Genomic DNA, 93,751 nt, shown 5'->3' with positions numbered 1-93,751 from the left:
GCTGTGAAGTCTGCATGAATACCTGCCCGTCGAAGGAAAAAGCCCTCGTTATGGAACCCATTGACAGCCAAAAAGAAGTTGAAGCAGCCAACTGGGAATTTGCCATGACGATTCCTGTAAAAGACAACCTCTGGAATAAATTCAGCGTAAAAGGCAGTCAGTTCTGCCAGCCCCTGCTGGAGTTCTCCGGCGCCTGCGCCGGCTGCGGCGAAACACCGTACGTAAAACTTCTCACCCAGCTCTTTGGAGACAGGATGATGATGTCGAACGCCACGGGCTGCTCCTCCATCTGGGCTGCCGCCGCTCCTTCCATGCCTTACACCACAAATGCGGAAGGCAAGGGCCCGACCTGGTCCAACTCCCTGTTTGAGGACAGCGCGGAATTTGGCTTCGGTCTGTATCTTGGTGTTAAGAAGATCAGAAATAAAGTTGCCGAGCTGATGCAAGAAGCCATATCCCTTGATATTCCACAGGAACTTAAAGAGGCGTTCCAGGAATGGCTGGAAGGCATGTACAACGCTGAGGCGTCCAAAGCTGCTACAGCCAAGATCCTGCCTCTCTTGGAAGGGCAGACCCATCCTGTAATTCAAGGGATTATCGACAGGAAAGACTTCCTGATCAAGAAGTCCAACTGGGCTTTCGGCGGAGACGGTTGGGGCTATGATATCGGTTACGGTGGTTTAGACCACGTGCTGGCATCCGGTGAAGATATCAATATCCTGGTTTTAGACACGGAGGTGTATTCCAATACCGGCGGCCAGTCTTCAAAATCTACCCCTGCCGCGGCTATCGCCAAATTTGCTGCCTCAGGTAAGAAGACGAAGAAGAAAGACCTAGGTGCCATGGCCATGACCTACGGCTACATATATGTGGCGCAGGTTGCTATGGGCGCCGACCAGGCCCAGTGCGTTAAAGCCTTCAAGGAAGCAGAGGAGTATCCCGGGCCGTCCCTGATCATCTGTTATTCTTCCTGCATTAACCATGGCATCAATATGACCAGGAGCCAGGAAGAAATGGCTAAGGCAGTTAAATCCGGTTACTGGCACCTGTACCGATACAATCCCGCGCTCAAGCAAGAGGGAAAAAATCCATTTATCCTTGATTCTAAAGAGCCGGATCTGGATTCCTTCAGAAACTTCATTATGAGCGAAGTTCGTTACAACTCACTGGCCAAACTGTTCCCGGCACAAGCAGAACAGCTCTTCCAAAAAACACAGGAAGATGCCAGGGAAAGATACGAATTCTACAAAAAACTCGCGGAAGGTTAAAAGTTTGCTGAGTGCCTTCCACGCAAATTTAAAGAAACGGAGGACATTGTGCCCTCCGTTTCTTTTATGTAAATCCAGTCACACCTATCCCAGCAGAGCTGTTTCACTAAATTATATCTGAGATTTTCATGAAAAATAAGAGTATGTCTTAAATTTTACCCTTTTGTTTTAACTAAATTACCATAATTATACTTTGTTTCTATTGCATGGTTTTATTTCTGGCCCGGTTGACTCATGTTTTATAAACACAATTGTGTGTGTTTAAAGAAAATTTCAAATTATGAGCGGACTGCGTTAAAATATTGAGCAGTTCATTGCCCGGAATATTAATTTTAGGGCTTTTTTCATGTGGCACGGAAGTTGCTTTATTATACTGCAACGAGGATACAACAAAACAAATTAACGGTTTAAGCCATTTGATTTGGCAGTTAAGTGTAATTTATCTACAAAAAGATATCCAAATAGCCACTTTTTATAATCAATGGCGTATTCGTTTATTGAGGAGGAGAAAGAATTGGAATTAGATGAACAGGAGATTAGGGTGTTATCACCTACAGCAATCTTGGGTTATGGTTTTCCGCTAGATTCCTTTCAAAACGGAATTGCAAAAAAACCACATGTTATTGCAGTTGATGCCGGTTCTTCAGACCCCGGCCCTTATTACTTGGGTTCAGGACATTCTTTTACAGATCGTGGTGCTGTTAAAAGGGATTTAGAAGTTATTTTAACTGCCTGCTGCAGTGCCAAAATTCCACTTATTGTTGGGAGTGCGGGGGGAGCTGGTGCCAACAAACATCTAAATTGGTGTCTTGAAATTATTAGGGAAATAGCATCAGCGCATGATTTAAATTTCAAACTTGCAGCAATTGAAGCGGAAATTCCAAAAGATGAGCTGCTAAGAAGGTTCGAGCTTGGCGATATTAAAGAATTGCCCCCGGGTCAAGAAATTAGACGTGAAGACCTGGAGTGCAGCACGGCAGTCGTAGGCCAAATGGGGTTGGAACCATTTATTGAAGCGTTAACCCAGGGAGCGGATGTAATTGTTGCCGGACGTTCATATGATCCTTCTGTTTTTGCCTGTTATCCAATCTTTAAAGGATATGACCCTGCTCTAGCACTGCATATGGGCAAGATTTTGGAATGCGCTTGTATCGCAGCAACACCAGGAAGCGGTAGTGATTGCATGATGGGCTATTTAAGAAAAGATCATTTTTGCCTGGAGCCCATGAATGAAATGAGGAAATGTACAACGACCTCAGTCGCTGCCCATACTCTGTATGAAAAATCCAATCCTTATTTACTGCCCGGTCCGGGTGGAACCTTGGACCTCAGGGAGACAACCTTTGAACAGGTTGGAGAGAGGATTGTAAAAGTCTCAGGCAGCAAGTTCATTCAGGTCAGGCCCTATACCATAAAAATTGAAGGAGCAAGTCTGGTTGGATACCGCACAGTCTCCATCGCCGGCGCCAGGGATCCCATATTTATCAAACAAGTAAATGATATTATTCAAGGCGTTCGGGAAAGGGTAAAAGACAACTTTAAAAATCTTGACGGTTCTTATCACTTGATCTTCAGGTTGTACGGCCGTAACGGTGTTATGAATGATTTAGAACCTCTCAAGGATTCTACAAGTCATGAGTTGGGCATCATTATCGAGGCAGTAGCAAAAAGCCAGGAAGATGCTAATACCATCTGCAGTTTTGCACGTTCTACGTTATTGCACTATGGATATCCTAATCGCATGTCAACTGCGGGGAATCTTGCCATTCCTTACTCTCCTTCCGATCTTAAAGCAGGCGAGGTGTATCGTTTCTGTGTCCATCATTTAGTCGAGGTATATGATCCAAAGGAATTATTCTCACTGAATTTTGAACAGATTAGTTAACCGGTTATATAAAAAAGGATGTGATCGATTTGTATTTATCAGATTTGGCAGAGGTTATTCGCAGTAAAAATGCAGGTCCATACGAACTGACACTGGACATCATTTTTAGAAGTGATGAGATTTATGAAAAAGTAGTAAGCAAAAAACTTATAACAGTTTCAAAGATTGCTCAATTGTACCGGATACCGGAGAGCCAGATAATTTCCGTAGTGGAATTTGCGCCGGCCAGGGCCATCAAGGCTACTATGGTTAGGCCTACGGCCTCCGGAGATATAGGAGATACGGATATTTACGGAGCGCAGCAACATGCGCCACTTCTGAACTGGGAGTTTGACTGGAAGTGAGCGCATTTGAAGAATCAGAGAGGGGGGAAGCTAAATCCAATATTTGGCAATAAGGGGGGCGAATCCGATAGGGGATGGCTGCTCAACCCAAGTGCAGTAAGGATCGCAAAAGAGTTTGATAATTGATGAGGGGGTATTATCATGGACAGCTCGTTATGGAAAAAACTAGCAGGTGAATTCATTGGTTGTTGGACATTGGGTTTTTTGGGACTAATGTGTGTGGCTGTCGCAATTGTTTCTGGAGGATTAGATCTATTTGGGGTCGGTATTGCTTTTGCCTTTGCGATTACATTTGCAGTATATCTTACTGGTGCTGTTGGCGGAGCTCATTTAAATCCGGCCGTAACTCTTGCCTTCGCTCTTTTCGGGGGGTTTCCTAAAAAAGACGTGATACCTTATTGGATAGCTCAAGTATTAGGATGGTGTGTTGGCGCGCTTTTCCTGTATATGATTGTCGGTGGCATGATCACAGCTTATGAAGCAGCACATAATATTGTCAGGGGCTCAATTGAATCGCAAATAACAGCAATGATTTTTAATTGTTATGCTCCACATCCAGCATTTGCTGCATTAAATCATTGGGATGCCAGTGTGGTACCTACATGGAGAGCTATTGTAAGTGAAATGTTCGGTACGATGATGCTGGTAGTCATGGTATTTGCTTTTGTCGATCCCAAAAACCCATTTCGGCCAAGCGCGGGAATTTTTGCACTGATTGTTGGTTTGGTTGTCGGATATCTCATCTTAGTTACTTCGCCGCAAACCATGGCTGCCATCAACCCTGCCCGTGACCTGGGTCCGAGGATTGCTACATGGATACTAGGTTGGGGTCAAGTATCCTTCCCTGGCCCAGCCAGCGGTGTGGGTGGACCTTGGTATATTTGGACGGTAGGCCCTCTACTGGGTGGTGTTCTCGCCGGAGCGCTTTGGAAGTATATTTTGCTGCCGTGTATTCCCAAGCAAGAGGCTTAATCCTGTTTGAAATAGGTTGTGTTAAAAACTTAGCAATTAATCCTGATAATTTAATACGAATTCCCTCCTTATAGTTTCCTATTATTAATGGTTGAAAATATAACATAAATTGCAGCATAAGGTGGTGATATTTAAATAATTTCAGGCATCTTGAGTGGGGTGATAGGAAATAAAAAACAGCGTGGAGAAGTATGTCTTTGGATGTCGAAATACCAGATAATTTGCAGGATTCTAAAAAACTATGTAGAATAACATCGTTGAATAATATTGTCGAATAATATCGTAAAGAAGTAAAAAAATAGAAAGAAGGTAAAATTATATGATGGAAATTGCAACTTATTCACAAACCTGTCCTACCATTTTTGGAACAGGCGCTGTAAAACTTATTGGAGAAAAAGCAAAAGAGCTAAATATTACTAAGGCTATGATCGTCACAGATGAAGGGCTTGTAAAAGTTGGTGTGGCGGCAAAGGTTGAGGGATTACTTAAAGAAGCCGGCATTGAAGTTGTAATATTTGATAAGGTTATGCCGGATCCGCTGGATACTGTTTGCAACGAGGGCGGCGAAGTCGCCAGACTAGAACATGTTGACGGCATTGTTGGTTTGGGCGGCGGCAGCGTTATGGATGCTGCGAAAGCTATCAATATACTGACCACAAACCCTGCGCCTATCTCTCAGTGGTACGAAAGATGGGATTACAAGAAGGGCCTGCCTATTATTCTGGTTCCCACTACTGCAGGTACAGGCAGTGAAAATACGATTTATGGGGTTATTACCAATTCCGCTACTGGGGCTAAGAAAGTAGTGCTGACAACTGGTACTCTGGCAATTTGCGATCCTGAGTTGACTTATAAATTACCGCCACACCTTACAGCATCCACCGGTATGGACGTGTTTGCACATGCCGCCGAGTCCATGACCACTATTGTTACCAACCCCATGACCACAATGCTGTCATTCGATGCTATCCGTAAGGTTACCAAGTGGCTGCCGGTCGCTTATAGAGAGCCAACCAACATTGAAGCCAGAGAAAATATGATGCTTGCCAGCAACTTTGCAGGTATCGCATTCAGCAATACCTGCTGCCACCTCGGACATGCTATCTCCCAGTGCATGGGAGCAGCATTCCATGTACCGCACGGCATTTCCTGTGCTTGGGCATTACCAGAAACAATGGCGTTTGCTGCAATAGGCAAGTTTGAAGAAGTAAAAGGTGTAGCCGACGCTTTAGGCGTTGAATACAGCGACAGTGATTCGCCGCAAGTATTGGGCAAGAAGGTTGCCGATAATATGCGTGCTTTTATGAAGAGTATGGACATCAAGTCCATTGCTGATTATGGAATCACTAAAGAACAGCTGGTTGGAATTGCCGATATGATTATGGCGGATAACTGCTGGCCGTTTATTCCCAGCCCGCTCACTAAGGCAGAGTTAGAAGAGATCCTTGTTAAAGTATACGACAATTATAAATAATCGGGTTAACTGGTTAAAAGTGTATGGAGTTGGTGGAGGGCTAAGAACCCTCCCCGCTCCATAAAGCTAATCCATGAAAATGATGGCGTGAACCATGCTGCAAGGTATTATCTTGAAGAAGTATTTGGGGTGGGATGAAAGTTTTGATCTTTTGACGATAGATAGTAAGGCGGAACATTATAGGGACTTTAGATATATAAGGCGTTTGTTGAGTGATCAGTTTGTTGTTATTTTGCATCTAATAAGATTTACTGCTAATTGTGAATTGGATTACTTTTCGGACGGGCAGATGGGTTCCGTTTGGGCTAATTTTAGCTATCCAAAACAGGGTTGAGCTTTGTGATAGAGCAGCTAGCCTTTAAAATGAGTCGTGCTGGAAAAGAAGCAATCAAAAAAAGTACTACACGAAGGGGGTGTAACTGGCGCCGTCTTAATACGGTGTCCAGGTGGGGTTCATGAGCAAAATCCTGATGATTTCACCGGAAAAATGTCTTAGTTGCAGAACTTGCGAAATAATTTGTTCATTTGGTAAAACCAATGAATTCAACCCCAAACATGCAGCGGTTAACGTTTTGATCTATGAGGAGGCTGCAATCGCTGTACCAGTGATGTGCATGCAGTGTGAAAACCCGTCTTGCAAGAAGGTATGCCCTGTTGGTGCGATAGAATTCAATGATGCAGGCGCTGTTGTGATCAACAAAGATAAGTGCATCGGCTGCAGGATGTGCATTAGTGCCTGCCCGCTGGGAAATATCATATACAATGGCAAAGAGAGAAAAATGGTTAAGTGTGACCTTTGTGGCGGAGAACCTAAATGTGCTGCTTTATGTCCTTCAGGAGCCATTCAATACAAAGAAGCGACCTCTACCAACTTAAACAAAAAGAAGATTATCGCTGAAAAATTCAAGGAAGTATTCGGGGAGGCGATTGAATAATGTTTGGCTGGACAGGAGTAATACTTCGCGTCAATTTAACCAATGGATCAATTAAAAAAGAACCGTTAAATAAGCGTGACGCCGAACTATACCTGGGAGCACGCGGCCTCGGCACCAAGATTATGATGGATGAGGTTGATCCCAAAGTAGATCCATTGAGCCCGGAAAACAAGTTAATATTATTGACCGGCCCTTTAACCGGGACCATAGCTCCATCATCTGGCAGGTATGACGCAATCACCAAATCGCCTTTGACCGGTACCATCACGGCGTCCAATTCCGGCGGGCACTTCGCTCCCGAATTAAAGTATGCCGGTTATGACGGTATTATTTTTGAAGGCAAATCGGATAAGCCGGTTTACCTTAATATCAATGATGATGAAGTAACGCTGAGAAGCGCGGAGCACCTGTGGGGAAAAACCGTTTTTGATACAACTGACGAGCTGCTTCAAGAAATTTCCCCGGACGTTAAGGTCGCTTGTATCGGACCTGCGGGAGAAAAACTAGTCAAGTTTGCCACCATCATGAATGAAAAGCACCGGGCGGCGGGCAGGACCGGCTTGGGCGCCGTCATGGGCTCGAAAAACCTCAAAGCAGTGGCGGTACAGGGAACAAAATCCGTCAAGGTGGCCAAACCGGAAGAATTTTTAGCGGCTAGTTTGGATGCCCGGGCGAAGCTGAAAGCCCACCCTGTTTCAGGTGAAGGCGGGAGCCTGAATACCTTGGGTACGATGAATTGTATTAATGTTATTAACCAGGCCGGCGCATTTCCCACTAAAAACTGGCAATACAGTTATTTCGAGGAAGCCGATGAGATCAGCGGTGAAACGTTGACCGATAAATACCTCGTACGTGCTAAGGGATGCTTTGGTTGCAATATTGCCTGCGGCCGGTGGACTAGGGTACCGGACGGAAAATTTAAGGGTTTTGGGGAAGGCCCCGAGTATGAGGCCGGCTGGTCATTAGGCGCCGACTGCGGGGTAAAAGATCTGGCCGCCATCTTTAAAGCAAACCTTATCTGCAACGAACTGGGGATAGACCCAATTTCGATGGGATCGACAATTGCCTGCGCTATGGAAATGTATAATAAGGGGATCGTGACAAAAGAAGAGCTGGGTAGAGATCTGGATTTTGGTGATGCTGAAGGCATTGTAGAATTCACTAGAATGACCGCTTTAAGAGAAGGCTTCGGTGATAAAATGGCTGAAGGATCCTATAGAATGGCTTCTCTGTACGGCCACCCGGAGCTGTCCATGAGTGTTAAGAAACTGGAAATGGCGGGTTACGACGGCAGGGGTGCGAAGGGCATGGGCCTGGGATATGCTACGTCCAACCGCGGTGGCTGTCACGTCAGAGGCTATACGACTTCTCCCGAAATATTGGGGACACCGGTTAAAATCGACCAGTTTGTCACTACTGACAAGGCCTTTTGGCAAAAAGCATTTCAGGATTTAACGGCAGTTTTCGATTCATCAGGGATTTGCTTGTTCACCACTTTCGCTATCGGTCTGCCGGAAATTTCCGCATTGTTCAGGGCGGCTTTTGGCTGGGATTGCACTGACGAAGAAATTATGAAGGCGGGTGAGCGTACCTGGAACCTTGAGAAACTCTTCAACCTCAAGGCAGGCTTTACCAAAGTGGACGACGCCCTGCCCCCCAGGCTGTTAAATGAACCGGCGAAAAATGGACCGGCTAAAGGGCAGGTTGTCGAACTTGACGTCATGCTTTCCGAGTATTACAGTTTAAGAGGTTGGGACGCGGAAGGTGTACCAACCGTGGAAAAATTAAAAGAACTATCCATCTAGAAGTTTTGTTTATCTGCAAGCTGCCGGTTGTAAACTGCCGGCAACTTGCAGATTCGTTCATTACATGACCTCACAGAAATGTAGTATACAAATCATTATTAAAGCCCTTAATCTGCTGCACGGCAACATAAAATTCCTCATAAAATTATTGAGGTGATGCTTGTGAAGGTGAGGTTTTTCGCCCATATCAGGGACTACACCGGAACGAAAGAAATATATTGTGGGCACTGTCAAACCCTCAAAGATTTATTGGAGAAGCTGTCTGAACAATACGGCAAAAATTTCCAGGCCAAGGTGTTTCAGGGGGAAAATCTTAGCTCGGAGGTCGTTATCATGGTTAATGGGAGACATGTAGCGCACCTGGCCGGATTAGCTACAAAGCTCAATGAAAATGACGATATCTCTATTTTTCCGGTACTCGGTGGAGGCTAGGACCAGGCCTGTGCCCGGCGCCTTTAACGAAAGGATGAAAACGCTAGCAGTGAAGAAGGAAATTTTATCATATACCCGGGAGGTCATGGCCAACTACCCCAAGGAGCAAAGATTTACACTAGCCATGCTCCAGGATATACAAAGAAAATTTAAGTATATTCCAAGGGAGTCACTTAACCAGCTAGCCGACTACCTTGGTATTCCTCTCAGCAAGCTTTACAGTATGGCTACCTTTTATAAGGCATTAAGTTTGCAACCCAAGGGGGAACACGTGATTAGGGTCTGTGACGGTACGGCCTGTCATATCCGGTACTCCATGGTTATTGTTGATGAAATAGCTAAGTTTCTTAAAATTAATCCTGGGGAAACCACCAGGGACGGCAAATTCTCGCTTGAAACGGTAAACTGCCTCGGTTCCTGCGCCATGGCTCCGGCTATGGTCATCGACGAAACGTATTACGGCAAGGTTACTCCCGCCAAAGTCCGGGAAATATTGAACGAATTCGGGGGTGCGGGTTGTGCCTGAGATTAACCAGCAGAATAAGACTATCCAGGTTTGCTGCGGGCCGGGATGTCTCGCCAACAACAGCCTGGCGCTTTATCATAAACTACGTGAAAAATTAGCTAAAATAAATGCTGACGTTACCGTGGAAACTCTAGTTAAAAAAACCGGCTGTGACGGTTTATGCGCTAAAGGGCCGGTGGTAAAGATCCTGCCGGAGGATATCGCCTACTATCAGGTTAAAGAGAGCGATATCGAGGAAATCGTTGAAAAAACTATTCTGCAAAACAAGGTTGTCGAACGGCTGCTGCCCCGTGACGCTGTTACGGGCATGCGTATCAAGTCACCAAAAGACAATGAATTTTACAGGCGGCAAATGAAAATCGCCCTGCGCAACGTTGGAGTGATTGATCCTGACAAGCTTTCCGATTACCTGGAACGTGACGGCTATACCGCCTTGAAGAAAGCGCTTTTCAGTATGACCCCGGATGAAATCATCGAAGAAGTGGCGCAATCAGGATTAAGGGGCAGGGGCGGAGCTGGTTTTCCAACCGGACGCAAGTGGAAACAGTGCGCAGGTTACCAAAATACCCCCAGGTATGTCCTCTGCAACGGTGACGAAGGGGACCCTGGCGCCTTTATGGACCGGAGCATTATGGAAGGTGACCCACACAGTGTTATCGAGGGTATGACCATTTGCGCCTATGCGCTTCATTCACACAAAGGTTTTGCCTATATTAGGGATGAATATGACCTGGCCGTCAAAACGATGTCCGGCGCGCTAGTTCAGGCCAGGGAGGCTGGTTTTCTGGGCGAAAACATTTTAGGCAGCGGTTTTTCTTTCGATATTCAAATCGTGCGGGGCGGCGGCGCGTTCGTTTGCGGTGAATCAACCGCGCTGATGTCCTCAATCGAAGGAAAAGTTGGAGAACCCAGGGCGAAATATATCCGCTCGGTGGAAAGAGGCCTCTGGGGACAGCCTACCGTCCTTAATAATGTGGAAACCTGGGCCAATGTCCCGGTGATCGTCAACAGGGGCGGGGCCTGGTTCAGCGTTATCGGCACGCCCAAAAGCACCGGAACAAAAGTGTTTTCCTTGGTCGGCAAGGTGAAGAACACCGGCCTCGTAGAAGTGCCGATGGGCATAACTTTGCGGGAACTAATCTTTGATATCGGCGGTGGTATTGACGGCGGCAGAAAATTCAAGGCTGTCCAGACCGGCGGGCCGTCGGGAGGTTGTATTCCCGGGGAGCTTTTGGACCTGCCGGTGGATTTCGATTCATTGGCCAAGGCAGGTTCGATTATGGGCTCGGGCGGCATTATCGTTATGGACGACCGGACCTGCATGGTGGACGTAGCCAGGTATTACTTAAACTTCCTGGCCGAGGAGTCCTGCGGCAAGTGCGTGCCCTGCCGGGAAGGCATCAAAAGAATGCTGGAGATTTTAAACGACATTTGCAAAGGCAAAGGTCAGGCGGGGGATTTGGAACTCTTGCTGGAAATTTGTGATACGGTCAAAGAGGCTTCTCTCTGCGGTCTGGGCAAGAGCGCTCCCATCCCGGTGATCACGACCATCCAGTACTTCAGGGATGAATACCTTTCGCACATCAGGGACAAAAGGTGTCCCGCCGGGGTATGCCCGGAACTAACCACCTTCACTATTGACCCGGATACCTGTACTGGCTGCGGGCTTTGCCGCAAGCTTTGCCCGGCCGGCGCCATATTAGGGGAGCGCAAGTGTGTCCACAGCATTAATCAGAGTCAATGTATCAAATGCGGCAACTGTATTGACAAATGCCAGTTCCATGCGATAATAGCCGTCTAAGGAGGGTCAGGAATTGAAAATCACCATCGATGGTCAACAGTGTGAAGCATCCCGCGGGGAGTTTATCCTGAATGTTGCGCTTAAGAATTGCATTCATATCCCGGCCCTTTGTCACAACGCCGCGCTGCCGGGGTTAGCGAGCTGCCGGTTGTGCGTCGTTGAGGTAATTGAAGGCGCCTGGAGTAAAGTGGTGGCTTCCTGTGTTTACCCCATTACCAGTGAAATCGAAGTGGTTACCGCTTCGGAAAAAATCATCCGGATGAGAAAAACGCTGCTCATGCTCCTGGGGGCAAGGGCGCCGCAAAATACTTATATCCGCAAACTGATGCAGGAATACGGGGTAGCCCCGCCAACCCGTTTGCAAGGGGACAAGGACGAGCACTGTGTAATGTGCGGCCTTTGTGTCAGCGCCTGCGAGAAGATGGGTGCCAACTCCATTTCTACCGTCAACAGGGGCATTACCAAAAAAGTGGCGACTCCCTATGACGAGCCGTCAAAAACCTGCATTGGCTGCGCCGCCTGCGCCGCCGTATGCCCGACCGGGGCTATCGGGGTAACGGAAAGCCACGGTAAAAGAAGGATCTGGAACAAGGAATTTGAACTTGTTTCCTGTTCGGTATGCGGCAAGCCTTTCATTACCCCGGAGCAAGTCGCCTACCTAAAAAGCAACCTGGAACAACCTGTGGATGAACTCGTTTGCGAAACCTGCAAAAGAGTAATCGCCGGCAAACGGTTGGGGGAAACCTACGCCAATGTTACTGTTTCAAAGGGGTATGTCCGTTAAGACCCTGTTTGCCTTACTTTGCTAGGTGTGGCCACCGTTGAACGCAAGCTTTTTCTTGAATAGGGAAAGTACGGAAAAGAAATTTCTGGAGTGAAGAAATGAAAATAACTGTTAGAGCATACGGAATGTTACATGAAGCAATCGGAGGGAAAAAATGGGTAGAGATAGATGTGAAGCAGGGTGCAACAATAGATAACCTCTTGGAGCAGTTCGGACTGAACCGGGATAACGTAATGAACGTAGTGAAAAAAGGCAATATATGTAAATGGGATTACATCATTCAGGAGAATGATGAACTGGAGTTGCTGCCGGTTATCTTTGGTGGTTAAAGTTTCTTTTGTTAATATCCCCTTATTGAATCTGGAAAAATTTTGGAGGTATAAGCAATGCTGGAACAATTTTCTTTTTTATCAGCTCAAGAAATTCAATTCGGTCTGGGTGTAGTAAAATCGGTTGGTAATGTATGTAAAAAGTTAAAATTAAATAGTGTCCTGGTTGTGAGCGATCCTTTTATGGTTGAGAGTGGTTCTGTAAAAAAAGTGACAGCTGTGTTGGAAGACAGCGGCATAGTCTACTCTGTCTATAGTGATTTCGGCGCTAGTCCAGCTATTTCAAAGGTCGAAAAAGCATATGAATTCATGCTTGAAAAAGGCTATAACGGTGTTATTGGTTTTGGTGGCGGAAGTTCTCTGGATACCGCAAAGGCAATTGCTATTCTGTTAAATAACCCGCTTCCTATTTCTCAGTACTTTGGTGTTGATCAAGTTCCAAACCCGGCTTGCCCGATGATCATGATTCCAACAACAGCAGGTACCGGAAGTGAAGTTTCTGACGCTTGTATACTTAAGGATGATAAAACCCATGTTAAAAGCGGTATAAGAAGCAAATACCTGATGGCAAATGTTTCATTAGTCGACCCGGAACTTACAATATCGATGCCTCCTAGCCTTACAGCAGCTACAGGTATGGATGCACTGACCCACTGTATTGAGGGGTATGTTTCCAATGCCTCAAGCGTAATGACTCGAATGTTTCATCGAGAAGCGATTAACTTGATCTTTAAGAATTTACGTACAGCTGTTGGCAATGGTAGTGATATTGATGCAAGATATAACGTTATGCTGGGTGCTATGTATGCTGGATGGGCTATGGCTGTAGCAAGTTTGGGCGCTTGCCACGCAATGGCATATCCTATCGAGGGAAAATATGGAGCTTCTCATGGTGTTGCTAACGCTGCATTACTGCCGGCAGTTATGCGCTACAATGCTCTTGGTGATATGGAAAAATTTAGGGACATGGCAATATTCATGGGTGAAAATGTGGAGGGCCTTTCCGTACGTGAGGCCGCATATAAAGCAGTTGAGGCCGTTGAGACTCTTGCTAAAGATATTGATATCCCTACACTTTCTGCAATTGGGGTTGTTGAAAGTGACCTGGAGCCTTTTGCTGAAATCTCATACAACAACACACGTTTAATGGGACTGAATCCTCGCAAAATGACAATCGAGGCCATTCAAAAAGTATATAAAGACGCATTTTAAGTCTGATCTAACTCAAATTTAATATTAAATAGCATTTCACCAACTTTTCGTTAAGGGCTACCTATATGACGCAAAAGTTTGGAATATAGGAGGTCTTTATATGTATATAGTTAGAGTAAATATGACGACCGGAAAAATTAAGGTGGAACCGGTTCCTGAAAAGTACAAAATATTAGGAAACCGTGGCTTGGTTGCACGCATTACCTATGACGAGATATTACCTACTTGCAATCCAATTGGACCCAGGAATAAACTGATCATAGCCTCCAGCCCCATGGAAGGAGTAGGAATTACCTGTGCAGGACGTATCTCCGTAGGCGGAAAGAGCCCATTAACAGGCGGCGCAAAAGAAGCGAACTCTGGTGGAGTTGCAGGTTCCCGCATGGCGTGCCACGGGATAAGAGCAATTATTGTAGAAGGGCGTCCAGAAAATAAGCGCTTGCAAATATTGCACATCAATAAAGATGTTATGGAGCTGGTTGATGCGGAAGATTTGCGCGGTAAGGGTACTTACGCGACAACACATACATTGTTGGAACGTTACGGCAAATCTGCTGCCGTCATTAGTATTGGTCCGGCAGGCGAACAGATGCTTGGCGCGTCTGGTGTATTCGTTAATGATATGGAAGGCGATTCCGGCCGCGCAGCTGCCCGTGGTGGCGTAGGCGCGATTATGGGTGCAAAATATATTAAAGCAATTGTTATTGAACATGATGGGAATTTTAAGCGTCAAGTGCAAAATGAAGCAGCATTTAAAAACGTTCGTATGAAATTGCACAAGGCAATTCTTTCCAACCCTGGTGCAGCGTTCTATACAAAGATGGGGACAATGGGCTTTATGATGCCTGTACATGCCTTGGGAGCTATGCCAACAAAAGGCTTTACAGAAGGTACCTGGGACAGGGTTGAGGAGGTCAACGGTGAACGTTATTTAGAAGAGATTGCGAAAAGGGGAGGAGAGGGGAAACCGATTCATGCTTGTATGCCAGGCTGTATTGTCCGTTGTTCCAATATCTATCCTGACAAGAATGGTAAAAAAATAGTTTCTCCCTTGGAATATGAATCTGGAGATTTGTTAGGGCCTAATCTATGTATCGATGACCTGGACAGCATTGCTGAAATGACCTATTTGTGTAATGACTATGGTCTGGATACAATTGAGGTTGGAGTTGCTCTGGGAGTAGCAGCCCATGCGGGAATCTTCGTTTGGGGTGACAAAAAGCGCGCGCGGGAACTTATTGATGAAATTGGCAAGGGGACATATCTGGGCAAAATTATTGGCAGTGGCGCAGTTACAGTTGGCAAAGTTTTCGGTATTGATAAAGTGCCGGCTGTTAAAGGTCAAGCAATGGCGGCATATGATCCACGTGGTGTAAAGAGTATGGGCGTAACCTACACTATGACACCTATGGGAGCTGACCATACAGCAGCAGTTACATTTAGAACACCAATTGATCACTTCCATTGGGAGGGCGCAATTGACGTATCCAGAAACATCCAAGTGACTGTTGCTTTCTACGACACTTATTTTTGTTCTTTTATTGCTCGTGGTATTGGACCAGCAGACACCTATCTGTTGGTTGAACTGTTTAACCAAGTACTTGGTACTAAATATACAGATACATCTTTTATGTCGGAAATCGGTAAGGATACTATTAAGTATGAGCGAATGTTTAATATTGCAGCAGGAGTAAACGAAGAATGGGTGCCTGAATTTATGCGTGATGAGCCACTGATCCCCCATGGGCGTAAGTCGGATATTCCTGAATCTGAATACGCCCGTTATTGGGACACTGAGTTTTGGGGCGAATTTCCGCCTATGCCGGCTAGACTATAGTTAGCTGCTAATCAAAAATACAGCACCATGCTTTTGGGTTGGATTGTAATTTATACCGGTTATCAATCCTAAAAATAATCACTGCTTAAAAAGTGAGCATAATTTCAAAAAATGAGCATAAATTAATAAGACTTATATAAAGCCGTTTTAGCGAAGATTACTGCTTAAAATTTAAGCAGTAATCTTCTTTACGCATTAAATGAAGTAATCAATTGTTGGGATAATATTAGGGAAGATTGTAGATAAATAGGCACCTTGAGAATAATCTAAAAAGCAATAAAGATTATTGGCACAATTATTGCTTTTCAAAAAAATAAAGGTTGGTATTGTACAAAAATTTTAATAAAAAAGGTGAGCGTGCTGGAAAAATTAAACGTAATTTTAAGCAGAAGGGTTGAAAGTTTTAAATGTAAGTGCCAGTTAGCCATGGGGAGCTTTCCAAGGAGAGCCGTAGTATTAAGACAGAGAGGGATGCGGTGATCCTAGCGCATTTGTACCAAAGATCTCTTACAGCCTAAGATATCCGCAAGGCCAAGGCGGAACACCCTCGATCCCTTGTGCTGGTCCACCCGGAATGCAGGCCTGAACCTAATTAGGGATTCTTTACCAGTTACTTCAGGAAGCGCCAAAAAAGCTGTTTTTCTAGCCTCAGATCGGATGGTATGTCTCAATATAAAGAAGACCACCTGGAAAGCTTTAAGTCCAATTGTGCTGGTTTTTAGTGTGGGGTTTTTATTACTGAAAATAATAATTTTCAAATGTCCTTTTACACAAAGTGAGAATATCAAACTATAAATAAAGGTGTTAATAAATGAATGAAACTAAATTAATAAATAAACAGGGACTTACCGAGGAGCAATTCTTGGCAGCCTACGATGCAAGTAAATATGAGAGACCATCAGTAACAGTAGATATGCTTATTTTTACCATAACTGAAGAAGAAAAGTTGCCAGGGAAAGTTTTGAAACTGCTTCTGATTAAAAGGGGTGACCATCCATATATTGGTAAATGGGCTATGCCAGGGGGATTTGTGAATATAGATGAAAGCTTGGATGAAGCAGCACTAAGGGAACTTAAAGAGGAGACCAACATTGATGATGTATATATGGAACAACTTTATACATGGGGAGATGTAGCCAGAGATCCACGCACAAGAGTGATAAGTACTTCCTATATGTCACTTGTTGATAGCTCAGCACTTGATATAAGGGCCAGTGATGACGCGGATGATGCAAAATGGTTCGCTATTTCATGTAAATTGTATCAGGAGCAAAGGACCTTAACTGAAAGAGGATATATTCTACAGAGACTTTTCAAGTTGAGCTTTTCAAATGAAGGAGATAACCTTTCTGCCATTGTAAAGACCGTAAAGGTTGTTGAAGGTAACGCAACCAAAACAGAAAGAAAAGTTGTTGAATCCAATGGAATAGCGTTTGATCATGCAAAAATCATTGAGTATGCCATTGAAAGGCTAAGAAACAAAATTGATACACAGATGTTGCATTTAGACTAATGCCCGAGATATTACTTTGACTTGAAATTCACTAAGTGTATGCAGTTATTCTGGATACATAACTATTAAATGTCAACTACGGAAGGAAGAATGCTTTTGGGTGGCTTGAGTCAATACGATAAATATTCAATCTTAGCGCTACGGTATAATCATTTAATATTTTATGGGGATTGAAAGATAATGAATGATGGTTTGGCTGTTCTCTTGCAGAAAGAACAAGTAATGAGAATAAATGAAACACAAAAAAACAGCTCTGTGGTGATAAGAGCATTTTACAAACCACGCCGCTGTTAAAAGGGATCTTGAGTTGATTGACGATCGGAGGGATTTTAGCTTTGGGTATATCAAAAAAGAAACATCTTACTCTCCAAGAATTCTGTGAAGAGCTGGAAGTTGGAGAAGCCTTAAAGTGGGAGAAGATTACTGAGGAAGTTAAAATCGTGATGATGGCAAGCATGGACAAAGACCCTATGGAGGCTGCTAGAGCAATAGTAGATAAGGTAAAGCAGTACACTGAGTTAAAGTTTGAGCGATGCTTGCTTTGACTGAAATATCAGGTCATTATGCATTATGTAAATTAGTCTTTAGGGGTAATTTCAATGATAGTGAAAGAATGGAAGGATAGATATATAGCCGATACGATTTGCGGCTTTGCCAGTTCCACCATGCTCCACAGCGTTTACTCCTCAGGCATTATTCACTGGTTGATTAAGGAAGCACCAGAAAAGCTGTTTTATATGGCCTCAGAACGGATGGTATGTCCCAACATGAAGAAGACCACCCTGGAAAGTGTTCACCGGGCACTGCTGACGCTCCAGCCCAGGGTCCAAGTCCCGGAGAACGTCCACGTGCGGGCCGCCTGCTGTCTGGAGCGAATGCTGTCAATAGGATAGGGGGTGTGGATTTTGAATGAAAAATATATGTTGAATTTTGATACCCGGGAACTGTTTCAGGAGGAAGATGAATACCTTGTTCTGGGAAGCGGTATTGCCGGGTTGTATACGGCTCTGAAGGCTGCTGCCGCCGGAGGTTCGGTGACTGTTCTGACCAAACAAGGCACGATGGACACCGGTACGGACAAAGCCCAGGGGGGTATCGCGGTCGCATTTGGGGATTTTGATTCGCCTGCCTTGCACCAGGAGGATACCCTGGTCGCGGGCGCCGGTCTCTGTGATGTGGAGGCGGTGGGGGTCCTGGTAAGGGAAGGACCCGGGAGGGTCCGTGAATTGATCGGCATGGGAGCGGTTTTTGACAGCGACGGTCATGGTTTCTCCCTAACCCGCGAGGGGGCTCACAGCCGGCGGCGCATTCTGCATGCCAGCGGTGACGCAACTGGTGCTGAGATCCAGCGGGTGTTGACCCTGCAGACCAGCTATAATAAAAAAATCAAGGTGCATGAGGATCATTATGTAGTTGACCTCCTAGTCAGGGATAATACCTGTTATGGGGTCCTTGCCTTTGACCGGGCCAGCGGGACCTGCAAGGTCTTCCGTGCCCGGGTGGTAGTACTGGCTACAGGAGGACTAGGTGGTCTTTACGAACATAATACCAACCCCGAGATTGCCACCGGGGACGGTATTGCTATTGCCTTCCGGGCCGGAGCGGAGGTCATGGATATGGAGTTTGTCCAGTTTCACCCAACGGCACTGAACCTGCCCGGTGCCCCCCGTTTTTTGATCTCCGAAGCGGTGAGGGGAGAGGGTGGGTACCTCCGGAATGCTAAGGGACAGCGTTTTATGCCCAAGTACCACGAACTGGCTGAGTTGGCCCCACGTGATATTGTTGCACGGGCGATCTTAAAGGAAATGGCCATAACCGGCTCCAACCAGGTTTTTTTGGACATCACCCACCTGTCTCCTAAGGTTATCGAGCTGCGTTTCCCCAATATTTCAATGACCTGCGCCCGGTATAATCTGGACATAAACGTTGATCCCATACCTGTAGCTCCTGCTGCCCACTACATGATGGGTGGGGTCAAGACAAACCTGGTAGGGGAAACCAGTATCAAGGGGCTCTACGCTTGCGGTGAGTGCTCCTGTCCTGGTGTACACGGGGCAAACCGGCTGGCCAGTAACTCCCTGCTGGACGGGCTGGTATTTGGTGGCCGCATTGTTGAAGCAGCCAGGGAGTTCTTAAAAGGCTACCAACCCAAGCGGCATGAGTTTGCCTGTGACTGGCTGCTTAACCCGCCTGAGGTCGATTTTGCAGCCCTGCGGCATGAACTGGTAGTCATGATGGACCAAAAAGTCGGACCGATACGAAATAGCAGCGGACTCAAGGAAGCACTGGATTTCTTTGAACAATGGAGAAGTTTGCAGCAGAACAGTGTGGCTACTGCGGACGGGATGGAAGTCAAAAATATGCTCCAGACCGGCGAACTGGTGGCTGAGGCTGCCCTGGCACGCTCTGAGAGTCGTGGAGGCCACTACCGGGTTGATTACCCTGAGCCTGTCAAGCTCTGGCAGAAGCATATTATTTTCCGGCGCTAAAAAGTTTTAGCAAGTAGGAAAGGTTCTCCTTGTCTGTCTGAGATAGTTTTTGATTGAAATTATGTTTCCTACGGTGATAACGACGAAGCATGCGTAAAAAACCGTAAAGGATTTTCAAGCTGCTTTTCCGCAGGCTCAAATGTCGGTGATACCCAATGCTTACCATCTACATCATAGAGAACAGCCACAGATCTATAAAACAATTGTAAGTGAGTTTCTAAAAAATAAATAAAGGAAGGTGAGAATATAGTAATTGTCTACACGATTAAAAAGTGGGAAGCCATATCAATGGTTTCCCACTTTTTGTTAATCGAATAGGGGCTGTAACGAAACTTCGGTTTCGTTACGCCCCCTTTGTTTAGAATGTACTTAATACCGGCCATTCTCGGTAATTCATCCACCCTGTGGCAGTTCCGGTAATTTCTTCTTCCTCTGCTTCTTTCCCACCTCTCCCCATCAATCTTTCTTTTTGTCATTAATCAGTAAACCTCCAAATTGGTACTTCTATTTTACACCAACTCAGAGGTTTACACTAAATCGGGGATAGGCTCGAATGGGTAGCATGAAGACTCCCAGATTCTTACTTGTTTAAATTGAAACTGCGATTTTCATGCCCTCTTCAATTGCTTTAATGGCGCCTCGGACATGGACTGCGTCACCGACCACATAGACTTCTTCCACGAAACCTTTGATCTTTTCTTCCAGAGGATTATAGCTTGAATAGTTATAGGCCAAAACCACATTATCAAAGCCTTCAAGTTTTTCTTCCTTACCATCAATTTCATAGATGACACCATTCTCAAATACCTCTTTGATTGACGCTCTTGAAATAACCTGAACTCCATAATCCTTTAAACGCTGATTTAACCAAATGCCAGTTACAAAGCTATATCCGGCCGGCAGTTCCTTCTGAGGATGGACCACAGTCACTTTGGAGCCCCAACTCCGCTCGCCGAGATAATCGGCTACATCGGCTGCATATGTACTGCCGACAACCAATGTATTACCGCCTGTAATACAGCTTTTCCCGGAAAGCACATCTTCCACCGTAAAGAACTTGGGATTATCAGATCCCTTGACGGACGGGGTGCGCACGATACCGCCGGTTGCAAGTATGACGGCATCCGGCTCTTCCTGTTTGACCATTTCTGGCGTTACTTCAGTATTGAATACATACTTAACACCGTATTTTTTCCCCATGGTCATATAATACTTGATGGCCGCAAGAATCTCCTGCCGTGTAGGCGCCATTCCTGCAATGCGGAACTTCCCACCGGGATGAGAATCTTTTTCGTAACAGGTCACATCATGTCCACGCTTAGCACAAATCCAGGCAGCCTCCAATCCCGATGGGCCACCGCCCACAATCATGATTTTCTTCTTGTTTTCTGTTTCCTTAATCTTTATTTTGTCTTCTTTACCGGTAAACGGCCTAACTAGACAGGAAAGCTTTAAAATATTAGGATTGAACAAATAGCCTACGCATCCCTGGTTGCAATAGATGCAGGGCGCGATCTCCTCGGTGAGGTCTGCAGCGACCTTATTGGGTATCTCAGGGTCTGCAAGAGACTCTCTGCCCAATGCGATCATGTCGGCCTGACCGGTGGCAATTATTCTTTCGGCCAAATACGGGTCGTTAATTCGGCCGACAGCTATCACCGGAATATTCACCGCTTTTTTGATTCCTGTAGTAGCAGGGATATTGAACGCAGGTGGTACGGCAGAAGGTACAAACAGCCATTCGATGCGTCCGAACGTGGTGATTGATACATGGATGGCATCTACGCTATTGTCTTCCATCAGCTTGGCAATAACGGGCGTATCATTTGGCGAGGTTCCACCGGGAGTCTTCTCTTCGCTGCTCAGCCTGAACAGCACCGGATAATCCGGGCCAACGGCGTCACGAACACTCTTGACCACAGCCACCGGGAACTTCATTCTTCCTTTGAAATCTCCGCCGAATTCGTCCACTCTCTTATTTGCATAGGGTGACATGAACTGAGAGATTAGCATGCCGTTTGCGCCATGGATCTCTACGCCGTCTGCACCGGCACTTTTTGCCCTTTTTGCGGCCATGCCGAATTTATTTATTATCTTATAGATCTCTTCCGTTGCTAATTCTTTTGGCACCTCTTTGATCAAGGGGTCTGGAATTGGCGTGGGAGCGACGATGTCTTCTCCACAGTAAGCCTTTGCGCCCTGTCTACCGGCATGGACAAGCTGCACAACAAGTTTTGCCCCGTGGGCATGCACTGCATCAGCTAGCCGTTTGAAGCCTTTGATATGCTCATCGCTCCACAGCCCCAGGGAATACGGTATGGATTTTCCCCTCGATTCGACAGCCGTAACTTCCACGATGATCAACCCAAAGCCGCCTTTTGCTCTCTCTGCCAGGTAAGCGACCGTCGTTTCAGATACACTGCCATCCTTATTGCCGAAATTCGTGCCCATGGGGGGAACGACAAAACGGTTTTTTACATCCATTGTGCCGATTTTAATAGGGGACAATAAATTCTTGAAACTCATAAACATACCTCCTATGTTATGAAAAGGGAGTAAGCCTACTCCCTTTTCATGATAAGGTTCTGATCGTTTCCGACCCCTGCATCAAAACGGCAGACGTTCTTGGAGAGCCCATCAAGCTGCTGAACGATGAAGGTTTGCAGTTTTCACCTATAACGAAGTCAATGCCGACCCGCTCGGCACCAAATACTATGTCTTGCAGGAAGTGTGTCGAATAACATCATGGGAAGCCTAAAAGAAAAAATAGAAAGAGGGTGCAACTCCAGTATTCAGCAACTGGGATTTCAAGTACGCCTACCGCATATTTATGTGCCCACCACCGGTACAGGCTTAGAACACAATTTATGTGTTATATTCGCTCCGTGGCCGACACGAAGGTTGGGTTCTGATCTTAGACTAATCTTTAAAGAGCTTGAGATAAAGATTAGTGCAGTCATCTACTGTGACGGGCAGTTTGGTGTTTGTCGGGGTGCAAACGTCTGTAAGCGCTTTTTTAACCATTTCCGGAATATCGGACTTTTTGGCACCTAGTTCGTCAGCATATCTCGGCATTTCCAAATCATCGCGCAGTTGCTCGACTTCTTTGACACCAGCTTCTATCGCCTGTGTTACAGAGAGAGCTCTGACGTTTACCCCTAGAGCATCAGAAACGGCTAAGAAAGCCTTCTGGTTAGCAGGAGCATTATAACGCATTACATGGGGCAGAACGAGCGAATTGGCAAGACCGTGCTGTATATTCCAATAGGTACTCATCTGGTGAGCCATGCCATGGACAAGGCCCAGTGAATTCGGGCCGTATGCCATGCCGCCCAGCATGCAGGCAAAGCCCATGAAATGTCTGGCTTCAATGTTACTGCCATCATAGTATGCAGTGCGCAGATATTGTTGGATAAGCTTGATACCATGCAGTGAAATAGCGTCGGACACCGGGAAGTGAGGGGTTGCCACCGCCGCCTCGATGCAGTGAGTCAACGCATCCATACCGGTCCAGGCGGTCAATTTCTTGGGCATGGTCATGAGAACCTCAGCATCGATGACAGAAACGTCCGGCATGCTGTAATCACTAGATTGCACCATCTTCATTTTTCTCTTGGTGTCGGTAATAACGGAGGTACGGGACACTTCCACACCCGTGCCCGAGGTGGTGGCAATAGCAACGGTAAATACCAGTTTGTTGGGTTTGATCTTCGCATAGCCATTGTTATGCACGACATCGTATTCAAAGCAATTGCTGCCGTGTGTGTACAGCACGTTGGCCATAAGGGTAGCATCCTTGGCGCTGCCGCCGCCTAGAGCTACTAGACAATCGGGCTGAACTTCTTTAAAGAATTCGGCGCAGGCTTCACATTGCAGGTCGGTAGGGTTTTGTCCAATCTCGTAAAAGACACTTACGTTGATACCGGCGTTTTCCAGGATACTCTTGACCCTGTCAAAGATGGGCAGTTGGACCAGACCTGTGTCGGTCACAAGCGCCGCTTTCTTTTTACCGTATCCAACTAGGACCTCGCCTAAATCATTCAGAACTACTGGGCCTGCGATTACCCTCTTGGGCCAAAACGGTATGTCATACTTCTGAACTTGAAACATTTCTTATACCCCCTTCTTACTTTTATTTTTATTTTTTCCATGCTCCTGCAGGAAAACTCTTTCTTCTATCGCCATCGACACAGAACACATTTGTAATATTTTTTCTAAAACAGGTAATTATAAGTATTTATGTTCAGTGCCTTATTCTACTAACTTACACTTTCATAATACAACATGCTATACTATTGTAAAACCAACAAATGTTATGAACTGTCTAATTATTCAACACTTCAGGTGATAATGTTGGAAATGTTATCTGATGTTTCAACACTTTAGATGATAATGTTGGAAAAACTGTCTGATTTTAGCTTTAGATAAGTTGGAATGGAGTGAGTGATATGAGTAAGAATTCACATACCTGTGTTCTATTAGCCGAATCTCTGAAGTGTTTTTGTAAAAAGCGTTCCCTGTCAGCAATAACCGTTAGCGATCTAATTAAAGATTGCGGTATAAACAGAAGTACGTTTTATTACCACTTTGCCGACAAATATGATCTCATCAACTGGATATTCAAAAATGATGTCGAAAGTAAATTTCATAGCCCCGACCGCTCATCTTGGCAGGGCAACACACTTCGCCTATTACAGACTTTCTCTCGTGACCGTGATTTCTACATACAGGCGTTGAATATTTCTGGGGCCAATAATTTAAAGCAGTATCTGTTTGACGCTAAATTCCGCTGCTTTTCTAACCTAATCAACACCTGTCTCGGACCAGATGGCATCATGCCCGACACAAGGGATTTCATCGCAAGTTTTTATGCCCACGCATTTACTGAAATGCATTACCAACATTTAATACAGGGTATGAAAGAATCCCCCGAGCATCTGTTGAAGTATTATGTATACATCATTGAACCCGGACTTTTTAACACGTTGGACAACTGCGCCACTAAGAATCGCCTCTATGCAGCAGATCATGCTGTCTAGTCCCTGTTAAACAGACCGTTGGCATAGTTACAAAGTAGCTAAAACCAAAATAATTCATGAAATAGGGTAAGTATAACCGAAATCCACTAAAGGGGCTGTAACAAAACATAGCTACAAAATCGCCTAAGGCCAATGGTTTTAGGCGATTTTTCATTCTACTTTAGTAAGTTCTCCTGGCATGATTTTAGCCAGGAGAACAAAAAACCGCCCGCTATGCGGGTGGGATTCAAAGCTTAAGCAAAGCAACACCCTTCTGTTAAAATGATGAGTGTTCAAGCCATCAAAAAACAGAAGAAAGGTGTTGCTTATGGCAGAGAGTTTAGCACATACCAAGTGGCTGTGCAAGTATCATGTCAATTCTCAAATTAAATCAGCTAGTATTTTCAAATTAAAATATCTTGAGGCGGCATAAATAAAGAAGCTATTCTCAAATTGACCAACACGTGCCTTGACTGATGAGGGAACCTGGGAGCTGATCGACTGTTACGCTGCTGCTATGTTAAGAGCCAAGGAAGCCGGCTGTGACGGGGTGCAGGTCCATATTGCCCACGGCTATTTACTCTCGGAGTTTATTTCACCTTATACCAATAGGCGCGAGGACCAGTGGGGCGGCAGCATCGAAAACCGGACCCGCATCTTAAAGGAAATCATCATCCGCGGCAAAAAATTAACAGGTGATGATTATCCCGTGCTGGTAAAGCTTAATACTACCGACGGCTTTGCAGGAGCCGGTTACCTTTCTCTTGAGGATGCTCTCTATACGGCAAAGTTAATGGACAGCCTGGGCGTTGCGGCTATAGAAGTAAGCGGCGGGATCAAAGAATCCAAAAAAGGATTTGCCTGGCCCGTGATTAATACTCCAGAAAAGGAAGCCTATTTTGGCGCTGCCGCCAAGAAAATTAAAGATGAGGTTTCCTGCCCGGTCATTCTGGTCGGGGGGCTGCGCTCCCTGGCAGTCATGGAATCGGTTATAGATCAAGGAACCGCCGATATGGTGGCTTTATGCAGGCCTTTTATTAAAGAGCCGGATTTGGTGAAAAGGTTTATAAACGGGCAGGCCAGGGTGGCCTGCGCTTCCTGCAATGGCTGCTTTAATCCAAAAGGTATTAGCTGCAATTACCAAGCCGGTAAATAAACAATAACCGGTGAATCCGGTTGTTATAAAGGATGGTTAGCGTTGGGTGAGGCCGGACAGGATATCGCGATATTAGAATCAACCCAACCGGGTCTTGCAGTGGAAGGCGCTGGGAAAGAAAGCTTGTGGACGCGCGACTTTGTCTTTTTGTGCCTGGCAAATTTATGTGTGTTTATTACCGTCCATATCCTTTTGTCCACAATGCCTGTATATATCGTCGGGATGGGCGGCGATAAAAAAGACGTCGGAATAGTGATGGGTATTTTCACAATTGCCGCAACGTTGATGCGGCCTTTCGGAGGAAGGCTTTTAGACAGCTATGACCGCAAGAAAACACTACTTGCAGGTCTTGCGCTAACGGCGGCAGTGGCATTAATTTACCATGCTGCAGCCGCAATCATGTTATTGATATTTGTACGCCTTGTGCATGGCATTTCGTTTAGTATTTCAACAACTGCAACGGGTACGCTGGCCAGCGATCTTTTGCCCCGCGATCGCCTGGGTGAGGGAATGGGTTACTTTGGATTGACGACTTCATTATCCATGGCTGTTGCTCCGCTAATCGGTTTATGGCTGGTGGGGATCGCGGGATTCACAGCTTTATTTAACGCATCAATAGTGGCAGCTGTTATAGCTATAGTTGTAAGTATTATTCCTGGTTATGATAAGTCAAAGCTCAGTCATGGCGCAATAGATAAGATAGAGCCCGGATGGTCCGGTTATTTTGAAAAAAACGCGCTGAAAGCTTCTTTTATCATGTTTTTTTTGGCAACCGTGTGGGGCGGGGTCATTTCCTTTGTCGCTTTATATGCTCAGGAAAAAGGTATTGCCAATGTCGGGCTGTTTTTTACGGCTAATGCCCTGACAATGATTTTTTCCCGTCCTTTTGCCGGCCGTTGGTCGGATAAAAACGGCGCTTACAAAGTTATTTTGGCCGGGATAGTGTTTATCGGTATAAGCACGGTCACAATAGCATTCTCCAAAAACCTTACAGGCTTTTTGTTTGCAGGAGCGGCTTACGGTTTGGGTTTCGGCTTTTGTCTCCCGTCTCTTCAAGCTCTTGCTGTACGTGACGTATCGCCCTATAGACGCGGGGCTGCTACCGGCACATTTTTTTCATCTTTGGACCTGGGTATTGGACTCGGCACCATACTTTTCGGCTGGGTTGCGCTCTATACCAGTTATCATTGTATGTATTTAGCAGCTGTATTACCTGTGCTTATCGGAGGGATAGTCTGCGTTATTGCATTTTCAAATAAGCGTGTGTCTTAATCATTTTTTTCGGGAACAGAAGTCCAGGCACAGAGTTGCAATGTGAGGGGAAGCCATGTTGATGGTTTCCCCTTTCCGCTATTACCGGATAGGCCTAATGTGCAAATATGTTTTTTCTCCTCAAACTTTTTTGTTGTAATACAGTAAGTCTGGTGATATATTGACCATAAGTAAACTAATAACGTGTCAATAGTTTACCTGTTATTTACCAACTAATGAATTTTCGAAGTGGGTGAGAAGCATGAAAAGGAGAATCCCGATCATCATCCTGTTGCTGCTCTTAGGAGCCGGCGGCTACTATGGCTACCGGTGGTATAACCAGGCGCCGCAGGCTGGTCTGCAGGCTACGGGTACCATTGAAGCCACCCAGGTACAGTTGACCGCCAAGCTGCCGGGTACCCTGCAGAATTTTACGGTGAAGGAAGGCGACCCGGTCAAGAAGGGTCAGCTCGTCGGGAGCCTGTTGCGCAATGACCTCATTGCCCAGAGAGAAAGGGACGCCCTGGGGGTAATCAAGGCCCAGGCCCAGCTGGACGACCTTCTTTCGGGGGCCAGGGAGCAGGAACTCCTCGATGCGGAAATAGCGGTCAGCATTGCCGGGACCAACTACGAGAAGGCCGGTAAAGACTATGACCGGGCGGTGGAGCTCCACCAGGGGATGGCGATCTCAGATGCCGAGCTGGAAAAGGCGGACACTGCTTACAAGCAGGCTGCCAACCAGCTGGAATCGGCCAATGCCAAGCTTAGCCTGTTGCGCTCCGGCAGCAGGACCGACCAGATTGCGGCGGCTCAGGCCGGTGTCGAACAGAGCGCCGCTGTCTTAAAAGCGTCGGAAGTACTGCTGGAAGATACCAAAATTATCTGTCCCATAGACGGGGTTATCCTCAGTAAAAATTTTGAGCAGGGCGAATACGTCCAGGCAGGTTCTGCGGTGGCTACCGCGGCCAACTTGAACGACATGTGGATAAGAGTCTATATACCAACCGATGACCTGCCCCAGGTCAAGCTCGGGCAGCCTGTAACCTTCACGGTCAGCGGCAGCAGCGTGGAGTACACCGGTACAGTGGAGGAAATCGCCGACAAGGGTGAATTTACGCCCAAGACCATCCAGACCAAAAAAGAGCGGACCAATGTTGTCTACGCGGTAAAAATCAGGGTTGACAACGAGGGAGGCGCCTTGAAGCCCGGCATGCCCGCGGATGTCATTATTCAATAGCGCGTGCGTTGCATGCAGAAAAGCTTGAATAGCGCGTAGTTGCCGGGTGGCTGTCTGCAGATGCGGTGATTATGATGCCCTTGTTGTACAAATGGAGAATTGCGAAGAGAGCGGAGGATAACCCCAAGCCCACTACGCATGAGGCTTTTCGAGAACCAGTAACAGTTACCTTACCATTGCGATTCACTCACATTTAGATTGAAATGTAAAACTATTTTCATATTAATTCACAACTACATCTTAGTGCAGTATGCAATGTCATTTAAGGCAGGCGGTTAGATGATTGAGACAACGGGTTTGACCAAGGTCTTCGGCAGTTTGACGGCGGTTGACCAGGTTTCCATCAAAATAGAGAGGGGAGAGATTTTCGGCCTGGTCGGACCGGACGGGGCCGGCAAAACGACCCTCATGCGCATGCTCTGCAACCTTATTACCCCCACCAGCGGACAAATTAAACTTCTCGATATGGACGGCAAGGACGCCCGCAAGGCGGTCGAATCCTACGGTTATATGCCCCAGCGGTTCAGCCTGTACGGCGACCTGACCGTGATGGAAAACATCAATTTTTTTGGCGCCATGTACAATTTGGACCGCCGGACCATCCGGAGCCGGGCCGACGAGATATTGGAGATGACCAACCTGATTAAATTTAAAACAAGGTTGGCGGATAACCTTTCCGGAGGTATGAAGCAGAAGCTGGCCCTGACCTGCGCCCTGGTGTCCAGGCCGGGCATGCTCATTCTCGACGAACCCACCTACGGGGTTGACCCCGAATCCCGTAAGGACTTCTGGCGGGTCCTGTATAATTTAAACCGGGAAGGCATGACCATCCTGGTGTCAACTGCTTACATGGACGAGGCGGAACTTTGCCAAAAGGTCGCCTTTATGGACCGGGGGAAAATTGCCGCTGTCGATACGCCGGGCAGCATCAAACGCCGGTTTCCTTACAAGGTACTGGAAATCAAGGCTGAAACCCGTGACCTGGGTTTCTTAAATGGACTGGATGTAGTCAGAGACGCCTATTTTTACGGGGGCAAGTTCCATGTCCTGGTGGACAAGGACACACCGCAAGCTGCAGTCCTGGCGAAAATAGCCGGGATGAATGCCGGCGTTGTTCAGGTCAGGGAAGTGCCGCCCTCAATTGAGGACGTTTTCGTCCTGCTCGCGGAAAAAGAGGTGGTTTAAGTGGAGTACGTGGTAACCACCCACGAGTTGACCAAGAAATTCGGTTCTTTTACCGCCGTCAACAACCTCAGCATCAAGATCAAGCCGGGCGAAATCTACGGCTTTCTTGGGCCAAACGGCTCCGGCAAAACCACGACCATCCGCATGTTGTGCGGCCTGCTGGAGCCAACAACAGGTTCCGGTACCGTACTGGGTTACGATCTGGCCCGTGAATCCGAAAAAATCAAGCGCCGGATCGGTTACATGTCCCAAAGATTCAGCCTTTACGAAGATTTAACAATTTACGAAAACCTGGATTTTTACGCGGGGATGTACAGCATTCCCCATAAGGAACGCAAACAGAGAATATCTGAAATGGTGGCCATGTCCCTCCTGGAGGGCAGGGAAGACGAACTGGCGGCAAATTTGAGCGGAGGGTATAAGCAGCGCCTGGCCCTGGGGTGCGCGATTTTATCCCGGCCCGCCATTTTATTTCTGGACGAACCCACCAGCGGGCTCAGTCCTACCAGCAGGCGCATGTTTTTTCAAATTATCCAGCGTATGGCTGCTGAAGGAGTCACGGTGATGGTTACCACCCACTTCATGGACGAGGCCGAGCGCTGTTATAATATTGCCTTCATCTCCGAAGGGACACTGATAGCCAACGACACGCCGGAAAACCTCAAGCACAACGTCATCGAGGGGTGTATGGTTGAGGCCGACCTGCCCGACGCCATGCAGCGGATCAGCGCTATTGAAAACCTTCCTTATGTCAGGGAGTGTTCCATCCACGGCCCGCTCTTGCACGTGCTGCTTGAATCGCAGGCCCGGCTGGAAGACTTCAACCAGTTTACGGGAGCCACCGCCAGCGTGATTGAGCCATCCCTGGAGGATGTGTTTGTATCACTGGCCAAACAGAAAAGAAGAGAGGTGTCGTAAGGTGGGCAGAATCCTGGCTGTCATCAAAAAAGAGTTTCTGCAGCTGATGCGGGACCGGTTGACCCTGGGTATCACGTTTATGCTGCCCCTGTTCCAATTAATCCTTTTTGGCTACGCGATCCAGACCGACGTCAAGCATATACCAACAGCTGTTTTTGACCAGTCCCTATCGGCGGAAAGCCGGGACCTGCTGGACTCCTTCAGCGCCTCCGGGTATTTCGACATCAATTACGCCGCCACGGGCTACAGTGACTTAACCAAATTGATTGACAGCGGCGCCGCCAAAGCCGGTATTATCTTTCCGGCCGATTTTGCGCAGAACTTAAGGAGCGGCGAGTCCGCCCAGGTGCAGGTCATCGTTGACGCCTCGGACAATATGGTGGCTAATTCCGCCCTGTCCATAGCCAACTCCATCGGCCTTTTGAAGTCGCAAAACATCCTGGTGCAAAAGGCGCATATCCAAAGCCTGCCGTACGATATCAGGGTGCGTCCCTGGTACAATCCGGACGGCGTAACGGCCTATTACATGGTCCCCGCCATACTGGGAATTATCGTAACCATGACCATGGTGATGCTGACCTCGATGGGGATCGTCCGGGAGCGTGAGCGTGGCACCCTGGAGCAGTTGATGGTCACGCCCATGCGTTCTTATGAGCTGATGCTGGGCAAGGTCGTCCCCTACATCGCGCTGGGCTATGTGCAAATCACCGTGGCTCTGTTGGTGGGAGTACTGTTGTTCCAGGTCCCCATCCGGGGCAGCCTGCTGCAGCTGTATCTTTTAACCCTCTTCTTTATCACCGCCTCCCTGGGGATGGGTATTTATATCTCCAATATAGCCAAAACCCAGATGCAGGCCACTCAGATGTCTTTCATGGTCCTGTTGCCCAGCATCATGCTGTCAGGCTTCATGTTCCCAAGGGAAGCCATGCCGAAGATTATTCAATATATAGGCAACCTGATCCCGCTGACCTATTACCTGACGATCATCAGGGGCATCGTCCTGAAGGGCATCGGTTTTTCCTATTTGGTATCCCAGGTAGCCGCGCTGCTCGTTTTTTCAATAATCATGATGACCCTGGCCATCCTCAAGTTCAAGAAGAAGGTAGCGTAAAATGACAATGGAAATGACAAGGGGACTGTTTCCCCAGACCAATAGGGGGTGTAGCTGATAGACTATCGTCAAAGGATAACGGCTGCCTTAAGAGAACTGGCTTCGGTACAGGGTTTTTCCAGAGTTACGGTGGATGACCTGGCGACCCGCACCGGTATCAGCAAGAGGACCATTTACCGTTATTTCAGGAGCAAAGAAGAAATAATCGTTGCCGTAATGGAGGATTTAATGCACGGTATCGAGAAAGATACCAGGATGGCTGTGGAAGCATCAGGACATCCCGTTGACAAAATCACCGGGGCAATCGGGGTGGTCCTTCGGAATATCAGGCAGATTCAGCCGCTGGTGCTGCACGATGTGCAAAAACATTTTCCTCAGCTTTGGGAAAGGGTTGAACAGTTCAGGGCGGAAAAAATCCAGCAGATCTTCGAAGAGCTTTTGGCGGGTGACGGGCAGGACTGTTTTCGCAAGGTAAACCCCAAAATCTTTACCGCCGCTCTCCTGGCTTGCATCCGGGCCGTGGTAAACCCCAACTTCATTATGGAAAACAACCTTTCCCCGGAAGAAACCATCCGGTCTCTGTTTGATATTTTTATGAACGGGATTATAACAGAAGAACAAAAACCAAAACAGATAACCGGCCGCAGCTTATAGGGAGCGGGCCGGACGCAGGAGGGAGTGACAGACAGATGATTGCCGAAGTCATATTTAGCGGGACAGAGCTGCTGCTGGGGCAGATCTTAAATATCAACGGCCAGTATATCCAGCAAACCCTTGCTTCCATGGGAATTGATTCATACCACCAGTTAACTGTGGGGGATAACCGGGATCGTTGCGCGCAGGCCATACGCCAGGCTGCCGCCAGGGCCGACCTGATTTTTGTAGGGGGCGGGTTGGGGCCGACAGAGGATGACGTAAGCCGCGAGGCCTTGAGTGAAGCCCTGCAAATACCGCTTGTCCAGGATGAAACCGCCCTGAACATAGTGCGGCGGATTTACCTGGCGCGCGGTATCACCATGCCGGAGGTTAACATGAAACAGGCGCTCATACCCGTGGGTGGTAAAGCCCTGGATAACCGTGTCGGTGTCGCCCCGGGAATAGTCCTGGAACATCAGGGCAAGGTCTTCTTTCTGCTGCCGGGACCGCCGTTCGAATTCAACTGTATGCTTGACGAGCAGGTGGTCCCGTACTTGAAGTCTCGCTTCCCTGAGGAAATGGGCATTATCTACTCCCGTGTGCTGAAACTATGCGGCATCGGCGAATCGTTTCTGGCCCAATCCCTGGGAGACTTGTTTAAAAGCTCATATCCGACCGTATTCACCTGTGTGAAAGGAAGTTATATTGATCTTAGTATCACCGCCAAAGCTGAGGATGAGCTGAGAGCCCGGCGGGATATTGCCGCCATGGAAAACATCCTGCGGCAGCGTATCGGCCAGTATATTTTCGGCGCGGACAGGGATACCCTGCCCGGTGTGATCGGCCGGGAACTCGCCCGCAGGGGCAAGAGTGTGGCGGTGGTGGAGGAGGAGTGCAGCGGAGGCCTGCTGACACACATGTTATCGGTCGACCCATTGTCAGCCCGGGTATTTGCCGGTGGCGTGGTCCTCAGTAAGACGCCGGGTCTAAAGGGCTTGTCGGAAGGATTGTCCCGTCCCCAGGGGACTACAGAAGCAAAAGCTGCGGAACAGCTTGCCCGGGCCATACGCCGCCTGACCGGCAGCGGCATCGGTATTGCCGTTCTGGGACCAAGCCAGCAGGAAGCCCTGGTAAACAACAAAAACATGATGACAGTAGGCATTGATCTGGGTCATGAAATCCTTGTGAAGGAAAGCCTGCTCTGGGATAACAAGAGCGAGGTTGCCCGCCGCGGGGCTGAAACAGCTTTGGTAAGGCTGTGGCAGGTTTTGCAGGAGATCGGTTAATTTAGCGCATCAGAAGAATCCCATAATTATCAACAGGAGGTAACACATGCCACAACGGAGTGACATTAACAAAATCCTCATTATTGGTTCTGGCCCGATTGTAATTGGACAAGCTTGTGAATTTGACTACTCCGGGACCCAGGCCTGCAAAGCACTGCGAAAACTGGGTTACCGGATTGTCCTGGTCAATTCCAATCCGGCCACAATTATGACGGACCCGGGCATCGCGGATGTAACCTACATAGAACCTCTCAATGTAAACAGCCTGACTGACATTATAGCCAAAGAACGGCCGGATGCCCTCTTGCCCAACTTAGGCGGGCAGTCAGGTTTAAATTTGTGTTCGGAACTATATAAAAAAGGTGTTTTAGAAAAGTACGGAGTCAAAGTAATCGGTGTGCAGGTTGACGCTATTGAACGTGGTGAAGACCGTATCGCCTTTAAAGAAACGATGAACCGGCTGGGTATTGAGATGCCCCGCAGCAAACCGGCCTATAGTGTTGAGGAAGCGGAAAAAATCGCGGCTGAGCTTGGCTATCCGGTGGTTATCCGCCCCGCCTACACCATGGGGGGCACCGGCGGCGGCCTGGTTTATAATGTTGAAGAGTTAAGGACTGTCGCTACTCGCGGCATTGCCGCCAGTCTGGTGGGACAAATCCTGGTCGAAGAATCGGTATTGGGTTGGGAAGAATTGGAGCTGGAAGTCGTCCGGGACGCCAAAAACCAGATGATTACAGTTTGTTTTATTGAAAACATTGATGCCATGGGTGTACATACCGGTGATTCCTTTTGCGCGGCCCCGATGCTGACGATCAGTCCCGAACTGCAGCAAAGGCTGCAAAAATACTCCTATGACGTTGTGGAAGCCATAGAAGTAGTTGGCGGCACCAATATTCAGTTCGCCCACGACCCCAAGACCGGCCGGGTGGTCATTATTGAAATAAATCCCCGTACTTCCCGTTCCTCCGCTTTAGCATCCAAGGCCACCGGCTTTCCTATCGCTTTGATCTCGGCCATGCTGGCAGCCGGTTTGACTCTTGACGAAATTCCCTACTGGCGGGATGGCACCCTGGATAAATACACGCCTTCGGGTGATTATGTGGTGATCAAGTTTGCCCGCTGGGCCTTTGAAAAGTTTCCCGGTTCCATAGACAGGCTGGGAACACAGATGCGGGCAGTCGGCGAAGTTATGAGCATCGGCAAAAACTATAAAGAAGCCTTTCAAAAAGCGATCAGGTCACTGGAAACCAATCGTTACGGGCTGGGTTTCGCCAGGGATTATAACCGCCGTTCCCTGGAAGAATTGCTGTCCCTTCTGGCGGAGCCGTCCAGTGAACGCCAGTTTATCATGTATGAGGCGCTGCGCAAAGGCGCCGGTATCGAACAGCTTTTCCGGCTGACCCACATCAAGCCATGGTTTATCCAGCAAATGAAAGAGCTTGTTATGCTGGAAGAAGAAATCCTGCAATACAGGCAGGGGCATTTACCGGACGAACTGCTGGTCCAGGCCAAAAAGGACGGCTTTGCCGACCGTTATTTATCGATGCTGTTAAATCTTCCGGAGACAGAAATTCGCCGGCGCAGGACTGCTCTGGGGATAGTTGAAGGATGGGAGGCTGTCCCGGTAAGCGGTGTTGAAAACGCAGCCTACTATTTCTCCACTTACAACGCCCCGGATCAGACTACATCGAGCGACCGGCGGAAAGTGATGATCCTGGGCGGAGGTCCGAACCGGATCGGTCAGGGAATTGAGTTTGACTATTGCTGTGTGCATACAGCCTTTGCCCTGCGCGATTTGGGCTATGAGACAGTCATTGTCAACTGCAACCCGGAAACAGTATCCACCGACTATGACACTTCGGATAAGCTGTACTTTGAACCACTGACCGTGGAAGACGTCTTAAGCATATATGAAAAGGAAGAGCCGCTGGGGGTAATCGTTCAGTTCGGAGGACAGACTCCCTTAAATATAGCTGGAGAACTGGCTAAAGCCGGAGTGAAGATCCTCGGCACAACGCCTGAGACGATCGACCTGGCCGAAGACCGCGACCGGTTCCGCCAGATTATGGAGAAACTTGATATCCCCATGCCGGAATCAGGCATGGCGGTAAATATCGAGGAAGCTCTGGCAATCGCCAACCGGATTGGTTATCCTCTGATGGTACGGCCTTCCTATGTTTTGGGCGGACGCGGGATGGAAGTTGTTTACGATGAGGAAATGCTCCGTCAGTACCTGGCCGCTGCAGTCGGGGTCACTCCGGAAAGACCGATCCTGATCGATAGATTCCTGAAGAACGCCATTGAAGCGGAAGCGGACGCCATTGCAGACGGCGCCGACGCTTTCGTGCCGGCGGTAATGGAGCACATTGAATTGGCAGGCATACACTCCGGAGACTCAGCCTGTGTGATTCCGCCGATTCGTATAGAAGGCAGGCATATTGAAACCATTGTGCAGTATACCAAGAAGATTGCCGGAGAACTGAACGTGGTCGGTCTGATGAATATGCAGTACGCCATCGCCGGCGACAAGGTATATGTCCTGGAAGCCAATCCGAGAGCTTCACGGACCGTGCCCCTGGTGTCAAAAGTCTGTAATGTCTCGATGGCCCGCATTGCCACAGAAATCATATTGGCGGCAGAAACCGGTAAGCAGACCGCTGTCAGCAGACTGGTTTCAAGAAAAATCCCGCATTTTGGGGTAAAAGAAGCGGTCTTTCCGTTTAATATGTTCCAGGAAGTCGACCCGGTGCTGGGACCGGAAATGCGTTCCACCGGTGAAGTATTGGGAATTGCCGACTCATTTGGTCTGGCCTATTATAAAGCTCAAGAAGCCACCAAAACGCCCCTTCCCGTATCCGGGACCGTTCTGATCAGCGTTCCCGATCCGGATAAACCGGCAGTACTGGAAACAGCCAGGGAATTTATCAAGCTGGGCTTTCATATTAAAGCGACACAAGGTACCCACCATTTCCTGAAGGAAAATGGGATTGTATCCGAAGAAATTAAAAAAATATTTGAAGGGCGACCCAATATCGTCGATGGTATTACCAATAATGAAATTCACCTGGTGATCAACACCCCTTCCGGAAAACGCAGCCAGCATGATGACTCATATATCCGCAAGACAGCGATAAAATATAACGTTCCGTATATCACCACCCTGGCGGCAGCCTTAGCCAGCGCCAAAGGGATCGCGGCATATAAAGAAAATACTCTTCAGAAAGCCAATGCAAAATCATTGCAGGAATATCATGCGGATATAACCCTATAAAAATTATCCATGCCGGGTATGATCCAAAGGAGCACGTTGAGGTGACAATCAACGTGCTCCTTACATTTGCAGTTTTAATTTTACACGTTTTGACGCTGTGCCTCGTGGTCCTATAAAAGAAGTAAAGGTTTATAGGCCCTTGCATACCGTCAAGTACTGATGCAATCAGTTCCCGGATTTAGGATTTAAATTGTATTTCTTAATTTTGTAATATAATGTCTTTCGGGTTATACCCAGGCGTTCTGCTGTTTTTGTAATGTTGCCCTTCATCTGCGACAGCGTTTGTTGAATATGTTTTTTCTCCAGGGAATCCAGCTTGGAGGGTTCAAAGCTTTCATCAATTTTACTGGTCGTGTTTTGCCCTTCAAGGAAATTACGGATCCCCCTGTAACTGAGTAAATCTTCTTCATCAATGCAGTCGCTGTTCCGGCTGAAGGCAATTACCGCACAGCGTTCTATTACGTTCTTTAGTTCACGGGTGTTTCCCGGCCAAGAGTATTGGAGTAAAATTTCTTTAGCCTTGTCAGAAACCTTAAAGTTGAAATTCAGACGATTGGTGGTTTTTATGCAATAATAGGAAATTAGTTCGTCAATATCATCAAGTTCCCTTAAAGGAGGGATCTCTATAGAAACAACATCCAAACGATAAAAAAGGTCTTCGCGGAATCTTTTCTCCTTGACTTCATTCCAGAGTTCGGTATTAGAAGCTGCGATTATTCTTGCGTTAAACGGTATTTCAGTGTTGCCGCCAATTCTGGTAAAGCTTAGGTTCTGTAAAACCCTCAGCAATTTGGGCTGCATTGATAATGGCATGGAGTTAATCTCATCCAGGAAAAGAGTACCTCCGTCCGCCCATTGAAATTTTCCTATTCGTCCTTCCTTTCGTGAACCGGTGAAAGCGCCGCCCTCATACCCGAAGAGCTCGCTTTCAATTAAATCTTCGGGAATTGCAGAACAATTGATGCCGACAAACGGACCTTTGCTAAAGTTGCTGGCGTTATGAATAGCCTGTGCGAAAAGCTCTTTGCCCGTTCCGCTTTCTCCGTAAAGCAAAATATTTGATGGTATTACTGCAGCCTTTTTAGCCAGCTGGATAGTGGCCAGGAATTTCTTGCTTTTGCCTTTAATATCATCAAAGGTAAAATGGGCATTAAAACCGGTTGCGTTTCTCTTTGGTTGAAAGATGTCATCTTCCTGAAAAACGGTCAAAGCCCCCCCGTTAGTATTATCTTTGCCTTCTAGCGGGAAAGAGCTGCCTTTCACATTCCTGCGCTTATTCTGGTAGAAAAATGACATCTTTTTATCTGTAATTCCTTTATGATGATCTATTTTCCCCATTATTGTAGAATTTGCATCAAATACTTCGCGAATGTTTTTTCTTAAAGCCTTTTCTACGGGTATCCCCAGGATGGTTGATGAAGCATGATTAAATATTTGAATGATCCCGTTATTATCGGTTGCAATAACACCTTCATGTATGGTGTCAACTATTTAGCCCTGGTTCCATTGTTTCAGCCAAGGGACTCCTCGATACCAACCCCACCAGGGAAGAGGTGCGGGATTGGTTCCAGCAGCACCGCAATGCCTGCCGTTGCACCGGCTACAAACCGCTGGTGGATGCGGTAATGGCTGCCGCCAAGGTGCTGCGGGGCGAGATGAGTATTGACGAATTGAAATTTAAGATGCCGGAAGACGGCAGAATAATCGGCACTGATTATCCCCGTCCCTCTGCAGTCGACAAGGTTACCGGCAACTGCGATTACGGCGACGACCTGGGACTCAAGCTGCCGCCGGACACACTGCATGTGGCGCTGGCCCAGGCGAAGGTTTCTCATGCCAGGATACTCTCCATTGACACATCCGAAGCCGAGAAGATGCCCGGTGTGGTCAAGGTCCTGACGCACAAGGACGTCAAAGGCAAAAACCGGATTTTCGGTTACGTGCTTTATCCCTGGAGCAAAAACGACGGTTACGACCGCCCGATCCTCTGTGATGAGAAGATATTCCAGTTCGGTGACGCCATTGCCGCTGTCTGCGCCGATACCGAGGCGCACGCCCGGGCGGCCGCGGACAGGGTGAAGGTCGAGCTTGAGGAACTGCCTGCTTACATGAACGCTCTTGATGCTGCTGCCGATGACGCTATAGAAATCCACCCGGGAACCCCGAATGTTTTCTTCGAACAGCCGGTTATCAAAGGCCCGGACACTGCTCCTATTATGGCTTCCGCTCCCTATGTGGTGGAGGACAGTTTTTATATTCAGCGGCAGCCCCACCTGACCATTGAACCCGATGTGGCTTTCGCTAATATTGACGACGAGGGAAGGGTTACAGTCTATTCCAAGTCGCTCAGTCTCTACAGCTGTCACAGGATGCTGTATGAAGGTCTGGGTATTGAGCCCGACAAGCTCAGGATGGTGCAGGATCCGATGGGCGGGACCTTCGGCTGCAAGTTGAGTCCGACCATGGAAGCCATTCTGGCAGTGGTAACAATGGCCACCGGCAGGCCGGCGTTTATGAAATATAATTATTACCAGCATATTACTTACACCGGAAAACGCTCTCCTTTCTTCATCAATCTCAAGCTTGCAGCCGATAAGGAAGGTAAGCTTTTGGCAATGGAACATGACTTCACAGTCGATCACGGCGCCTACTCAGAGTTCGGGGATTTGCTTACCGTTAAAGGATGCCGTAATATTGCGGCAGGATATCATATTCCGAGCATCAGGGCGGTTGGTCGCTGTACCTTTACCAACCATGCCTTTGGTTCAGCCTTCCGGGGCTACGGCTCGCCCCAGAGCCAGTTTGCCAGCGAGGTGCTGATGGACGAGCTGGCTGAAAAGATCGGAATGGACCGGCTGGAGTTCCGCTATAAGAATGTTTACCGGCCGGGCTCCACCACTCCCAGCGGCAACGAGCTTGACTGCCATCCCTTCCCGGGACTCCTTGACCTGCTTCGGCCCAAGTATAAAGCTGCCCTGGAGAGGGCCAGACAAGAGTCAACCGCGGATAAGAAGCGGGGCGTGGGTATTACGATCGGAACGTACAACTCCGGCAGGGACTCCAACGATGTCTCAGAAGTGGCTGCCGAACTCAACGCCGACGGGACCGTCTCGATCTTCAACACCTGGGAGGACCAGGGCCAGGGCGGCGACATCGGAACACTGGCCAGCGCCCATGAGTCCCTGCGCCCGCTGGGGATCAAGCCTGAGCAGATCAAACTGGTCATGAACGATACCGCTACCTGTCCCAACAGCGGTCCTTCGGCTGCCAGCAGAAGCCAGCTTGTGACCGGCAACGCCATTCACAATGCCTGTGAGCAGCTGCTAAACGCGATGCGCAAGCCGGACGGCAGCTTCCGCACCTACGCGGAGATGGTGGCTGAGAAGATTCCCACCAAGTATTTGGGGAAATACTCTACCGGTGACCTTTGCAGCGTCATCGACCCCAAGACCGGCCAGTTCAACCCGGTTGCGACCTACATGTACGGGGCTTTCCTCTCTGAAGTTGAAGTGGATGTCAAAACGGGCAAGACCAGAGTTTTAAAAATGACGATGGCCGCCGACGTAGGCAAGGTCGTCAACAAGCTGGCAGTGGACGGTCAGCTTCTCGGCGGCCTGGCGCAGGGAATCGGCCTGGCTCTCAGCGAGGATTTCGAAGATATCAAGAAGCACACTTCCATGAAAGCCTGCGGCTTACCTTTCATCAAGGATGTTCCGGATGCGCTGGAACTGGTCTATACCGAAACCCCGCGTTCCTGCAGCGCCTACGGCGCCGCCGGCTGCGGCGAACTGCCGCTCACCTCGCCGCACGCTTCAATCATCAATGCTATATATGACGCCTGCGGCGTGCGGATCACCAGACTGCCTGCTCTCCCGGAGAAGGTTTTGGAAGGATTGAAGGATCTCAACAAGTAGTCGTTTGCAAAAAGCTAAGGATGCGTCTTCCTTTCGCCAGGCGCATCCTTAGCTTCATTATATGGAATTGCCCGGACGGAACAAAACAACCGTTTGCCGGGAGTTACTTACCTGGACAACAACTTTAAAACTGACCTGCCAAGATGCCCCCGCTGTGGACTTATCTATGTCCCCGAAGAGCTTGCCGGTGGTAAGATGCTGGAATTGGAACAAACTCTGGAAGATAAATAAAGAGGTTCAATCAGGGCGCTGTGTTTTGCCGGCAGGTGTTTATCAAACCGGCTATACAGCATTAAACTCATAGTCTATATTGCGCTGCACTGGTCGCTGCCGTTATTTATTTCTTTTAGCGTATCCAGCAATGCAGGCAGGACCTTGAAAAGGTCACCCACAATACCATAATCAGCAATTTTGAATATCGGGGCATTGGGATTTTTATTAATTGCCACGATGACAGAGGAGTGCTGCATCCCGGCTAAATGCTGGATAGCTCCGGAGATTCCGCAAGCAATATAGAGCTTGGGATGTACTGTTTTACCTGTCTGACCTACTTGATGATTGGAGGGAATCCACCCGGAATCAACGGCGCCGCGCGAGGCGCCTACGGTTGCGCCTATACTGTCAGCTACTTGCTCCAAAAGCTTAAAGCCTTCAGGTCCCCCAACACCACGTCCGCCGGAAATAATGATTTGAGCTTCTTCCAGGTTCACAATTTTTCTGGCTTCCTTTACAATATTTCTGACAATAGTACGGACTTTAACATCAGGCGGATAAAAGGCTTTTACTATTTTCCCGGTCCGGTTAAAATCCGGAGTAGCTTTTTTCATTACGCCCGGTCTGACGGTAGCCATCTGAGGTCTGGTGTCGGGGCAAATGATGGTTGCCATAATGTTACCGCCAAAGGCAGGCCGGGTCTGGTTTAAAAGCCGCTTTTCAGTGTCGATATCCAGTACGGTGCAGTCCGAGGTAAGTCCGGTATGGACTCTCCCGGCTAATCTAGGGCCTAAATCCCGGCCGATATTCGTAGCCCCGATCAGGAGAATTTCCGGTTTGTAGGTTTTGATCAACTTTTCCATGGCGGCACAGTAACTTTCCGTCCTGTAATTTTCAAGTTCTGCATGTTCAACCAGGTAAACGACGTCAGCGCCATAAGCAAACAGATCTTGGGCAAGCGGTTCGACTTTATCGCCGATTAAAACAGCGCCTAACTCCACGCCAAGAGTATCCGCCAGCTTTCTGCCTTCGCCTAACAGTTCAAGGGCAATATTCATTATTGCCCCATGACGCAGTTCGGCAAACACCCAGACTCCCTGGTAGGCTTCCAGGGGGGATTTTTCTTTAGCAGGTGTAATGAGATTATCTTCATTTTCCAGCCTAATAGCCTGTACCGGACATTCTTCCACGCAGGCGCCGCAACAGATACATTTATCCGTAATTACGGCAATTCCTCCGTCTATTTCTATGGCTCCAAAGGTGCAACCGGCCTGACAGGCGGCGCAGCCGGTACATTGTGTTATTTCTATTATTACAGCCATAATTTTGCCTCTCTATAACACGTGTTTTTCCTGAAGTTCTTTTAGCAGAGTTTGCACAGTTTCTTTAACGCTGCCTGTTAACAATTCCCCATTACCTTTTACCGCAGGACTGAAGGTCCTCTTAACCTGCGTCGGCGAAGCGTTTAAGCCTACAAGCCCGGCTGCAGATGCAAGCTGAGCTATTCCCCAGACCGATACTTTTTTGACGTTAAAAGCGTCCATAATCCCTGAGGTTGTGGGATAACGTGGCATGTTTAATTCCTTAACAGCGGTTAAAACCGCAGGCAAGGTTACCTCGATAACCTCGTAGCCGTCTTCCAGCGCTCTTTCTACGACAGCCTTATCGTTATCTATATAAATTATGTTCTTCACATAAGTAACCTGAGGCAGGTCCAAATGCTCAGCCAGTTCCGGGCCTACCTGAGCAGTGTCTCCGTCGATAGCCTGTCTGCCGCAAAAGATCAGATCGTAGCGGCCAATCTTCTTGATAGCATGAGCCAAAGTCAGGGATGTGGCCCAGGTATCTGCGCCGGCAAAAGCCCGGTCAGATAATAGAATAGCCTCATCTGCTCCCATTGCCAGTGCTTCTCTTAAAGCATATTCGGCCTGGGGCGGTCCCATGGAGATGACGGTAACGGTTCCCCCTTTCAGCTCTTTGAGCCTTATTGCTTCCTCAAGGGCATTCTTGTCGTCGGGGTTAATGATACTGGCAACTCCATCCCTGACGAGAGTTCCCGTTTTGGTATCAAATTTAACTTCATTGGTGTTGGGCACCTGTTTTAGGCAAACGATTATTTGCATGTGCACCCTTCCCTATGTCAAGGCAGCGCGGGAGATAACCATGCGCTGGACCTCGGATGTTCCTTCAAAGATTTCACAAACTTTGGCATCCCGCATCAGGCGCTCTACTTTGTATTCTTTCATATATCCATAACCGCCATGGATCTGTACGGCTTTGACGCTTGCCCGCATGGCCAATTCCGAAGCAAAAAGCTTGGCCATGGAAGCTTCTTTGGAGTGGGCTTTTTTCTGATCTCTCAGCCATGCCGCCCTGTAAACAAGATATCTTGCGGCTTCAAGCTCGGTTGCCATATCGGCAATCATCCACTGGATAGCCTGATTTGCGCCAATAGGTCGCCCGAACTGCTGGCGCTCTTTGGCATATTTAGTTGACTCATCAAGAGCAGCCTGCGCGATACCCAAAGATATCGCTCCTACGCCTATCCTGCCGCTGTCCAGGTTTTGCATCGCAATCTTAAAGCCCTCTCCTTCTTTGCCGAGCAGGTTTTCCCTGGGAACCCGGCAGCCTTGCAGGATTACTTCTGCAGTATGGGAAGCCCTTACACCCATTTTGTTTTCTTTTTTCCCGAAGGAAAGTCCGGGTGTATCTTTTTCCACAATAAAAGCGCTGATGCCTTTTGAGCCATTGCCGGTATCGGTCATGGCCATGATAATATATATATCCGCTAAACCAGCATTGGTTATGAACATTTTGGTCCCGTCAATGACCCATTCAGAGCCATCCAGTACAGCTGTCGTCTGCTGGTTGGACGCGTCTGTGCCCGCATCGGCTTCAGTCAGGCAAAAGGCTCCCAGGGCTTTACCGGTAATAACAGGGACCAGGTATTTCTTTTTTTGCTCTTCTGTGCCGTGTCTATAAATTGGTCCGCTATTTATGGAGTTCTGACCATTTAAAAGCATAGCCGAGGAAGTGCAAGCGCGGCCAATTTCCTCGCAAGCCAATACGAAGGTGAGATAGTCCGCTCCGGCTCCGCCGTATTCCTGGGGATAGGGTATGCCAAACATCCCGAGTTGCCCCATTTTTCTGAATAAATCCCAGGAAAATTCGGACTTTTCATCCAACTCAGCGGCTAGCGGCGCAACTTCTTTTTCAGCAAATTCTCTGAACATTGACTTCATCATTTCATGCTTGGGTGATAAAGCAAAGTCCATGATATTTTCCTCCCAATTATCCTTTACCTAATATCTTAGCATATAACCTGGTTCCCAACTGCAAACAAATGTTTCCATGCTGATGCTCTAACTCAGAAGTCAATACAGTTTGGCTTTTTTGTACTATTTCCGACAAAATTTAGTTTACCATGAAATGCAATTGTAAACTAGGTGATAATGATTATCTAAATACAGATCATAGAAATTTTTGTATAAAGATAACAAAATATGCCCGAATAGTTTGGAGCATACGAACAGAACTATTTACATTTTTCGTAAGATAGTTTAGTAATTCGTTTATTATGGTTCGGGTCCTTGTTAGTTTTGTTACCTGCTAAACAATACGAATGATTTATTAAATTTAAGAAGGATATTAGATAAATCCACAAGAATTCTTATTATTAAATTCAAATTCAAATTAACGGTGTGAGAAAAATAATGGACCTCTTTCTTTTGCCTTCACGAAACATTGTCGTTACGATACCTTTGGTGCTGGCTGTAGGATTTGTCACTGGCTTATTAATGGATACAAGTGTTTTGAAAAACTATTTGTTATGGGTAACCATACTCATGATTTACCCAACAATGATTGGGTACAAGGTAAATGAAGTTATAAATTTCAACCATACCAGATTGCTGCTTGCAGCGTCGGTTATAAATTTTGTACTGGTACCCGTTCTTGCTTACATTCTGGGTATCGTGTTTTTGTTGAAAGACCCGCAGCTTTTTGCCGGACTGGCAATTGCTTCGTTACTTCCGACATCCAACATGACGATCGCATTTACTCATTTTGCACGGGGAAATATACCCGCCGCTATTAAGCTTACAGTGATAAGCCTGGTCCTGGGCTCAATCGCAGTGCCGTGGTACCTGCTGGTAATGGTCGGCAGCTACATCTGCATTGATATTTTTGCCGTACTTAAAACGGTTGCCATGGTCATATTCTTGCCTTTGGTCATGGGTTTCGCAACATATTCCTTGCTGTTAAAAAAATATACCCGGGAAGAATTCAATAAATCTGTTAAACCCTTGCTTCCGGCTACTACTGCCTGGGGAATGGTTTACATGATGTTTACCGGTATAAGCGCCAATGCCCAAATGATTGTTTCCCAGCCCGGCTTGCTGTTTATCGCAATCATAGTTTGGATGGTTTTTTATTTTTTGAATTACCTCATGGCTGTTAAAATAGGCCGTTGGTATTTCTGCAGAGAAGATGCGCTTACGCTCGTTTTTGGGACCGTATTGCGCAACCTGGCGATTTCCATCGGTCTGGCTGCCACAGCTTTTGGTGTTACTGCCGCCTTTATGGTCTCGCTGGCTTTTTTGTTTCAAGGCCAGTCTGCCGCCTGGTTCATCAGGATCAATGAGAAATATAAGATATTGCCGGAAGAGAACCCCGTGTCAACCCAAGGTAAGTGTAACTAACAAAGGCCTGAAGGGGAGGCTGCTTATACCTGCGCCTTGTAGTGAAAGACCGCCAAATTACCGGAATCAATTTCCACAACAGGGCTGTGTTCCGTAACCACGTTGGAAACCGCCCACTGCCACCGGCCTTCCAGGAGTGTGTCCTGTAAGGGATACTCGAATCCCTGCAGTGTTATCCCGGTAGCCCTGTCACCCAGTACGAGCAGCGACACGGTGTCACCCACTGCGGCAGGCAGCCTCAGGCGGTGGTTGATCAAGTAAATCGTGACTGCGGGTGAGTCAAATACCACTTCGATATTCTGCTTGAGAAAGGAAGAGGCGCTGCAGATATTGGAAAGCGTATGGTCCAGCCGTGAGCCGGTTCCGCCCCAGATCACCAGCTTGCCGGCGCCTTCCTCAGCAGCCAGCGTCAGGGCTAACTGGGTGTCGGTGTAGTCTTTATGTCTGGGGAAGGTCTTGAACAGGACACCGGCCTGTTCCATGTAGGTGCGGTCCGCTGGTTTAATGGAGTCCATATCGCCGACCAGCCAGTCCGGTTTAATGCCGAGAGCCCTGGCCGGTCCGGCGGCGCCGTCGACACAGATAATCCGGTCAAAGTTGCCGGACTGCCTGCGGTACCAGTCCGGTACCCCATATTCACCATTGGTCATGATCAGATATTTCAACTGGGAACCTCCGGAATAAAAGATAGAACCGTCCCACTGTCGCTGTTTAGATGGACAGGGCGTCCATGATGGCGTCACGCACCGGCCCGTAGGACGGGTCAACAATGGTGTGGCTGTGGTGCGGTCTGGAAAAGGGTACCTCAACTTCCAACTTGACCACGGTCGGGCGCTCCGAAAGCACATAGACTTTGTCGCAGAGATACAGAGCTTCGTCCACATCATGGGTGATAAACAGCACTGTTGGCTGAAATTGGTCCAATACCTGGATCAGCCAGGTATGCATTTTCCTCTTGGTGATGGCGTCAAGCGATGCAAACGGCTCGTCCAGAAGCCAGATGCCGCTGGAAAAAAGGTAGGTCCGTAAGAGCGCCGCCCGTTGCCGCATACCGCCGGAAAGCTGGCCTGGATAATAGTGCTCAAAGCCCTGCAGCCCGAATGTCCTGAGGTGCTGTTCAGCTTCCAGGCGGGCCTTTTTTTTGGGCATGCCCTTTAAGACCAGGGGTATGCTGACGTTGTCCAGGACGTTAAGGTTGGGGAGCAGGAGGTCCTTCTGGCGCATGTAGCTGGCCAGGCCGGTGCTCCCCGTAACAGCCGCCCCTCCTATGTAAACATTCCCCCGGTCGGGCCTCATCAGCCCCGCGATAATATTAAAAAGTGTGCTTTTGCCGCAGCCGCTCGGGCCCAGTACGCCGGCGATTGCGTGGTCCTCTACTTCGATATTTATTTCCTGGAGGGTTAAAACGCCCCCCAGGGTCTTTTTTATTCCTTCAGCAACGACTTTAGGCAAGGCGCTACTCCTTGGGCAGGAATTGGTTGGTGTAGGCTTCTTGATAGTCGAGGGGCTTTTCAATCAGAGCCTGGGAATACATCCAGTCGGCGTATTTTTTCCAGCGCTCACCGGACATCTCACCCCAGCGGGGGGCGTCTGCCCGGTACTCCTTGGACAGGTACTGCTGGCTGGCCATGACCAGCTCCCTGTTTAACTCGGGTACACAGTCAAGCAGTACCTGCCCGGCTTTTTCCGGGTCCTTGATACAGTAGTCATAGCCCCTCGCGGTTGCTTTCATGAAAGCGGCCACCAGTTCCGGGTTGTTCTTGACCGTATCTTCGCTGGCAATCAAGACCGGGGTGTAAAAGTCGAGGGCGGCGTTATAGTCCCTCAAGTATATGAAATTGAGGGGCACGCCTTTGAGCTCTGACTGAATGCCGTCCCAACCCTTGAAAATCCAGGCGAAATCAATATCTTTGCTGACGCTGGTGAGAAAGTCCGCCGAGCCGATGTTGATGATCTCAACTTTATTAAAGTCGGCTTGATCCTGGTTCATGAGGGCCTTCAGCATGGCTTCCTCGGCTGGAGAACCCCAGCCCCCATACTTCTTGCCCTCAAAGTCCTTGGGGCTCTTGATCCCTTTTCCCGCTGGCGATGCAAAGCCGGAGGTGTTGTGCTGAATAACAGCCGCCAGCGCCTTGACGGGGATGTCCCTGGTCCTGGCTATGGTTACCTCTTCCTGGTAGCTGAAGCCGAAATCGCCCTGCCCCGACGCGACCAACTGGGCCGCTCCGCCTTCACTGGGCTGCACTATATCCACGTCCAGTCCTTCTTCTTCATAAAACCCTTGTTTTTGAGCTACGTAGACTCCGGTATGGTTGGTGTTTGGAGTCCAGTCCAGGATTACCGAAACCTTTTTGAGAGGTTTTTCCTCCTGCGCCTTGTTCCCGCCGCAGCCCGCAGCCAGCAGGAGTGTTAATAAAGCGACTGCCAGAACTATCTTTTTCATTACAAATCCCTCCATTCTGTTAACCTGTTCCAGGGAATGACCAGTCTTTCAATAAGGGCTACCAGCGCAAACAGGGCCGCGCTTAAAACGGTGATGGTAAGGATGGCCGCGAACACGCGGTCTACCTGGAACGAGCGCTGGGCAATGGTCATGTACATGCCCAATCCCTCCTTGGCGCCCAGCCACTCGCCGATGACCGCTCCCATGACGCTGTAAGACGCGGCTATCTTCAGCCCGGAGAAGAAGGATGGCAGCGCCAGAGGCAGTTTGACCATCCGGATTATATCCAGCCGGGTGGCTTTCATCGACCTGAAGAGCTCGAGGTACTCCCTGTCAACAGCCCCCAGCCCCCCCAGCAGGCTTAAAGCAATCGGAAAGAAGCAGACCAGGATTACTACGATAATTTTGGGCATGACGCCGTACCCGAACCAGATTATGAAAAGCGGGGCCACTGATATGATCGGGACGGTCTGGGAGGCGATAAGCAAGGGATACAAAGCTCTCCTCAGAAGGAGGACCTCGTCCATGACGAAAGCCAGAACAAAGGATAAGATTATGGCCAGGGTAAAACCTGCCAGGCATTCCATCAGCGTTGTTTGCGCGTGTTTAAGGATTAAGGGCAGGTTGTCTGCCAGGGTTCGCGCAATGAGGGCGGGACCGGGCAGAATCCATTCCTGGACGGCTTTCCAGCGCACCAGGTATTCCCATGTAACCAGCAGCAGGACTACAAATCCCAGTGGGAATGCGCCGTTAACGATACTTGTTAATTTTCTCCTCAATCGTGACACCACCTGCCTTGCAGTCTATTTTAACCACCGACAGGACCCGTGTGGCGCCATTTTGCAGGCAGATCTCTTGCGCCCTGGCTACGATTCCCAGGAGCAGGTCAAGTTCTCCTTCCATCGTTGTCTCCATGGGGCCGACAACATATTTGACGCCGGACTCCCTGATCAGGTCAATTACCTTGTCTACCACCGGGTAAACCTCCGCCTCGGGTACGATTGGGATGACCTGCAGGCTGACGTTATAGAGCACTGACAAAAACCTCCTTTAAATTAAATTAGGCCTTCTGCCTGCAGGCAAAAGGCCCGAACGCGCTCACTTAAAGCACGATCTAGCTTGTCCCTACGCTGGCATTACCCAGATCAGGTCTGTGGGTCAGAACCAAGTTCTTTCTCAGCCGAATAGCTTCAGCTCCCCGCATAATATACAAATGTATGGGAAATTAAATATACTGATAAAAACTGTCAGGGAATAATTATCCATTAACTTTAATCTTAACCATAATGTTCATGAAAATCAAATAATTTTTATATTTTTGCAGGAAATAGCCGTTGTGGAAATCCAGCAAGATTAGCTGCGACTTAATAAATTTCTACAACATTCCCTTAAAAACCTTGTTGCGAATCTAATTCGCACCCGTATTTTCAATGTAGTGGTTAAAACAACTTTATTTGGGGGCATTCATATGAACAGGCTCTACCGATCCCGTAAAAACAAGATGATTGCAGGGGTCGCTGCCGGTATGGCCGAGTATTTTGAGGTCGATGTAACCCTTGTAAGGCTGCTATGGGTCCTGTCGGTAATGCTTGGCGGCAGCGGCATTCTTGTTTACATCATCGCAGCGGTTGTTATACCTGTTGAAAACGACCGTCCGGACATCCCTGTTGAAGGAGCGCGGGAGGCGCAGGGAGAGCCAACGGCCGGGTACCAGTCGCCTGGTGAAAAAAAAGGCTTGCGTGTAGATTCGGAAAAACGAAGGCGCAACGCCGGTCTCCTGTTGATCGGGCTGGGCATCATCTTTCTGGTCGGACAAACAGTCCCTCACTATTTTTTGCGTTTTTCTTGGCCGCTGTTGATCATTGCCCTGGGGATTTATATTCTGCTCCACGGTTCGGGAAAGGAGAGAGACCGGTGAGTGTCGGGACGTTCATTCTCGGGATGGCGCTGATCCTGTTTGGGACAGCGATGCTCTTGATCAATACGGGGTACGCCTCGCGTGAGATGTTAGCCCAGTCGGCCGGGCTGTGGCCTGTAATCTTGATTGTTGTTGGGCTGAGCCTTTTTTGGAGAGGGCGTATACCCCGCTGGTTTGCTGTTCTAGTGATTCTTGCTCTTGCGGCAGGTATTGTCGCATACATTCTGCTTGGAGAGGGGTTTTCCCCGGGCAGAAACGGCATCAAGCAGATTTTTGAAGGAATAATATTTCGGTCAGTCTCTGTCTAATGCTCTGAGCAGGGTATGCAAACAATCTTGCCGCCTTTAACACGGACACGCGGCTCCATAACCTGTTCCCCGCATACGGCACAGGTGTGAGAATCGTAAATCTTGGCCTTATCGGGAAATTCAATTTCAACGTCCCGGATCTCACAAAATTCATCGTCGGGCAGATCCAGGATATAGCGGATGCGTTCCTGCTGGTGGTCGTGGAAAGCTTTACGTTCTTCAGCGGAGGCTGTCCCGCCGTAAACTTTATCCCTTAGCTCTTTCAACGAAGGGGCCTTTCGCCTTGCCGGACCTTTGACAGCAATCCGTACAGCACGTCCGCTGTTGCGGCAAACAAAAGTATAGACCTGCTTCCCCAAGTCGTTAAAGACAAGGTTTCCTTTGCCGAAGGTGCAACCGGTCAAAACCTGGATAGCGTCCACGCTGCAGGAGTCATTTTCTACAATAGCGATCAGCTCCTCGTCGGCGGCTCGAATGGCCTGAAGTTTTTGTAAAGCAATTCTGGCTACGTGGTAACCTGTAGCTATGCCCGGGCAGCTGTGGCCGTGGAACTCAATAACCTTATCCCAATCGCTTTTTTCTGTACACATTAAATTTACCTCCTTTTACTAGTTTGCATTTTGATCATCACTCTATTATAACGCCAAACACGGTCAGATAGTAAAGATACATAACCGTGTCAGAGAATGGAAAACCTACCCTGAAAATACATTTTCATCATACGCGGCGCCGCCGGCGGCATGGACAACTACTCAGGAACAACCAGGAGGAGATGGGCAATGCAAAAGCAGTTACTACACAATTTGTTGGGCGGGATTAAGTCCCCGGCATTCGAAGTAACCTATTGGGACGGTACAACGGAGCGGTATGGCGCCGGCGCTCCTTGCTTTAAGCTGTTATTCCGCGAAAAACTACCGGGCAGGAAGTTTGTCCAGGACCCGGTGCTGACCTTGGGTGAAGCCTATATGGATGGGGTGATTGACTTCTTCGGAGACCTGGAGGAAATTACCAAGACTGTACTGCAGGGTAAAGAGATTTTTGAAGGCCGTTTCAAAGGCCATGCTTTAGCCCGGTCTTTCCCCCGCAGGCTGAGGCCAAACTCCCTGCGTAAACAGCAGGAAGACATTCAGCAGCACTACGATCTGGGGAACGATTTTTTTTCATTGTGGCTGGATGAGACCATGAGCTACTCCTGCGCCTATTTTCAAAGCCCTGCGGATTCCCTGAGTAAAGCACAAAACCAGAAAATTGACCACGTCTTAAAGAAACTTGAGCTGAAGCCGGGCGAAACTCTATTAGATATCGGCAGCGGCTGGGGCTGGCTGATCATCCGGGCCGCCCGTGAATACGGCGTGAAAGCGATGGGGATTACCCTGAGTCAGGAGCAGTTTGAGGAAACCCGGCGCAGGATTAAGGAGCTGGGTTTGGACGGCCAGGTGGAGGTTGAGCTGATGGATTACCGGGTCCTGGCGTCCGGCGGGCGTGTCTTTGATAAAATAGCCAGTGTGGGGATGTTTGAACACGTAGGCCGGGCCAACTATCCGGAATTTATGAGCTCCTTGAGGAGACTGTTGAAGGAAGGCGGCCTGGTACTGCTGCATACCATTTCCCACCTCAAGGAGGGTCCCGTAAACTCCTGGATCGAAAAATATATTTTTCGTGGCGGTTATATACCTTCCCTGAGGGAGGCAATATGGCAACTGGCGGACTATGATTTTCATGTCATTGATGTTGAAAGCCTGCGGGTCCACTATGCCATGACTCTGGAGCGCTGGGCTGAAGGCTTTGAACATAATGTGGACAGGGTGAGGGAGATGTTCGGTGAACGCTTTGTCCGGATGTGGCGGCTGTATCTTCATTCCTGCGCCGCCAGTTTCCGGGTGAGCGGACTGAATGTACACCAGATTCTTTTCTCAGGCGGGCTTAACAACAACCTGGCCTTGACCCGTGAGCATTTATACAGACAGGTAGAATGCTAAATGACGATCCGTCCTGAGAAGGGTCTTGTGCTAAAATGATGAGGGTGCGGATTTATTCGCACCCATTACTATTCTCGATACAATCATCCCTGACTGTTTATTCACTTAGGTGTTGATTGCAATTTTGTCTCTGCTTTAGCTTTGCGGACGGTAACTATCCTGCCCAGTACATACACCGCCCCAAAGGTCAGCATGGTCCCGATGACGCCTGCGGCTGATGTCGCTGCCTTTTCATTCTGGATACCCGGAAAAAGGTAATCGGGTATTGGCGAGCTCAAGACCTGTTCCTCGCCCTTGTCGAGGAAGCCTTGGTCTTCAGCAACCCTTTCCAGCCCGTCCGGACTGGATGAGGCGAAGGGAGAAAGTAGGGCGGCCACGACCAGGGCGGACAATAAAAGGATTAGTACTGTTTTTTTCGTATTCATGCTTGACCCCCTTACCTATGCTTTTTTCTGCTGCCAGGTTGGCTTCAAGCCGACGCCCCGCACGTAAGACACTACGACTACCGTAATTAACCCTTCGCCGATACCGATTAAAAAATGCCAGCTGAGCATTGCCGCCAGGGCGACATGAAAGGGGACTGTTCCGGATAAGGCCAGTTCCACTGTGGCGGCCAGAGCGGCGGCGATCACGGAGGACCAGGCTGCCAGGAAAATAGCCGCTTGCTCAAAACGACTCTTGCCGGATACAAGTTTATATACTCCATATGCGACCAGGCTGCCGATAAAGGCCATATTTAGAACGTTGGCGCCCAGGGCGGTCAAACCACCGTCATTGAAGAAAAGGCACTGGATAATCAGGACAGTTGAAATGATCAGTCCGGAACACCAGGGACCAAGCAGGACTGTAGCCAGGGTTGCGCCCAGCAGGTGGCCGGATGTGCCGCCCGCTATGGGAAAATTGATCATTTGGGCGGCAAAGATGAAGGCCGCCAGCACACCCATCACCGGGATCAGACGCTCATTGAATTCCTCCCGCACCTTTTTCAGACTGTAGCTGAGAGCCCCGGCGCCAACCACTGTTGTGGCAACCCAGGTCTTGGCGTCAAGAAAACCGTCCGGTATATGCAAAATATCACTCCCCAACAAGTAATTGCAATATTATTCTGTTTATAGACTCATATATGTATCAGTTTATCACCCCCTTTACAAACAAAAAACCACGGTTGTCCAAATGATCAGGACTTAACCTCCGTGGTTTGTTCACAGTGTTAGATTTTATTGATTAATACGTTTTAATGCATGACAGCTTCAGCCGCCCCTTTTCATTTAAATTTTACATGAGTCAAAAGGCCGTGTCAATGAAATATTGGCCTTCACCATATGTTTTATAATAATTCGTTAATCCCGTTCAAACCTTCCAAAGCCCCGCAGGCCAGTGGGATATGAGGGCCGGGTATAAAGGGTTCGCGGAGGTTGATCCTGATTACCGAGGTTACCACGAAGCAGTCCAGCTGGTAACGGGAAACCCAGTTCAGCAGCAGGGTAAACCCATGGTGGGGCAAGGTCTGGCGGTAAAGGTTGGCGCGATGGCCATAGAAGCCCCAGCCGAAGGCGGGGTTAGCCTGAAAGTGGGAAGGGTTGGCGGCATCCACAAAACTGAGTCCCAGTCGTTCATACATGGGGTAGGCTTTCCAGAATCCCCGGTCGCCCCTAAAATCAGGCTGGCCGGAATCAACCCCCATGCCTGCGCCTGCTGTAACCACGAGTGTCCGGGCTTTTTTAAGGGCTTGAGCCGCTTTTGCAAAATTTTCCCGCTGTTCCAAAATGCAACCCCCTGGCGTGTAGTTGCTGTCAAATATAATATCTCAGCATCCATTTTATTGCAATAACAGACAATTACAGATGTTTAAAATATTTTACTTAATACGGGGTTTAAGGTTTTAAATGGTTAGTAAAGATGATATAATGGTAAGGCCTGCTAAAGATCGATAGACATCTCCTTAATCAGGGTTGATAATTCGTCCGTGCAGAGCATTCTAGGAAAGGAGATGTTTTTCTTGTTTACAGGCAAAACTTTAGTATGTAAGGATTGTGGCATGGAATTTGAATTCACGGCCGGGGAACAGGAGTTTTTTGCCGAGAAGGGCTTTACCAACGAGCCTTCCAGGTGTCCCGCCTGCAGGGCGGCCCGTAAAAACAGCCGTGGTCGTGAACAGGGCAGGTTCGCAGGTGGGCAGGGCAACAGGCCCAACCGCCAGATGTATGAGGCAACCTGTGATGACTGTGGTCAGATAGCCAGGGTGCCGTTCCAGCCGGACGGATCCAAGCCTGTTTACTGCAGTGAATGCTTCCGTAATTACCGTCGTTACGCCGACTAAGTCATGAAAATAAGCCTTAAAACAAAGGGAGCTGTTAAAGGACAGCCCCCTTATTTGTTTTTTATTTTTTCTTACCCGTCTTGATCGGGGCCGGCCGGGAGGAGGCGCCCAAATGGTATTTTTGTAATTTCCGTACCACTGTGGACTGGTTGATTTCCAGCGCCTTGGCCATTTTATAGGTATTTTTGTACCGGCTGTGGGCCATGACAATCAGCTGTTTTTCCAACTCCTCGGTCGCTTCCTTTAAGGGATAGATGTCCAGAACATAAATCCTGTTGGGGAACCTGCTTTTTCCTTCAAAGATATAATCGGGGAGGTGGCCTACGCCTATCTCGTTGTCCTCTCTGGTAACAAGGAGCCTTTCCACAAGGTTTTCCAGTTCGCGGACATTGCCGGGCCAATTGTAATTTTTTAGGATTTCTAACGCCTCACTGGTAAATTGTTTATTCGTCTGATATTTTGAGTTAAGCTTTTCAAAAAAGTAGTCGACCAGGACCGGTATGTCTTCCTGTCTGTAGCGGAGAGGAGGGATGACAATCGGGATCACGTTTAACCGGTAGTACAAATCCTCTCTGAACAGGCCTTCAACAACCATCCGCCGGATATCCCTGTTGGTGGCGGCTACAAAACGGATATTTACATCAACATACTTGCTGCCTCCGATGCGAATAAGTTTTTTTTCATGGATTACCTGCAAGAGCTTAACCTGAAGGCCTAAAGGGAGTTCGGTTATCTCGTCGAGAAAAACAGTACCGCCGCTGGCCAGTTCCAATAGCCCTTTTTTCCCTTCCTTGCGGGCTCCGGTAAAAGCGCCGCCTTCGTAGCCAAATAATTCCGACTCTAAAAGATTTTCCGGGATAGCGCCGCAATTAATGGTGATAAAAGGACCGTCCGAGCGCTTGCTCAGCTTGTGCAGCCTGGAGGCGAGGACACCCTTGCCGACACCTGATTCACCTGTAATCAGCACGGTTGAATCGACCTGGGCTACCTTGTCGACCATTTCCAGCACCCGTTTCATCTGGGGGCTCTCGGCTATCAGCTCACTGCTTCTGGCTTTTTCCTGGCTCAACTTCAACAGCTGCCGGCGGTAACTTTCCGCCAACTGCTCGGTATTTTCAAGTTGTTTTCTAAGGTTTAATAGTTCCGATATATCCCGTGAGTTTACAACCACACGGGTAATCTCCCCGTTTTCATTAAAGATGGGGTTGCCTGTAACAATCAGGTGCTTCCCGCTTTTGGTGGTTTGCGTCATGGTGACACGTTTCTGGTCCTGTAAAACAATCCTGGCCACAGATTGGTTGAAAAAGCCGCTTTTTTCCAGATCTTTAACGTTTTTGCCGAGAAGTGTTCTGACTGGAACTCCGTAATAGCTTTCCCCAACCTTGTTGATTCGTTTGGTTAAACCATTTCCATCGATAACAAAGATCTCGTCATAGGAGGAGTTGAAGATATCCTCCAACTCATTAATCTGTTCTTTTTGCTCGGCTATTTCGTTGCGCCAGTGGGAAATATCGGACAGTAAAATAACAAAACTGATAGCGCCGTCATTAATGTCAACCCGGTTGGCGGCATAGGTTTTATCACCAACAGCTATTTCAAATGACTGGCCGGCTGAAATTTGTGTTAACAACCGGGCGCTTGTATGCAAAGCTTCAGCAGCTACTTGATTGGAAAAAATAACATTATTATTTTTGTCATAAACGATAAGACCGACCGGCAGCATTTCGACTAACTTCTCCCAAAGCAATAGCAACACCCCAAATATGCAACTGATTGATTTCCACGCTTATTTTCAAGAAAAACGGCGCCCATGTACAGGAATTAGTGATGTCATGAGCACCGCTGCTTGAGAATTCACCTTGTTAAAATATATTAACAATATTGATTTATTTTGTCAAAGAGTATGTTTTTGATTATTTTAATAGCGGCTTACCCATCGGGAACTTCATGCCGGCGCCCTCGAGGATCCCGCCTGCAGCCATGACTATGCCGAAGAACCCTGCGACAAAGAATCCCCAGCCGCTTAAGAGGGCCAGACTGCCTACTCCCCAGTAAACCAGGGCCAGGCAGGCAATACCGACATCTGCGCCGATTACCGAGATGGTTGCGGCTGCGGGAGAGTATTTGGCGAAAATGGGTGTGGTCAGAACGAGCACGATCCCCAAAATAGCCCACTCGTAACCCAGGATGCGGGCATCCAGCTCCCACTTGTATATAGGCGCGAAATAGGTGATGGCGTAATTCAACGCGGAGGCGAAGGCAAAAAACGAGCCGAAATAGGTCCAGGTCACGCCGCCGGCAACATTACCCAGCTTTAACTGGGTTATTCCCGCAATCAGATAAGGGATGGCGCAGGCTAAAGACAGGGCAGCCATGAATAGCAGCGCCGAAGGCTTCACATATCCTACCAGAAACGCCCAGGCCATCCAGGTGGCGATAGAATAGGCAAGCCAACCAGCGGGTCCGGCATCAGCTATTTTTACGTTGACATTAACATCTTCTGCCATTAGATTTAACCTCCTTGATAATTTTTACATGTTGGGCCACAGGGGCCTGCCCGGACTTCCTGTTGCTCCTTCTTTGGCATACAATTTTTCAATGAAGCCCGTATCAAGGCTTCCCTCAGCAAATTCCCGGCTGCTGACAATAAGCAGGTTGGCCGGGATCGTAGTCTTGATGCCTCCGATTTGAAAGCCCATCAAACCCAGCTTGAGGTTTTTGATAGCGTCTGTCCGGTTAATTCCCCAGGAGATAACCTTGGCCAACAGCGGGTCGTAGTAGGGAGGGACCGTTCCACCCGCTTCGATAGCATGGTCAATTCTCAGGTACTGCGCCTCCATATCGGGAAATTCCAGGCTGGTGATGGTCCCCGGTGACGGGATAAAGGAGACCGGGTCTTCCGCATATACTCTGGCCTCGATGGCGTGCCCCTTAAACTCAATGTCTTTCTGAGCGAAATCAAGGGGTTGGCCGGAGGCTATGAGCAACTGCTGTTTGACTATGTCCACGTTGGTCAGGTATTCAGTTACCGGGTGTTCCACCTGCAGTCTGGCGTTGACCTCCATAAAGTAGAAGTTACCGTCTTCCGAGCGGAGAAACTCCATGGTGCCCGCTCCGTGGTAGTCCATGGCCAGAGCCAGTTTGGTGGTGTAGTCAAAGAGCTCCTTGCGGTCTTCCTCGCTGACCACCGGTGATGGTGATTCCTCGATTATTTTTTGATAACGGCGCTGGATGGAACATTCCCTTTCGCCCAGGCAGACGCAGCTGCCCTTGCCGTCGGTAAGGAACTGGATTTCAATGTGCCTGGGGTTTTGGATCTCTTTCTCAATGTAGCATTCAGAGCTTTTAAAAGCCATCAGACCGATCCTGGAAAGCCTTTCGAAAGCTTCTTTAGCCTGCGCTTCTTCTTTAACCAGTTCGATACCTTTGCCCCCGCCACCCTTGTCCAGTTTCAGGACGATGGGATAGCCACATTCAGAAGCAAACTGGTAAATCTCAGCCGCGTCTTGAATAATGTCGATGGTTCCGGGCACCACCGGAACGCCTGCGTCCGAGGCAATCTTGCGGCAGAAGCATTTGGAGTCGATAGCTTTTAAGATGGCTGGTGGAGGGCCAACCCAGGTGGCGCCGGCCTCTGCGACAGCCTTGGCAAAGGCGGCGTTTTCTGAAAGGAACCCGTAGCCGGGGTGAACAGCATCAGCTCCGGATGTCTTTACCGCGTTGATGATAGCCTCAATGTTCAGGTAGCTTTTAACCGGGTTGGCGGGGCCGATATTGTAAGCCTCGTCTGCTTCCTTGAGGTAGCCCATGTTCTTGTCGGCATCGGAGTAAATTGTTACGGGTTTTATACCCAGGTCGCGGCAAGCCCGCATTACCCTGTTAACAATTTCTCCGCGGTTGGCGATAAGCAATTTTTTCATCTGTTCATCTTCCTTTATAATCTTAAGCTTCCAGGATAACCATCGGGGAACCGACTTCCATTTCGTCCCACTCTTGGACCAAAATAGTTTTTACAACTCCGTCAGAGGGGGCAACGACGGAGAGCTCGGTTTTCATGCAGTTAATAACTGCAACCTCCTGACCCGCCTTAACCTGGTCCCCTTCATTAACAACTACCCGGGCTACCAGTCCTGGCATATGAGCTTTTGCTACTACTTCCATCTTTGTGATATCCTCCTTTTTACTTATTGTTTTAAGCGGCGCCGAGTTGCTTGAGCGGAATGCCTGCTTTCTCAAAAGCCTCTTTAACTTTTTTGACAACCTCGGCGGCATTGGGAGAATCACCGTGGCAGCATATTGTGTCTCCCGCGGCGTCTATAACTTTACCGCTGATGGTCGTTATTTTTTTGTCTCTCGCTACCATGATAGCGCGTTCGGCAACTTCTTCCGGCGATCTTGCTTTCTTGGTCCGTTCCAAGACCCAGTTGCCGTCGTCATCGTAGCTTAAGTCAATCAAGATCTCGGCGGCCATGTTCAAGCCCAATTCCAGTCCGAGCTTCCAGATCACTGTGTTCCTCGGGATCATCACGTACAACCCGGGGTTGTATTGCGCCACTGCTTCGAGATAGGCCCTGGCATAGCGCTCTTCATCGTGGACCATGCGGTAGAGTATGCCGTGCGGCTTGATATGCTGCATGGTCATACCATTGCTCTTTAAGAACGCGTCCAACGCGCCCAACTGGTACAGGGTGTCGCATTTTAATTCCTCCGGGGTGATTTCCATGCGGCGCCTGCCGAAGCCTCTTTTGTCTTCCAGGCCGGTGTGGGCGCCCACTGCAACCCCGTACTTTTTGGCCAGCATCACTGTTTCCTGCATGACCAGGGAATCACCGGCGTGGAAGCCGCAGGCCACGTTAGCCGAAGTGATATATTTCATCACTTCCTCGTCATTGCCGAGCTTGTACCTACCGAAGCTTTCACCCATATCTACATTGAGATCCATTTTTTCACTCCCATTGCAGGCGGTTTTACGCCAAAGATTTCTCGGTGAACAAGGCCTTTTGCTCAATGCGAGCCTGGAGAGCTTCCTCTTGTGTGCTCATGGTAAATTTAATAAAATCTCTTGAAGGAGTCCCCTGGCCCACTTTCCACAGGTCGGCATTGATTATGCTTAAAACGTTTATATATCCTCCGAGAGTGGGCCCGTCCGCAATTAAGATGATGGGGGTGTTGCCGCAGACGTTCAGGCAGCCGCGCATTGCGTAAGCATGGTCCACGATGTTCGAGGGATGGCTCCCGCCAACTCCACCGTCTTCCCTGGCAAAGAAATTGCCTTTTACCTCATCGATGCGGTAAGCTGAACGGTTTGAGCTGTGCTGAATCTTGAAGGAATGGCTGAACAAGAAATCCATTCCTTCTTCTGTAACATAATCCGGGCACGTGTTGGGACCTGGGATGGCTCTTAAGTCCCATACACGGGAATATTCCGGGATAACCTCTTTTTTGAGCTTTCTACCCAGCAGGTTTTTCAAATCCTGATATGGCTTGCCAAATGGTAAAACGTCTTCGGCCTGGAGTTTCCTGCCCTTGAAACCACCGTAACTACCAAAAATGCAGGTTGACTTGCTGCCCAGGTATAACGGCACATCAATACCGCCAGCCACACCAATATATGACCTGAAGCCGAATTCACTGAAATGAGAGAATTTCAGGACGTCACCCTTTTTCACTTCAAAGGATTCCCACACGGGGACCGGCTGGTTGTTTAAGGTGGGCTTCATATCCGTGCCGGTAATGCTGAGTACGGTATCGGCGCCGATTTCGGCTTCAAAATAACCGCCCGCAATTTCTATCCCTGCTTCACCAGGCGGGTTACCCACAAGCAAGTTCGCAAATTCAAGCGCAACATTATCCATGGCCGCGGCAGGAGCCATTCCCTTGCCAAGATATCCCAGTCTACCCGGCCAATCTTCAACGATTGCCTCAATTCCCCCGTTCAATATCTTTAGCATACTATTTCCTCCCAACTGATTCTTATTTTTCGTTTATAGCCGGGGCGCAGTTTTGGTTGCCTCTTTTTGCTTCTCCTGAAATTCCTTGGCTCCTTTTTGAACTTCCTCTGAGTTGTAAAAATTCAAATAGTCCTTTACTAAAATTTGATCTTCTTTAATTTGATACTGGTAGTCGGTTTTGTTATGGACATGCTCGAAGATATCGAGAATATCCTTTTCCGTTACTTCAAAGAAACGGATCCTGTCTGCGGACTTGTAAAGGAACGGGCTGTCTTTGAACAGCGGGTGTTTTTGGCTGAACTGGAATGTTGGTATCGTCCTGCCAAATAATTGGTAACCGCCTCCGGTAGGCGTAGTATAGGTAAATATACAAGGTCCGCCAATACCCACCGCTCCTTCCGGGGTCCATGTCCGGGGAGGGTTATATTTTGGTACAACAATTGCGCACCTGGGATCCATCGGCCAGAAGAACCCGCCACCAGGCCAGAATCCGCCGCCGCTGTTGTACCATTCAGTACCCAGTACTTTATTTTTTATTTCTTCAACTGAGATCCCGTTGCACAACGCCATATACTCAAGGTTATATCCGTTAATCACATTCGGGGCGCCCGGGCGGACTTCTTTTACGTACTTGGCCACAGCTTTTTTGGTTTCACTGTCTTCCCAAGCTATTGGAAGACTAATCAGGCGTGATTCAACGACGATGTCCTCAATGGAGGTCAATGAATCTTCAACTTCCTTGATTTCACCGATTAACTTTCGAACTGATAGAGCTGCGGGGTCAAAATGAAACATATTTGTTCTAATCCCGGGCACTGTTTCAATTAAACCGTTTAAATTCTTGGCCAGGACCAGATCATTAATAGCCTGGATCCTGAATGAGTCCTGTAAATTGGCTCTTTGTTCTCTCCCGTACTCTACCTGAAGAAAACCGTCTCCGGCTTGGCGGAAGAGGACTTCGAGCCTTGACTCGTTCTCCGGCAAGGTGTCAAGAATTACGTCGTAGTTCTTTTGTTCCATGAAATTTAGCCTCCTTTTACCATGTTAATACTGCGTTCGAAATGAATACCAAGAGTTCAATGGTTGCTGGCTACTCTTCTAAAGATTATTTAACCACCCCTTTATGCCCGAATAATTAACCCACACAGCTTTGTGCACTGTTCTTCTTTGAAAGAATAAACCCACATCCCGGATTCTCATCCTTGATACTGTCTGGCAAATGTGGGCACGAATTCATTCGTACCAGGATTTTACACCAAATGCTGGAAAATTTGTTGCCAACGTGCCGTGTTCGAATGAATTCGCACCTACACTCCAGGTGTGCATTCTTTGCTTATGCCGTATCAGGTATTGCTGTCAGGAAAAATCCCAATAAAATTGGAAGAATATTCTGTTACTTCCAGGGCTTATATGCCACTCTTTGGAGGAGTATGCCTTTGTCTTTAAAGAGGAAGGGCCCCACAGGGCGGGCATGTGACTAAGGACCGCCCATGTAAGCCTTTTTCACTTCAGGAGCATTAAGCATTTGGTCGGCCGGACCTGTCATGGTCAAGCGGCCTGTATTCAATGCAGCCTCGCAGATCACTGGGCTTATAAAGGCGGTCCCCACCCCCAGCCAAGCATTTGCGACTTTTCTTACCACCCCCTCAAAGTGTAATAATCATCCACCATGCGGGTTAACTCAGCTTCCGTAACCACCGCTCCGGTCTCCGGCAACGGTTCCCGGTGCAGGCGTTTGGGCAACCGGTCGCTGTCCCTTCCGAGGCCCTGCCGAAGGTTAAATTGGTGGGTCATGGTAATAATTTCGTTAGCCATCCGGCGCAGTTCCTCGACCGAGTAGTCGACGCCGGTCAGGGCTTTGAGCAGCGTCTGCAGCTTCGGCCACTGGAGCATGTCCCGGTAAAAAACACACAAAATCATGGCGTTGAAAATAGTCAGGCGGTCTTCATAGTCGATATATAAGGCGGCTTTGCCCTCCGTTGTGTCTCTGGGAATAACCCCGGTTAATTCCGGTTTGTAAAAGGTAGCCCTTAAGTGGCAGGCGCCGCGCGCTGAAGTCGCGTATCCCAGCCCTACCCCTTTGAGGACACGCGGGTCGTAGCCCGCCGGTTCCATGCCCTTGACATGAATGGCCACGTCCTCAAGGCCCAGGGCTTTGGCGGCCGGAATGATGCCGTCTGAGAACACAGCCCCGGCGCCTTGGCGGGTGGCGATTTCCACCAGTAGTCTGGCTGCCCCTTCAGAGTCCCCAAAAGCCGGGAAACTGGGGTTAATGCCCCTTGCGTTAGCCTCCATGGCCAGGGCGATGAGGTTGCCGGTTGACATGGTATCCATTCCGTAGCGATCGCATAAGTCGTTCAAATTAAGAATTTCTTCCATCCGGTCAATGCAGCACAGCCCGCCAAAGACATAGATGGTTTCATATTCAGGACCTTCAACTTTAAGGCCTGCTCTTGGTCCGTGCTCGACTTCGGCAAGTTTGCCGCAGGCGATGAAGCAGGTGGGGCAGGTTTTGGCTTTAACCTTGAAGTTGGTGATAAAGGCTTCCCCGCAGATCTTTTCCCAGCCCTCAAAGACACCCTTTGACCAGTAACGGGTGGGAAATGCCCTGGCTGAGTTAAGCAAGGCCACCGACTGGGTTGTGCCATACTTTTGATAGCCCTTGACGCCGGGTAAATCCTTGTTTTCTCTCAACAATTGCGAGGCAAACTCTTTCAGGAGATTTTCGTCAGCAACCGGGGTAACTTTGCTGCCGTGAAATACAACTCCTTTGAGGTTTTTACTGCCGAATACGGCGCCTAGGCCGCCCCGTCCGGCGGAGCGCCAGTAATTGTTTTCCACACATGCCAGGCGCACCTGGTTTTCTCCAGCCGGTCCGATGACCACCGCCTGGGCGCCTGCTACGCCAACCCTGGCCAAAACCGCGTCTTCAGCTGTATATGTATCGGTACCCCATAAATCTTTTGCCGGGTGAAATTTAACTCCGAGGTCAGAAATCTCAAGCAGCAAGGGTTCCTTTGCCTGACCTTCCAGGATAATGGCGTCATAGCCGGCAGCTTTGATTTTAGGCGCTACCTTGCCGCCCGAGTATGATTCGGCATATCCTCCGGTCAGGGGGGACCTGCTGTAAAGGCCGTACCTGCTGGACCCCGGCGCGCGTGTGCCTGTAGCCGGTCCAACCGTAAAGATGACCTTGTTTTCGCTACCCAGCGGATCGGCGCCCGCTTGAACCTCCTGCAGCAATAGGTGAGAACCCAAACCTTTGCCGCCCAAATACCTTCTTAAAATATCTTCCGGCAAAGTTTCCTCCCGGCAGGTTTGGCTTTCCAGGTCAACTCTCAGCAGCTTGCCATGGAAACCTTTCATCAATACCCCTCCAGCATGAAAAGTAATCTAATCTAATCTAAACATAGTTTGAATACTAAGACAATTTTTCGTATGGTATAATATAGATAACTGTTGTATTGCGTACTCCCAAAACCATGGGATCAATGCCAAATAGCATGCTATTTTCAATGCTTTTAGTAAATCTGCCGGGGCCTTGAAGCCTTGTAAATTAAGGGTTCCATATGAATGGATATTATAGGACGCTTTCCCAGTGTGTTACAAATCGCAGGTAGAGTATTTATGTAATGCAATATAGCATTAAAAGTTTAATTAATCTTAAAGCTTTTTTGGGATTTGCTGAAACTTTGCCGAGTTGCTTTGAATGCAATTGTGCATTCAAGAAATGCATTAATACATTTTGATTATTTAGTTAATTAGCATTTTTATAAAAAAAGTGCTCATGTCAGAAATTTCATAAGCACCATTGCTTAAAAGTATTATAAATTTGTCTGGATTTTACCATTTAGACTTTTCTCTGTCAAGTAAAAATTTAAGCGCACAGTTACCGTTGATGCATATATGCATTATTTTGGTAGTCTTTATAAGGGCTGGTGTCTGTTATAATAAGGCTTAGTGGCATTAACTGACTGTGCAGGCTTATTGGCATACTATTTGCTTGGCTTTTAAGGAATCAGTTGGATGAGAGCTCATGGCTGACAGAATCCCTGGAGGGAAGGAGGCAGTTTGGGGGAATTTCCCTTTTCTAATAAATAGGCGCCTTAAATCTTACATTATAAGGGGGAGCACAAAGTGGTCAAAATGAGAAACGAGGTTCCTGGCCCCAACGCGTTAAAGCTTATGGAAGAAAGAAATCGTTATGTGCCCAGAGGTATTTCCTACAGTTACCCGCTCTTTGTTAAGGAAGCTAAAGGGGCTATGCTTACTGATGTGGACGATAACCAGTTCATCGACTTTGCCGGCGGTATTGGTGTGGCCAACGCCGGGCATTGCCCGGAGCAGGTGGTGAACGCGGTTAAGGAGCAGCTTGACCGGTACATACACACCAACATAAATACGGCCATGTACGAACCGTACGTTCGCTTAGCTCATGAACTGTCGGATTTGACCCCGGGGGATTTCCCCAAAAAGACCATGTTTGCCAACAGCGGCGCCGAGGCAGTGGAAAACGCCTTAAAAATTGCGCGCAGGTATACCAAAAGGACGGGTATTATAGGGCTGGAATGCGCTTTCCACGGCCGTACCTTGATGACCATGTCTCTGACCAGTAAGTACAAGCCCTATAAGAACGGTTTTGGTCCTTTTGCCCCAGAGGTCTATAGAGTTCCTTCAGCCTACTGTTACCGCTGCTATTTCGGCTTGAGCTATCCTTCCTGTGAAATGCAGTGTGTCAAGAACCTGGCAAGGTTCTTTGTGGCGGAGACACCGGCGGAAAACATCGCAGCTTTAATTGTTGAGCCGGTACAGGGTGAAGGCGGTTTCCTCGTACCGCCGCCGGAATACCTGCCGGGTCTCAAGGAAATTTGCAACAAACACGGTATAATGTTTGTTGCAGATGAAATCCAGTCCGGCTTCGGACGTACCGGCAAAATGTTTGCCGTTGAGCATTTCAACGTAGCGCCCGATTTAATGACTATCGCCAAGTCGCTGGCAGCAGGCTTCCCCATAAGCGCGGTAACCGGGCGGGCCGAAGTTATGGAGGCTTGCGATCCAGGCGAAATCGGCGGGACCTACGGCGGAAACCCGCTCTCCTGCGTGGCGGGACTGCAAGTCATAGATATGATGAAGAAAGAAGACCTTCCCGGCAGGGCCGCCAAGATCGGAAGCTTGATCGTCCACAAAATGCAAGAACTGAAGGAAAAATATCCGGTCATTGGGGATGTGCGCGGTCTGGGCGCCATGGTTGGGATCGAACTGGTTAAGGATTTGAAAACAAAAGAACCGGCCAAAGAACTAACCGGCAGGCTGGCAAAGGAATGTTTCAAGCGCGGTCTGGTCATACTTACGGCCGGTATTTACAGTAACGTCGTCAGGGTCTTGTGCCCGCTGGTCATTACCGATGAGCAACTGAACGAGGCCATGGTCATCATGGAAGATGCTTTGGAGGAAGTATGTAAGGCCTAGTAAGATTGCCGGACAATTTGTTGATTGAAAAACAAGCCCCGCGTCCTATTAAAAGACGCGGGGCTTGTTCATCAGATCAGGTAATCATTGCAAGTGAACAGGGTTTCCAACAAAGAACAGCCTAAAACAAAACCACAACTTGAATCCCAAGGTAAATGTTGAATTGCGAAGAGAGCGGAGGATAACCCCAAGCCCACTACCCCAGAGGCTTTTCGAAAACCAGTTAACAATGACCTGTAGAAATGCTAATATTTAGGACTGGCAGAAATACCTTGTATTTTCCCTCTGCTGGGGCCGCATCAACACAGAGGGAAGTACCCGGGTAATGCTCCTGATTTGCGGATTACAGTCCCGGGTAATATTTTTTATTTTCGGTTTCCAGCAAAGCCAGCATTTTGGCGTAAAGTGAAGTTAGCGGTTCCTTGCCGACATCGCGTTGTTCGTGAGGCAGGTCCAGGTCAATTGTCTCAAGGATTTCGGTTGGCCTGGCTGAAAGGACCATAATCCGGTGTCCCAATAGCAGGGCTTCCATAATATCGTGGGTGACGAAGACAATGGTGCGGGGCGCAGCCTGCCACATTTTAACCACGTGCCGTACCAGACCCAGCCGAAGGGGCATGTCCAGTGACTTAAAGGGTTCGTCGAGGAGCAAAAGGTCATGCGGGAAGGCAAAGGCCCGGCAGATGGCGAGGCGCTGTTTCATACCTCCGCTTAAGGCTTTGGGATAGCTGTCGCGATATTCATACAGGCCCATCGTGCTGAGGTAGCTCTTGATAAGTTCCTGCTTTTCGGCTGGAGATACCACATCCTGCAGTGCGAAATCCAGGTTCCCGGCTACCGTTTTCCAGGGCAATAGCCTTGGCTCCTGGAACACATAGCTTACCCGGAGCCCGGCCAACCCGGTAATACGGCCGGCATCAGGCTGTTCCAGCCCGGACAGGAGCTGCAGGATAGTTGTTTTACCGCAGCCCGAAGGGCCGATGATGCAGAAGATCTTGTTTTTGCCGGCAGAAAAAGAAAAATCACCCAGGACCCTGGTTTGTCCCATGGTTTTATGGACCTGTTCAAATTTAATCAAGCTGACTATCACATCCAGTGGCTCAGTTTGCGGCGGGTCAGGTAGGACAGCAGGCGGTCCGTTACCAGACCCAGGCCGATTAGAGAAGCGGTCCAGGCAAAAAGGCCGGCTGTTTCCAGGTTGATCCTGGCCACAGCCATACTGGCTCCGATGCCTGTTTGAACGCTTAGGAATTCTGCCATGGCCACGGCCTTCCAGGTAACACCCAGGGCGTTGGAGACTCCGGCCATGAGGTAGGGAGCCACCTGGGGCAGGTAAATCTCCTGTATCACCCGCGCTTTGCTGATGCGAAAGATGGAAGCCATCTGCAAAAGCTGCCGGTCAATGCCGTTTACACCCTGGAAGACATTGATCACGATCAGAGGTACGGTAGTTACAAAAACGATAAAGACCGGCACCCCGCTAAAACCAATCCAGATCATCGCCAAAAGCAGCCAGGAAATCAGCGGGGTAACCTGTAAAACCACCACTGCCGGCCTGAAGAGGCTGGCTGCCACCGGGTTGAGGCCGATCAGAAGCCCGAGGGGCGTGCCCACACCCACTGCCAGGCCAAATCCAGCCAGTCCCCGCGCGATGGACTGGCGGCCTTGCTCCCATAGTTCTCCGCTGACTGCCAGGGAGCAGAAAGAACGCACGACCTCTACAGGCGAAGGTATGATTACATGGTTATACAGGCCGGACAGCATTTGCCAGAGAGCGATAAACAGGACCAGCCCGGAAAGCGGCAGCAGGCTTCTAATCGGCCAGGAAGAAGTTTTCATCGGGAAGCTTTCCTCCCACCATATCCGGCGACAATTCAAGAAGTGTGGTTAGATAGGTATTGACATCGGGTTTTGCCCCGCTGCCGGAAACGTATTTCAGGCGGGTGCGGGTCATGCTTTGGATAAACACCTGGGCAGGCATCTTCAGGTTCTTTTCTATCAGCGGGGCGGCTCCGGCCGGGTCGGCGACGGTCGAATCCAGTTCCCTGGCGTAGGCTCGTTGGAACTCGCGTAATGCTTGTGGGTATGCTTTGGCGAATTCGTTGCGGACAACCATCCCGGCCTGAGGCAGTTGGGCTGAGTCTCCTTCGAATTGTTGCCAGTCACTGTAGAAATCCCTGACTACCCGGGCTTCTTTGCTGTTTAACAGGACCTGGGTTACCATGGGTTCGGGCAGCACAGCATTTGTAACCAGCCCGTTGATCATCATCTGGGCTATTTCCGGCGATTCCAGGTAGTTCAACCGGACTTCGCCTGCTTTAAGCCCGTTCTTATCAAGCAGATACCGGGTCAGTACGTCTGGAGTAGAACCCCTGGCCCCCACATAAAGGTCCTGGCCGGTCAGGTCCCGCCAGTCTTGAACCGCGCTGTCAGCTGACACCAGGTAAAGTATGCCCCAGGTGCTGACATTGGCCAGGGAAATACCGACGCCTTTGTTATATAATTTGGCTGCCACGTTTACAGGCAGTACGGTAAAGTCCGCCTCACCCTTCACGGCGCGGGTGGTAGCCTCCTCTACGGACTTGTATATCACCAGTTCCACCTTGGTGCCTTTAAGCGGGTTCTCTTCAGCCATCTTGAAAAGCGGAGCGGTAGGAGGTCCCAACGGGGCCTGCACCACAATTTTCTCAGGAACGGCGGCCTTAACTTCCTTGCTTTCTGTGCCCTGGCTGCCGCACCCTGCCGTTAATAAAAGCACTGCAAGCAACGTCATTAACTGGACTGTTTTCCGCAATACTTGCACACCACCTTATAAGTATTTTGCGTGTCGAAAACCGTTCTTTTGTGTAGAATATGAATGTATTCTCTATACCTGGATTATTTCCTTCCTAGGTCTCCAGCATGGGGCAAGGGAAGGCTCCAAAGAAATCATTTCAGGATTTTTAAAATGCGGTTATTGCTGATGGCGACCGGGGAGGGTTTTGACGTGAGCGTAAAAATAGCTGATCCGCGCGCAAACATCATGAAGGGACGATATGTGTTCCCCTTCCTATCCTACCCGGGAGGGGAATTTTTATTGCCCGGGAACTGGTGTTCGTTGTATAATAGGCCTAGCAAAGAGGTGATGTATATGCGAACAGGCATAGCCAACCTGCCCTTGCATGGACACCATTGCCCCCGCTGGCTCTTTGACCGGATGGTTAAGCTTAGCTCGGCTATTATTGAGGCGGTGGTTGAGGAGTATGGCCCTGGAGAAGTACTGGAGCGGCTTTCCGACCCCTTTTGGTTCCAGGCGCTGGGTTGCGTGGTGGGGTTTGACTGGCATTCTTCCGGCCTGACCACTGTCTTATGCGGGGCTTTAAAGCAAGGTTTACGCCCCAGGCAACACGATCTGGGAATTTACCTGGCCGGGGGAAAAGCCATGGCTTCCCGCAAAACGCCGTCGGAAATCGAGGAGTACGCCGACCGTTACGGGCTTACCGTCGACGTGCCCTGCCTGCAGTACGCCAGCCGCCTTTCGGCCAAGGTTGACAATACAGCCGTACAGGACGGATTTCAGATTTACCACCATGTCTTTGCTTTTACCGGAGACGGCAGGTGGGCTGTGGTCCAGCAGGGCATGGACCAGGCGAACGGTTGGGCGCGGCGCTACCACTGGCTGGGGGATAAATTGGATTCCTTTGTGGAAGAACCCCATTCGGCCGTATGCGGTGAACCGGCGCGGGCTGTGTTAAATATGGTCGCCCTGGAGAGCGCCGGGGCCAGGGAAGCCTCGCTTTACCTGGCGCAAAGGCCGGATGAGGTTATTCGCACACTGAAAAAGATTGCGGATATGCCCGCTGACAAGTTTAAGACGCTGAATCTCCCGGCGGCTCATCCCGTTCCGGGAGCTAACCGTATTGAAAAAACCCTGGCCAGGCTTTATGATCTTCAGCCGTCCACCTTCGAGGGGATGCTGGCGACAGAAGGGGTCGGGCCTGCTACGGTCAGGGCGTTTGCCCTTGTCGCCGAGGTGATTTACAACGCGGGAGCAAGCCGTAAGGATCCGGTACGTTACAGCTTTGCGCACGGAGGTAAGGACGGGCACCCCTTTCCGGTAAACCGTCAGGATTATGACCGTTCTATCTCCATTTTGGAGAGGGCGCTGCGCCGGGCCAGGACCGGAGACACCGACAACCTGAAAGCCCTCAAAAGGCTTGCGGGCATCAGTGCCTTCGTATAAAATGGATGTGGGTATTATTTACAAAGAAATTGGGATAATTAAACTTCAAACGAATAGGAGGGAAAAACGTGAGTACGGAAAAATGCTTAAAGGAATCTTTTGCAGGAGAGTCCCAGGCTAACCGCAAATACCTGGCTTTTGCCAAAAAAGCCGATGATGAAGGGTATCCCGGTGTGGCCAAACTGTTCAGGGCGGCGTCTGAGGCTGAGGCGATCCATGCCCAGGCGGAACTGAAAGCCCTGGGAGGGATAAAAACAACGGGGGAAAATTTGCAAAGCGCCATAGACGGGGAAACCTACGAGTTTACGCAAATGTACCCCGGTTTTATCCAAACAGCTGAAGCTGAAGGGAACAGTCAGGCCAAAAAGGTATTTACCTTCGCCAACGAAGCGGAAAAAGTCCATGCCGATCTGTACAAAAAAGCTTTGGCCGCCCTGGACAGCAAGGCGGATACCGATTACTATCTGTGTACGGTTTGTGGTTACATTCATGAAAATAACGCTCCGGAGAAGTGCCCTATTTGCGGGTCTACTGCCAAAGCCTTTAAAAACGTCGGTTAAGCCGGGTAGAGACTGCCCCCCCCGGAAAAGGGACAGTCAATGAAAGTACCCCTATGGCAGGATTTGAACACTGCCATAGGGGTGCTTTTATGTCCGTAAGGAAGGTATGAAGCGCTCAGGGAGTTTTCATGGTTTTGGTTTACACACTTTGTGGTTCCATGGTCAGTTTATGATAGTTCTCAATTAGCTGATCCAGCTTTTCAATCAGGGGAAGCTCTTCCCGCCTGCTGTAGCTTTTGGCTGCGCCCTGGTAGACACACTCTTTCAGAAGGTCGCGTCCCTGGTGGTGGTAAGGACCGTAGATACGGCAGTGATAGGGGCGGGCAGGATAGACGGAGCAGAGCAACCCCTCCTGAAAAGGACAGTGGCCGGTTGTATCGCCCCAGATGCTGATAATAGAATTACTGGCAAACTTCTCAAAGAGCTTGAACAATCTGTCGTTTTTTACGTACCGCCTGATATTTTCCGTTTCCGGGGGGTACACCCGCAGCGATGTTGTCCTCAGGCAGCATGCGCCGCATAGTCCGCAATCTTTGTTGGAAGGCTGCAAAAACTCGTCAAGCTCCCGGTAAAAGGACGCAAGATCTTTGAGCAGAGCATCCATCCTAAGCACCCCCAGCCTCCTAAATATATTCCTGGCTTTAATTATATCAGATGGGCTGTTAGAAATTTGCTGAAATGCGTTGAACCGTGAAAATGGTCGTAGGCGTAAAATATGGACGTGGGACGTGGGACGTGGGACGTGGGACGTGGGACGTGGGACGTGGGACGTGGGACGTGAGACGTGGGACGTGGGACGTGGGACGTGGGACGTGGGACGTGGGACGTGAGACGTGAGACGTGAGAAGTGAGAAGTGAGAAGTGAGAAGGTGTTGTGAAAAATTATTTGTGTGTGTAAATTATATGCAGGTTGTTAAAAAGTGTAGGTCGTAAGGCATAAGACGTAGGCGAAAGTGGAAAGCAGGATAAGACAGCCGTGAGACATGCGAAAGACCCCATAGAAATGCAGGATAATCCTACGCCCTACGACTTACGCGACCTACGACCCAATTTGCCCACGTCTCACGTCTCACGTCCCCTCAGTGTACCACATCACCATCGCGTGGTTTTTTACTTAAATCCTGCTCAAGCTGATCAAGTAAACCTACCAACAGATCATTGGCTGCGTTCTTGATTTCGCCTGATTGGTAGGCTGCCGGTTGGCGCCGGCCGTCCGGTCTGGTAATAAGTTCACCGGTTTCAGGGCGGAGAAAAGTAGGTTTTGTCGGCCATGCGAGCGGTTCAACAGGAGTTAAAGCGGTCAGGGGTTTGACCATAACACCCTGCATCGCTTGAAACGACATATCAGGTGTATTCCGGGCCAGGTCTATTGGATTAAAAAGATCGCGGGATGTTTTGCAGGTAAAGAGACAGGATTCTCCCTCTGCGATCAGGCCGTTAAATCCCACTATATGGATTTGCCTGTCAGGAATAGATGTAAATATCCTATGGACAGCGCTCAGGGCTATCTGCAGCAAGGTCGACTCATAAAAATTATCGAAGCTGTCCTGGTCCATTTCTACCGGCAAAATGCCGTTTTCCTCTTCGTGGTATTCATACCGCACTATCCGGGGCATCTCAAGAGGCCCGGGCAGGATGCCGCTGAGTACGATAAGCTTTTCCGTCCCGTGGTAATGGGCGTCAAAATCCACCTCAATTTCATCCGGCAGTTCGAGACCGGCCAGGGCTATGCGCGCCAGGCTTGCCACGGCGTATGGTTGTCCTTTTTCCACATCCAGCTGTAGTTGGTCCACGGAGCGGTTAAATTCTGACTGCTCATTAATAAAGGCTGCCCGCTGCGCCTCATAACTGGTCTGTGCAGACTCTTTATTAGCGTTATAATTCCGCATTTGTTCCTCGAAGGCAACTCTGGCCGCCTCCTCCAGAGCCAGCCGTTTTTTTCTGGCGGAGGGGAATATAAGTTCACTAATAAAACTTTTACGGGGGACGCTCATTTTCCTGGCCACCTGCTCGTAGCGGGGCGGGTGTTCTGTAAAAACAAAAGGTGGTAATAGCTGGTCATGATAAAATGAAGCCCAATCAAGTTTGCCGGCCGAACAAAGGTTGATTTTTAGTATGCTGTCACAAGCTTTGATGGTATTCCCGGCCTGCCGGGTGTCAAGCGCTGCCAGTTCCTTTAAAGATTCAAAACGTTCCCGCTCTTTATGGAGCTTTTCCTGCCTGGCCCATTTGGCCAGCTGGGATTCCGCTTTAATCCTTGTTTCCAAAGGCGAGCCGCCTTTAATTATCCTCTGTACACCAAGATATTTATTGGTAATTGTCCTATCATAAACCTTTTCATCCAACAAACAGCAACTCCTTTCAGTTCCAATGTATCATAAAATGTTTAGTTTGGACATATTATTTCCTTTTTTGCACGTCTTCGGAGACTGTGACTGAAAATATTTACACAGTTAATTATTTTAAGAATATAAAAAGGGGCGACCTTTGTCGCCCCTAAACCGGGTTTTACGCTTGTGGGAAATATCTTTTCAAAAGCCCGTGGAAAGCCATGCAATGTCTCGCTTCATCTTTGCAAGCTTCATGAATGGCATCGTGAACAGCGTCCTGTCCTTCCTTTTTGGAACGGACGGCAATTTCCTTTTTCCCCCTGTTGGCGCCGGCTTCGCCGTCCACCAGCCTTTTTAAGTTTTCCTCCGTTTTTTCACTTAAAACTTCACCCAGTAGTTCAGCAAAGCGTGCCGCGTGGTGAGCTTCTTCCCAGGCAATACGCTTCATGGTTTCAGCTATCTCCGTATAGCCTTCCCGTTCGGCCTGGCGGGCCATGGCGATATACATGCCTACCTCCATGCACTCCCCTTTGAACTGCATATCCAAATCGCTTTCAAAACCGGAGCCTTTGGCCGCACCGATCTTATTCCAGTCCACCAGGTCCGGGCCGGAGGTGGTCAGTTGCTCGAATTTTTCCTTCGGAGCTCCGCAATTTGGACATTTTTCAGGGGACGCTTCTCCTTCGTAAACATAACCGCAAACAGTGCAACGCCATTTTTTCATATTGTTAGACCTCCTTTTTTTAAATACTTCTTGACATTACTTGGCTGAAATTTATATATTATAAATTTCGGCTCTTTTATAAAACAAACTCACCGTTTTCCCGCTGGTTGAAAAAGTATGCGTAATTTAAATCAAATAATTTCCCGGGAGCTACTCCCACGGGTGTGTTTTTACGTATTAGAGCCCCGGTCACCCCTGCCCTTGCTATATCGCCCTGCAGGATGGCTCCCCGCAGGCAGCCGTCCTTGAATATATACTTTTTATAGCTGCCGGGACTCTCCATGATATAGGTCGTATAGCTGGTATCGGGCGCCTCGGGAAAGCCAAAGGAAACGGTGTTTAGTCCATAAAATTCCATTGAGTTTTTAAAGGCGAAATTATTTACCATTTTCCGGCGCCCTCCGGCCATGTTTGTTCCCGCAACCTGCCCCTGCAGCACCGCCAGAGGCCAGATGGGAGTGGGCGCAACTTTGCCGGTGAAGACTTCCAAAGACTCGCAGACATCACCGGCGGCATAAATGTCCGGGTATGATGTCTCCTCGTATTCGTTTACTTTGATTCCCCTGCCCACCTCAACAGGTGTGCCCTCCAAAAAGTCAACGTTGGGCCTGACGCCGGTGGCGGCTACTAGCAGGCCGCAGGGTATCACCCGGCCGCTTTTTAGCTGTACTCCGGTAACATTTTGCCGATCATCCAATATTATCCGGCTCATTATTTCCCCGGTAATGATTTCAATACCCCGGTTACGGAATAATGCTTCATAGCTGGCTGCCGCCCTTTGGTCCAACTGCAGAGGCAAAATATGGCCGGCTATCTCCACTATAACTACCGCCAAACCTTTCTCATTTAAGGACACGGCTGCGTCCACACCAACCAGACCGCCACCCATAATGACAGCCTGACGGCAGCTTCCGGCAGCCCTGGTAATATCCCATACGTCCTCAAGGTTGCGCAGGCCGTAAACCTGCCGCCCCCGGTTGATATTCTCCACCGGAGGTAGATAAGAGGACGATCCGGTGGCAATCAGGAGTTTGTCGTAAAAAAACTTGTCACCGTTGTCTGCAGCTACACCTTTCTCCTCCGGTAAAAGTTTTACAGCTTTAACCCCGCCAGCCCAACGGACGCCATTTCTCCTCATAAAGTCCTCAGGTACAAAGCGAGCTGCTGCGGCGTCCCTCCGGCCGGCCAGTACATCCGGCAACAGGCATCTGGAGTAAATATGTCTGTCACCGGACAGTACCGTTATGTCGCCCCAGGGATCGTTTTGGCGGATGGCGCCGGCAGCGCTAAGCCCGGCTGCGCTGGCGCCCAAAATCAAATATCTCACTTTTTACTCACCCCTTGCCAGGTTGGGATACTTTCCATCTATGTTCGACGCAGGTACCTCAATTAATGTAATCGCTCCCGTGGGACAGGCTTCAACGCAGCGTGGTTTATCACGGCCGGCGCAAAAGTCGCATTTGACGGAAACCTTGTTTTCTCTAGCATCCGGTAAGATCATGCCAAAGGGGCAGGACATTACGCACATCCAGCAGCCGGCGCATTGTTCCGGATTATGGGCGACTATACCGGTTGCGGGGTCTTTGTAAAGCGCCCCCGACATACAGGAGTTGACACACTCTGGTTCATCGCAGTGCCGGCAAGACAGAGGCACGGGCTGCCCTTCGTTATTCAGTTCAACAAAATTGCGCGGCCGGCTGCCCTGATCGGAAAGGTTAACCAGCCAGACCGAACGGGACGGGCTGTGTTCGGCCAGGCAGGTCACCTGACAATTCTTGCATCCGGCGCACAGCTCCGGCTTAATGAATATCCTCAGCATTTTTTCTCACCTCTTACAGGCCCAAGCCCGATCTTTTGGCATTTATCACCGCTTCCAACTGGTTGACTGTTGAAATAATATCTCCGTCGACGATTACGCGGCCGCCGGTTAATTGTTCAAGGTCGCCGGTCAGCACCTTGGTGACCATTTCACTGCCGGTAATAAAGGGAGGGATGGCCAGATGCAGGGTAAGTCCCAGGGCCAGGCCGAAGGCGCCGTCTGCCAGGGCTTGTTCTTCCAGCCACTGAGGCGCCGAGAGAACCAGCGGCAACTGCGGCAGGTCCACACCCAGTTCGGCCGCGATGTCTGCCGCTGTTTCCTCCAGGCGGCCGATGGCCAGGCAGGGGCCAAAATTGAGCACGGGGGGTATTCCCAATTGCAGGCAGACTTCTTTTAAGTTTACCCCGGCTTGTTCCGCTGCTGATGGGGACATTAAACCTACATTCTCCAGGGCTCCGCTGGTGCAGCCGGCCGAGAGCACGATAATGTCGCGTTTGATTAATTCTCTGGTCATTCCCACGGTGAAAACATCGTGCCCGCCGGCGGTCAGGTTGGAACAGCCCACTACAGCAGCAATGCCCTTAATTTTGCCTGCGGCAATCAGTTCTATAAGGGGTTTGTAACTGCCGCCCAGGAAGCTCTTCAGGGTTTTTTCACTAAAACCGGTAAGCACATCCCCGTAACCGTGGGCGGGTACAGTGATGGTTACATGTTTACGCCTGGCCGTAAAACTCTCAGCGCCCGCCTGTATAATGGTCCCGGCGATGCTGTGGCGATCCTTTATATCAAAGGTCAGGTATTCAGCATTTTTCTTCTTGGCCACATCGTCCAGGCAAAACTGCGGTACCTGCATTTGCTCGCAAATTGTTTCAATCCCCGGCAGGGTGCAGTTGAATTCAGATACCAACAGATCGATGGCGCCGGTGGCTACCAGCGCCTCGCTGGTAAAGTTGTTGCCGGTATGGCCCGCAAATACATCTGCACAGTGCGCTCCCCGGAGTTGCATATCCTGCCCGACGCACGTAGATCCGACGATCTTGTAGCCTTTTGCCCCACAGGCTTTGGCTTTTGTGTCGGCTTCGGGAGACAGTAAGGCATCCTGCAGTATGCCCACCAGGGACTGCTGGTGTCCGGTAACCATAATGTTGATATAATCCGGGTCTACCACTCCGAAGCCTGCCCTGGCCGTCCTGATTTCCGGTTCTCCCCAGATCATGTCGTTAATCCGGTTGGTCATAGCCAGTCCGTACAAGCCGGTGGCAATGCCAAGGCGCAGGGCGTGCAGCAGCATGTCGAGAGGATCACTGGATAAATTGGTGCTGCTCTTGACTATAGCGTCAAATACTTCAGACTTGGCGCCGCCTGGCAGGATGCCCAGCTCCTGCCACTTATCGTAGCGCGGACCGTAGGCTAATTTCTTTACCAATTGCATTTTTTCACTGCGAGGGCGGTATAAATCTGCCAGCACCAGGTCAGCCAGATTTGCTGCCTTTTGTTTTTCATCAGTACCGGCAACTCCAAGGCGTTCAGCCATTTCGCGCAGAAGGGCGGCTCCTTTCAGAGGCAGGTCGGTGTTGCCCCGGCCAATCTCCCGCAAATTTACGGCCGCGTTTTCAACGATGTGCAAGTAGCAGGCAGCTCCTGCCGCCACAGCCCGCAGAAAGTTCCTGGCCACCATGGTGTCCGGTGAAGCGCCGCAGACGCCCCGGGGCGAAGTGGGAGTAATCCGGCAGGGGCCGTTGGCGCAAAGCCTGCAGCACACCCCCTGCATGCCGAAGCCGCATTTAACGGCCTGGTCGGGCACACGGTTAAAGGATGTTTCCAAGTCACTTTTTGATGTCAGGAAGTCGTAAAGGATTTTGTCGGCGGACATACAGATGGACAATTTTAATTTCCCTCCTTTTAGTAAAGTGAACTCATTTGGTATACATTTGGGTAAAAATAATTGTATACCAAAATGGTACACTATTGCTTTTCATAAAAGGGTGAATCATTTCACCCGCTCCCGGAGCATTTGGAAATTGTAGCGGCTAAGGTGCTCCGTTATGGACTTTTGGAGCTCAAAAAGAGCCTCGTGCACCGGACAGTGCTCGCTGAAAAGCTTGCTGCATTCTTCCGGGGCGTAGAGACAACGGTTGATAGCTATGGGACCTTCAATGGCTTCAACTACGTCCAGCAAGGTTATTTTTGATGGATGCCTGGCCAGGGCATAGCCTCCGTTGACACCCCGGTGGGAGTCGACGATCCCGTCTTTAGCCAGAAGACGCAGGATTTTTAACAAAAAGCGTATGGGTATATTTTCTTCTTCGGCTATTAGCTTTGCTTCTACCACCTGCCCGTAAGGCAACCCCGAAAGGTACAGGACTGCCCGCATAGCATAGTCTGTCGCCTGATTTAGTCTCATACTCTACCTTGTCTGAAAGTTATTGTGGACTTAATTGGTATAGTTTATGGTTACAATTTACACCAAATCACCTGGAGATGTCAAGGAATTTTTTATATTTTTTTCTGCGGGCTTTATAATAATTAATCCAGGTGAAAAAAAAGGTTAATTTGTGATAAGATAATTGCTGTACAGTTTTGAAGGAGAGGTCTTTATCTTGGAAAGTCATACTGGCGATAATATTAACCGGCGGGTATGGTTAGTTGTGCTGGTTAACTTTCTCCTGGGATTTGCCACCCAGGGTTCCAACCTCTTTGTCCCCCTGCTGGGAGCCCAGTTGGGGGCTTCTGATTCTCAGGTAGGGCTGGTGGGAGCGGTTTACGGAGCCGCTTTTTTATTGTCATCCCTTGTTTCCGGTTGGAAATCCGATCAAACCGGCAGGCTCCTCTTTGTACGCCGGGGTCTTTTGGCCAGCAGCGCGGCTTTTGCCGCACAACTCCTGGCCGGCAATGTCGCGCTTCTAATGTTGATGCGCGGTATGGTGGGGTTCGCTTTGGGTATCGCCACGGCAGCGGCCATTGCCTATGCTTTTGAATGCGGGATTGATATGGGCAAATTTAGCTCATACGGCTCCCTGGGTTGGATTTTTGGCGCTATGGCGGCCGCTTTGGTGGAGGATATCTACCTGCTTTTCTGGATTAGTTTTGTGGTCTGTCTGGCTGCGTTTATTGCCTCACTTTTTTTTCAAGAAACGACAGCCCTGCGCCGTTCTTTGTCTCCAAAATTGTTCCAGGTCCTGCGGCGTAATTATCGTATTTACTTTGCCGTTTTTCTGCGACACCTGGGCGCCACTGCCGTTTGGGTCATTCTGCCGCTCTATCTTTCCAGCCTGGGTGTCAGCAAGTTTTGGATTGGCCTGTTGTGGGGCGTTAATTTTGCTGTCCAGTTTGTCGTTATGCGTTACCTGGAACATTATTCAGAGTATAAGGTCTTTGCCTTTGGTCAGGCGCTTTCATTTTTTGTCTTTGTGGTTTTTGCCTATGTGACCGGAAAACTTCCCCTGGTACTTGTTATGGCGCTGCTCGGGGTGGCCTGGTCTTGCCTGTATGTCGGAGCGTTGCTGATTGTGTTGCGAAGCGGTGAAGAGAGAGGCACATCAAGCGGTATCTTCCAATCCACCCTCAACCTGTGTAATGCCTTAGGCCCCTTGCTGGGCGGCCTGATTGCCGAGGGGTTCGGTTACCGGAGCGTACTGTTTTTTGCTGCCGCTCTAAGCGTGGCGGGAATGTTTATAGCCATTCCGGCGAAATCCAAGGAGCCCGGCCTGGATATAAAAAGTTAAAACAAAAATATAAGGTCCCCCGGCGTCAGGCGCCTTTAGAGACCTTTGGCTATAGTATGAACTGTTTCGGTTTGATTTATACATCCCTTGAAAAAAAATATCAGACCCGCGCTACGGAGCGCTTGCGTACGGTCCATAGCGCGCAGACATACATAAAAGCCTGAATAGCGCAGCGAACGGACGGTTGTCTGTAACCGGCGGTGGTTATGATGTTATAGTAAGATATTACTTTTTCTCCCCTTGTTTTTATTGGGGTCGTAAATTTCAAATTTCCCCGAAAAGGTTTGGAGATTGTATTCAACCAGGGGAGCGTTTTTGTTAAGACGCTCCATCCGCTCAAGGCGCGCCTTGGACAGAGCGTTACCGTATTCATTCCTTTTCCGGTCAACGTGACATCTGTGTTTGCTCATATAAATATTATGTTCAGGCCAGTTCAGTTAATGCATCATTTCTACAAGCAATTTCCTTGTTTCCGGCAGGAATGAGTCTACCGGCAATAGAATTTAATGGACGTAAAATAATACTTTAACCTGGCGGGAGGGCTCAAAATGTATAAGTTCAAGGTTATCGCCACAATTGTGGAAATTCGTGGAGAGGGAAGCTGTTCTTACGGTCATAAGGTGGGGGAGAGTTTTGAATTTACCCAGTTCACACCCGGAGGACTGTGCCAGTTTGCTTATGATTCACTTCGCTCAGCCGTGGCTGCGCTCCTGTACGGAGGCAATTTCCCGTGGAGCGAGGATAGTGAATGTACCACCTGGGCCTGCCCCGATCCTGACCGGCCGGTAATTTTTGAACTGCGCAGGGTCCCTCTTGCAGAATAACTTCCATACGAATGGTACGGTACCATCAGAAAAATGAATACCATGTTTATTCATAAGTTGTCCAGTCTTTATGTGGTGCGGTTTCAATCGCACTTGCACTGCGGAGCAGTTTAAGGGACTTCTACAGGGACTTTTCTGCATTTTTATGGGGTCATGAGCGAATGAATTCGCACCTGCATTTTCAGGGTGGTTCCCAACAGTCTGGCGTGGGACCGCATGTGGTGAAACTCGCAATAGGTATTTTTTTTTAGCGTGAAGGATTCAAACAAAAAACGCAGAAAATATGTTAGGTTTTTAAATCTATTACGGAGGTAAAGTATGCCTATCTTTGAGTACAAATGCAGCGACTGTAAAAAAATATTTGAAATTGTCCACCTGCCGGGCAAGGACAGTGAGTTGAAATGCGCGGCCTGTGGCAGTACCAATTTGAAAAAGCTGATCTCGGCTCCTTTTTTACCCAGTGCGGTGGGTAAGCCGGCCAATGATGAACTTAAGTCCTGCTGCGGCGCTGCCAATCCTCAAGAGTGCCCGGGTCCTGGTTCCTGCTGCAGCCAGTAAGAAGCCCGGAAATTAGCGTCCCGTCCTGTATAGCCAGCGCGCCGCCAGAGTCAGGGAGTTGTTATGTCTTCATCTCGGGAAATGAGGGATTCAATTATTCTTGACGGCTGTATAGTTCCTTATACTGTAAGGATAAGCAGCCGGGCCAGGCGCCTGCTCCTTCAGGTGCGCCTGGATTCCTGCGCTCTTGAGGTAGTGGCTCCCGAAGCTTTTAACCTGGCTGAATTAAAAGATATTCTAACGGGAAAGAAGTCCTGGATCCTTCAAAAGCTGGAGGCTGCGGCTCGTCTGGCTGCCGCGAGGCAGGCCAACCAGTCTCAAGGCCGCTTTGTTTTTTACCGGGGCAGGCAGTACCTGGTTGAGACCCGTGTAGAGACCGGCTCTACCGGCGCGGTAGAAGTGGAGGAGGCCAGGCTGGTAGTGGTGGTCCCGCCTGGATTGGAGGGGAACGCCTCCGCAGTACTGGAGCGGTGGCTGCGCCAAATGGCCCGGCTTTTGATTAACCAGAGAATACGGGTAATGAATGAAAAGTTCAAACTGTCCTTTAACCGGGTGTTTATCAAGGGACAAAAAACCCGCTGGGGCAGCTGTTCACAGAAAAAAAACCTGAATTTTAACTGGCGGTTGGTGATGGCCCCCCTGCCGGTTCTGGATTATATTGTCGCACATGAACTGGCCCACCTGGTGGAGATGAACCATTCCAAAAAGTTTTGGGCGTTGGTTGAACAAATCTACCCCGGCTACAGAGTACACCGGGCCTGGCTGAAAAAAAACGGCAGACTGCTGACGCTGTAAAAATTAGTTTAGCCACAGCCTGAAAGGTTAACGTACCAGACGGTATGTACAATTCTGTAAATAACCGTGCCGTGGTATGCTATAACCAGGCCGTATACCACAACCAGGACACCCAGGCACTTTTCGATGAAGGCCGGTTCAAATCTGGATAAGAAGCGCAATGCCAGGAGCGCTGCAAGGATCCAGAGCAGCCTTAACGGCAGCGATGTACTCACGGGCAGGCTCATCAGGCCTATCAGTAAGGGGTTTAATTCATGAGCCAATCCTGTACCGAGCTCCCAGCTGGTAAATAAATGATCCATGGTGCAAAACAGCAGTACCAGCAGATAAGAAAGCATGTATATCACCTTCAGGGTAAATTGTACCACTGGTTAATGGAAGATATGTAAAAAACTTACACCAAGAGCAGGCGAAATGTGTGGCCGATTTACTCTGGCCGCTGATTAACTACATTAGATCCCAAGTCCGGCGCCGCTCGCCGTGTGGGATCGAAATCGCGCCTACATCGCTGGTGTTTTCATAATACACGGCGCCGCGATAGCGACGTGTGTAACTATCTTGAAAAAAACTGGAGCGCCTGTGCCTCAGACGAGTTAACGGCGCTTTTCTTATTGTCACACCAGAGGTTTCAGTTTTTTAAAGGTATCTTGTCATTTTGAGCGAATTTCATTGATAAGTCCGTGATTGAAAGATCATGGACGGTACCTGGCAAGAGATTATCCAAAAAGAGAGGACTACTCCAATTGTTTACTGCCGGTTTAGTAAAGGAACGTGTTCTAACAGACAAAAGCTTTCTGCCCAAGCTGGCCTTGTCGGTCTTGTTCTTCCTTTTCCTTACTTTTTTAGCGGGAAGGTTTTATGTGGTTGTTAATAAAGATGTTTACCCCGGTGTCCATATGGTGATGGAGTTTGTGGGTATCATCGTGGCCGTCTGTTCTTCCCTCATGAGCTGGTACGATTATAAGTACAAGCATGAATTAAGAGTGCTGATATTGTGCCTCACCTTTGGCGGGGTAGCTCTTATTGAATTTGCCCACGCTGTATCTTACCTGGGTATGCCCGATTTTATTACGCCAAACTCAGTTAACAAGGCATCTACCTACTGGATAATATTTAACCTGTTACTCAGCTCTGGATTGGTTGCGGCAGTTTTTTGCGGCAGCAAGGTAAAGAAGGTGGGACAGGTTACTTTACTGTTGACCTCTTTCAGTCTGGCTACTTTGGTACTGATTGTGGCGGTAGCCTTGTTCCTGCCGGTTCTCCCCCCCATGTATAATCCAGTTGCCGGCAGCCAGACCCAGATCAAGGTGATCTTAGAATATGTTGTGATTTTTTTACTGCTGCTGGCCGCGGCAAAGCTGCTTCAAAAGAAGCAAGTAGCCAAACAGGAGTACTACCTGTGTCTCGCCCTCGTCCTCGGGGCACTTAGTGAGGTGGCCTTTACCTTTTACAGCAACGCCTATGACGTATATAACCTCCTGGGACATGTATTTAAAGTGTTTTCCTATGCTTTTATTTTCAAGGCTCTTTCGGATGAAGCCGTGGGCATGCTTTATGAGACCAACAGCAAGCTGACTGAACAAAGGGAACTGCTGGCGCACGCCAACCGGCAGCTGCAGGAACAGGACCGTCTCAAAGATGAATTTCTCGCCAATACCAACCATGAGTTGCGTACGCCCCTGTCTGCCATTATTGCCTTTACAGAACTACTGATGGACCCGGCTGCCGGCGAGTTGAACGATTTACAGAAGGATTACCTGAATGAAATCAACGACAGCGGCAAGGAACTGCTGGTCAGGATTAACGGTTTTCTGGACCTTTCCAAAATCGCGGCCGGTAAGACCGTGGTATATAAAGAAGAGTTTTTAGTAGCTGAGTTCATCGAGGACATTGTGCGCCGTATGGCTCCGCTGTTTCAAAATAAAGGCGTAGTCCTCGAGACAATCCCGTGCCCCGGGGGTATTAAGGTCTTGGCGGACAAAGACAAGGCCGGACAGGTCTTAACCAACCTTATGTCCAATGCCCTCAAATTTACGTCGCCGAACGGGATCGTTATTGTTGAGGCAGGTCTGGAAGAAGCGGCTGACTCCGTCAACATATCGGTCAAAGATTCCGGCATCGGCATAGACGAGCGGGATCTGGAAAAAATATTCAACCCTTTCTATCAGGTTGACGGCGCCGCCTCAAGGAACTTCGGCGGAACCGGTATCGGCCTGACTCTGGCCAAGAAGCTTGTTGAGTTAAACGGAGGGAATATAACAGTATCCAGCAGGCGGTCGCAGGGTAGCGTTTTCACCTTTACACTGCCTGTGGCTGGACGGGATATCCTGGGGGAGGTGTTTTGAGCAATGCCACGTATACTGGCGGTTGACGATGACCCCAAAATACTGAAGATCTTGCAGCATACACTTAGCAAGGAAGGGTTTGAAGTGATTTTGGCCGCTAGCGGTGAAGAGGCGCTGCAAAAAGCGCGGCGCCAACCACCCGAACTGGTGGTGCTGGACATCATGATGCCGGGCATGGATGGTTTCGAAACCTTCCAGAACCTAAAGGCGCAGTATCATGATATGCCGGTGATTATATTGTCGGCCCGGAGCGATGAGGTCGATAAGGTAGTCGGGTTCCGGATGGGCGTCGATGACTACCAGACCAAGCCGTTCAGCCCGACCGAACTGGCCCTGCGCATTAAAGCTGTTTTGCGAAGGCTTGGTGAACCGGCTAAACAGCAAAGACAGGTCCTGAAATATGATGGCCTTATCCTGGATTACAGCAAGCGCATAGTAACGCAAAACAACCTTAAGATTGAATTGACCCCCAAGGAGTTCGAAGTCTTGTGGTTAATGGCTTCCAACCCCAACAAGGTATTCACCAAGGCTAATCTCCTGGATCAGGTTTGGGACAGCGCTTTTTATGGGGATGATAATACTGTAACCGTCCATATCAGGAGGTTGAGGGAAAAGCTGGAGAAAGATCCGTCAAACCCCTGCTATATCAAAACTGTCTGGGGCATTGGGTACAAATTTGAGAGTGAAGAGTGACGTAGAAGACCTAATATTAATAAATTATTAATATTTTTGTAATTGAGTTGTAAGCTGCTTAAAATATTATGGAAGTATAAAAAGGGGGGTGGCTTATGAGGTTTGGCGGCAATACAAATGACCCTCCTAAATTTTCAAAAGAGCAACTGGAAGAACATAACAGGCTTTATCCTGAGGCGCACGCGACCAAACTCAAGGAAATTGAGGCCCGGCTAATCAGGGCCGATACTACCTGCGTGGATCCCACCTACTGCCCGCTTCGTTCTTTGAAAAAGGAACAAGCTTATGCGTTGAATTCAGTCAGGCTGCACGATTTGTATTTCGGCAATATTGGTAATGAGGGTTCCCAACCGTCGGCAGAGGTAATGACATTGCTTGAACGGGATTTTGGTTCAAAGCAGGAATGGGAAAAACAATTTGCCGGGCTGGCCAGGTGTTCAAGGGGTTGGGTGGTCCTTGGTTTTGATCTGAAAGACGGTGTCCTGAGGAATTTTTTTGCAGATGACCATTCCGAAGGTGTATGGTCCGTTTTGCCCCTGCTGGTCCTGGACGTCTATGAGCACGCCTACTGCAAAGTTTTTTCGACACGAGATGACTATGTTGAAAGCTTTTTGAAATTGGTCCGGTGGGAGGCTGTTAACCGCAGGCTCAAAGCGGTGAAGGAATTCTATCAAAGCATTGCCGCGATATTATAACAAGGAGGCTTATAATGGACAAATGGGTTTGTAATGTATGTGGTTAAGCATAAGTTGGTTATGGAGGGTTGAAGCAGCTACAGAATACCTGAATAAATTGAGATAAGAATAACAAAAACCGTTGATACGAACACCTGTTCTGTGGTAGTATAGTAACAGGAGGTGGTAACGGTGTATGAATACTGAGTCAATATAAGTGAAAGGGAAAAGGTTTCTTAGCAGTCACTTCCGATGATGCGTCGCAAAGACACGCTGTGAAAGTCGGGCGCAGAGGTTAGAACAACTAGGCGGTGGGTAATACCCCCTTCCGGGCAGGACTGGTCTTTCTAATGGCCAGGCGGTGAACCACCCGGAATATGGGCGAGAGTCCATAGCTCAGCAGTTGAATCCTGTGACACTGCCTCCCGTTAGTCGGCGGGAGAGAAAGTTAATAAATCTGGATTATCCTGTATAAATCANATTTGTTTAGCTTTCAGAAACCAGGTGATATGAATGGCAAAGCATGAACTACCGGCGCTCCCTTATGACTACAACGCTCTTGAGCCTTACTACGATGAACAGACTGTGCGTCTGCACCATGACGCTCACCACAAGGCCTATGTAGACGGCCTCAACAATGCTGAAGCCAAACTGGCGGAAGCCAGGGATAAGAGTGATTTTTCCCTCATCAAGCACTGGGAAAGGGAACTGGCTTTCCATGGATCGGGCCACCTCCTGCACACGCTCTTTTGGAATAACATGAAGCCAAACGGGGGTGGTCCGGCGACCGGAAAAGCGGCTGAGTTGATTGAGCAGCATTTTGGGAGCTTTGAAACGTTCAAAAAGCAGTTTTCGGCAGCGGCCGTTGCTGTTGAGGGTTCAGGCTGGGTGGTATTGTGCTATAATCCGGCTTTTAAGGAACTGAGCATCCTAACAGCAGAAAAGCATCAGAACCTGACCCAGTGGGGCGTGAAGCCTTTGCTGACAATAGACGTTTGGGAACATGCTTACTACCTGAAATATCAGAACAAAAGGGCCGCCTGGGTTGAGGCCTGGTGGAATTTGAGTAACTGGGACGATGTAAACAGAAGAATTGAGGCAATGCTTGCTTGAATTGTTAAATATAGGGGATAGAGGTCTTATAGCGCTTAGTGACTTCTATCCCATTAATTTTTGTTGTAAAAATTTTGAGCCGGCTGAATAATAAAGGAGATTTCGGGTTATAATGGTAAAGATTTAACAAGATAAATGTAAAATTTTATCTTTGCATTTTGATGGCCATGGTGTATACTTGGGTTGTTGGCCTCAAAAGAGGTAAATTTAGGAGGTAAGGTAAAAGCATGATTGGTAAGGTTAAATGGTTTAATCCGGACAAGGGCTTTGGGTTTATTGAAACTGAAGAGGGCAGGGATGTATTTGTACATTTCTCCTCCATTCAAACTGAAGGTTTCAAAACCCTTGACGAAGGTCAAAGCGTGGAGTTCGACATTGTCCAAGGCAACCGTGGCCCTCAGGCCTCAAATGTTGTTAAATTATAGTATAAAAGGTTTCTTTTATATATAATTGAAACACAGCAAAAGCAGCCGTTTTTCAAACGGCTGCTTTTGCTTGTATACGACCGGCGGTGAAAGTCCCGAACGGGCTGGCGAGCGCCTACGTTAACCAAAGGCAAGGGGAAGTTGTTTTACAGCTATCCCACAAATTGGAAAATCTTTTATTAATATAAATTCCATTTTCGCGAAAACTAATAACGAAAACCGGGGTAATTGCCAAGAAAAGCATAGGGGGTTTTAATCAACTTCAGTCCCTTGACTTCGATAAAACCTTCCATTCCGCGCCAAATTGCACAGTCTGTGACCGTGCATAATGGCAAATGAAGGTATGAACAAGTTGCTTCTTGCAGGCGGTAGCATTTTGCAGCCAGGCATTTTATGCAGATGTGGACGTAATTAATGGAGTTCATAAGCTTTACTGCAGAGAATGGGAGATTTGTTGGCAAATACCCTAAATAAGATTGTTTTCCTATCCTGATTAATTTAAGGTATGTCTGCGTATAATACAGTGAAAGGGGGTGACAGAGAAGATGAAGGCAACAGGAATCGTTCGCCGTATTGACGATTTAGGCCGGGTAGTGATACCTAAGGAAATCAGGCGGACAATGAGGATCAGGGAAGGAGATCCCCTCGAAATATTTACCGATAGAGAAGGGGAGGTTATCTTAAAGAAGTACTCGCCGATAGGTGAATTGGGTGAATTTGCCACAGAATATGCCGATTCACTAAATGAATCACTAGGCCAGATATCATGTATTGCTGATAAGGATACCATCATAGCTGTCGCAGGGGCGCCTAAAAAGCAGTTGATGAATAAACAGGTTAGCCCGGATGTCGAAAAAGTAATGAATGAAAGAAAGATGGTAGTATTTAATGAACCTTGTTTTCTAACTGCTGATGAGGACATTAGTTACAGTTCCGCTGTGGTAGCGCCGATTATTACCGAAGGTGATCCAGTGGGCGCGGTAATTATCGCTGCCAAAGAACCAGGGGTAGCGCTGGGGAACCTGGAAACCAAGCTGGCTGAAACGGCAGCCGGGTTTCTGGCCAAGCAAATGGAATCATAAGAAAAGGAAAAGCCCCGCAAAAGGGGCTTTTTCTATAAATCAAAATCACCGGCTGCCTCCGGCTGGTAAATGATCTTTTCTACTTCCAGCCTAACCCGGCCATCAGGAACTTCCCATTCAATGACATCTCCCTCACGGAAGCCGAGAATTGCCGTCCCTACAGGCGCCAGTATAGAAATCTTGTTTTCCAGCAGGTTGGCGTCAGAGGGGTAAACCAGCGTATAAATCATTTTTTCAGCGGAGTCTAAGTCTTTCAACGATACCTTTGAATTCATGGTAATCACATTATGAGGAATTTTTTCGGAAGCTACAACATGTGCCCGTTTTAGTTCCCGCTCAAGGTTTTTGAGGTATTCTTTGCTGCCTGCATTAAACTCTTTTGCTTCATTTATGAGTTTCTGTAATCTTTCTTGATCTATTGCTGTTATAAATATTTGCCTGGGCATTGCAAAACCACCTTTCAATGAACTTCTTCTGATAAAAAAACAGCAAAAACATACGGCGATTACGTTATTTAATAACCGCCGTCATAATATTGAATTTTGTGATGCCAGACCAAAGCTCTTAACCTATTACCAGTATTATATATATTATTTAAATTTAAGTAAAGCTATAAGCTTCTACAAACGCGATAATGAAAATCAGCGCCGATATGGCGCTGATAGATATTGTTGTGCAGCTTCCCTCACGTGTTTATCTGAGCTCAAGCCAGTCGTAGATCGGCTCCCAAACCAGCTCTTCAGCGTTATCCGCCCAAATTAAGTCGGCGTGCCCGTAGTCCAGCGCTTTGGCCTCTGCCGGCAGCAAGGTGACTACTTGTACTGTTACATCACTGCTTCCCAGCAGGGTGGTGGTATAGACTCCGTATTCTCCCATACCTCCAGCCGCACCCACGTAAAGCACAGGAAGCTTGATGTCGGCCAGGTGATCGTCATAGGGCACTTCAACAGCGCCACTAATGATGGCCTCTCCGTCGATAATCTCTCCCATACTTTGGAAACTGGGACTGGCAAGGGCGATTTCTAAAATCTTGTCCATTTGCTCTACATACTGGAGTCCATCCGGCAAGCCGTTCTCGTCAAATGTACCAGCAAGGTAGTGGTAGAAAGGCGTGATAGGCTGAAGGGGCTGGTAGGTGGCATAGGTTGCAGTTAATACAGACAGGGCAGCCTGTTTGTTGGTAAACCCCGGAATTATTGGGGATATTCCATCGGGATCGGAAGCAGTCAACCAGGCCAGGCCCTTGAGATTCTGCCCGTCATTGTTCACGTAGGTTCCGGAGTCGTACAGGGATTTATAGGCCTGGTAACGTTCCAGGGCTGCCTGGGCCAGTAGACTGTCTGCCGGAGAAAACTTATAGACCATGTCCATGGGGATAATCCCTCTGAGGTCACGGGCAGGTTCCGGTAGTTGTGATTCATTATTGGCATAGGCATATAGGAACTGGGCGCCCCGGCTGTGGCCGAGCATGAAAATTTTCCCATGACCGCTTCCGGTCAGTGCTCTGACAGCTCTGGCAAACTTCACGGCTAGCTTGATGTCCTTAACGTGCAGTTTGGTGTCCCATTTTTTCATAAAAGTGAAGTCAGTTGCAGTATCGGGTACAAATGTCCATCGCAGGTCTATTCCCCAGACGTCAACGCCCTTTTGCGCTAAAAAGGCGCTCAGGGAGTCCGAAGCCGGCTGACCCGGTATTGTTCCGAAGGCAGTGTTAAAATTACAGGAATCACCATGTATCATCATGACTGCTTTTTCCGCCGCAATGGGAACCCAAGGGGATTCTTCCTTTACGATCCTGTGAATGCCGATCTTATCATATTGACCTTTCCCAACTTTAATAACCATAGTGTACTCGTAGATATTGTCGTTGATCTGTTTCCTGGTGACGGTAGCCAGGCTGCTACTGTTGTCTGCTTCCTTCGCAGCCGAGCCGATTGCCTGGGTCATGACATCGACTGCAGGTGTTTTGCTGTCCGTTGTTTTAGCCTGCGCTGTAACCAGGCCAAGGGCTAGAGTCAGGATGAAAACAAGTACCATGCTCATGACAGTTTTTCTTAACATACCCATACCTCCTTTTTATGGTTAATTTCGGCGAAAAATTTGCAGTTCCTCTCATTAATGTAATATTTTATAAGACAAATTAATATAAAAATTGACTTATTAATATAAATATTGACTTATTAATTGTTTGACCCATGTGATAGCAAAAACATACGGCGATTATATTAATTAATAACCGCCGTCTTAGTACTTGATTTATGATACCAGACAGTATTTTTTGATCCGTTACCGTTATCTTTTTTGGGGAATTTCAAGTAGGTCGATAAGCTTCTATAACCCACTTTTTCTCAATCGTTTTAACTCTTTAAGTATTATTTCATACTCGGTGTTCAGAATTTCGACATCTTCCTGTTTTGAGACGCACAAACGCCCGACCACCTCATTTAGACGGTTTTCCAGTTGCATGATCCGTTCTTGTTCAGGTTTTTGCTGGTTTTTTGACTCCATATACTGCAGGTAATCGCTGTAATTCCCCGCATACTGGAGGGCCTTTCCCTTTTGCAGGACGATGACCTGGTCGGCAATTTCGTCGATAAACTTCCGGTCATGAGATACGAACAAGATGGCGCCCCTGTATTCTTTCATTACCTTTTCCAATGCTTCCAGAGAATAGATGTCCAGGTAATTGGTTGGCTCATCCAGCACAATAATGTTATACCCGCTGACAAAGATTTTGGCCAGCGCTGCCTTTACTCTTTCCCCCCCGCTCAACACTTTGACCTTTTTATGGACATATTCATCCTTAAACAGTAATTGCGCCAGCATCAACCGAACATCGCGCTGAGTGAAAACACTATCTTTGATTACATTCTCAAGAATCGTTTTCTCTTCATCCAGAATGCCAAGATCCTGGCGGAAATAGCCTATACGCGCATTTTGCGCTAAGGTGATCCCTTTTTCTCCCGCCGCAATCATTTTGAGCAGGGTAGTTTTCCCGCTGCCGTTGTCCCCGACCAGAGCGACTTTTCTTCCGGCAGGCACCTCAAAACAGATTTTATCAAACAGCAGCTTATTACCAAAAGATTTGCTGACTTCCTGCCCAGTGATGACTGAGCGGCAGTACAGCCGGCGTTGTTCCTGCAAGTACATATTAACCTCAACAGGTTTCGCCGGTTTTTCTTTTTTCTCCAACTGCCCGATTCTCTTTTCTATGGCCGCTGCCGCTCTATCCACCTTGGCCATTTTTTCGCCTGTCTTGCGCCTGTGGAGCCGGGCTTCCGAGTTGCCCATGCGGGATGGTGTTTTTTTCATCGCCACAGATTTTTGCTTAATTTCTATGATGGCTTCGGTCAGCCGGTGCTTCTCCCTGACATACTGTTCGTAATCAAACCGGCGCCTCTCGATTTCAGCCTCCTTCTGCCGCTTGTAAGCACTGTAGTTGCCGGCGTATTCGGTCACTTTTCCATTTTCGATTTCCAGTATTTTGGCGCACAGCGCATCCATCAGGGACCGGTCGTGGGAAACTATCACCAGTGCTCCCTCGAACTTTTTTAGCTGTTCTTCCAGCAGCCGGATCCCGTCCAGGTCAAGGTTGCAGGTGGGTTCGTCTGCAAACAGGATTGAACAGGGGGCACTGAATCCCCGGGCAATTTTTAAACGGGTCTTTTCTCCACCGCTCATAGTTTCCCATTCGCTATCAGGAACGCGAAACTTTTTACCCATCATCCGGTCCAAAGCACGGTCAGGGGGATCATCCAATTGAGTGATATAGGCGTGTCCGCCGTAACGCCATACTGTCCCCGCACCGGGAGACTCATTACCGGTTAAAACATTTAAGAGCGTCGTTTTCCCGCAGCCATTGATGCCGACAATACCAATCCGGTCGTTTTGGTAAATTTTTAAACTATCGATACTGAAAACCAGACGGTCTCCATATTGTTTTTTGATATTGTTCGCCTCTAATATAAGCATAAAAAAACCTCCCTTTTCTCCAGAGAGGATGGTCTGTGCATAATGAATAATATGCTTTGCTAAAAGCAAAAAAAATAAACATATATTCGCCTGAAGGGCATACCAATCCTGCTGGAGAAGCATTCACAAATGAATGTTATTGTTTTAAAGTAACAGCAGGATTAGAAGCGCATCAAAGTTCTCCTTTGTAAAATGAAATTTTGTCCTCAAAAAAATTCTACCCGTCTCATCGGGAAAAGTCAACAGCCCTGTAGTTTCCCGGCTCCAATAAAACGAAAAATGAAGTCGCACCTACATCTTTGGTATCGGCCAACTGGATATTTTTTACTCATCAAACTTCAGCCATTATACAGGTTGCCCTTATGGCGTCTATTACCCCCGCCCCCTGAATATTAGGATCAAGACCGGCAAGTGTTTTTGAAGTTTCTATAAGTCGTTTTTTAACCTGGTCCGGGGTTAGTGAGCCGTCAGACTGCAGCATTTGGGCAACCACCCCGGAGCATACCGGTGTTGCCATTGATGTTCCGGAAAGCGCTAAATACCAGGTGGCAATCCTGGATTCTTTACTCTGTTTATCAATTTTTGAGCAGGGTGAACGTAAGGAAATAATATTAACCCCGGGAGCTAACAAATCAGGTTTTATCAGTCCGTCAATGGTAGGTCCCCTGCTGGAAAACTCAGCCACCTGGTCATCATTCAGAGCTACTGTATTTTTGTCATCCACTGCGCCAACAGTAATCACATGGGGAGAAATGCCGGGTGAACTGATGGTTGTTGACTGTGGCCCTTCGTTTCCCGCCGCAACACAAACCACGATCCCGTTTGACCAAGCCTTGTCTACAGCCTGGCAGACCGGGTCGTCGGTATAAGACTCTGTAGCCGTGCTTCCCAGTGATATGTTGAGTATCCTGATGCCCAAGGTTTCTTTGTTGTCGATACACCACTGGATACCTTCAATAACGGTGGATAGTAGACCCGAACCCATCTTATCCAGGACCTTTATCCCTACCAGGCTGGCTTCGGAAGCAGGCCCCCGGTATAGAAAAGAGGATTGACTCCCGTTGGAGCCTATATCTCCGGCGACATGAGTGCCATGCCCGTTGTCATCGTAAGGTTTCTTTTTTTGTTTAATAAAATCTTTAAACCCCACAATTCGCCCGGATAAATCGGGATGCTCATAAATTCCCGTGTCCAACACCGCTACTACAATTCCCTTGCCTGTAATATCGTGTTCCCACAATGGCGCGGACTGGACCGCTGGAGAAGCCACGTCAAGCACAGTCCTAACCTCACGGTCATACCAAATTTTCTTAACAAGTTTGTTTTGCGCCAGTAATTCCAGTTGCCCTGAGCTTACTCTGGTGGAAAATGCATTTATTAGCGATAGGGTCCGTTGAACAGTGCAGTTCGCGGAATTTGCCAGATCCGTAAAAGAGCACGACTCCGATCTGCTTTCCGCTACCTGAACAATAACCGGTATTTTACGCCAAAGCTGTTTTAGGTATTTGAATGGTTTTTGCAAAAAGCAGGGTACCCTTTTAAGCGGGCGATACCACTCCAAAGCAGCCTTTTTCACTTGCGGGCAAAGCTTGCCGGCGCCTGCGCGAAGCCAATTAACTTCATGGAAGATCACTAAAGTTCCCTCCAGTGTATGGCAATATCTGCAGAAGGGTTTGATATACCATGATATAGTTTGTAATCCAAAAAGTTGACACTGTTTAACTAATCGGCTAATTTTTTTATGGAGATTTATTAGGTTGGATACAGGTGGACTGGTATCCTTGGGGGGAAGAGGCGTTTAACAAAGCCAAAGAGGAAAACAGGCCGGTGTTTTTTGCGGGAATCCTAATCATAAAAACTCCGGGCTAAAGCCCAATGTCATTAAGATAAGCAAAGAGTCGGCAAGGCAAAAGAGCATCATGAGGGCAGAAGAGCTTATCAGGATGCTCTTTTCTCTTAGGGAAGCTGAAAAATGCATGCAAATGAAGCAGATCGTGAAA

At 48.6% G+C, this 93,751-nt stretch carries 88 protein-coding genes, 1 pseudogene and 1 riboswitch; of the genes and pseudogenes, 49 read left to right on the top strand and 40 right to left on the bottom strand.

The genetic code is table 11. The annotated features are described in order from the left end of the window. The 18 genes from Psfp_RS07070 to nadB all read left to right on the top strand — a co-directional run. The coding region (locus Psfp_RS07070) for a thiamine pyrophosphate-dependent enzyme (RefSeq protein WP_243120519.1) at positions 1–1,268 on the top strand (1,268 nt) is incomplete at its 5' end. Between the two features lie 514 nt (positions 1,269–1,782). Then, positions 1,783–3,153 (top strand): acyclic terpene utilization AtuA family protein, encoded by a 1,371-nt coding sequence (locus Psfp_RS07065; protein ID WP_243120518.1) that lies wholly within the window; start codon positions 1,783–1,785, stop codon positions 3,151–3,153. A gap of 20 nt (positions 3,154–3,173) precedes the next feature. Further along, complete coding sequence (locus tag Psfp_RS07060; protein ID WP_134217843.1) at positions 3,174–3,497, top strand: DUF4387 domain-containing protein; 324 nt, start codon at positions 3,174–3,176, stop codon at positions 3,495–3,497. Between the two features lie 141 nt (positions 3,498–3,638). Further along, positions 3,639–4,469, top strand: coding sequence for an aquaporin (locus tag Psfp_RS07055; protein ID WP_134217842.1), 831 nt, complete (start codon positions 3,639–3,641; stop codon positions 4,467–4,469). 319 nt (positions 4,470–4,788) lie between these two features. Beyond that, positions 4,789–5,943 carry an iron-containing alcohol dehydrogenase gene (locus tag Psfp_RS07050; RefSeq protein WP_134217841.1) on the top strand — a complete coding sequence of 385 codons (1,155 nt, stop codon included), beginning with the start codon at positions 4,789–4,791 and terminating at the stop codon, positions 5,941–5,943. A 455-nt stretch (positions 5,944–6,398) separates the two neighbouring features. Then, positions 6,399–6,878: a 4Fe-4S dicluster domain-containing protein gene (locus Psfp_RS07045; protein WP_134217840.1), complete on the top strand. Its 480-nt coding sequence runs from the start codon at positions 6,399–6,401 to the stop codon at positions 6,876–6,878. Further along, positions 6,878–8,683, top strand: coding sequence for an aldehyde ferredoxin oxidoreductase family protein (locus tag Psfp_RS07040; protein ID WP_134217839.1), 1,806 nt, complete (start codon positions 6,878–6,880; stop codon positions 8,681–8,683). Before Psfp_RS07045 ends, Psfp_RS07040 begins: the two co-directional genes overlap by 1 nt. Before the next feature lie 162 nt (positions 8,684–8,845). After that, positions 8,846–9,115 (top strand): ubiquitin-like small modifier protein 1, encoded by a 270-nt coding sequence (locus Psfp_RS07035; protein WP_134217838.1) that lies wholly within the window; start codon positions 8,846–8,848, stop codon positions 9,113–9,115. Further along, positions 9,069–9,641, top strand: coding sequence for an NADH-quinone oxidoreductase subunit NuoE (gene nuoE / locus Psfp_RS07030; RefSeq protein WP_243120517.1), 573 nt, complete (start codon positions 9,069–9,071; stop codon positions 9,639–9,641). The genes Psfp_RS07035 and nuoE overlap by 47 nt, the downstream gene beginning before the upstream one ends. Then, positions 9,634–11,442, top strand: coding sequence for an NADH-quinone oxidoreductase subunit NuoF (locus Psfp_RS07025; RefSeq protein ID WP_192895298.1), 1,809 nt, complete (start codon positions 9,634–9,636; stop codon positions 11,440–11,442). The genes nuoE and Psfp_RS07025 overlap by 8 nt, the downstream gene beginning before the upstream one ends. A gap of 13 nt (positions 11,443–11,455) precedes the next feature. Continuing rightward, on the top strand, positions 11,456–12,226 hold the full coding sequence (locus tag Psfp_RS07020) for a 2Fe-2S iron-sulfur cluster-binding protein (protein ID WP_134217837.1): 771 nt from the start codon (positions 11,456–11,458) through the stop codon (positions 12,224–12,226). A 98-nt stretch (positions 12,227–12,324) separates the two neighbouring features. Further along, positions 12,325–12,555 (top strand): MoaD/ThiS family protein, encoded by a 231-nt coding sequence (locus Psfp_RS07015; RefSeq protein ID WP_134217836.1) that lies wholly within the window; start codon positions 12,325–12,327, stop codon positions 12,553–12,555. Positions 12,556–12,612: 57 nt separating this feature from the next. Beyond that, positions 12,613–13,767, top strand: coding sequence for an iron-containing alcohol dehydrogenase (locus tag Psfp_RS07010; RefSeq protein ID WP_134217835.1), 1,155 nt, complete (start codon positions 12,613–12,615; stop codon positions 13,765–13,767). A 100-nt stretch (positions 13,768–13,867) separates the two neighbouring features. Beyond that, positions 13,868–15,604: an aldehyde ferredoxin oxidoreductase C-terminal domain-containing protein gene (locus tag Psfp_RS07005; protein WP_134217834.1), complete on the top strand. Its 1,737-nt coding sequence runs from the start codon at positions 13,868–13,870 to the stop codon at positions 15,602–15,604. An 811-nt stretch (positions 15,605–16,415) separates the two neighbouring features. Further along, positions 16,416–17,117: an NUDIX hydrolase gene (locus Psfp_RS07000; protein WP_348981111.1), complete on the top strand. Its 702-nt coding sequence runs from the start codon at positions 16,416–16,418 to the stop codon at positions 17,115–17,117. A 335-nt stretch (positions 17,118–17,452) separates the two neighbouring features. Continuing rightward, the gene (locus Psfp_RS06995; RefSeq protein ID WP_134217833.1) at positions 17,453–17,662 is read left to right on the top strand and encodes a hypothetical protein; all 210 of its coding nucleotides are present in this window, start codon (positions 17,453–17,455) and stop codon (positions 17,660–17,662) included. 54 nt (positions 17,663–17,716) lie between these two features. Beyond that, the gene (gene nadA / locus Psfp_RS06990; protein WP_134217832.1) at positions 17,717–18,010 is read left to right on the top strand and encodes a quinolinate synthase NadA; all 294 of its coding nucleotides are present in this window, start codon (positions 17,717–17,719) and stop codon (positions 18,008–18,010) included. A 12-nt stretch (positions 18,011–18,022) separates the two neighbouring features. After that, complete coding sequence (nadB, locus tag Psfp_RS06985; RefSeq protein WP_134217831.1) at positions 18,023–19,606, top strand: L-aspartate oxidase; 1,584 nt, start codon at positions 18,023–18,025, stop codon at positions 19,604–19,606. A gap of 257 nt (positions 19,607–19,863) precedes the next feature. Here nadB and Psfp_RS06980 read toward each other — a convergent pair whose 3' ends face one another. From Psfp_RS06980 to Psfp_RS06970, 3 genes are all read right to left on the bottom strand, one after another. Beyond that, positions 19,864–20,082: a hypothetical protein gene (locus Psfp_RS06980; protein WP_134217830.1), complete on the bottom strand. Its 219-nt coding sequence runs from the start codon at positions 20,080–20,082 to the stop codon at positions 19,864–19,866. 112 nt (positions 20,083–20,194) lie between these two features. Further along, complete coding sequence (locus Psfp_RS06975; RefSeq protein ID WP_134217829.1) at positions 20,195–22,132, bottom strand: FAD-dependent oxidoreductase; 1,938 nt, start codon at positions 22,130–22,132, stop codon at positions 20,195–20,197. Between the two features lie 393 nt (positions 22,133–22,525). Next, positions 22,526–23,716 carry an iron-containing alcohol dehydrogenase gene (locus Psfp_RS06970; protein ID WP_134217828.1) on the bottom strand — a complete coding sequence of 397 codons (1,191 nt, stop codon included), beginning with the start codon at positions 23,714–23,716 and terminating at the stop codon, positions 22,526–22,528. A 338-nt stretch (positions 23,717–24,054) separates the two neighbouring features. Here Psfp_RS06970 and Psfp_RS06965 point away from each other — a divergent pair, with 338 nt between their 5' ends. From Psfp_RS06965 to carB, 10 genes are all read left to right on the top strand, one after another. Next, positions 24,055–24,645, top strand: a complete 591-nt coding sequence (locus tag Psfp_RS06965; protein ID WP_134217827.1) for a TetR/AcrR family transcriptional regulator C-terminal domain-containing protein — start codon at positions 24,055–24,057, stop codon at positions 24,643–24,645. A gap of 448 nt (positions 24,646–25,093) precedes the next feature. Then, positions 25,094–25,780, top strand: coding sequence for a hypothetical protein (locus tag Psfp_RS06960; RefSeq protein WP_134217826.1), 687 nt, complete (start codon positions 25,094–25,096; stop codon positions 25,778–25,780). Between the two features lie 42 nt (positions 25,781–25,822). Continuing rightward, entirely contained in the window at positions 25,823–27,052 is a 1,230-nt protein-coding gene (locus Psfp_RS06955) for an MFS transporter (RefSeq protein ID WP_134217825.1), read from the top strand. A 241-nt stretch (positions 27,053–27,293) separates the two neighbouring features. Then, a complete protein-coding gene (locus Psfp_RS06950) occupies positions 27,294–28,268 on the top strand; it encodes an efflux RND transporter periplasmic adaptor subunit (RefSeq protein ID WP_134217824.1) in 975 nt (324 codons plus the stop codon). A 279-nt stretch (positions 28,269–28,547) separates the two neighbouring features. After that, the gene (locus Psfp_RS06945) at positions 28,548–29,453 is read left to right on the top strand and encodes an ABC transporter ATP-binding protein (protein ID WP_134217823.1); all 906 of its coding nucleotides are present in this window, start codon (positions 28,548–28,550) and stop codon (positions 29,451–29,453) included. Next, positions 29,454–30,371: an ABC transporter ATP-binding protein gene (locus Psfp_RS06940; RefSeq protein ID WP_134217822.1), complete on the top strand. Its 918-nt coding sequence runs from the start codon at positions 29,454–29,456 to the stop codon at positions 30,369–30,371. Position 30,372: 1 nt separating this feature from the next. Beyond that, entirely contained in the window at positions 30,373–31,482 is a 1,110-nt protein-coding gene (locus Psfp_RS06935; RefSeq protein WP_134217821.1) for an ABC transporter permease, read from the top strand. A gap of 54 nt (positions 31,483–31,536) precedes the next feature. Then, positions 31,537–32,136 carry a TetR/AcrR family transcriptional regulator gene (locus Psfp_RS06930; RefSeq protein ID WP_134217820.1) on the top strand — a complete coding sequence of 200 codons (600 nt, stop codon included), beginning with the start codon at positions 31,537–31,539 and terminating at the stop codon, positions 32,134–32,136. Between the two features lie 35 nt (positions 32,137–32,171). Then, positions 32,172–33,404, top strand: coding sequence for a CinA family nicotinamide mononucleotide deamidase-related protein (locus tag Psfp_RS06925; RefSeq protein ID WP_134217819.1), 1,233 nt, complete (start codon positions 32,172–32,174; stop codon positions 33,402–33,404). 46 nt (positions 33,405–33,450) lie between these two features. Beyond that, on the top strand, positions 33,451–36,675 hold the full coding sequence (gene carB, locus Psfp_RS06920; RefSeq protein WP_134217818.1) for a carbamoyl-phosphate synthase large subunit: 3,225 nt from the start codon (positions 33,451–33,453) through the stop codon (positions 36,673–36,675). 165 nt (positions 36,676–36,840) lie between these two features. On the opposite strand, the gene Psfp_RS06915 is transcribed toward carB, so the two are convergent. Further along, positions 36,841–38,154 (bottom strand): sigma 54-interacting transcriptional regulator, encoded by a 1,314-nt coding sequence (locus Psfp_RS06915; protein WP_348981113.1) that lies wholly within the window; start codon positions 38,152–38,154, stop codon positions 36,841–36,843. 14 nt (positions 38,155–38,168) lie between these two features. Between Psfp_RS06915 and Psfp_RS06910 the strand changes: the two are divergent. Both Psfp_RS06910 and Psfp_RS21540 read left to right on the top strand, forming a co-directional pair. After that, positions 38,169–40,589, top strand: a pseudogene (locus Psfp_RS06910) (molybdopterin-dependent aldehyde oxidoreductase); the annotation flags it as partial. A 93-nt stretch (positions 40,590–40,682) separates the two neighbouring features. Continuing rightward, a complete protein-coding gene (locus tag Psfp_RS21540) occupies positions 40,683–40,820 on the top strand; it encodes a DVU_1557 family redox protein (RefSeq protein WP_192895297.1) in 138 nt (45 codons plus the stop codon). Between the two features lie 74 nt (positions 40,821–40,894). Here Psfp_RS21540 and Psfp_RS06905 read toward each other — a convergent pair whose 3' ends face one another. The 3 genes from Psfp_RS06905 to Psfp_RS06895 are packed head-to-tail and all read right to left on the bottom strand — an operon-like array spanning position 40,895 to position 44,077. Beyond that, positions 40,895–42,124, bottom strand: coding sequence for an electron transfer flavoprotein subunit alpha/FixB family protein (locus Psfp_RS06905; protein ID WP_134217815.1), 1,230 nt, complete (start codon positions 42,122–42,124; stop codon positions 40,895–40,897). A gap of 12 nt (positions 42,125–42,136) precedes the next feature. Further along, positions 42,137–42,925, bottom strand: coding sequence for an electron transfer flavoprotein subunit beta/FixA family protein (locus tag Psfp_RS06900; protein WP_134217814.1), 789 nt, complete (start codon positions 42,923–42,925; stop codon positions 42,137–42,139). Between the two features lie 12 nt (positions 42,926–42,937). Then, positions 42,938–44,077, bottom strand: a complete 1,140-nt coding sequence (locus tag Psfp_RS06895; protein WP_134217813.1) for an acyl-CoA dehydrogenase — start codon at positions 44,075–44,077, stop codon at positions 42,938–42,940. Positions 44,078–44,599: 522 nt separating this feature from the next. Between Psfp_RS06895 and Psfp_RS06890 the strand changes: the two genes are divergently transcribed. After that, positions 44,600–45,502 carry a bile acid:sodium symporter gene (locus Psfp_RS06890; RefSeq protein WP_243120514.1) on the top strand — a complete coding sequence of 301 codons (903 nt, stop codon included), beginning with the start codon at positions 44,600–44,602 and terminating at the stop codon, positions 45,500–45,502. 23 nt (positions 45,503–45,525) lie between these two features. Here the strand turns inward: Psfp_RS06890 and Psfp_RS06885 are convergent, their stop codons facing one another. The 5 genes from Psfp_RS06885 to Psfp_RS06865 are packed head-to-tail and all read right to left on the bottom strand — an operon-like array spanning position 45,526 to position 48,986. Beyond that, positions 45,526–46,167: a thiamine diphosphokinase gene (locus Psfp_RS06885; protein WP_243120513.1), complete on the bottom strand. Its 642-nt coding sequence runs from the start codon at positions 46,165–46,167 to the stop codon at positions 45,526–45,528. Between the two features lie 46 nt (positions 46,168–46,213). Then, a complete protein-coding gene (locus tag Psfp_RS06880) occupies positions 46,214–46,954 on the bottom strand; it encodes an ABC transporter ATP-binding protein (protein WP_192895296.1) in 741 nt (246 codons plus the stop codon). Positions 46,955–46,958: 4 nt separating this feature from the next. Next, positions 46,959–47,945: an ABC transporter substrate-binding protein gene (locus Psfp_RS06875; protein WP_134217810.1), complete on the bottom strand. Its 987-nt coding sequence runs from the start codon at positions 47,943–47,945 to the stop codon at positions 46,959–46,961. After that, a complete protein-coding gene (locus Psfp_RS06870; protein WP_134217809.1) occupies positions 47,945–48,724 on the bottom strand; it encodes an ABC transporter permease in 780 nt (259 codons plus the stop codon). Before Psfp_RS06870 ends, Psfp_RS06875 begins: the two co-directional genes overlap by 1 nt. Continuing rightward, positions 48,696–48,986, bottom strand: coding sequence for a thiamine-binding protein (locus Psfp_RS06865; protein ID WP_134217808.1), 291 nt, complete (start codon positions 48,984–48,986; stop codon positions 48,696–48,698). Before Psfp_RS06865 ends, Psfp_RS06870 begins: the two co-directional genes overlap by 29 nt. A 64-nt stretch (positions 48,987–49,050) precedes the next feature. Beyond that, a riboswitch (TPP riboswitch) is annotated at positions 49,051–49,156 on the bottom strand. 257 nt (positions 49,157–49,413) lie between these two features. Between Psfp_RS06865 and Psfp_RS06860 the strand changes: the two genes are divergently transcribed. Together Psfp_RS06860 and Psfp_RS06855 are read left to right on the top strand one after the other, a co-directional pair. Then, positions 49,414–49,863, top strand: a complete 450-nt coding sequence (locus tag Psfp_RS06860) for a PspC domain-containing protein (RefSeq protein ID WP_134217807.1) — start codon at positions 49,414–49,416, stop codon at positions 49,861–49,863. Next, entirely contained in the window at positions 49,860–50,171 is a 312-nt protein-coding gene (locus tag Psfp_RS06855; RefSeq protein WP_134217806.1) for a DUF5668 domain-containing protein, read from the top strand. Before Psfp_RS06860 ends, Psfp_RS06855 begins: the two co-directional genes overlap by 4 nt. Here the strand turns inward: Psfp_RS06855 and Psfp_RS06850 are convergent. Continuing rightward, entirely contained in the window at positions 50,168–50,761 is a 594-nt protein-coding gene (locus tag Psfp_RS06850) for an FmdE family protein (RefSeq protein WP_134217805.1), read from the bottom strand. The two genes, Psfp_RS06855 and Psfp_RS06850, sit on opposite strands and share 4 nt — an antisense overlap. Before the next feature lie 189 nt (positions 50,762–50,950). Here Psfp_RS06850 and Psfp_RS06845 point away from each other — a divergent pair, with 189 nt between their 5' ends. After that, positions 50,951–52,150 carry a cyclopropane-fatty-acyl-phospholipid synthase family protein gene (locus Psfp_RS06845; protein WP_134217804.1) on the top strand — a complete coding sequence of 400 codons (1,200 nt, stop codon included), beginning with the start codon at positions 50,951–50,953 and terminating at the stop codon, positions 52,148–52,150. A 101-nt stretch (positions 52,151–52,251) separates the two neighbouring features. On the opposite strand, the gene Psfp_RS06840 is transcribed toward Psfp_RS06845, so the two are convergent. The 3 genes from Psfp_RS06840 to Psfp_RS06830 all read right to left on the bottom strand — a co-directional run bounded on the left by Psfp_RS06840 (position 52,252) and on the right by Psfp_RS06830 (position 53,915). Beyond that, the gene (locus tag Psfp_RS06840) at positions 52,252–52,575 is read right to left on the bottom strand and encodes a PDGLE domain-containing protein (protein WP_134217803.1); all 324 of its coding nucleotides are present in this window, start codon (positions 52,573–52,575) and stop codon (positions 52,252–52,254) included. Between the two features lie 15 nt (positions 52,576–52,590). Next, positions 52,591–53,220 carry an energy-coupling factor ABC transporter permease gene (locus Psfp_RS06835; protein WP_134217802.1) on the bottom strand — a complete coding sequence of 210 codons (630 nt, stop codon included), beginning with the start codon at positions 53,218–53,220 and terminating at the stop codon, positions 52,591–52,593. 257 nt (positions 53,221–53,477) lie between these two features. Further along, positions 53,478–53,915, bottom strand: coding sequence for a Sir2 family NAD-dependent protein deacetylase (locus Psfp_RS06830; protein ID WP_205079494.1), 438 nt, complete (start codon positions 53,913–53,915; stop codon positions 53,478–53,480). 234 nt (positions 53,916–54,149) lie between these two features. On the opposite strand from Psfp_RS06830, the gene Psfp_RS06825 reads away from it, so the two are divergent. Next, positions 54,150–54,470 (top strand): zinc-ribbon domain containing protein, encoded by a 321-nt coding sequence (locus Psfp_RS06825; protein WP_134217801.1) that lies wholly within the window; start codon positions 54,150–54,152, stop codon positions 54,468–54,470. Positions 54,471–54,531: 61 nt separating this feature from the next. On the opposite strand, the gene Psfp_RS06820 is transcribed toward Psfp_RS06825, so the two are convergent. From Psfp_RS06820 to Psfp_RS06785, 8 genes are all read right to left on the bottom strand, one after another. Continuing rightward, entirely contained in the window at positions 54,532–56,217 is a 1,686-nt protein-coding gene (locus Psfp_RS06820) for a sigma 54-interacting transcriptional regulator (protein ID WP_134217800.1), read from the bottom strand. Between the two features lie 166 nt (positions 56,218–56,383). After that, positions 56,384–56,977: a hypothetical protein gene (locus Psfp_RS06815; protein ID WP_134217799.1), complete on the bottom strand. Its 594-nt coding sequence runs from the start codon at positions 56,975–56,977 to the stop codon at positions 56,384–56,386. A gap of 24 nt (positions 56,978–57,001) precedes the next feature. After that, positions 57,002–58,390 carry a biotin carboxylase N-terminal domain-containing protein gene (locus Psfp_RS06810; RefSeq protein ID WP_134217798.1) on the bottom strand — a complete coding sequence of 463 codons (1,389 nt, stop codon included), beginning with the start codon at positions 58,388–58,390 and terminating at the stop codon, positions 57,002–57,004. Between the two features lie 22 nt (positions 58,391–58,412). Beyond that, a complete protein-coding gene (locus tag Psfp_RS06805) occupies positions 58,413–58,742 on the bottom strand; it encodes an acetyl-CoA carboxylase biotin carboxyl carrier protein subunit (protein ID WP_134217797.1) in 330 nt (109 codons plus the stop codon). Further along, on the bottom strand, positions 58,663–59,412 hold the full coding sequence (locus Psfp_RS06800) for a 5-oxoprolinase subunit PxpA (RefSeq protein WP_134217796.1): 750 nt from the start codon (positions 59,410–59,412) through the stop codon (positions 58,663–58,665). The genes Psfp_RS06805 and Psfp_RS06800 overlap by 80 nt, the downstream gene beginning before the upstream one ends. Before the next feature lie 25 nt (positions 59,413–59,437). Next, a complete protein-coding gene (locus Psfp_RS06795) occupies positions 59,438–60,421 on the bottom strand; it encodes a biotin-dependent carboxyltransferase family protein (protein ID WP_134217795.1) in 984 nt (327 codons plus the stop codon). 33 nt (positions 60,422–60,454) lie between these two features. After that, positions 60,455–61,441, bottom strand: coding sequence for a carboxyltransferase domain-containing protein (locus Psfp_RS06790; RefSeq protein WP_134217794.1), 987 nt, complete (start codon positions 61,439–61,441; stop codon positions 60,455–60,457). 615 nt (positions 61,442–62,056) lie between these two features. Continuing rightward, complete coding sequence (locus Psfp_RS06785; RefSeq protein WP_134217793.1) at positions 62,057–63,787, bottom strand: aldehyde ferredoxin oxidoreductase family protein; 1,731 nt, start codon at positions 63,785–63,787, stop codon at positions 62,057–62,059. A 780-nt stretch (positions 63,788–64,567) separates the two neighbouring features. Between Psfp_RS06785 and gabT the strand changes: the two genes are divergently transcribed. Continuing rightward, positions 64,568–65,890, top strand: a complete 1,323-nt coding sequence (gabT, locus tag Psfp_RS06780; RefSeq protein WP_134217849.1) for a 4-aminobutyrate--2-oxoglutarate transaminase — start codon at positions 64,568–64,570, stop codon at positions 65,888–65,890. A 343-nt stretch (positions 65,891–66,233) separates the two neighbouring features. Here gabT and Psfp_RS06775 read toward each other — a convergent pair whose 3' ends face one another. From Psfp_RS06775 to Psfp_RS06765, 3 genes are read right to left on the bottom strand one after another with little or no spacing between them, the layout of a single operon-like run. Then, entirely contained in the window at positions 66,234–66,968 is a 735-nt protein-coding gene (locus Psfp_RS06775; RefSeq protein ID WP_134217792.1) for an ABC transporter ATP-binding protein, read from the bottom strand. 8 nt (positions 66,969–66,976) lie between these two features. Next, positions 66,977–67,729, bottom strand: a complete 753-nt coding sequence (locus Psfp_RS06770) for an ABC transporter permease (RefSeq protein WP_134217791.1) — start codon at positions 67,727–67,729, stop codon at positions 66,977–66,979. Next, positions 67,704–68,684 (bottom strand): ABC transporter substrate-binding protein, encoded by a 981-nt coding sequence (locus Psfp_RS06765; RefSeq protein WP_134217790.1) that lies wholly within the window; start codon positions 68,682–68,684, stop codon positions 67,704–67,706. Before Psfp_RS06765 ends, Psfp_RS06770 begins: the two co-directional genes overlap by 26 nt. A gap of 336 nt (positions 68,685–69,020) precedes the next feature. Between Psfp_RS06765 and Psfp_RS06760 the strand changes: the two genes are divergently transcribed. Together Psfp_RS06760 and Psfp_RS06755 are read left to right on the top strand one after the other, a co-directional pair. After that, positions 69,021–70,112 carry a DUF763 domain-containing protein gene (locus Psfp_RS06760; RefSeq protein WP_134217789.1) on the top strand — a complete coding sequence of 364 codons (1,092 nt, stop codon included), beginning with the start codon at positions 69,021–69,023 and terminating at the stop codon, positions 70,110–70,112. A 68-nt stretch (positions 70,113–70,180) separates the two neighbouring features. After that, positions 70,181–70,672: a rubrerythrin family protein gene (locus Psfp_RS06755; protein ID WP_134217788.1), complete on the top strand. Its 492-nt coding sequence runs from the start codon at positions 70,181–70,183 to the stop codon at positions 70,670–70,672. A 139-nt stretch (positions 70,673–70,811) separates the two neighbouring features. On the opposite strand, the gene Psfp_RS06750 is transcribed toward Psfp_RS06755, so the two are convergent. From Psfp_RS06750 to Psfp_RS06720, 7 genes are all read right to left on the bottom strand, one after another. After that, positions 70,812–71,276: a YkgJ family cysteine cluster protein gene (locus Psfp_RS06750; RefSeq protein WP_190239424.1), complete on the bottom strand. Its 465-nt coding sequence runs from the start codon at positions 71,274–71,276 to the stop codon at positions 70,812–70,814. A 475-nt stretch (positions 71,277–71,751) separates the two neighbouring features. Further along, on the bottom strand, positions 71,752–73,017 hold the full coding sequence (locus tag Psfp_RS06745; RefSeq protein ID WP_134217786.1) for a hypothetical protein: 1,266 nt from the start codon (positions 73,015–73,017) through the stop codon (positions 71,752–71,754). Positions 73,018–73,180: 163 nt separating this feature from the next. Continuing rightward, entirely contained in the window at positions 73,181–73,726 is a 546-nt protein-coding gene (locus Psfp_RS06740) for an NADH peroxidase (RefSeq protein ID WP_134217785.1), read from the bottom strand. A gap of 76 nt (positions 73,727–73,802) precedes the next feature. Then, on the bottom strand, positions 73,803–75,053 hold the full coding sequence (locus tag Psfp_RS06735; RefSeq protein ID WP_134217784.1) for an FAD-dependent oxidoreductase: 1,251 nt from the start codon (positions 75,051–75,053) through the stop codon (positions 73,803–73,805). A gap of 3 nt (positions 75,054–75,056) precedes the next feature. After that, entirely contained in the window at positions 75,057–75,545 is a 489-nt protein-coding gene (locus tag Psfp_RS06730; RefSeq protein WP_134217783.1) for a 4Fe-4S dicluster domain-containing protein, read from the bottom strand. A 13-nt stretch (positions 75,546–75,558) separates the two neighbouring features. Continuing rightward, positions 75,559–77,418, bottom strand: coding sequence for an anaerobic carbon-monoxide dehydrogenase catalytic subunit (gene cooS, locus Psfp_RS06725; protein WP_134217848.1), 1,860 nt, complete (start codon positions 77,416–77,418; stop codon positions 75,559–75,561). Between the two features lie 117 nt (positions 77,419–77,535). After that, the gene (locus Psfp_RS06720; RefSeq protein WP_134217782.1) at positions 77,536–77,949 is read right to left on the bottom strand and encodes an Rrf2 family transcriptional regulator; all 414 of its coding nucleotides are present in this window, start codon (positions 77,947–77,949) and stop codon (positions 77,536–77,538) included. A 196-nt stretch (positions 77,950–78,145) separates the two neighbouring features. Here Psfp_RS06720 and Psfp_RS06715 point away from each other — a divergent pair, with 196 nt between their 5' ends. Next, a complete protein-coding gene (locus Psfp_RS06715) occupies positions 78,146–79,270 on the top strand; it encodes an MFS transporter (protein WP_243120511.1) in 1,125 nt (374 codons plus the stop codon). Between the two features lie 212 nt (positions 79,271–79,482). Here Psfp_RS06715 and Psfp_RS21285 read toward each other — a convergent pair whose 3' ends face one another. Further along, the gene (locus Psfp_RS21285; RefSeq protein WP_153189506.1) at positions 79,483–79,680 is read right to left on the bottom strand and encodes a hypothetical protein; all 198 of its coding nucleotides are present in this window, start codon (positions 79,678–79,680) and stop codon (positions 79,483–79,485) included. Positions 79,681–79,818: 138 nt separating this feature from the next. Here Psfp_RS21285 and Psfp_RS06710 point away from each other — a divergent pair, with 138 nt between their 5' ends. From Psfp_RS06710 to Psfp_RS06700, 3 genes are all read left to right on the top strand, one after another. After that, a complete protein-coding gene (locus tag Psfp_RS06710) occupies positions 79,819–80,094 on the top strand; it encodes a TIGR04076 family protein (protein WP_134217781.1) in 276 nt (91 codons plus the stop codon). A 318-nt stretch (positions 80,095–80,412) separates the two neighbouring features. Further along, positions 80,413–80,652: a zinc ribbon domain-containing protein gene (locus Psfp_RS06705; RefSeq protein WP_134217780.1), complete on the top strand. Its 240-nt coding sequence runs from the start codon at positions 80,413–80,415 to the stop codon at positions 80,650–80,652. Between the two features lie 63 nt (positions 80,653–80,715). Next, positions 80,716–81,447: a SprT family zinc-dependent metalloprotease gene (locus tag Psfp_RS06700; RefSeq protein WP_243120510.1), complete on the top strand. Its 732-nt coding sequence runs from the start codon at positions 80,716–80,718 to the stop codon at positions 81,445–81,447. Positions 81,448–81,455: 8 nt separating this feature from the next. Here Psfp_RS06700 and Psfp_RS06695 read toward each other — a convergent pair whose 3' ends face one another. Further along, entirely contained in the window at positions 81,456–81,785 is a 330-nt protein-coding gene (locus Psfp_RS06695) for a DUF5658 family protein (protein WP_134217779.1), read from the bottom strand. A gap of 405 nt (positions 81,786–82,190) precedes the next feature. Between Psfp_RS06695 and Psfp_RS06690 the strand changes: the two genes are divergently transcribed. The 6 genes from Psfp_RS06690 (at position 82,191) to spoVT (ending at position 87,779) form a co-directional block, all read left to right on the top strand. Beyond that, the gene (locus tag Psfp_RS06690; protein ID WP_134217778.1) at positions 82,191–83,792 is read left to right on the top strand and encodes an MASE3 domain-containing protein; all 1,602 of its coding nucleotides are present in this window, start codon (positions 82,191–82,193) and stop codon (positions 83,790–83,792) included. A 3-nt stretch (positions 83,793–83,795) separates the two neighbouring features. After that, the gene (locus tag Psfp_RS06685; protein WP_134217777.1) at positions 83,796–84,485 is read left to right on the top strand and encodes a response regulator transcription factor; all 690 of its coding nucleotides are present in this window, start codon (positions 83,796–83,798) and stop codon (positions 84,483–84,485) included. Positions 84,486–84,580: 95 nt separating this feature from the next. After that, complete coding sequence (locus Psfp_RS06680) at positions 84,581–85,180, top strand: Fe-Mn family superoxide dismutase (RefSeq protein WP_134217776.1); 600 nt, start codon at positions 84,581–84,583, stop codon at positions 85,178–85,180. 492 nt (positions 85,181–85,672) lie between these two features. After that, positions 85,673–86,272 carry a superoxide dismutase gene (locus Psfp_RS06675; RefSeq protein ID WP_134217775.1) on the top strand — a complete coding sequence of 200 codons (600 nt, stop codon included), beginning with the start codon at positions 85,673–85,675 and terminating at the stop codon, positions 86,270–86,272. A 227-nt stretch (positions 86,273–86,499) separates the two neighbouring features. Then, the gene (locus Psfp_RS06670) at positions 86,500–86,697 is read left to right on the top strand and encodes a cold-shock protein (RefSeq protein ID WP_134217774.1); all 198 of its coding nucleotides are present in this window, start codon (positions 86,500–86,502) and stop codon (positions 86,695–86,697) included. A 545-nt stretch (positions 86,698–87,242) separates the two neighbouring features. Further along, the gene (gene spoVT, locus Psfp_RS06665; protein WP_134217773.1) at positions 87,243–87,779 is read left to right on the top strand and encodes a stage V sporulation protein T; all 537 of its coding nucleotides are present in this window, start codon (positions 87,243–87,245) and stop codon (positions 87,777–87,779) included. A gap of 32 nt (positions 87,780–87,811) precedes the next feature. Here spoVT and rnk read toward each other — a convergent pair whose 3' ends face one another. The 3 genes from rnk to abc-f form a co-directional block, all read right to left on the bottom strand. Continuing rightward, on the bottom strand, positions 87,812–88,225 hold the full coding sequence (gene rnk, locus Psfp_RS06660; protein WP_134217772.1) for a nucleoside diphosphate kinase regulator: 414 nt from the start codon (positions 88,223–88,225) through the stop codon (positions 87,812–87,814). Positions 88,226–88,472: 247 nt separating this feature from the next. Continuing rightward, entirely contained in the window at positions 88,473–89,840 is a 1,368-nt protein-coding gene (locus tag Psfp_RS06655) for a hypothetical protein (protein ID WP_134217771.1), read from the bottom strand. Positions 89,841–90,110: 270 nt separating this feature from the next. After that, complete coding sequence (abc-f, locus tag Psfp_RS06650; RefSeq protein WP_192895295.1) at positions 90,111–91,751, bottom strand: ribosomal protection-like ABC-F family protein; 1,641 nt, start codon at positions 91,749–91,751, stop codon at positions 90,111–90,113. A gap of 56 nt (positions 91,752–91,807) precedes the next feature. Between abc-f and Psfp_RS22455 the strand changes: the two genes are divergently transcribed. Further along, a complete protein-coding gene (locus Psfp_RS22455; protein WP_282434326.1) occupies positions 91,808–91,942 on the top strand; it encodes a hypothetical protein in 135 nt (44 codons plus the stop codon). A gap of 140 nt (positions 91,943–92,082) precedes the next feature. Here Psfp_RS22455 and Psfp_RS06645 read toward each other — a convergent pair whose 3' ends face one another. Further along, a complete protein-coding gene (locus Psfp_RS06645) occupies positions 92,083–93,384 on the bottom strand; it encodes a S8 family peptidase (protein WP_134217769.1) in 1,302 nt (433 codons plus the stop codon). Between the last annotated feature and the right edge of the window lie 367 nt (positions 93,385–93,751).

Source organism: Pelotomaculum sp. FP, from assembly GCF_004369245.1.
Classification (GTDB): Bacteria; Bacillota; Desulfotomaculia; order Desulfotomaculales; family Pelotomaculaceae; genus Pelotomaculum_C; species Pelotomaculum_C schinkii.
This window is presented reverse-complemented; position numbering and strand designations above follow the sequence as displayed.

Bases quoted from the DNA above. Each gene is read 5' to 3' on its own strand.
- Psfp_RS07000 (WP_348981111.1), top strand. From the start codon at position 16,416: ATGAATGAAACTAAATTAATAAATAAACAGGGACTTACCGAGGAGCAA.
- Psfp_RS06730 (WP_134217783.1), bottom strand. From the start codon at position 75,545: ATGCTGAGGATATTCATTAAGCCGGAGCTGTGCGCCGGATGCAAGAAT.
- Psfp_RS07010 (WP_134217835.1), top strand. From the start codon at position 12,613: ATGCTGGAACAATTTTCTTTTTTATCAGCTCAAGAAATTCAATTCGGT.
- Psfp_RS06965 (WP_134217827.1), top strand. From the start codon at position 24,055: ATGAGTAAGAATTCACATACCTGTGTTCTATTAGCCGAATCTCTGAAG.
- nuoE (WP_243120517.1), top strand. From the start codon at position 9,069: ATGAAAATGACGATATCTCTATTTTTCCGGTACTCGGTGGAGGCTAGG.
- Psfp_RS21285 (WP_153189506.1), bottom strand. From the start codon at position 79,680: ATGAGCAAACACAGATGTCACGTTGACCGGAAAAGGAATGAATACGGT.
- Psfp_RS06815 (WP_134217799.1), bottom strand. From the start codon at position 56,977: ATGGCAGAAGATGTTAATGTCAACGTAAAAATAGCTGATGCCGGACCC.
- Psfp_RS06760 (WP_134217789.1), top strand. From the start codon at position 69,021: ATGCGAACAGGCATAGCCAACCTGCCCTTGCATGGACACCATTGCCCC.
- rnk (WP_134217772.1), bottom strand. From the start codon at position 88,225: ATGCCCAGGCAAATATTTATAACAGCAATAGATCAAGAAAGATTACAG.
- Psfp_RS06785 (WP_134217793.1), bottom strand. From the start codon at position 63,787: ATGAAAGGTTTCCATGGCAAGCTGCTGAGAGTTGACCTGGAAAGCCAA.
- gabT (WP_134217849.1), top strand. From the start codon at position 64,568: ATGAGAAACGAGGTTCCTGGCCCCAACGCGTTAAAGCTTATGGAAGAA.
- Psfp_RS06970 (WP_134217828.1), bottom strand. From the start codon at position 23,716: ATGTTTCAAGTTCAGAAGTATGACATACCGTTTTGGCCCAAGAGGGTA.
- Psfp_RS06905 (WP_134217815.1), bottom strand. From the start codon at position 42,124: ATGGCTGTAATAATAGAAATAACACAATGTACCGGCTGCGCCGCCTGT.
- cooS (WP_134217848.1), bottom strand. From the start codon at position 77,418: ATGTCCGCCGACAAAATCCTTTACGACTTCCTGACATCAAAAAGTGAC.
- Psfp_RS06875 (WP_134217810.1), bottom strand. From the start codon at position 47,945: ATGAAAAAGATAGTTCTGGCAGTCGCTTTATTAACACTCCTGCTGGCT.
- Psfp_RS06790 (WP_134217794.1), bottom strand. From the start codon at position 61,441: ATGGAACAAAAGAACTACGACGTAATTCTTGACACCTTGCCGGAGAAC.
- Psfp_RS06655 (WP_134217771.1), bottom strand. From the start codon at position 89,840: ATGTTAAGAAAAACTGTCATGAGCATGGTACTTGTTTTCATCCTGACT.
- Psfp_RS06685 (WP_134217777.1), top strand. From the start codon at position 83,796: ATGCCACGTATACTGGCGGTTGACGATGACCCCAAAATACTGAAGATC.
- Psfp_RS06860 (WP_134217807.1), top strand. From the start codon at position 49,414: ATGAACAGGCTCTACCGATCCCGTAAAAACAAGATGATTGCAGGGGTC.
- Psfp_RS06845 (WP_134217804.1), top strand. From the start codon at position 50,951: ATGCAAAAGCAGTTACTACACAATTTGTTGGGCGGGATTAAGTCCCCG.
- Psfp_RS06670 (WP_134217774.1), top strand. From the start codon at position 86,500: ATGATTGGTAAGGTTAAATGGTTTAATCCGGACAAGGGCTTTGGGTTT.
- Psfp_RS07005 (WP_134217834.1), top strand. From the start codon at position 13,868: ATGTATATAGTTAGAGTAAATATGACGACCGGAAAAATTAAGGTGGAA.
- Psfp_RS06675 (WP_134217775.1), top strand. From the start codon at position 85,673: ATGGCAAAGCATGAACTACCGGCGCTCCCTTATGACTACAACGCTCTT.
- Psfp_RS06695 (WP_134217779.1), bottom strand. From the start codon at position 81,785: ATGCTTTCTTATCTGCTGGTACTGCTGTTTTGCACCATGGATCATTTA.
- Psfp_RS06925 (WP_134217819.1), top strand. From the start codon at position 32,172: ATGATTGCCGAAGTCATATTTAGCGGGACAGAGCTGCTGCTGGGGCAG.
- Psfp_RS06975 (WP_134217829.1), bottom strand. From the start codon at position 22,132: ATGAGTTTCAAGAATTTATTGTCCCCTATTAAAATCGGCACAATGGAT.
- Psfp_RS07040 (WP_134217839.1), top strand. From the start codon at position 6,878: ATGTTTGGCTGGACAGGAGTAATACTTCGCGTCAATTTAACCAATGGA.
- Psfp_RS06740 (WP_134217785.1), bottom strand. From the start codon at position 73,726: ATGAAAAAATGGCGTTGCACTGTTTGCGGTTATGTTTACGAAGGAGAA.
- Psfp_RS07015 (WP_134217836.1), top strand. From the start codon at position 12,325: ATGAAAATAACTGTTAGAGCATACGGAATGTTACATGAAGCAATCGGA.
- Psfp_RS06900 (WP_134217814.1), bottom strand. From the start codon at position 42,925: ATGCAAATAATCGTTTGCCTAAAACAGGTGCCCAACACCAATGAAGTT.
- Psfp_RS07045 (WP_134217840.1), top strand. From the start codon at position 6,399: ATGAGCAAAATCCTGATGATTTCACCGGAAAAATGTCTTAGTTGCAGA.
- Psfp_RS06710 (WP_134217781.1), top strand. From the start codon at position 79,819: ATGTATAAGTTCAAGGTTATCGCCACAATTGTGGAAATTCGTGGAGAG.
- Psfp_RS06680 (WP_134217776.1), top strand. From the start codon at position 84,581: ATGAGGTTTGGCGGCAATACAAATGACCCTCCTAAATTTTCAAAAGAG.
- Psfp_RS06840 (WP_134217803.1), bottom strand. From the start codon at position 52,575: ATGAATACGAAAAAAACAGTACTAATCCTTTTATTGTCCGCCCTGGTC.
- carB (WP_134217818.1), top strand. From the start codon at position 33,451: ATGCCACAACGGAGTGACATTAACAAAATCCTCATTATTGGTTCTGGC.
- Psfp_RS06945 (WP_134217823.1), top strand. From the start codon at position 28,548: ATGATTGAGACAACGGGTTTGACCAAGGTCTTCGGCAGTTTGACGGCG.
- nadA (WP_134217832.1), top strand. From the start codon at position 17,717: ATGATAGTGAAAGAATGGAAGGATAGATATATAGCCGATACGATTTGC.
- Psfp_RS06705 (WP_134217780.1), top strand. From the start codon at position 80,413: ATGCCTATCTTTGAGTACAAATGCAGCGACTGTAAAAAAATATTTGAA.
- Psfp_RS06795 (WP_134217795.1), bottom strand. From the start codon at position 60,421: ATGCTAAAGATATTGAACGGGGGAATTGAGGCAATCGTTGAAGATTGG.
- spoVT (WP_134217773.1), top strand. From the start codon at position 87,243: ATGAAGGCAACAGGAATCGTTCGCCGTATTGACGATTTAGGCCGGGTA.
- Psfp_RS06805 (WP_134217797.1), bottom strand. From the start codon at position 58,742: ATGCCGCCGAGGTTGTCAAAAAAGTTAAAGAGGCTTTTGAGAAAGCAG.
- Psfp_RS06770 (WP_134217791.1), bottom strand. From the start codon at position 67,729: ATGAAAACTTCTTCCTGGCCGATTAGAAGCCTGCTGCCGCTTTCCGGG.
- Psfp_RS06950 (WP_134217824.1), top strand. From the start codon at position 27,294: ATGAAAAGGAGAATCCCGATCATCATCCTGTTGCTGCTCTTAGGAGCC.
- Psfp_RS06895 (WP_134217813.1), bottom strand. From the start codon at position 44,077: ATGGACTTTGCTTTATCACCCAAGCATGAAATGATGAAGTCAATGTTC.
- Psfp_RS06850 (WP_134217805.1), bottom strand. From the start codon at position 50,761: ATGTGTACAGAAAAAAGCGATTGGGATAAGGTTATTGAGTTCCACGGC.
- Psfp_RS06890 (WP_243120514.1), top strand. From the start codon at position 44,600: ATGGATACAAGTGTTTTGAAAAACTATTTGTTATGGGTAACCATACTC.
- Psfp_RS06700 (WP_243120510.1), top strand. From the start codon at position 80,716: ATGTCTTCATCTCGGGAAATGAGGGATTCAATTATTCTTGACGGCTGT.
- Psfp_RS06720 (WP_134217782.1), bottom strand. From the start codon at position 77,949: ATGAGACTAAATCAGGCGACAGACTATGCTATGCGGGCAGTCCTGTAC.
- Psfp_RS07050 (WP_134217841.1), top strand. From the start codon at position 4,789: ATGATGGAAATTGCAACTTATTCACAAACCTGTCCTACCATTTTTGGA.
- Psfp_RS06980 (WP_134217830.1), bottom strand. From the start codon at position 20,082: ATGACAAAAAGAAAGATTGATGGGGAGAGGTGGGAAAGAAGCAGAGGA.
- Psfp_RS06800 (WP_134217796.1), bottom strand. From the start codon at position 59,412: ATGGATCTCAATGTAGATATGGGTGAAAGCTTCGGTAGGTACAAGCTC.
- Psfp_RS06810 (WP_134217798.1), bottom strand. From the start codon at position 58,390: ATGAAAAAATTGCTTATCGCCAACCGCGGAGAAATTGTTAACAGGGTA.
- Psfp_RS06750 (WP_190239424.1), bottom strand. From the start codon at position 71,276: ATGGATGCTCTGCTCAAAGATCTTGCGTCCTTTTACCGGGAGCTTGAC.
- Psfp_RS07055 (WP_134217842.1), top strand. From the start codon at position 3,639: ATGGACAGCTCGTTATGGAAAAAACTAGCAGGTGAATTCATTGGTTGT.
- abc-f (WP_192895295.1), bottom strand. From the start codon at position 91,751: ATGCTTATATTAGAGGCGAACAATATCAAAAAACAATATGGAGACCGT.